This window comes from Enterobacter sp. CCUG 70166 (assembly GCF_020224095.1).
GTDB classification, from domain to species: domain Bacteria; phylum Pseudomonadota; class Gammaproteobacteria; order Enterobacterales; family Enterobacteriaceae; genus Enterobacter; species Enterobacter intestinihominis.
The window spans coordinates 1-115343 of sequence record NZ_NRIQ01000007.1 but is presented as its reverse complement, the minus strand read 5'-3'; the positions used below and the strand labels follow the sequence as shown (position 1 = coordinate 115343).

General features: G+C 55.5%; 111 protein-coding genes and 7 tRNA genes (1 of these 118 running past the window's edge). 45 read left to right on the top strand and 73 right to left on the bottom strand.

The window, feature by feature from the left end:
- From CKK19_RS04195 to yfbV, 4 genes are all read right to left on the bottom strand, one after another.
- A protein-coding gene (locus tag CKK19_RS04195; RefSeq protein WP_022648833.1) for an SLC13 family permease crosses the window boundary here: on the bottom strand, positions 1–146 show its 5' portion. The gene continues 1687 nt to the left of window position 1, outside the view; 146 of the gene's 1833 nt are visible here — the first part of the coding sequence; its start codon is at positions 144–146; its stop codon lies off the left edge, out of view.
- A 75-nt stretch (positions 147–221) separates the two neighbouring features.
- Positions 222–881, bottom strand: coding sequence for a sugar phosphatase (locus tag CKK19_RS04190; RefSeq protein ID WP_022648834.1), 660 nt, complete (start codon positions 879–881; stop codon positions 222–224).
- Positions 882–892: 11 nt separating this feature from the next.
- Positions 893–1387 (bottom strand): YfbU family protein, encoded by a 495-nt coding sequence (locus CKK19_RS04185; RefSeq protein WP_008502874.1) that lies wholly within the window; start codon positions 1385–1387, stop codon positions 893–895.
- A 92-nt stretch (positions 1388–1479) separates the two neighbouring features.
- Complete coding sequence (gene yfbV / locus CKK19_RS04180; RefSeq protein WP_063853427.1) at positions 1480–1935, bottom strand: terminus macrodomain insulation protein YfbV; 456 nt, start codon at positions 1933–1935, stop codon at positions 1480–1482.
- Positions 1936–2270: 335 nt separating this feature from the next.
- Between yfbV and ackA the strand changes: the two genes are divergently transcribed.
- Entirely contained in the window at positions 2271–3473 is a 1203-nt protein-coding gene (ackA, locus tag CKK19_RS04175; protein ID WP_022648835.1) for an acetate kinase, read from the top strand.
- 75 nt (positions 3474–3548) lie between these two features.
- Positions 3549–5690 (top strand): phosphate acetyltransferase, encoded by a 2142-nt coding sequence (gene pta, locus CKK19_RS04170; RefSeq protein WP_022648836.1) that lies wholly within the window; start codon positions 3549–3551, stop codon positions 5688–5690.
- Between the two features lie 107 nt (positions 5691–5797).
- On the opposite strand, the gene CKK19_RS04165 is transcribed toward pta, so the two are convergent.
- The 5 genes from CKK19_RS04165 to CKK19_RS04145 form a co-directional block, all read right to left on the bottom strand.
- Positions 5798–6751, bottom strand: coding sequence for a transketolase family protein (locus tag CKK19_RS04165; protein WP_038416451.1), 954 nt, complete (start codon positions 6749–6751; stop codon positions 5798–5800).
- A complete protein-coding gene (locus CKK19_RS04160; protein ID WP_063853426.1) occupies positions 6744–7574 on the bottom strand; it encodes a transketolase in 831 nt (276 codons plus the stop codon). The genes CKK19_RS04165 and CKK19_RS04160 overlap by 8 nt, the downstream gene beginning before the upstream one ends.
- Complete coding sequence (locus tag CKK19_RS04155; RefSeq protein ID WP_225455028.1) at positions 7571–8962, bottom strand: PTS ascorbate transporter subunit IIC; 1392 nt, start codon at positions 8960–8962, stop codon at positions 7571–7573. Before CKK19_RS04155 ends, CKK19_RS04160 begins: the two co-directional genes overlap by 4 nt.
- A 21-nt stretch (positions 8963–8983) precedes the next feature.
- Positions 8984–9256, bottom strand: a complete 273-nt coding sequence (locus tag CKK19_RS04150; protein WP_003861447.1) for a PTS sugar transporter subunit IIB — start codon at positions 9254–9256, stop codon at positions 8984–8986.
- Positions 9257–9335: 79 nt separating this feature from the next.
- A complete protein-coding gene (locus CKK19_RS04145) occupies positions 9336–9779 on the bottom strand; it encodes a PTS sugar transporter subunit IIA (RefSeq protein WP_063147687.1) in 444 nt (147 codons plus the stop codon).
- 236 nt (positions 9780–10015) lie between these two features.
- Here CKK19_RS04145 and CKK19_RS04140 point away from each other — a divergent pair, with 236 nt between their 5' ends.
- Complete coding sequence (locus tag CKK19_RS04140; RefSeq protein ID WP_003861441.1) at positions 10016–11035, top strand: LacI family DNA-binding transcriptional regulator; 1020 nt, start codon at positions 10016–10018, stop codon at positions 11033–11035.
- A 3-nt stretch (positions 11036–11038) separates the two neighbouring features.
- Here the strand turns inward: CKK19_RS04140 and yfcD are convergent, their stop codons facing one another.
- Genes yfcD through yfcF form a run of 3 tightly spaced genes read right to left on the bottom strand, consistent with a single transcriptional unit; the run spans position 11039 to position 12913 of the window.
- Positions 11039–11605 (bottom strand): NUDIX hydrolase YfcD, encoded by a 567-nt coding sequence (yfcD, locus tag CKK19_RS04135; RefSeq protein ID WP_006811396.1) that lies wholly within the window; start codon positions 11603–11605, stop codon positions 11039–11041.
- 55 nt (positions 11606–11660) lie between these two features.
- Positions 11661–12212 carry a phosphodiesterase gene (gene yfcE, locus CKK19_RS04130; protein ID WP_023300633.1) on the bottom strand — a complete coding sequence of 184 codons (552 nt, stop codon included), beginning with the start codon at positions 12210–12212 and terminating at the stop codon, positions 11661–11663.
- A gap of 56 nt (positions 12213–12268) precedes the next feature.
- Positions 12269–12913 (bottom strand): glutathione transferase, encoded by a 645-nt coding sequence (yfcF, locus tag CKK19_RS04125; RefSeq protein WP_023300634.1) that lies wholly within the window; start codon positions 12911–12913, stop codon positions 12269–12271.
- 140 nt (positions 12914–13053) lie between these two features.
- On the opposite strand from yfcF, the gene yfcG reads away from it, so the two are divergent.
- The 4 genes from yfcG (at position 13054) to CKK19_RS04105 (ending at position 15588) form a co-directional block, all read left to right on the top strand.
- Positions 13054–13683, top strand: a complete 630-nt coding sequence (gene yfcG / locus CKK19_RS04120) for a GSH-dependent disulfide bond oxidoreductase (RefSeq protein ID WP_022648841.1) — start codon at positions 13054–13056, stop codon at positions 13681–13683.
- Positions 13684–13758: 75 nt separating this feature from the next.
- A complete protein-coding gene (folX, locus tag CKK19_RS04115) occupies positions 13759–14127 on the top strand; it encodes a dihydroneopterin triphosphate 2'-epimerase (protein ID WP_003861432.1) in 369 nt (122 codons plus the stop codon).
- 13 nt (positions 14128–14140) lie between these two features.
- Positions 14141–15034, top strand: coding sequence for a TIGR01777 family oxidoreductase (locus CKK19_RS04110; RefSeq protein ID WP_023300635.1), 894 nt, complete (start codon positions 14141–14143; stop codon positions 15032–15034).
- A 44-nt stretch (positions 15035–15078) separates the two neighbouring features.
- Entirely contained in the window at positions 15079–15588 is a 510-nt protein-coding gene (locus CKK19_RS04105; RefSeq protein WP_063853425.1) for a GNAT family N-acetyltransferase, read from the top strand.
- Between the two features lie 139 nt (positions 15589–15727).
- Here the strand turns inward: CKK19_RS04105 and hisP are convergent, their stop codons facing one another.
- The 15 genes from hisP to pdxB form a co-directional block, all read right to left on the bottom strand.
- On the bottom strand, positions 15728–16501 hold the full coding sequence (gene hisP / locus CKK19_RS04100; protein WP_003861426.1) for a histidine ABC transporter ATP-binding protein HisP: 774 nt from the start codon (positions 16499–16501) through the stop codon (positions 15728–15730).
- A 9-nt stretch (positions 16502–16510) separates the two neighbouring features.
- The gene (locus CKK19_RS04095) at positions 16511–17224 is read right to left on the bottom strand and encodes an ABC transporter permease (RefSeq protein ID WP_003861424.1); all 714 of its coding nucleotides are present in this window, start codon (positions 17222–17224) and stop codon (positions 16511–16513) included.
- Positions 17221–17907 carry a histidine ABC transporter permease HisQ gene (locus tag CKK19_RS04090; RefSeq protein ID WP_063853424.1) on the bottom strand — a complete coding sequence of 229 codons (687 nt, stop codon included), beginning with the start codon at positions 17905–17907 and terminating at the stop codon, positions 17221–17223. Before CKK19_RS04090 ends, CKK19_RS04095 begins: the two co-directional genes overlap by 4 nt.
- 88 nt (positions 17908–17995) lie before the next feature.
- Positions 17996–18778, bottom strand: coding sequence for a histidine ABC transporter substrate-binding protein HisJ (gene hisJ / locus CKK19_RS04085; protein ID WP_003861421.1), 783 nt, complete (start codon positions 18776–18778; stop codon positions 17996–17998).
- A 224-nt stretch (positions 18779–19002) separates the two neighbouring features.
- Positions 19003–19785, bottom strand: a complete 783-nt coding sequence (gene argT / locus CKK19_RS04080; RefSeq protein WP_063853423.1) for a lysine/arginine/ornithine ABC transporter substrate-binding protein ArgT — start codon at positions 19783–19785, stop codon at positions 19003–19005.
- A 290-nt stretch (positions 19786–20075) separates the two neighbouring features.
- Positions 20076–20645 carry a UbiX family flavin prenyltransferase gene (locus CKK19_RS04075; protein ID WP_015572254.1) on the bottom strand — a complete coding sequence of 190 codons (570 nt, stop codon included), beginning with the start codon at positions 20643–20645 and terminating at the stop codon, positions 20076–20078.
- A gap of 89 nt (positions 20646–20734) precedes the next feature.
- Positions 20735–22252 carry an amidophosphoribosyltransferase gene (gene purF, locus CKK19_RS04070; protein ID WP_008502595.1) on the bottom strand — a complete coding sequence of 506 codons (1518 nt, stop codon included), beginning with the start codon at positions 22250–22252 and terminating at the stop codon, positions 20735–20737.
- Positions 22253–22285: 33 nt separating this feature from the next.
- The gene (cvpA, locus tag CKK19_RS04065; RefSeq protein WP_000262116.1) at positions 22286–22774 is read right to left on the bottom strand and encodes a colicin V production protein; all 489 of its coding nucleotides are present in this window, start codon (positions 22772–22774) and stop codon (positions 22286–22288) included.
- A gap of 219 nt (positions 22775–22993) precedes the next feature.
- Complete coding sequence (gene dedD / locus CKK19_RS04060; protein WP_023300639.1) at positions 22994–23680, bottom strand: cell division protein DedD; 687 nt, start codon at positions 23678–23680, stop codon at positions 22994–22996.
- A complete protein-coding gene (gene folC, locus CKK19_RS04055; protein ID WP_063853422.1) occupies positions 23670–24938 on the bottom strand; it encodes a bifunctional tetrahydrofolate synthase/dihydrofolate synthase in 1269 nt (422 codons plus the stop codon). The genes dedD and folC overlap by 11 nt, the downstream gene beginning before the upstream one ends.
- Positions 24939–25008: 70 nt before the next feature.
- Positions 25009–25914 (bottom strand): acetyl-CoA carboxylase, carboxyltransferase subunit beta, encoded by a 906-nt coding sequence (accD, locus tag CKK19_RS04050; RefSeq protein WP_022648854.1) that lies wholly within the window; start codon positions 25912–25914, stop codon positions 25009–25011.
- Between the two features lie 154 nt (positions 25915–26068).
- Positions 26069–26728 carry a DedA family protein gene (locus CKK19_RS04045; protein ID WP_006811410.1) on the bottom strand — a complete coding sequence of 220 codons (660 nt, stop codon included), beginning with the start codon at positions 26726–26728 and terminating at the stop codon, positions 26069–26071.
- A 28-nt stretch (positions 26729–26756) separates the two neighbouring features.
- Positions 26757–27569 carry a tRNA pseudouridine(38-40) synthase TruA gene (gene truA / locus CKK19_RS04040; protein ID WP_001286071.1) on the bottom strand — a complete coding sequence of 271 codons (813 nt, stop codon included), beginning with the start codon at positions 27567–27569 and terminating at the stop codon, positions 26757–26759.
- Positions 27569–28582: an aspartate-semialdehyde dehydrogenase gene (locus tag CKK19_RS04035; protein ID WP_063853421.1), complete on the bottom strand. Its 1014-nt coding sequence runs from the start codon at positions 28580–28582 to the stop codon at positions 27569–27571. Before CKK19_RS04035 ends, truA begins: the two co-directional genes overlap by 1 nt.
- Before the next feature lie 67 nt (positions 28583–28649).
- A complete protein-coding gene (gene pdxB, locus CKK19_RS04030) occupies positions 28650–29786 on the bottom strand; it encodes a 4-phosphoerythronate dehydrogenase PdxB (protein WP_023306650.1) in 1137 nt (378 codons plus the stop codon).
- 111 nt (positions 29787–29897) lie between these two features.
- Between pdxB and flk the strand changes: the two genes are divergently transcribed.
- Positions 29898–30902, top strand: coding sequence for a flagella biosynthesis regulator Flk (gene flk / locus CKK19_RS04025; protein WP_063853420.1), 1005 nt, complete (start codon positions 29898–29900; stop codon positions 30900–30902).
- Positions 30903–30986: 84 nt separating this feature from the next.
- Here the strand turns inward: flk and CKK19_RS04020 are convergent, their stop codons facing one another.
- Positions 30987–32165 (bottom strand): MFS transporter, encoded by a 1179-nt coding sequence (locus CKK19_RS04020; RefSeq protein ID WP_063853419.1) that lies wholly within the window; start codon positions 32163–32165, stop codon positions 30987–30989.
- Positions 32166–32233: 68 nt separating this feature from the next.
- Positions 32234–33451 (bottom strand): beta-ketoacyl-ACP synthase I, encoded by a 1218-nt coding sequence (gene fabB, locus CKK19_RS04015; protein ID WP_022648859.1) that lies wholly within the window; start codon positions 33449–33451, stop codon positions 32234–32236.
- A 158-nt stretch (positions 33452–33609) separates the two neighbouring features.
- Between fabB and mnmC the strand changes: the two genes are divergently transcribed.
- Positions 33610–35607: a bifunctional tRNA (5-methylaminomethyl-2-thiouridine)(34)-methyltransferase MnmD/FAD-dependent 5-carboxymethylaminomethyl-2-thiouridine(34) oxidoreductase MnmC gene (gene mnmC / locus CKK19_RS04010; protein WP_023300645.1), complete on the top strand. Its 1998-nt coding sequence runs from the start codon at positions 33610–33612 to the stop codon at positions 35605–35607.
- Between the two features lie 65 nt (positions 35608–35672).
- Here mnmC and CKK19_RS04005 read toward each other — a convergent pair whose 3' ends face one another.
- From CKK19_RS04005 to prmB, 6 genes are read right to left on the bottom strand one after another with little or no spacing between them, the layout of a single operon-like run.
- A complete protein-coding gene (locus CKK19_RS04005) occupies positions 35673–35948 on the bottom strand; it encodes a YfcL family protein (protein ID WP_022648861.1) in 276 nt (91 codons plus the stop codon).
- 13 nt (positions 35949–35961) lie between these two features.
- On the bottom strand, positions 35962–36507 hold the full coding sequence (locus CKK19_RS04000; RefSeq protein ID WP_023300646.1) for an elongation factor P hydroxylase: 546 nt from the start codon (positions 36505–36507) through the stop codon (positions 35962–35964).
- Positions 36507–37316, bottom strand: a complete 810-nt coding sequence (locus CKK19_RS03995; protein WP_022648863.1) for a sulfite exporter TauE/SafE family protein — start codon at positions 37314–37316, stop codon at positions 36507–36509. The genes CKK19_RS04000 and CKK19_RS03995 overlap by 1 nt, the downstream gene beginning before the upstream one ends.
- Positions 37316–38140 (bottom strand): penicillin-insensitive murein endopeptidase, encoded by an 825-nt coding sequence (gene mepA / locus CKK19_RS03990; RefSeq protein ID WP_063147680.1) that lies wholly within the window; start codon positions 38138–38140, stop codon positions 37316–37318. The genes CKK19_RS03995 and mepA overlap by 1 nt, the downstream gene beginning before the upstream one ends.
- A 2-nt stretch (positions 38141–38142) precedes the next feature.
- The gene (gene aroC / locus CKK19_RS03985; protein ID WP_022648864.1) at positions 38143–39228 is read right to left on the bottom strand and encodes a chorismate synthase; all 1086 of its coding nucleotides are present in this window, start codon (positions 39226–39228) and stop codon (positions 38143–38145) included.
- A 60-nt stretch (positions 39229–39288) separates the two neighbouring features.
- Positions 39289–40221, bottom strand: a complete 933-nt coding sequence (prmB, locus tag CKK19_RS03980; protein ID WP_022648865.1) for a 50S ribosomal protein L3 N(5)-glutamine methyltransferase — start codon at positions 40219–40221, stop codon at positions 39289–39291.
- A 145-nt stretch (positions 40222–40366) separates the two neighbouring features.
- Here prmB and smrB point away from each other — a divergent pair, with 145 nt between their 5' ends.
- A complete protein-coding gene (smrB, locus tag CKK19_RS03975; RefSeq protein WP_022648866.1) occupies positions 40367–40918 on the top strand; it encodes an endonuclease SmrB in 552 nt (183 codons plus the stop codon).
- A gap of 46 nt (positions 40919–40964) precedes the next feature.
- Here the strand turns inward: smrB and sixA are convergent, their stop codons facing one another.
- The 4 genes from sixA to CKK19_RS03955 all read right to left on the bottom strand — a co-directional run bounded on the left by sixA (position 40965) and on the right by CKK19_RS03955 (position 45639).
- Positions 40965–41450 carry a phosphohistidine phosphatase SixA gene (gene sixA / locus CKK19_RS03970; RefSeq protein WP_003861375.1) on the bottom strand — a complete coding sequence of 162 codons (486 nt, stop codon included), beginning with the start codon at positions 41448–41450 and terminating at the stop codon, positions 40965–40967.
- Positions 41451–41659: 209 nt separating this feature from the next.
- Complete coding sequence (fadJ, locus tag CKK19_RS03965) at positions 41660–43807, bottom strand: fatty acid oxidation complex subunit alpha FadJ (protein ID WP_063853417.1); 2148 nt, start codon at positions 43805–43807, stop codon at positions 41660–41662.
- Positions 43807–45117: an acetyl-CoA C-acyltransferase FadI gene (gene fadI / locus CKK19_RS03960; protein ID WP_023300649.1), complete on the bottom strand. Its 1311-nt coding sequence runs from the start codon at positions 45115–45117 to the stop codon at positions 43807–43809. The genes fadJ and fadI overlap by 1 nt, the downstream gene beginning before the upstream one ends.
- 237 nt (positions 45118–45354) lie before the next feature.
- Positions 45355–45639: a YfcZ/YiiS family protein gene (locus CKK19_RS03955; RefSeq protein ID WP_022648869.1), complete on the bottom strand. Its 285-nt coding sequence runs from the start codon at positions 45637–45639 to the stop codon at positions 45355–45357.
- A 372-nt stretch (positions 45640–46011) separates the two neighbouring features.
- Between CKK19_RS03955 and fadL the strand changes: the two genes are divergently transcribed.
- A complete protein-coding gene (fadL, locus tag CKK19_RS03950; protein ID WP_022648870.1) occupies positions 46012–47295 on the top strand; it encodes a long-chain fatty acid transporter FadL in 1284 nt (427 codons plus the stop codon).
- Between the two features lie 44 nt (positions 47296–47339).
- Here fadL and mlaA read toward each other — a convergent pair whose 3' ends face one another.
- Positions 47340–48092: a phospholipid-binding lipoprotein MlaA gene (gene mlaA, locus CKK19_RS03945; RefSeq protein ID WP_022648871.1), complete on the bottom strand. Its 753-nt coding sequence runs from the start codon at positions 48090–48092 to the stop codon at positions 47340–47342.
- 314 nt (positions 48093–48406) lie between these two features.
- Between mlaA and CKK19_RS03940 the strand changes: the two genes are divergently transcribed.
- From CKK19_RS03940 to ypdK, 4 genes are all read left to right on the top strand, one after another.
- Entirely contained in the window at positions 48407–49336 is a 930-nt protein-coding gene (locus tag CKK19_RS03940; protein WP_022648872.1) for a formate/nitrite transporter family protein, read from the top strand.
- Positions 49337–49411: 75 nt separating this feature from the next.
- A tRNA-Arg gene (locus CKK19_RS03935) sits at positions 49412–49483 on the top strand.
- 248 nt (positions 49484–49731) lie between these two features.
- A complete protein-coding gene (lpxP, locus tag CKK19_RS03930; protein WP_168713920.1) occupies positions 49732–50652 on the top strand; it encodes a kdo(2)-lipid IV(A) palmitoleoyltransferase in 921 nt (306 codons plus the stop codon).
- A 359-nt stretch (positions 50653–51011) separates the two neighbouring features.
- Complete coding sequence (gene ypdK / locus CKK19_RS25350; RefSeq protein WP_099458937.1) at positions 51012–51083, top strand: membrane protein YpdK; 72 nt, start codon at positions 51012–51014, stop codon at positions 51081–51083.
- A 57-nt stretch (positions 51084–51140) separates the two neighbouring features.
- Here the strand turns inward: ypdK and alaC are convergent, their stop codons facing one another.
- Complete coding sequence (gene alaC / locus CKK19_RS03920) at positions 51141–52376, bottom strand: alanine transaminase (protein ID WP_023300650.1); 1236 nt, start codon at positions 52374–52376, stop codon at positions 51141–51143.
- 386 nt (positions 52377–52762) lie between these two features.
- On the opposite strand from alaC, the gene CKK19_RS03915 reads away from it, so the two are divergent.
- Positions 52763–54460 carry a sensor histidine kinase gene (locus CKK19_RS03915; RefSeq protein ID WP_022648926.1) on the top strand — a complete coding sequence of 566 codons (1698 nt, stop codon included), beginning with the start codon at positions 52763–52765 and terminating at the stop codon, positions 54458–54460.
- Positions 54461–54473: 13 nt separating this feature from the next.
- A complete protein-coding gene (locus CKK19_RS03910; protein WP_023306659.1) occupies positions 54474–55205 on the top strand; it encodes a LytR/AlgR family response regulator transcription factor in 732 nt (243 codons plus the stop codon).
- 35 nt (positions 55206–55240) lie between these two features.
- Here the strand turns inward: CKK19_RS03910 and glk are convergent, their stop codons facing one another.
- The gene (gene glk, locus CKK19_RS03905) at positions 55241–56206 is read right to left on the bottom strand and encodes a glucokinase (protein ID WP_022648928.1); all 966 of its coding nucleotides are present in this window, start codon (positions 56204–56206) and stop codon (positions 55241–55243) included.
- Between the two features lie 205 nt (positions 56207–56411).
- On the opposite strand from glk, the gene CKK19_RS03900 reads away from it, so the two are divergent.
- The gene (locus CKK19_RS03900) at positions 56412–57647 is read left to right on the top strand and encodes an ion channel protein (protein ID WP_038416469.1); all 1236 of its coding nucleotides are present in this window, start codon (positions 56412–56414) and stop codon (positions 57645–57647) included.
- On the opposite strand, the gene ipdC is transcribed toward CKK19_RS03900, so the two are convergent.
- Positions 57648–59306 carry an indolepyruvate decarboxylase gene (gene ipdC, locus CKK19_RS03895; RefSeq protein ID WP_022648930.1) on the bottom strand — a complete coding sequence of 553 codons (1659 nt, stop codon included), beginning with the start codon at positions 59304–59306 and terminating at the stop codon, positions 57648–57650.
- A 186-nt stretch (positions 59307–59492) separates the two neighbouring features.
- On the opposite strand from ipdC, the gene mgrA reads away from it, so the two are divergent.
- Together mgrA and ypeC are read left to right on the top strand one after the other, a co-directional pair.
- The gene (gene mgrA / locus CKK19_RS03890) at positions 59493–60491 is read left to right on the top strand and encodes an L-glyceraldehyde 3-phosphate reductase (RefSeq protein WP_022648931.1); all 999 of its coding nucleotides are present in this window, start codon (positions 59493–59495) and stop codon (positions 60489–60491) included.
- 126 nt (positions 60492–60617) lie between these two features.
- On the top strand, positions 60618–60965 hold the full coding sequence (gene ypeC / locus CKK19_RS03885; RefSeq protein ID WP_022648932.1) for a DUF2502 domain-containing protein YpeC: 348 nt from the start codon (positions 60618–60620) through the stop codon (positions 60963–60965).
- A 33-nt stretch (positions 60966–60998) separates the two neighbouring features.
- On the opposite strand, the gene CKK19_RS03880 is transcribed toward ypeC, so the two are convergent.
- A complete protein-coding gene (locus tag CKK19_RS03880) occupies positions 60999–62237 on the bottom strand; it encodes an Nramp family divalent metal transporter (RefSeq protein ID WP_023300656.1) in 1239 nt (412 codons plus the stop codon).
- A gap of 345 nt (positions 62238–62582) precedes the next feature.
- On the opposite strand from CKK19_RS03880, the gene nupC reads away from it, so the two are divergent.
- A complete protein-coding gene (nupC, locus tag CKK19_RS03875) occupies positions 62583–63770 on the top strand; it encodes a nucleoside permease NupC (protein ID WP_022648934.1) in 1188 nt (395 codons plus the stop codon).
- A gap of 45 nt (positions 63771–63815) precedes the next feature.
- On the opposite strand, the gene CKK19_RS03870 is transcribed toward nupC, so the two are convergent.
- The 3 genes from CKK19_RS03870 to CKK19_RS03860 form a co-directional block, all read right to left on the bottom strand.
- The gene (locus tag CKK19_RS03870; RefSeq protein ID WP_063853413.1) at positions 63816–66005 is read right to left on the bottom strand and encodes an EAL domain-containing protein; all 2190 of its coding nucleotides are present in this window, start codon (positions 66003–66005) and stop codon (positions 63816–63818) included.
- A 210-nt stretch (positions 66006–66215) separates the two neighbouring features.
- Positions 66216–66291, bottom strand: a tRNA-Ala gene (locus CKK19_RS03865).
- A gap of 41 nt (positions 66292–66332) precedes the next feature.
- A tRNA-Ala gene (locus tag CKK19_RS03860) sits at positions 66333–66408 on the bottom strand.
- A gap of 217 nt (positions 66409–66625) precedes the next feature.
- Between CKK19_RS03860 and CKK19_RS03855 the strand changes: the two genes are divergently transcribed.
- Both CKK19_RS03855 and CKK19_RS03850 read left to right on the top strand, forming a co-directional pair.
- Positions 66626–66988, top strand: a complete 363-nt coding sequence (locus CKK19_RS03855) for a YfeC-like transcriptional regulator (RefSeq protein ID WP_063853412.1) — start codon at positions 66626–66628, stop codon at positions 66986–66988.
- Between the two features lies 1 nt (position 66989).
- A complete protein-coding gene (locus tag CKK19_RS03850) occupies positions 66990–67376 on the top strand; it encodes a YfeC-like transcriptional regulator (RefSeq protein ID WP_032622330.1) in 387 nt (128 codons plus the stop codon).
- 51 nt (positions 67377–67427) lie between these two features.
- On the opposite strand, the gene gltX is transcribed toward CKK19_RS03850, so the two are convergent.
- The gene (gltX, locus tag CKK19_RS03845; protein WP_063853411.1) at positions 67428–68843 is read right to left on the bottom strand and encodes a glutamate--tRNA ligase; all 1416 of its coding nucleotides are present in this window, start codon (positions 68841–68843) and stop codon (positions 67428–67430) included.
- A gap of 258 nt (positions 68844–69101) precedes the next feature.
- Between gltX and CKK19_RS03840 the strand changes: the two genes are divergently transcribed.
- The 5 genes from CKK19_RS03840 to CKK19_RS03820 all read left to right on the top strand — a co-directional run bounded on the left by CKK19_RS03840 (position 69102) and on the right by CKK19_RS03820 (position 69958).
- A tRNA-Val gene (locus CKK19_RS03840) sits at positions 69102–69177 on the top strand.
- Positions 69178–69218: 41 nt separating this feature from the next.
- Positions 69219–69294, top strand: a tRNA-Val gene (locus CKK19_RS03835).
- 29 nt (positions 69295–69323) lie between these two features.
- Positions 69324–69399: transfer RNA gene (locus CKK19_RS03830), tRNA-Val, on the top strand.
- A 4-nt stretch (positions 69400–69403) separates the two neighbouring features.
- Positions 69404–69479 (top strand) — tRNA-Lys (locus CKK19_RS03825).
- Between the two features lie 137 nt (positions 69480–69616).
- Positions 69617–69958 carry a FlxA-like family protein gene (locus CKK19_RS03820; protein WP_022648939.1) on the top strand — a complete coding sequence of 114 codons (342 nt, stop codon included), beginning with the start codon at positions 69617–69619 and terminating at the stop codon, positions 69956–69958.
- On the opposite strand, the gene CKK19_RS03815 is transcribed toward CKK19_RS03820, so the two are convergent.
- Positions 69949–70890 (bottom strand): LysR family transcriptional regulator, encoded by a 942-nt coding sequence (locus tag CKK19_RS03815; protein WP_032676151.1) that lies wholly within the window; start codon positions 70888–70890, stop codon positions 69949–69951. The genes CKK19_RS03820 and CKK19_RS03815 overlap by 10 nt on opposite strands.
- An 89-nt stretch (positions 70891–70979) precedes the next feature.
- Here CKK19_RS03815 and CKK19_RS03810 point away from each other — a divergent pair, with 89 nt between their 5' ends.
- Positions 70980–71975 carry a bile acid:sodium symporter family protein gene (locus tag CKK19_RS03810; RefSeq protein ID WP_022648941.1) on the top strand — a complete coding sequence of 332 codons (996 nt, stop codon included), beginning with the start codon at positions 70980–70982 and terminating at the stop codon, positions 71973–71975.
- On the opposite strand, the gene CKK19_RS03805 is transcribed toward CKK19_RS03810, so the two are convergent.
- The 3 genes from CKK19_RS03805 to zipA all read right to left on the bottom strand — a co-directional run bounded on the left by CKK19_RS03805 (position 71972) and on the right by zipA (position 75250).
- A complete protein-coding gene (locus CKK19_RS03805; RefSeq protein ID WP_003861328.1) occupies positions 71972–72187 on the bottom strand; it encodes a DUF3820 family protein in 216 nt (71 codons plus the stop codon). The genes CKK19_RS03810 and CKK19_RS03805 overlap by 4 nt on opposite strands.
- A gap of 1 nt (position 72188) precedes the next feature.
- Positions 72189–74204, bottom strand: a complete 2016-nt coding sequence (gene ligA / locus CKK19_RS03800) for an NAD-dependent DNA ligase LigA (RefSeq protein WP_032623825.1) — start codon at positions 74202–74204, stop codon at positions 72189–72191.
- 68 nt (positions 74205–74272) lie between these two features.
- Positions 74273–75250 carry a cell division protein ZipA gene (zipA, locus tag CKK19_RS03795; protein ID WP_063853410.1) on the bottom strand — a complete coding sequence of 326 codons (978 nt, stop codon included), beginning with the start codon at positions 75248–75250 and terminating at the stop codon, positions 74273–74275.
- Positions 75251–75479: 229 nt separating this feature from the next.
- On the opposite strand from zipA, the gene cysZ reads away from it, so the two are divergent.
- The 5 genes from cysZ (at position 75480) to crr (ending at position 80271) form a co-directional block, all read left to right on the top strand.
- A complete protein-coding gene (gene cysZ / locus CKK19_RS03790) occupies positions 75480–76241 on the top strand; it encodes a sulfate transporter CysZ (RefSeq protein ID WP_022648944.1) in 762 nt (253 codons plus the stop codon).
- Positions 76242–76404: 163 nt separating this feature from the next.
- The gene (cysK, locus tag CKK19_RS03785; RefSeq protein WP_006811453.1) at positions 76405–77376 is read left to right on the top strand and encodes a cysteine synthase A; all 972 of its coding nucleotides are present in this window, start codon (positions 76405–76407) and stop codon (positions 77374–77376) included.
- Positions 77377–77693: 317 nt separating this feature from the next.
- Positions 77694–77951 (top strand): phosphocarrier protein Hpr, encoded by a 258-nt coding sequence (gene ptsH / locus CKK19_RS03780; RefSeq protein WP_000487600.1) that lies wholly within the window; start codon positions 77694–77696, stop codon positions 77949–77951.
- A gap of 45 nt (positions 77952–77996) precedes the next feature.
- Positions 77997–79724: a phosphoenolpyruvate-protein phosphotransferase PtsI gene (gene ptsI / locus CKK19_RS03775; RefSeq protein WP_023300662.1), complete on the top strand. Its 1728-nt coding sequence runs from the start codon at positions 77997–77999 to the stop codon at positions 79722–79724.
- Between the two features lie 43 nt (positions 79725–79767).
- Entirely contained in the window at positions 79768–80271 is a 504-nt protein-coding gene (gene crr, locus CKK19_RS03770; protein ID WP_022648946.1) for a PTS glucose transporter subunit IIA, read from the top strand.
- A 44-nt stretch (positions 80272–80315) separates the two neighbouring features.
- Here the strand turns inward: crr and pdxK are convergent, their stop codons facing one another.
- The 10 genes from pdxK to CKK19_RS03720 all read right to left on the bottom strand — a co-directional run bounded on the left by pdxK (position 80316) and on the right by CKK19_RS03720 (position 88611).
- Complete coding sequence (gene pdxK / locus CKK19_RS03765) at positions 80316–81152, bottom strand: pyridoxine/pyridoxal/pyridoxamine kinase (RefSeq protein ID WP_063853409.1); 837 nt, start codon at positions 81150–81152, stop codon at positions 80316–80318.
- 5 nt (positions 81153–81157) lie between these two features.
- Positions 81158–82069, bottom strand: coding sequence for a cysteine synthase CysM (gene cysM, locus CKK19_RS03760; RefSeq protein ID WP_022648948.1), 912 nt, complete (start codon positions 82067–82069; stop codon positions 81158–81160).
- 67 nt (positions 82070–82136) lie between these two features.
- Complete coding sequence (cysA, locus tag CKK19_RS03755) at positions 82137–83231, bottom strand: sulfate/thiosulfate ABC transporter ATP-binding protein CysA (RefSeq protein WP_225455027.1); 1095 nt, start codon at positions 83229–83231, stop codon at positions 82137–82139.
- Positions 83221–84096: a sulfate/thiosulfate ABC transporter permease CysW gene (gene cysW / locus CKK19_RS03750; RefSeq protein WP_063853408.1), complete on the bottom strand. Its 876-nt coding sequence runs from the start codon at positions 84094–84096 to the stop codon at positions 83221–83223. The genes cysA and cysW overlap by 11 nt, the downstream gene beginning before the upstream one ends.
- Positions 84096–84929, bottom strand: coding sequence for a sulfate/thiosulfate ABC transporter permease CysT (cysT, locus tag CKK19_RS03745; RefSeq protein ID WP_022648951.1), 834 nt, complete (start codon positions 84927–84929; stop codon positions 84096–84098). The genes cysW and cysT overlap by 1 nt, the downstream gene beginning before the upstream one ends.
- On the bottom strand, positions 84929–85942 hold the full coding sequence (locus tag CKK19_RS03740) for a sulfate ABC transporter substrate-binding protein (protein WP_022648952.1): 1014 nt from the start codon (positions 85940–85942) through the stop codon (positions 84929–84931). Before CKK19_RS03740 ends, cysT begins: the two co-directional genes overlap by 1 nt.
- Before the next feature lie 176 nt (positions 85943–86118).
- Complete coding sequence (locus tag CKK19_RS03735) at positions 86119–87018, bottom strand: Dyp-type peroxidase (RefSeq protein WP_022648953.1); 900 nt, start codon at positions 87016–87018, stop codon at positions 86119–86121.
- Between the two features lie 92 nt (positions 87019–87110).
- Positions 87111–87686 (bottom strand): RpoE-regulated lipoprotein, encoded by a 576-nt coding sequence (locus CKK19_RS03730; RefSeq protein ID WP_063853406.1) that lies wholly within the window; start codon positions 87684–87686, stop codon positions 87111–87113.
- A gap of 63 nt (positions 87687–87749) precedes the next feature.
- Positions 87750–88199, bottom strand: a complete 450-nt coding sequence (locus CKK19_RS03725) for a DUF2919 domain-containing protein (protein WP_023300664.1) — start codon at positions 88197–88199, stop codon at positions 87750–87752.
- Positions 88186–88611 carry a GNAT family acetyltransferase gene (locus tag CKK19_RS03720; protein ID WP_003861292.1) on the bottom strand — a complete coding sequence of 142 codons (426 nt, stop codon included), beginning with the start codon at positions 88609–88611 and terminating at the stop codon, positions 88186–88188. Before CKK19_RS03720 ends, CKK19_RS03725 begins: the two co-directional genes overlap by 14 nt.
- 212 nt (positions 88612–88823) lie before the next feature.
- Between CKK19_RS03720 and amiA the strand changes: the two genes are divergently transcribed.
- Together amiA and hemF are read left to right on the top strand one after the other, a co-directional pair.
- On the top strand, positions 88824–89699 hold the full coding sequence (amiA, locus tag CKK19_RS03715) for an N-acetylmuramoyl-L-alanine amidase AmiA (protein ID WP_023306670.1): 876 nt from the start codon (positions 88824–88826) through the stop codon (positions 89697–89699).
- A complete protein-coding gene (gene hemF, locus CKK19_RS03710) occupies positions 89699–90598 on the top strand; it encodes an oxygen-dependent coproporphyrinogen oxidase (protein WP_063853405.1) in 900 nt (299 codons plus the stop codon). Before amiA ends, hemF begins: the two co-directional genes overlap by 1 nt.
- Positions 90599–90712: 114 nt before the next feature.
- Here hemF and maeB read toward each other — a convergent pair whose 3' ends face one another.
- A complete protein-coding gene (maeB, locus tag CKK19_RS03705) occupies positions 90713–92992 on the bottom strand; it encodes an NADP-dependent oxaloacetate-decarboxylating malate dehydrogenase (protein WP_058647009.1) in 2280 nt (759 codons plus the stop codon).
- A gap of 286 nt (positions 92993–93278) precedes the next feature.
- On the opposite strand from maeB, the gene tal reads away from it, so the two are divergent.
- Both tal and tkt read left to right on the top strand, forming a co-directional pair.
- Positions 93279–94229, top strand: a complete 951-nt coding sequence (gene tal / locus CKK19_RS03700) for a transaldolase (RefSeq protein WP_022648959.1) — start codon at positions 93279–93281, stop codon at positions 94227–94229.
- A gap of 19 nt (positions 94230–94248) precedes the next feature.
- Positions 94249–96237 (top strand): transketolase, encoded by a 1989-nt coding sequence (gene tkt, locus CKK19_RS03695; RefSeq protein WP_063853404.1) that lies wholly within the window; start codon positions 94249–94251, stop codon positions 96235–96237.
- Between the two features lie 80 nt (positions 96238–96317).
- Here tkt and CKK19_RS03690 read toward each other — a convergent pair whose 3' ends face one another.
- From CKK19_RS03690 to aegA, 3 genes are all read right to left on the bottom strand, one after another.
- Positions 96318–97361: a DUF1176 domain-containing protein gene (locus CKK19_RS03690; RefSeq protein ID WP_023300667.1), complete on the bottom strand. Its 1044-nt coding sequence runs from the start codon at positions 97359–97361 to the stop codon at positions 96318–96320.
- 109 nt (positions 97362–97470) lie between these two features.
- Positions 97471–98061, bottom strand: a complete 591-nt coding sequence (nudK, locus tag CKK19_RS03685; protein WP_022648962.1) for a GDP-mannose pyrophosphatase NudK — start codon at positions 98059–98061, stop codon at positions 97471–97473.
- 67 nt (positions 98062–98128) lie between these two features.
- Positions 98129–100105 (bottom strand): formate-dependent uric acid utilization protein AegA, encoded by a 1977-nt coding sequence (gene aegA / locus CKK19_RS03680; protein ID WP_074174382.1) that lies wholly within the window; start codon positions 100103–100105, stop codon positions 98129–98131.
- Positions 100106–100257: 152 nt separating this feature from the next.
- Between aegA and narQ the strand changes: the two genes are divergently transcribed.
- Together narQ and acrD are read left to right on the top strand one after the other, a co-directional pair.
- On the top strand, positions 100258–101952 hold the full coding sequence (narQ, locus tag CKK19_RS03675; RefSeq protein WP_063853402.1) for a nitrate/nitrite two-component system sensor histidine kinase NarQ: 1695 nt from the start codon (positions 100258–100260) through the stop codon (positions 101950–101952).
- Positions 101953–102093: 141 nt separating this feature from the next.
- Positions 102094–105207, top strand: coding sequence for a multidrug efflux RND transporter permease AcrD (acrD, locus tag CKK19_RS03670; protein WP_063853401.1), 3114 nt, complete (start codon positions 102094–102096; stop codon positions 105205–105207).
- Positions 105208–105316: 109 nt separating this feature from the next.
- Here acrD and ypfM read toward each other — a convergent pair whose 3' ends face one another.
- Entirely contained in the window at positions 105317–105376 is a 60-nt protein-coding gene (gene ypfM / locus CKK19_RS03665) for a protein YpfM (protein WP_100181659.1), read from the bottom strand.
- A 387-nt stretch (positions 105377–105763) separates the two neighbouring features.
- On the opposite strand from ypfM, the gene CKK19_RS03660 reads away from it, so the two are divergent.
- From CKK19_RS03660 to CKK19_RS03650, 3 genes are read left to right on the top strand one after another with little or no spacing between them, the layout of a single operon-like run.
- Positions 105764–106120, top strand: a complete 357-nt coding sequence (locus CKK19_RS03660) for an ArsC family reductase (RefSeq protein WP_045309148.1) — start codon at positions 105764–105766, stop codon at positions 106118–106120.
- A 3-nt stretch (positions 106121–106123) separates the two neighbouring features.
- Entirely contained in the window at positions 106124–107251 is a 1128-nt protein-coding gene (dapE, locus tag CKK19_RS03655; RefSeq protein WP_022648967.1) for a succinyl-diaminopimelate desuccinylase, read from the top strand.
- Between the two features lie 24 nt (positions 107252–107275).
- Positions 107276–107473, top strand: a complete 198-nt coding sequence (locus CKK19_RS03650; RefSeq protein ID WP_000383991.1) for a YpfN family protein — start codon at positions 107276–107278, stop codon at positions 107471–107473.
- A gap of 38 nt (positions 107474–107511) precedes the next feature.
- Here CKK19_RS03650 and ypfH read toward each other — a convergent pair whose 3' ends face one another.
- From ypfH to dapA, 6 genes are all read right to left on the bottom strand, one after another.
- The gene (ypfH, locus tag CKK19_RS03645) at positions 107512–108207 is read right to left on the bottom strand and encodes an esterase (RefSeq protein ID WP_022648968.1); all 696 of its coding nucleotides are present in this window, start codon (positions 108205–108207) and stop codon (positions 107512–107514) included.
- Between the two features lie 73 nt (positions 108208–108280).
- The gene (locus CKK19_RS03640) at positions 108281–110227 is read right to left on the bottom strand and encodes a tRNA(Met) cytidine acetyltransferase TmcA (RefSeq protein WP_063853399.1); all 1947 of its coding nucleotides are present in this window, start codon (positions 110225–110227) and stop codon (positions 108281–108283) included.
- Positions 110227–111096, bottom strand: coding sequence for a neutral zinc metallopeptidase (locus CKK19_RS03635; RefSeq protein ID WP_022648970.1), 870 nt, complete (start codon positions 111094–111096; stop codon positions 110227–110229). Before CKK19_RS03635 ends, CKK19_RS03640 begins: the two co-directional genes overlap by 1 nt.
- A gap of 120 nt (positions 111097–111216) precedes the next feature.
- A complete protein-coding gene (purC, locus tag CKK19_RS03630) occupies positions 111217–111930 on the bottom strand; it encodes a phosphoribosylaminoimidazolesuccinocarboxamide synthase (protein ID WP_001171626.1) in 714 nt (237 codons plus the stop codon).
- A gap of 109 nt (positions 111931–112039) precedes the next feature.
- Complete coding sequence (bamC, locus tag CKK19_RS03625; RefSeq protein ID WP_063853398.1) at positions 112040–113074, bottom strand: outer membrane protein assembly factor BamC; 1035 nt, start codon at positions 113072–113074, stop codon at positions 112040–112042.
- A gap of 16 nt (positions 113075–113090) precedes the next feature.
- On the bottom strand, positions 113091–113969 hold the full coding sequence (gene dapA / locus CKK19_RS03620) for a 4-hydroxy-tetrahydrodipicolinate synthase (RefSeq protein ID WP_003860542.1): 879 nt from the start codon (positions 113967–113969) through the stop codon (positions 113091–113093).
- 145 nt (positions 113970–114114) lie between these two features.
- Between dapA and CKK19_RS03615 the strand changes: the two genes are divergently transcribed.
- The gene (locus CKK19_RS03615) at positions 114115–114684 is read left to right on the top strand and encodes a glycine cleavage system transcriptional repressor (protein ID WP_046619006.1); all 570 of its coding nucleotides are present in this window, start codon (positions 114115–114117) and stop codon (positions 114682–114684) included.
- Entirely contained in the window at positions 114684–115154 is a 471-nt protein-coding gene (bcp, locus tag CKK19_RS03610; RefSeq protein ID WP_022648972.1) for a thioredoxin-dependent thiol peroxidase, read from the top strand. The genes CKK19_RS03615 and bcp overlap by 1 nt, the downstream gene beginning before the upstream one ends.
- Positions 115155–115343: the final 189 nt, after the last annotated feature.

Genomic DNA, 115343 nt, shown 5'->3' with positions numbered 1-115343 from the left:
AAGGCTTCTGGCAGGGAAAGGGTACCGCTCAGAACGAACGCGACAATCACAAACAGGGCGACGGCATCCATGCGCACCTTGCCCGTGGCAAAAAGAATGATGGCGATTAACAGCAGGCTCAGGACCCAAATCAGTTCACCGTTCACAACATGTCCTTGTCAGTGGAGGAGAAGCAATTCTGCCATAAAAAAGCCCCGGTAATGCGGGGCTATATCATGGGATTACATTTTTAGCGAGACGGTTACAACGCCGTCTGATGCCTTCGAGACGTCGATGGCGGTCAGAGTATTAAGCACAAAATCTGCCTCCTCCAGCCGGGGGGACCCCGCCGGGACGTTAACGGCAATGACGTGGCTTCCGGCGTTCAGCCCGGCCAGCACGCCTGCCGCCGCGTCTTCCACCACCACGCACTCCGCTGGCGCAAGGCCGAGCAGTTCAGCGCCGAGCAGAAACGCATCCGGTTCGGGCTTGCCGCGCTTTACGCGCTCAGCGGTAATGAAGACGTCCGGCGTCGGTAAACCGGCCGCCTTATGGCGGGCATGCGCGACAGGAACCGAGCCGGAGGTGACGATAGCCCACGGGATCTGCGCTTCATTCAGATGCTCAAGCAATTCGCGCGCACCGGGCAGCGCGGTGATGCCCTCAGTGTCGGTAGCTTCAATCTGCTCCAGATATTTGAACTCCGCCTGAATCTCTTCCTCAGGACGTCCCGCCAGGAAGTGCCGCAATGAGGTAATGGCCTGTTTGCCATGGATGAAATTCAGTACATCCTGATGGTCAATGCCGTGCCTGTCGGCCCAATGACACCAAGAACGCTCCACTACCGGCAGCGAATCCACCAGCGTACCGTCCAGATCAAACAGAAAACCTTTACACTGCACACGCACCTCCGTCAGGCATTAATGATTTGTTGAATTTCGTTGCTGCTTAAATGGTACTGACGCGGACAGGCGTGCCACGCGCTCAGCATACGTTGATACTTATCCCACATTGGGGTCTGGGCGTTGAAGCCGTGCGTACCCGCATCAAAATGAGTGTAGCGCCCTTCGGTGTTCACCATAAAGCGCACATAGCTCAGATAGCGCGCTTCTGTCGCGGCATCAAAGCCCAGGAACGTTACGCGGCGCTCGTCAATGGACTGCTGGTCTTTCAGATTGGTCCAGGACACATGCAGCGCATGGTACATCTCCATGATGTCGATAACGATACGGCAGGTTTCCTCTTTCAGTTCGCCAAATTCGCGATCCAGTTCGCGCATCTGCAAGCCAAAACCACGTTCAACAATGGTTTGCAGGCGGCTGTAGCGCGCAGCGTTATCGGGATCAAGCATAGTCATCATCTTGTACTGGTTAGACAAAATCAGACGTTGAGCATGGGTCATTTCCATCTTTCGACTCCTGTAGCGCATTGCACTGTAAAAAAAAGACACGGTAACTGATTGTTACTGTGCCTTCTTTTGGTCGTCGTTTCGATGATCAATCACAAGTCATCGAGGAATGTTTTATCAAGCTGTTTAAACGCGCGCTTGAGGGTGTCCGCCAGCGCCTGATAATCCGGCTTGCCTTCAACCGGGGCGAGCGCCTGGCCGGCCTCCTCCAGTTTTCCACGCACTTCATAAAACCAGTGTAAAATAGAAGGCGGAAGTGGCGTGATGGAACGTTTACCTAACCACCACAATCCCTGCATCGGCAGGCTTAACGCAAAGAGCGCCGTCGCGACGGCAGGTCCAAGCTGTCCACCCAGCGCAATTTGCCAGCAAAGAGTAAAGACGGCGATCGGGGGCATAAAGCGAATCGCATAGCGCGTGGCGCGAATAGTGCGATTTTCAATAAACATGGGCGCGAGGCGCTTTTCCATCGGCCATGTCTTTGCGTAATGCTGTCCCCGACGAAACAGACTAAAAAAGTTCACGGACGGGATTTCAGGTGTTGACATGGCTGTACCTCAACTTCACATATAAAAATTAAAATTTTCGTGCAAAACCACAACAGGCTATGACAACGTTCAAAATATTTTGTCATCGCTACCCCGTATCGGGTATCCTGTGCCAGCCTGATAGGCCGTAGACGAGAAGCGTTAACTCGTCAAATTATCGCATATTATGCCATTGTCTGAAAAATGTTCAAAATGGCTTAAAATCATAGGTATTTCTTCCATCCTGCCAGAATGTTCGTTTGGCATGATGTTAATCATAAATGTCTGAGTCAGCATGCGTTACGCTTTAGACTCATTGACGTTTTTTTAGCCACGTATCAATTATAGGTACTTCCATGTCGAGTAAGTTAGTACTGGTTCTGAACTGCGGTAGCTCTTCACTGAAATTCGCCATCATCGATGCGCTCAACGGTGATGAGTACCTCTCTGGTTTGGCCGAATGTTTCCATCTGCCTGAAGCACGTATCAAGTGGAAGATGGACGGCAGCAAACAAGAAGCGGCTTTAGGTGCAGGCGCCGCTCACAGTGAAGCGCTGAACTTTATCGTTAACACTATTCTGGCACAAAAACCAGAACTGTCTGCTCAGCTGACTGCGATTGGTCACCGTATCGTCCACGGCGGCGAAAAATACACCAGCTCCGTGGTAATCGACGACTCTGTGATTCAGGGCATCAAAGACTCTGCGTCTTTCGCACCGCTGCATAACCCGGCTCACCTGATCGGTATCGCTGAAGCACTGAAATCCTTCCCGAATCTGAAAGATAAAAACGTGGCCGTGTTTGACACCGCGTTCCATCAGACCATGCCGGAAGAGTCTTACCTCTATGCCCTGCCATACAGCCTGTACAAAGAGCACGGCGTACGTCGCTACGGTGCACACGGCACCAGCCACTTCTATGTGACTCAGGAAGCCGCAAAAGTACTGAACAAGCCGGTTGAAGAAGTCAACATCATCACCTGCCACCTGGGCAACGGTGGTTCTGTTTCTGCTATCCGCAACGGTAAGTGTGTTGACACCTCTATGGGTCTGACCCCGCTGGAAGGTCTGGTGATGGGTACCCGTTCCGGTGATATCGACCCGGCGATCATCTTCCACCTGCACGACACCCTGGGCATGAGCGTTGACGACATCAACAAAATGCTGACCAAAGAGTCTGGCCTGCTGGGTCTGACCGAAGTCACCAGCGACTGCCGTTACGTTGAAGACAACTACGCAGAAAAAGCTGACGCTAAACGTGCAATGGACGTTTATTGCCACCGTCTGGCGAAGTACATCGGTTCTTACACCGCGCTGATGGACGGTCGTCTGGACGCGGTTATCTTCACCGGCGGCATCGGTGAGAACGCGGCAATGGTACGTGAGCTGTCCCTGGGCAAACTGGGCGTACTGGGCTTCGAAGTCGATCACGAGCGTAACCTGGCTGCCCGCTTCGGCAAGTCTGGCTTCATCAACAAAGAAGGCACCCGCCCGGCTATCGTTATCCCAACTAACGAAGAGCTGGTCATCGCGCAAGACGCGTGCCGCCTGACTGCCTGATTCCACACCGCCAGCAATGCTGGCGGTGCTGTTTTGTAGCCCGCCCAACGCGGCGGTAACGAAAGAGGATAAACCGTGTCCCGTACTATTATGCTGATCCCTACCGGAACCAGCGTCGGCCTGACCAGCGTCAGCCTCGGCGTGATCCGCGCTATGGAACGCAAAGGCGTTCGTCTGAGCGTCTTTAAGCCTATCGCCCAGCCACGTGCCGGTGGCGATGCGCCAGACCAGACCACCTCCATCGTTCGTAAGAACTCCAATCTGCCAGCGGCTGAACCGCTGAAGATGAGCCACGTTGAATCTCTGCTCTCCAGCAACCAGAAAGACGTGCTGATGGAAGAGATCATCGCCAACTACCACGCAAACGCGCAGGACGCTGAAGTGGTGCTGGTTGAAGGCCTGGTCCCGACCCGTAAACACCAGTTTGCCCAGTCTCTGAACTTTGAAATCGCGAAAACCCTGAACGCAGAGATTGTTTTCGTGATGTCTCAGGGCACTGACACCCCAGAGCAGCTGAAAGAGCGTATCGAACTGACGCGCAGCAGCTTCGGCGGTGCGAAAAACACCAGCATCACCGGCGTGATTGTTAACAAGCTGAACGCGCCAGTAGATGAGCAGGGCCGTACGCGTCCTGACCTGTCCGAAATCTTCGACGACTCTTCCAAAGCGAAAGTCATCAAAGTTGACCCGGCCAAGCTGCAGGATTCCAGCCCACTGCCGGTGCTGGGTGCGGTGCCATGGAGCTTCGATCTGATTGCCACCCGTGCAATCGATATGGCGCGTCACCTGAATGCCACCATCGTTAACGAAGGCGATATCAACACCCGCCGCGTGAAGTCCGTGACCTTCTGCGCGCGCAGCATTCCGCACATGCTGGAACACTTCCGCGCAGGTTCCCTGCTGGTGACCTCTGCTGACCGTCCAGACGTGCTGGTTGCAGCGTGCCTGGCTGCGATGAACGGCGTGGAAATCGGTGCGATCCTGCTGACCGGTGCCTACGAGATGGACCCGCGCGTCAGCAAGCTGTGCGAACGTGCGTTCGCCACTGGCCTGCCAGTCTTCATGGTGAACACCAACACCTGGCAGACCTCCCTGAGCCTGCAAAGCTTCAACCTCGAAGTGCCGGTTGATGACCACGAGCGTATCGAGAAAGTTCAGGAATACGTTGCGGGCTACATCAACGCAGACTGGATTGAATCCCTGACGGCGACGTCCGAGCGCAGCCGTCGTCTGTCTCCTCCAGCCTTCCGTTACCAGCTGACCGAGCTGGCGCGTAAAGCGGGCAAACGCGTGGTTCTGCCAGAAGGTGACGAACCACGTACCGTTAAAGCGGCGGCCATCTGTGCAGAGCGCGGTATCGCGACCTGTGTGCTGCTGGGTAACCCGGATGAGATCAACCGCGTTGCGGCGTCTCAGGGCGTTGAGCTGGGCGCTGGCATTGAGATCGTTGACCCGGAAGTGGTTCGCGAAAGCTACGTTGCCCGCCTGGTTGAGCTGCGTAAGAACAAGGGCATGACCGAAGCCGTTGCGCGCGAGCAGCTGGAAGATAACGTCGTGCTGGGTACGCTGATGCTGGAGCAGGACGAAGTTGACGGCCTGGTTTCCGGTGCGGTTCACACCACCGCGAACACCATCCGTCCACCGTTGCAGCTGATCAAAACCGCACCGGGCAGCTCTCTGGTCTCCTCCGTGTTCTTCATGCTGCTGCCTGAACAGGTTTACGTTTATGGCGACTGCGCGATCAACCCGGACCCAACCGCAGAGCAGCTGGCAGAAATCGCTATCCAGTCTGCGGACTCCGCGACTGCCTTCGGTATCGAACCGCGCGTCGCGATGCTCTCCTACTCCACCGGTACTTCTGGTGCAGGCAGCGACGTAGAGAAAGTCCGTGAAGCAACCCGCATTGCGCAGGAAAAACGTCCGGATCTGATGATCGACGGCCCGCTCCAGTACGATGCCGCGGTAATGGCTGACGTTGCGAAATCTAAAGCGCCTAACTCGCCGGTTGCAGGTCGCGCTACCGTGTTCATCTTCCCGGATCTGAACACCGGTAACACCACCTATAAAGCGGTACAGCGTTCAGCAGACCTGATCTCCATCGGGCCAATGCTGCAAGGTATGCGCAAGCCTGTGAACGACCTGTCTCGTGGTGCGCTGGTAGACGATATCGTCTACACCATCGCGCTGACGGCGATCCAGTCTTCGCAGCAGCAGTAATGTTTTGCCGGATGGCGCTTCGCTTATCCGGCCTACAGGACCGTAGGCCCGGTAAGCGCCAGCGCCACCGGGCAACAAAAAGGCGACCACAAGGTCGCCTTTTTTTATTACAACAGCTCCCGCGCCGCCGACACAATGTCATGTGCCGTCAGGCCATACTCCTTCTGCAGGAAGTCCTGCGTGCCTACCTGACCGTAACGCTCCTTCACCCCAACCCGCCGCATCGGCACCGGACAGGTTTCCACCAGCACTTCCGCCACCGCCGACCCCAGCCCGTTGTGAATGCTGTGGTTTTCGCAGGTCACAATACGCCTGGTTTTCTCGGCATAATTTTTCACCAGCATCCGATCGATGGGCTTCAGGGTAAACATGTCGATGACCGCTGCGCTTACCCCCTCCTGCTCCAGCTGGCGCGCCGCCTCCAGCGCTTCCGCCACCATAATGCCGTTAGCAATCAGGGTAATATCGGTTCCCTCGCGCAGCACGTTGCCCTTGCCGATGGTGAAGGTTGACCCCGGGGCATAGACGCTCGGCGCCTGTTTACGGATGGTCCGCACCCAGTAGAAGCCTTCCAGGTCGATAAGCTGACGCAGCACATCTTCGAACATCACCGCATCGGTCACCTCCAGCACCACTGAATGCGCCAGACCGCGCACGATGCCCATATCCTCAAACGACATATGCGTCCCGCCGTTGTGGCAGGCCGTCACGCCCGCATCCGAGGCAATCACCTTCACATTATTGCGCTGGTAGTCCAGGGACATAAACAGCTGGTCGAAGCAGCGACGGCTGGCAAAGGCGGTAAAGGTATGGACGAACGGCTTACGTCCGGTGAGCGACAGCCCGGCGGCCGTCCCAATCACGTTAGCCTCCATAATGCCGCAGTTGATGACGTGCTGTGGATAATCACGCGCTACGCCGTCCATCGCCATCGAGCTCATCAGATCCGCTTCGAGCGCAATAATCTCGCTCCCGGCCTCAATCTGTTTTGCCACAAAACCCGCATAGACCTTACGCATCTCAACGGCATCTTTCTGTCCTGTCGGTGCAACCTTAATCATGTGAAGCCTCCAGTTGGCGAATCCTCTCGTTGAGCGCCGCTTTGCTCTCCTCAGTTAATCGCAGGTGATGCGAGTTGCTGAGCTGTTCCAGGTATGGCACCCCCTGCCCTTTGATGCTGTCGAGGATCACCACCCGCGGACGCGCATCGGTCACAGGGATCGGCGCGGTCACCTCCAGCAGCGCCGGAATGTCGTCCCCTTTCACCGTCACCACGTCAAAACCAAAGGCCCGGAATTTGCCTTCCAGATCGAAGGCGCTGATGATTTCGTCCAGCTCGCCGTCGAGCTGCTGTTTGTTCCAGTCCACGAACACCGTCAGATTGTTCAGTCGATGGTGTGCAATAAACTGGAAGGCTTCCCAGCACTGCCCTTCGTTCAGCTCCCCATCGCCAACGATGCAAAACACCCGGTTTGGCCTTCCTGCCAGCTTGTGCGACAGCGCCATGCCACCTGCAATGGAGATCCCCTGCCCCAGCGATCCGGTGGTGGCATCCACGCCGCGTGTTTTCAGGCGATCCGGGTGGCTTGGCAGACGCGTTCCGTTCTGGTTTAGCGTGCTCAGCTCTTCAATCGGGAAGTAGCCCTTAATCGCCAGCGTGCTGTACAGCGCCGGGCCCGCATGTCCCTTCGACAGCACAAAGTAATCGCGCTCTGGCCAGTCCGGATCGGCCGGGTCAATTTTCATTACCGCGCCGTACAGAACGGCCAGTGTTTCAACGACTGACATGCTGCCGCCGTAGTGACCAAAACCCAGCTGCGTCAGGGATTTCAGCGTCTCAAGGCGGATCTGACGCGCCAGTTCGGTTATTTCATTTTCATTCATGATTTGGCTCCGGGGTTTTCCTGCGCGTTACCGCTGGCAGGTTTGTTTTTAGCGAAGACGTTGTAGGCCACCAGCAGCGCAAACAACACAACAACCAGTCCGGTGATGGCAAGCGGCGACAGGAAGCGCGCCAGGTTGCCGAGCACAATCCCGACGGCGCCAAAGTCGGCGTCCGAGAAGGTCGTATTCGCAAAGCCAATCGCGCCCAGAACAGGCAGCAGCAGGACCGGCAGGAAGGTGATCAGCAGGCCGTTAGCAAAGGCGCCAATCATCGCCCCGCGACGTCCGCCGGTGGCGTTCCCAAACACGCCCGCCGTTGCACCGGTGAAGAAATGCGGCACGACGCCCGGCCGGATCAGCACCCAGCTAAACTGACCGCAGATGAACAAGCCTACAATCCCGCCGAGGAAGCTGAACAGGAAGCCAATCAGCACCGCGTTTGGCGCATACGGGTAGACCACCGGGCAGTCCAGCGCAGGTCGCGCATTGGGCACCAGTTTTTCCGAGAAGCCGGTAAAGGCCGGGACAATTTCCGCCAGAATCAGGCGCACACCCTGCAAGATGATAAACACGCCTGCCGCGAAGGTGATGGCCATAATGATGGCGTACACCAGGTAGTTCTGGCCGCCGCTGAAGGTGGCCTCCACGTACTCACGCCCGGCGCTCACCGCCATAATCAGGTAGATAATCATCATGGTCAGTGAGATGGAGATCGAACTGTCGCGCAGGAAGCTGAGGTTCTTCGGCAGGTTCATCTCTTCGGTGGAGCGCGAGCCTTTACCGACCTTGCTGCCAATCCAGCCGGACAGCACGTAGCCCAGCGTGCCGAAATGACCGAAGGCAATCTCATCGTTGCCGGTAATACGCTTCATATAGCGCTGCGCAATCGCCGGGAAGAAGGCCATAATCAGGCCGAGGATCAACGAACCGGTAAAGACCAGCCCTACCCCTTCGAAGCCTGCGACCGTCAGGATCACGCCAATCATGCACGCCATGTAGAAGGTGTGATGCCCGGTCAGGAAGATGTACTTCAGGCGGGTAAAGCGCGCGACAATAATATTCGCCACCATCCCGAAAGCCATAATGAGCGCGGTGGAGGCACCATATTTTTCCAGGGCAATCGACACAATAGCTTCATTGTTGGGAATAATGCCCTGAATATTAAAGGCGTGCTCAAACATACCGCCGAGCGGATTTAAAGAGCCCACCAGCACGGTTGCGCCGCCGCCCAGTACAATAAAGCCGAGAATGGTTTTAATTGTGCCTTTTACCACATCTGAAAAGGCTTTTTTCTGCGCCACCAGACCAATCAGGGCAATTAACCCGACCAGGACTGAAGGGACTTTTAAAATATCAACAACGAAATTCAGCGTTTCAAGGATAAACATATCCACCTCGCCTTTTCAGGATTATTGTCTTTCGAACCAGGCGCGCAGCTGCGCTTCGAGTTCGTTGATATCGATAATATTGTTGATCACCACCAGCTGGCTTTCCGGCACGCTGGCGCTGGCGGCAATGTCTTTCGCCATTACAAACAGGTCCGCCGCGCCCGGCGTGGCCGAGGAGAGATCGGAGTGTTCAACCTCTGCCTCAATTTCCAGTTTTTTGAGCACCTTTTTAATATTCATTTCGACCATAAAACTGCTGCCCAGGCCGGAGCCGCAAATAGCCATAATTTTCATTGTTATCCCCTTTTTTGAGTAGAGTACGCCCCATCACGCTGACGCGTAATGTTGAGATGAATCGGATTAAATAATTAAATCAGAAGCGATTGATGACGGTTTTTATCTCCTCCAGCGTATTCGCCCGATGTAATTCAGCCATATCTTCGTCGCTGGAAAATAATTCTGCTAAGGCGGAGATCATTTCGATATGGCTATGTTTGTCCGGCGCCGCCAGCATCACAATCACATCGACGGGGTCAAACTCACCAGCACCAAATGAGACGCCCTGTTTCAGTTTTAATAATGACAGGCCAAGTCCTTTCGCCCCTTCTTCCGGTCGCGCGTGTGGCATTGCCAGCCCAGGAGCCAGCACATAGTAGGGACCTAACCTGTGATGCTGCTCAATGATAGCCGTGACATATTTCGGCGCAATGACCTGCAAATCCAGCAGCGGTTTCGCGCACAGTTCCAGCGCCTGGGGCCAGCTTTCAACGCTATCCTGTAGGATGATGGTTGTATCATATATCCACTTTTTGAGCATTTTTCACTCCCGCTAAAGACCAGACATGGGCAAACTCTATTCAACCCATCAATTAATGACTGCGATCGCGATCACAAAGATAGCGCTACCAACGACTAACATGCAGAACTGTGATAGCGCTATCAAATTGCTATCCTGGTGCGAAATCACAGCAAAAAAAGGGATTTAAGGCGTATACTGCCTGTCACGTAAAATGAAGGATGAAACTAAATCGCGTCCTGTCAGCAGGAAGATGTATGTCTTTAACCCGAAAACGGCGCAGTACCGGAAAAGTAACGCTCGCGGATGTCGCGCAGCTTGCCGGCGTAGGCACGATGACTGTTTCCCGTGCCCTCCGCACGCCCGAACAGGTTTCCGATAAACTGCGTGAAAAAATTGAAGCCGCGGTGCAGGAGCTGGGTTACATGCCCAATCTTGCCGCCAGCGCACTGGCATCGGCATCGTCATGGACGATTGCGATGGTAGTACCCAATCTTTCCGAAGCTGGCTGTTCCGAGATGTTCGCCGGGCTACAGCAGGTGCTCCAGCCAGCCGGATATCAGATTATGCTGGCGGAATCTCAGCATCGTCTTGAACAGGAAGAGAAACTGCTTGAAACGCTGCTGGCCTCGAACATCGCCGCGGCGATACTGCTCAGCGTCGAGCACTCCGATACCGTGCGACACTGGCTAAAAAACGCCTCTATCCCGGTGATGGAAATGGGTGCAATGCGTGCCGATCCTATTGATATGAATATCGGGATTGATAACGTCGCCGCCATGTATGAACTTACCGAAATGGTGATTCAGCGCGGCTACCAGAATATCGGCCTGCTGTGCGCTAACCAGGAGCAGTGGATTTTTCAGCAGCATTTGCAGGGCTGGTACAAGGCGATGCTGCGCCACCACCTGGCGCCAAATAGAGTGATTAATGCCGCCATGCCGCCGAACTTCTCCACCGGTGCGGCACAATTGCCGGAGTTTCTGCTGGCGTGGCCGGAGCTGGATGCGCTGGTGTGCGTATCAGATGAACTGGCCTGCGGCGCGCTATATGAGTGCCAGCGTCGGCGCATCAAGGTGCCGGACGATTTAGCGGTCGTGGGCTTTGGCGACAGCGACGTCAGCCGCGTCTGTCAGCCGCCGCTGACGACGATGGCAGTACCGCATCGCAAGATTGGGATTGAAGCCGGGAAAGCGTTACTGGAACGTCTGAATGACGGAGACTGGCGCGACCATAAACCCATCGCGTCCAGCCTGTGTCTGCGGGAAAGCTGTTAAGGCTTACTCAGCCTCTTCCTCTTTTTCCGCCTTATTTTCCGGTTTAGCGGATTCGTTTTTGGCGTTGCGGGTCATCCACAGCGCCAGTGCTTTAAGGGAATCCGGCGTGAATTCGTCGCAACGCGCGGTGATCTCTTCCGGCGTCATCCAGCACACTTCGCTCACTTCCTCTTCCTGCAAGGCGAAAGGTCCGTGGGAAACGCAGCTAAACAGCCCGCCCCAGACGCGACAATGCTCATCTTCGAAATAAAACTGTCCGTGCTCGGCAAACGGCACGCCAGCGATACCTAACTCTTCTTCCGCTTCACGACGCGCGGAATCCAGCAATACTTCATCGGCCTGCACGACGCCACCCGCTGTGGCATCCAGCATACCAGGAAGAAAATCTTTGGTGTCGGTGCGACGCTGGACCAGAATCTTGCCCATGCCGTCATGAACAACGATGTAAGTCGCGCGGTGACGCAGACGCTCCGCACGCATTTGTTCGCGGCTGGCCTGCGCGATCACTTCATTCTCTTCGCTGACAATGTCAACCCACTCAGTACTTGCCAAATGATTCTGCTCCACCATCGGGAAACCTTCTCGTCTAAGCGCTCTTTCGGCGCGTTTTCAGTTGTGGTGTAACTTACGGATTAATCGCTATCTGCGCAATAACTTGCTGATCATTAAGTGCGATAACGCTTAATGTCCCGTCTTCATACATGCCGTAGCTTGCCGGGTTACCGCCTTTAGGAATGCTGACAGACCCGGGGTTAAAGTGGTAAAACGCCCCGCGTTTTTCCGCCACCGGAATATGAGTATGACCATAAACCAAGACATCGCCAGCGGCGAGTGACGGCAGGTTATCCGGGCCGAACAGGTGCCCGTGGGTCAGGAACAAACGGCTGTTTTCCATCAACACTTGTTGCCAGGGAGCGGTGATGGGAAATTGCAGCAGCATCTGGTCAACTTCGCTGTCGCAGTTGCCGCGAACGGCGATAATGCGCGAGGCAAAATGATTAAGTTTTTCCGCCACCTGCGCGGGAGCATACCCTTCCGGCAACGCATTGCGTGGGCCGTGGTTTAACACATCGCCCAGGATCACCAGCCATTGCGCCCCGCTTTGGGCAAACAGAGATAACACGCGTTCGGTCGCGGGCAGCGATCCATGAATATCCGACGCAAACATCAGTTTCATCAGTTACTCCTCGGGAATTCAGACTGCCCCTATCATACCTCAAGCGCCCCGTCTTATCAGCCCGCGCGCTTAGCAGAGAGTGCCAGATAGCGCTGTACCGACGCGCGTTGCCACTGGAAGGTGGCGTAATCCACCAGTAGCTGTGGGACGTCATCGCCGTTGAGGATAAGGCGATTGAGCATCAGCGCCAGATCGGTGTCGGCAATACACCACTCGCCAAACAGGTTTGGGTTACCCTGTGACAGCAGCGATGACGCGGTATCAATCAGCTTCCGGGCGCTGGATAAGCCTTCCTCGCTGAGGGCGGGCTTTTTGACGCCAGCGAACACCACGTCCGTGGAGCGTTCTGTGCGAATCGGCACCAGGTCGCTACGCAGCCACGCCTGGATCTGGCGGGCGCGGGCGCGCTTTTGCAGATCGTGAGGATAGATGCGTTCCCACTCTGGTGGGGCAAAGCGGTCTTCAAGGTACTCGTCAATCGCTGAGGATTCACTCAACTCAAAACCGTCAATCTCCAGCACAGGGACACGGCGGGTGAGCGCGTAGCCCTGCCACTGAGGCTTCAGATGTTCGCCGCTGTCCAGGTCAACGGTTTTCAGACTAAAAGTTAGCCCCTTTTCTGCCAGCGCCACATAAACGCTCATGACATAAGGAGAAAAAAAGTTCGCATCGGACCACAACGTTATTACAGGCTGGCTCATAACATCCTCTTCGGCTGATCGGTTTTCACTCAACATATAATCTCTTTGCCTCGCTGTCACTTGATGAAAACTCACGATTTACAACAAGCACCTATACTGATTTTTCATGGCAACACTATTCGCACTGACAGGAGTTGAGAATGATAGATCTCTATTATGCCCCCACCCCTAATGGCCATAAGATCACCCTCTTTCTTGAAGAAGCCGAACTGGACTACCGGATCATTCGCGTGGATATCAGCAAAGGCGATCAGTTCCGCCCCGTTTTTCTGGCCATCTCGCCCAACAATAAAATTCCGGCCATCATTGATAACCTGCCTTCTGACGGGGGCAAACCGTTAAGCCTGTTTGAGTCCGGAGAGATTTTGCTTTATTTGGCAGAGAAAACCGGCAAGCTCCTGAGCGGGGAGTTGCGCGAGCGTCATCACACGCTGCAATGGTTATTCTGGCAGTCGAGCGGCCTGGGGCCGATGCTGGGGCAGAATCATCACTTTACCGCCTATGCGCCGCAGACGATCCCTTACGCCATTGAGCGATATCAGGTCGAAACCCAGCGCCTGTACGGAGTCCTGAACCGTCGGCTGGAAAAATCACCATGGCTGGGAGGTGAGCATTACAGCATCGCAGATATCGCCTGCTGGCCGTGGATCAACACCCATGAACGCCACCGGATCGACCTGGCCACTTATCCGGCGGTGAACAACTGGTTTGAGCGCATCCGGACCCGCCCGGCAACCGAACGCGCCATGCAAAAAATCCATCAGATTTGAGCCTGTGCCCCGTTGGGTGCAGGTGTTCTCCTCATGTATGATGAGGTAAAAATACTGACACGGAGAAGACCTGCAATGTCCCAGCATGACGCTATTATTCGTATAAAAAACCTTCGCTTACGTACATTCATTGGTATCAAAGAGGAAGAGATCGCGAATCGCCAGGATATCGTGGTGAATGTCGTGATCCATTACCCGGCAGACAAGGCGCGCGCCAGCGAAGACATCAATGACGCGCTGAACTATCGCACGATCACCAAAAGCATCATCCAGTACGTTGAGAACAACCGTTTTGCGCTACTGGAAAAATTAACTCAGGATGTGCTCGACATCGCACGCGAACACCACTGGGTCACTTATGCTGAAGTGGAGATCGATAAACTTCACGCCCTGCGCTACGCCGACTCCGTCTCCATGACGTTAAGCTGGCAGCGCCAGGCGTAAACCTGGAGGTTGTATGAAGATCCTGCTCACCGGCGGTACGGGGCTGATTGGTCGCCATCTCATTCCACGTTTGCAGGCGTTGCATCACGACATTACCGTGGTCACGCGCAGCCCGGAGAAAGCGCGCCAGGTGCTGGGCACCGGCGTTGAGATCTGGAAAGGCCTGGCGGAACGGCAGGATCTGAACGGCTTTGACGCCGTCATCAACCTTGCAGGCGAACCAATCGCCGATAAACGCTGGACCGAAGAGCAAAAACAGCGTTTATGCAGCAGCCGCTGGAACATGACCGAAAGGCTGGTTGAGCTGATTCGTAACAGCGAGATGCCGCCCTCGGTGCTGATTTCCGGCTCTGCAACAGGCTATTATGGCGATCTCGGTGAAGTGGTGGTGACCGAAGAAGAGCCGCCGCACAACGAGTTTACCCATAAACTCTGCGCCCAGTGGGAGCGCATTGCCTGCGGGGCGCAGAGCGATAACACCCGCGTCTGCCTGCTGCGCACCGGCGTGGTGCTTGCTCCGAAAGGCGGTATTCTCGGTAAAATGTTGCCGCCGTTTAAAATGGGGCTTGGCGGGCCCATCGGCAACGGTCGTCAGTATCTGGCGTGGATCCATATCGACGATATGGTCAACGGTATTCTCTGGCTGCTGGATAACGACCTGCGCGGGCCGTTTAACATGGTATCTCCCTACCCCGTACGTAATGAACAGTTTGCTCACGCCCTGGGTCATGCCCTGCATCGCCCGGCGGTACTGCGCGTGCCTGCGACGGCGATTCGGCTGTTGATGGGCGAATCTTCGGTGCTGGTGCTGGGCGGCCAGCGCGCGCTGCCAAAACGGCTGGAAGCGGCCGGATTTACGTTCCGCTGGTATGACCTGGAAGAGGCGCTGGGGGATGTGGTGCAGTGAATATGTTAGAGTTATACGCCATCTCTGGATGATATGGCGTAACTATGGCAACCATCACCACAACCCGGCTTCACCTCACCCCTTTCGAACCTTCTGACTGGGCGTTCTTTCGCTCTCTGCGCGAAGACCCCAACATCATGCGCTATATGGCCGCTATCATGCCTGAAAAAGAGACGCGCCGCGTATTTGCCGCGCGCCTGATGGCGGAGCATGTCTTTGTGATCCGTCTGCATAACGACGTTACGCCGCTCGGGGATATCGGCCTGCAAATCAGTGCGGCGAACCGTGAAGAGGCGGATATTGGCTACACGGTTGTGCCTGACGCGCAGGGAAAAGGCATTGCCAGCGAGGCGCTGCGGGCGGTGTGTGAGTATGCATTTAACCAGACGGGCGTGAAGGCGATAAACGCGTACGTGCTGGCGGATAATGGCGGGTCGGTGCGGGTTCTTGAGAAAGCAGGTTTTGTGCGCACGCAGGTACTGGAGAAGGCGTACGAGATTAACGGCGTACGGTATGACGACTGGGTGTATCGGCTGGAGTGTGGTGCGGTCTGAATGCCGGGCGACACTGCGTTTGCCCGGCCTACGGTTTTTGTAGGCCCGGAAAGCGAAGCGCCACCGGGCAATTGGGCGGCTCTGGGGCTGATGCCCTCACCCCGGCCCTCTCCCACAGGGAGAGGGAGAAAGGCCAAACCTACTTCAACGAGCCTTTCAGGAACTGCTGCAAACGCGGGCTTTGCGGGTTCGCCAGCACTTCGTCCGGATGCCCCTGCTCCTCAATCTTGCCCTGATGCAGGAAGATAACGTGGTTAGAAACGTTACGGGCGAAGCCCATCTCGTGCGTCACCACCACCATCGTTTTGCCCTCTTCCGCCAGCTTCTGCATGATGCGCAGCACTTCGCCAACGAGTTCCGGGTCCAGCGCGGAAGTCGGTTCGTCAAACAGCAATACTTCCGGCTCCATCGCCAGCGCGCGGGCGATGGAAACACGCTGCTGCTGTCCCCCTGACAGGTGCACCGGATATTTGATCTGCTGCCGCTCATCGATCCCCACTTTCGCCAGGTATTTCACCGCACGCTCGCGGGCCTCCTGCTTGCTTAAGCCGAGCACCTGAACCGGCGCTTCCATCACGTTCTCCAGCACCGTCATGTGGCTCCAGAGATTAAAGTGCTGGAATACCATGGTCAGACGCGTACGCAGCAGGCGCAGCTGATTTTTATCCGCCACTTTAAGCTGACCGTCTTTATCACGGACCATGTTGATGTTCTGTCCGCTCACCACAATCGACCCTTCACTCGGCTTTTCGAGGAAGTTGATGCAGCGCAGGAAGGTACTTTTACCCGAACCTGATGAGCCGATAATACTGATCACGTCGCCCGCGTTAGCCTCCAGCGACACCCCTTTCAGCACTTCATGTTCGCCGTAGCGCTTGTGCAAATCAATTACGTTTAATTTGTTCTCAGCCATCATAAATTCTCAGTGCGTCGACGGTTTTATATGCTGCAACCAGCGTTTTTCAGCCTTACGGAACAGGCTGATCAGGACGTAAGAAATGATCAAATAGAGCACTGCCGCAATGCCAAACGCCGTAAACGGCTGGTAGGTGGCAGAGTTAATATCGCGGGCAATCTTTAACAGATCCGGCACCGTGGCGGTAAACGCCAGTGCCGTCGAATGCAGCATTAAAATCACTTCGTTGCTGTACGCCGGCAGCGCAATGCGCAGCGCTGAAGGCAAAATAATACAGCGGTAGAGCTTCACGGAGGAAAAGCCATACGCGCGCGCCGCCTCAATCTCACCGTGCGGCACGGAACGAATGGCCCCGGCGAAGATTTCGGTGGTATAGGCGCAGGTATTAAGGGTCAGCGCCAGCACCGTACAGTTCAGACCGCTGCGGAAGAACGCGTTCAGCATCTCGGTGCCTTTCACGATCTCCAGCGTGTACATTCCGGAATAGAACACCAGCAGTTGCACGTACAGCGGCGTACCGCGAAACACGTAGGTGAACAGCCAGATCGGAAACTGGATAAATTTATTGTTCGACACGCGGCCAATGGCGAGGAACACCGCCAGAATGCCGCCCATGACCACCGAGGAGATCAGCAGCCACAGCGTGATCGCCACGCCAGTAAAGCGGTAGCCATCCGTCCACAGCAGGGATTTCCAGTACTCCTGAATAATCTCAATCACAGGTCAGCCCTCTTCACACCCACGGAGTAGCGACGTTCGAGCAGAAGCAGCACACCATTGGAGACGGTCGTAAAGACCAGATAGATTACGCCGCAGACTACCGCAAAATAGAACGGTTCCCAGGTGCTTTTACCCGCCAGCTGCGTGGCCTTCACTACATCTTCCAGACCCAGCAGGGAGACCAGCGCCGTTGCCTTGAGAATAACCTGCCAGTTGTTACCGATGCCCGGCAGCGCGTAGCGCATCATGGCCGGGAACATGATCCGGCGAAACGTTTGTGAGGAGGTAAAACCGTAGGCGGTCGCCGCTTCAATGTGCCCTTTCGGCACGGCCATGTAAGCGCCGCGAAAGGTCTCAGTGAAATAAGCACCGTAGATAAAACCAAGGGTAATAATACCGGCCACCATCGGGTCGATATCGATCTGATCCATGCCGATGGCATCCGTGATGCCGTTAAGTGCGATTTGCAGGCCATAAAAGATCAGCAGCATCAGCACCAGGTCAGGCACGCCGCGAATCAGCGTGGTATAGCCTTCAAATATCAGCGCCAGCGGTCTGTTGGCGGATAACTTTGCCCCCGCGCCCGCCAGGCCTATCAGCACCGCCAGCACCACGGAGCTGATAGCCAGCTCAAGGGTGACAAGCGCGCCCTGTAAAATAACGCCAGAAAATCCGAACAGCATACCGCGTGCCCTGTCGTCTCGTGAGTGGTAGAACCGTGTCTTTTCCCCTCCCGCAACGGGAGGGGCCGCACGTTATCAGACGGGGCGATTAGCCGCCGTAAACATTAAAATCGAAGTACTTTTTCGCCAGCTTGTCGTAAGTGCCGTCCGCGCGCATCTCGGCGAACGCTTTGTTCAGGGCTTCACGCAGTTCGTTGTCTTCTTTCCGCAGGCCCATACCGGTGCCAACGCCAAAGAGTTTTTCGTCCTTAATGGACGGACCGCCGAACTTGTAATCTTTACCCACAGGCTGTTTCAGGAAGCCTTCGCTTGCCGCCACTTCATCCTGGAATGCCGCGTCAATACGGCCTGCCGTCAGGTCTGCGTAGATGTTTTCCTGACCCTGGTAAGAGACAATTTCAATCCCCTTCGGCGCCCAGTGCTCGTTACCGTAGGTTTCCTGCGTCGTACCCTGCAACACGCCCACGCGTTTGCCCTTCAGAGATTCAAGGGTTGGCTGAATGTCAGAAGATTTCGCCACCACCAGACGTGAGTCAGCGGCGTAGAGTTTGTCCGTGAAGGCAATCTCCTGCTGACGTTTTTCGGTGATAGACAGGGAGGACATGATCACGTCAATTTTTTTCGCTTTCAGGGACGGGATTAGCGCGTCCAGCGGGTTTTCAACGTAGGTACATTGCGCTTTAATGCGTTTGCACAGCTCGTTAGCCAGATCGATGTCAAAACCGACCAGTTCCCCCTTCGCATTTTTCGATTCGAAAGGCGCGTAGGTTGGGTCAGTCCCAATACGAATTTTCTGCGGAATGGCTGCGAATGCTGCGGTGGCGCTGGAAAAGGCCAGTACCAGAGAAAGTGACAACACCAGTTTTTTCATATCTGTCCTCAATAAACTGTCTAAATACGAGATTTTACGACTATGGGGTGCCGTTAATGTGCCATTAATCCCCTCACTCAGGCAAAGATTAATGCCTCTGAACGGGAATTTTTGCATTTAAAATGCTTAACTATGCACACGGCGGTCCAATATGGTGCATTGCTTGCACCATACTGGAACACTTCCCCTAAAGATGCACCACATCAGTGCATCCCGTTCAGGCATTAATCACCGTAGACGTTAAAATCGAAGTATTTCTTCGCCAGTTTGTCGTAGGTACCGTCTTTACGCAGCTCGTTAAACGCTTTGTCGAAGGCGGCTTTCAGCTCGGTATCATCCTTACGCAGGCCAATACCGGTGCCGTCGCCAAAGTATTTTTTATCTTTAACTGACGGGCCAGCAAAGGCGTACTCTTTACCCGCAGGCTGCTTCAGGAAGCCTTCGCTCGCGGCAACTTCATCCTGGAACGCGGCATCCAGACGGCCCGCCGCCACGTCAGAGTAGATCAGATCCTGGTTCTGGTAGGCGACCACATCGACGCCCTTCTCGCGCCAGTTGGCGTTCGCGTAGCCTTCCTGGGTTGAGCCCTGAAGCACGCCAACATGCTTACCTTTCAGCGAGTCGATGGTCGGCTGGATTGGGGAACCTTTCGCGGCAATCAGACGTGAATCGGCAGCGTAGAGCTTCTCAGAGAAGGCGATCTCCTGCTGACGTTTTTCCGTGATGGAGAGAGAAGAGATAATAGCGTCGATTTTCTTGGCTTTCAGCGACGGGATCAGCGCGTCAAAGTCACTGCCCACCCATGTGCATTTCACTTCCATGCGTTTGCACATCTCATTTCCCAGATCGATATCAAACCCCACGAAATCGCCTTTCGCATCCTTGGAGGAGAATGGCGCGTAGGTTGCGTCTGTACCGATACGAACTGTCTGTGGTAGCGCTGCATAGCTACTTGCTGCTGCACTCAAGCCCACGAGCAAAGACAGAGCCAGAACCGTCTTCTTCATACATTTACCCTCAAGAACCGTGATTTTATTATGGTTTATGTTGTGTGTTGTGTTGCAGGCTGCTCTTGCAGGTCTTATGCCACATTGTCGTCGGGTTAAAACTACGACGTTAAATATGTTAATAAAACGTTGCGATACTGCCTTAATGGTGAAAGATAGCAGGTCTGCCGAACGAACCGGAAAGAGAAAAAGGGAAAAAGCGAATTAAATGTCGAGGATATGATCGCGGTTGCAGTTTTGCCCTGAAACAGGGCAAACAGTCATTTCATGCACCTTGTTTGTGCACAGCTTCACGCCCCCTGCCAGCGGGTAAAGAGATCTTCCGGCAGGTCTATATCGAACTGATCCAGCACGCGGTTAACGGTCTGGTTGATGACATCGTCCAGCGTTTGTGGACGATGATAGAACGCGGGGACCGGCGGCATTATCACAGCTCCCAGTTCGGCTGCCTGCGTCATTAAACGCAGATGTCCCAGGTGCAGCGGCGTTTCCCGCACGCAGAGCACCAGAGGACGACGCTCTTTCAGCACCACGTCCGCCGCACGCGTCACCAGCGTGTCGGTATAGCTGTTTACGATACCGGAGAGGGTTTTAATCGAACAGGGCAAAATAACCATGCCGGCCGTTTTAAACGAGCCCGAAGAGATGCTGGCGGCGATATCGCGGGCATCGTGGACAACATCAGCCAGGGCCTGAACGTCGCGCAGAGAGAGATCGGTTTCAAGAGAGAGGGTCTGACGCGCCGCCTGGCTCATCACCAGATGAGTTTCTACGCCTGCAACGTCACGCAGCACCTGTAACAGCCGGACGCCATAAATCGCGCCGCTGGCACCGCTGATCCCTACAATGAGTCGTTTCATGATTTTTGCCCTTGCTGATTTCAGGGCTGACTGTGCAGGATTTTACGGGGAGTTGCAAGTGAGGGCGAGCCCCCTCACTTGCCGGAGCATCAACCTTCGTTGTGCATCTCTAAGCTTTCGAGATCGTTTTGCAGCTGGACGGCTTTCGCATCGTCGTTACGCAGAGAATCAAGGTAGTCGAGATACTGCTGGTCTACGTCTTTTGTCACGTAGATCCCATTGAATACCGAGCATTCGAACTGCTGAATATCCGGGTTCTCGGCGCGCACCGCATCGATCAGATCGTTCAGATCCTGGAAAATCAGGCCGTCGGCCCCGATGATCTGGCGAATCTCATCCACTTCTCGGCCATGCGCAATCAGCTCATTAGCGGTTGGCATATCAATGCCATACACGTTCGGGAAGCGAATTTCCGGCGCTGCGGAGGCGAGATATACTTTCTTCGCCCCGGCCTCACGCGCCATCTCGATGATCTGCTCAGACGTCGTGCCGCGCACAATGGAGTCGTCCACCAGCAGCACATTCTTGTCGCGGAACTCGGCACGGTTAGCGTTTAGCTTACGACGTACGGACTTACGACGCAGCTGCTGGCCCGGCATGATAAAGGTGCGGCCAACGTAGCGGTTTTTCACGAAGCCCTGACGGTACGGCTTGTCCAGAATACGGGCAATTTCCAGCGCGATATCACAAGAGGTTTCAGGGATTGGGATCACGACGTCGATGTCGAGATCGTCCCACTCGCGGGCAATCTTCTCGCCCAGCTTCGTCCCCATGTTGACGCGCGCGCTGTAAACGGAAATTTTGTCGATGAACGAGTCCGGACGCGCGAAGTAAACGTATTCGAACAGGCACGGGTTGCTCACCGGATTGTCGGCGCACTGGCGGGTAAACAGCTGGCCCTTCTCGGTGATGTAGACCGCTTCGCCTGGCGCGACATCACGCAGGAATTCGAAGCCCAGCGTGTCCAGCGCCACGCTTTCGGAGGCAACCATGTACTCGGAACGGCCATCGCCGAGGTCACGTTTGCCGAGCACCAGCGGGCGAATGCCATTTGGATCGCGGAAGGCCACCATGCCGTGACCGATAATCATCGCCACGCAAGCGTACGCGCCACGGATCTGGCGATTAGTCGCGGCTACGGCGGCAAAAATGTTGTCTGCTTCCAGCGGATAATGGCGGAAGTTATCCAGCTCGCTGGCAAAGATATTGAGCAGGATTTCAGAATCAGAGGTGGTATTAATGTGGCGACGTTTCTCTTCAAACAGCTTTTTACGCAGCTCGTGGGCATTGGTCAGATTGCCATTGTGGGCAAGCGTGATGCCATACGGGGAGTTAACGTAAAAAGGCTGAGCCTCAGAGGCGCTGGAACTACCAGCAGTAGGATAACGAACGTGACCGATCCCCATATTACCTTGCAGACGCTGCATATGGCGGGCTTCAAACACATCGTTTACCAGGCCGTTCGCCTTGCGTAAACGGAAGCAGTTGTTTGCATCAATGGTGATGATACCCGCAGCATCCTGCCCACGGTGCTGAAGCACCGTTAACGCGTCATAAATCGACTGGTTTACCGGCATGAAACCGGCGATACCGACAATACCGCACATTCGTCTTTTCCTCGTTAAGCCACATCTCAGGGTTTATGCCCTGGGCAAGAAACTCGACGAGCTTTGCAGATAGTCAAAGAACCATCTGATGATGAAGCTGAACTCCGGAATGAGCTGCGATTTTTGCCAGTCTTCACTTTTGGAGAACCCGGTAAAGGTATCCAGGAAGAACAGGATCGCGGCCACAATGAGCACGCCTCGCAACGCGCCGAAACAGATGCCGAGCACCCTGTCCGTTCCTGACAGACCGGTTTTCTCGACCAACTGACCTATCACGTAATTGACGATAGCGCCGACAATCAGCGTCGCGATAAACAGCACCGCGATGGCGATTCCGTTTCGGACCAGTTCATCTTCAAAGCCCGTGAACCAGACAGACAGGTAAGTGTAGTAATGACTGGCAACAAAGAAAGCACAACCCCAGGTTACCAGCGATAACGCTTCACGAACAAAGCCACGGATCAGGCTAACCAGACAGGAAAAACCAATCACCGCAATGATGGCGTAATCAATCCAGACCATATGTGTCCCACGATTAAACGCCCTGTCATCCAGTTCGGGGCGAATTCTAACAGAAAAAGAAAACGTTTGCGTAGGGATTTCCTTCCCACGCGTAAATAAAAAAGGCGCTGAAAAAATGCTCAACGCCCCTCCGCCTGACGTCTCTGTGGACGTCTGCTTTCTCCCCCTCACCCTAACCCTCTCCCCAAAGGGGAGAGGGCCGGGGTGAGGGGAGCCTTATCAGTTTGCGCTGTAGTTCATCACCACACCGCTCAGGCCGGAGATTTGCTTCAGCTCGCCAAGCGAACCTTTGAGCTTATCTTTAGACGCATCCGGCCCCACGAGGATACGGGTAATTTTACCCTGTACCGGCGTGGTGGGTGAAGTATAAACACGGTATCCCGCGCCGCGCAGTTTACTCACAATCTCATTGACCTTATCTGCATTTTTCAATGCACCGAGCTGAACGACATAGGCTTTGCCGGTAGGGGCCGCGTCCTGTTTCGCCGGCGGTGGCGTTTCTGAAGCGGCTGCCAGTTGCTCGGCCGCTTTATCCCGCTGCGGTTTCGGCTGCGGCTTCTCCACCGGTTTCGGCTTCTCAACAGGCTTAGGCTGTTCTACCGGCACCGGATCAATCTCGATGTTATTGTTCGTCGCCAGACGCGACGGGTCAAGAGACGGCGCGGCTGCATCACCTGCGCGCACCTCTTCCGCTGCGCCTTCAGGCGGCTGGGCTGGCAGCGCCTGCGTTGCCGCTGGCAGCATATCGGGCTCGTCGCGATCGCCCGGTTTGGGTACCAGCGGAATGGCCGCAAATTCATCCTGGTAATGCTTTTTCTGCCCGTCGAGCAATCCCGGGAGAATAATCACCCCGAGCGCGACCAGCACAATGGTTCCTGTTAAACGGTTCTGAAACTTACTCGCCACCGGTTCTCCCCGCGTCCATCACTTCCATGACATGTGCCACCGTGTGGAATGACCCACACACCAGCACGGTATCTTCTGGTTTAGCCTCCGCCATCGCGGCACGCCAGGCCGAAACCACACTGCTGTAGATTTCGCCTTTGCCGAGATGTTCCATCAACTGCTCAGCAGTCGCGCCGCGCGGCCCTTCCAGAGGAGCACAATACCAGCTATCGACCACACTCTCCATGCAGGCCAGCGTGCCGCCGATATCTTTATCATGAAGCATACCGATAACCGCCAGCACGCGCCCGGTTTTTGGTAACGATTTGAGACGTCCTGCGAGGTACGCCGCCGCATGCGGGTTATGTGCAACATCCAGAATCAGACGCGGTGACTCACTCACAATCTGAAAACGTCCCGGTAACAGTGCGTTCTGAATGCCATCGCGGATTGCCTGCTCGCTTACCGCTAATCCGCTGGCGCGCAGGGCTGCCAGCGCAGTCGCCGCGTTAGGCTGTGGCACCTGCGGCAGCGGCAGATTCTCCAGCACGCCCTGCGCGTCGCTGAAGCGCCAGCCATTGTCCTGCACCTCATACTGCCAGTCCACGCCGCGACGCAGCAGTCGAGCACCCTTCTCTTTCGCCACTTCAGCGATGGTATGCGGCATGTCCGGTTCGCCAACCACGGCAGGCTTATTGGCCCGGAAAATACCGGCCTTCTCACGGCCAATGCTTTCGCGGTCGGGCCCCAGCCAGTCGGTGTGATCCAGCGCGATGCTGGTGACGACGGCGACATCCGCATCCACCATATTTGTGGCATCCAGACGCCCGCCCAGACCTACTTCCAGGATCACCACGTCCAGCTGCGCCTGCTTAAACAGCCACAGCGCCGACAGGGTGCCGTATTCGAAATAGGTTAATGAGGTATCGCCGCGCGCGGCTTCGATAGCGGCAAACGACGCCGTATGGGCCGATTCGGCCAGCTCGGTGTTTTGCACCCGCACGCGCTCGGTGTAGCGCACCAGATGCGGCGAGCTGTAAACGCCTACCTTATAACCGGCGGCCATCAGGGCAGATTCCAGCGTGCGGCAGGTGGTGCCTTTACCGTTAGTGCCGGCCACGGTAAACACGAAAGGCGCAGGTTTCAGCACGTCAAGGCGCGCGGCAACCTGGCTTACGCGCTCAAGGCCCATGTCGATAGTTTTACTGTGCAGGTTTTCCAGATAAGAAAGCCACGCGGCCAGGGGCGACGTGGCTTGAGGAATGCTTTTATTTTCCATGATGCCCGGTTGTCATTAACGGTTTAGAAAGCAAAAGGGCAGCGCCATTTGGCCCTGCCCTTTTCAGTTATCAGGCCTCGGGTTCCTGATCCGGTACCACCACGCCTTCGCGCGGCTCGTCCGGGCTCGGCGACGGCAGATTCATCAGCTTCGCCAGGACGCTTGCCAGTTTGAGGCGCATCTCCGGGCGGCGGACGATCATGTCGATAGCACCCTTCTCAATGAGGAACTCACTGCGCTGGAAGCCCGGCGGCAGTTTCTCACGTACGGTCTGCTCGATAACGCGAGGACCGGCAAAGCCGATCAGCGCTTTTGGCTCAGCGATGTTCAGGTCGCCCAGCATCGCGAAGCTTGCAGAAACGCCGCCCATGGTTGGGTCGGTCAGTACCGAGATGTACGGCAGACCGCGCTCCTGCATTTTCGCCAGCGCGGCAGAGGTTTTCGCCATCTGCATCAGGGACATTAGCGCTTCCTGCATTCGTGCGCCACCGGAGGCGGAGAAGCAGATCAGCGGGCAGTTGTCTTCCAGCGCCTGCTCAACGGCACGCACGAAACGCGCACCAACCACAGAGCCCATTGAGCCGCCCATAAAGGCGAACTCAAACGCGGCGGCAACCACCGGCATCTCATGCAGGGTGCCTTTCATGACGATCAACGCGTCTTTCTCGCCGGTCTCTTTCTGTGCAGAGGCCAGACGATCTTTGTATTTTTTGGAGTCGCGGAACTTAAGCACATCTTTTGGCTCCAGTTCGCTGCCCAGTTCTACCAGAGAACCTTCGTCCAGCAGACTATGCAGGCGGTTGCGCGCCGACATACGCATATGGTGGTCACACTTCGGACACACCTCAAGATTGCGTTCCAGCTCTGCGCGATACAGAACCTGGCCGCAGCTATCACACTTCGTCCATACCCCTTCAGGAATGCTCGCTTTACGCGTTGGGGTAATGTTGCTTTTAATTCGTTCAATCCAGCTCATTGATAACCTTTCTGCCTGAACCTGGTCGTATGCCAGTTTTGCTGTAAGAGGCGAATAATGCCATTTTTGCCTCCAACAGACCATGAATGTTGCACATTAAAACATAACAGCCCGATACTTTGGATAAAAAAGTGGTCGAACCGCCAGCGTGCATTTACTTCGCTTGTTTTGCCGCCGCGCGTTTGTGACGAATAATTTCGATCACACCCGGCAGAACGGAAAGCACAATAATCGCTACAATCAGTAACTTAAGGTTTTCCTGAACCACCGGCAGATCGCCAAACAGGTAGCCCGCATAGGTAAACAGCAGTACCCACAGCAGCGCGCCCACCACGTTGTACATGGCAAAATGACGATAGGACATGTGACCCATTCCCGCCACAAACGGTGCAAATGTGCGCACAATAGGCACAAAACGGGCAAGGATAATGGTTTTACCGCCATGGCGCTCATAGAACGCATGGGTCTTATCTAAATAACTGCGGCGGAAAATCTTCGAGTCCGGATTACTGAACAACCGCTCGCCAAACACCCGCCCGATAGTGTAGTTGACCGCATCACCAATAATCGCGGCGATGATCATCAGGACGACCATCAGATGGACATTCAGGTCATTCGTTGGCAGTGCGGATAACGCGCCCGCCACGAACAGCAGTGAATCTCCCGGCAGGAACGGCGTAACCACAAGGCCGGTTTCACAGAACAGAATGAGGAACAGAATGGCGTATACCCAGACGCCGTACTGCGCGACCAGCTCCGCCAGGTGAACATCAATGTGCAGGATGAAATCAATCAGAAAACGTATTACGTCCATATTGTCTAAGCCCTAATTGCGCCTTTGTTTAGTCCGCTAAAAACAGCGGGCCCATTGGCGGTTTTGGCAGGTCGAACCGGTCCGGGTAATCCACCGAAACCAGATACAGACCTTCCGCTTTCGCCGTTGCTGCCGCAAGCGTTCTGTCCTTCGCTGCCAGCAGTTCTGCAATCCAGCTCTCCGGCTGGTGTCCGGCGCCCACTTCCATCAGGCTGCCTACAATATTCCGCACCATATGATGTACAAAGGCATTGGCTTTGATATCCACCACCACATACGCGCCATAACGACTGACGTTAATGTGCATGACGTTACGCCACGGCGTACGGGACTGACACTGCACCGCACGAAACGACGTAAAATCATTCTCTCCAATCAGACACTGCGCCGCACGCTGCATACGTTCTGCATCCAGCGGTTCATAAAAATGCGTCACGCCCTGGCTTAACACCGCCGGGCGCAGGCGCTGGTTGTAGATGACATAACGGTAGCGCCGCGCCGTCGCGCTGAAACGCGCGTGAAAATCATCCGGCACAGCTTTCACCCAACGCACGGCAATGTCACCAGGCAAATTCGCATTTACACCCAGCGTCCAGGCCGCGTCTTTGCGCACGGCGGTGGTGTCAAAATGCACCACCTGCCCCGTGCCGTGAACGCCGGCATCGGTGCGGCCCGCACAGAAGACGCTTATCGGTTCATTCGCCACCTGAGAGAGCGCTTTCTCCAGCTTCTCCTGGACGCTGCGCACCTCATTCTGCCGCTGCCAGCCATAGTATTTACTGCCATCGTATTCAATGCCGAGGGCAATTCTGTGGACCGGCTTTTGTTCCACATCTGACATCAGTACAGATACTCCTGCACCAGTTTTTCCGCGATTTTGACCGCCATCAGCGCGCCGCCAAAACGCACGTTGTCGGCAACGGACCAGAACTGCACCTGCTCAGGCATACCGTAATCGTTACGCACGCAGCCCACAGAGAGATGCGCGCTGCCGGTAGCGTCGCCCACCTGCGTCGGGAATTCACTCTCTTCGGACAGGACAAGGTCCTCTCCGCGGCCAAACGCGTCGCGGGCTTCTTCAGCCGCCAGCGGACGCAGGGCTTCAAACCCGACCATCTGCGCGTGGCCGTAAAAGACCGGAGACTGCACGACGTTCGCGGAGATCATCAGACCGTCATCCTGCAGAATTTTGCGTGCTTCATCGACGATACGACGCTCTTCCCGCACCGAACCTTCACGATCCGGCAGCAGCGGCAGCATGTTGAACGCCAGCTGGCGGCCAAAGAAATCATCTTCGTCGATCGGGATACCGTTCAGCAGCTTCGCGCTCTGCCCTGCCAGTGCGTCTACGGCTTTTTTGCCGTTAGCGGAGGCTGACAGCAGGCTGGTCACGGAAATACGCGACAGGCCACCGTCGTCGATCAGCGGCTTCAGCGCGGTCAGCAGCTGGCTGGTGAGGCTGTTCGGTACTGCAATGATATTGCGGTTGCGGTAGTCAGCCAGCACAAACGGGTTGACGTCCGGCACCACCAGCGGCACATCCGGCTCCAGGGAGAACAGGCCGCTCAGGTCGATCACCAGACAGCCTGAATTGGTCGATTCTTCAATGTAGGATGCCGTAGCTTCCGCACCTGCGGCAAAAAACGCCAGCTGAGCCTGTGTCCAGTCAAACGCGGCGGCATCCTGCACCATCACGGATTTCCCGCCGAAACGCAGATGTTCTCCTGCGCTGTCGGTACGCGCCAGCGCGTAAATGTCGCCCACCGGGAACTGACGCTCAGCAAGGGTTTCAAGCAGGGCTTCGCCCACGGCGCCAGTGGCACCCAAAATGGCAATGTTCCAGCCTTCAGACATGGTGGTTTACTCCAGAAATAAAAAAGCGTCCCTGCCGGAATATCCGACAGGGAGCATTAAGAAGACATTAACGTGCCGGGTGGTGAACGGCGTTAAATCCCAGCTGATGCAACAGCGCCGCCGCGGGGGCGTCATCGCACATCACATACAGGGAAGACCACTCGCGGCGCTCAAGGTAATTTTTGCGCAGCTTGTCAAACTCACCCGGAATACCCGCCACTTTACGCAGCAGCGCGTCATCGCGGCGCACATCATACACCAAATGCACCAGTCTTTTCAGCGTTGCCTCATCCAGCGGTCCATGAAGGGTAATGCGACCAAATTCCGGGGCGGGCAGCAGCGTATCCAGCGCGACCTGCTGCGGATGGCCGATAAAGGCGCTGTAAGCCTCAAACACCTGGGTTGTGCCACGCGCTTTGCCTTCAAGGGTATAACCCGCGATATGCGCGGTACCCACGTCCACCTTATTCAGCAATGCGACGTTGAGATCCGGCTCTGGCTCCCAGACGTCCAGTACGACGCTAAGATCTTGTCCCTCGTCGAGACATGTCAGCAGCGCCGCGTTATCCACCACCGGTCCCCGGCAGGCATTTATCAGAATAGTGCCAGCCTTCAGACGGCGGATCAGCTTTTCGTCGGCCAGGTGCAGAGTCTTGTACGGCCCTTCTTTAAAGAGCGGCGTATGGAAGGTGATGACGTCGCACTCGTCGACCAGCTCATCCAGCGTGCGGAAATCGCCCTCATCGCCGTTATCCTTACGCGGCGGATCGCACAGCAGAGTGCGGATGCCCCAGGCTTCCAGACGCTTTTGCAGACGTCCGCCCACGTTGCCCACACCCACAATCCCGACGGTGCGGTCTTTCAGCGCAAAACCATCGCGCTCGGCCAGCATCAATAGCGAGGAGAATACATATTCCACGACGGCAATGGCGTTACAGCCTGGTGCCGCGGAAAAACCAATCCCCGCCTGCTTAAGCCACTGGTCATCCACATGATCGGTCCCGGCCGTTGCCGTCCCGACAAATTTAACCCCTTTGCCGGTGAGCAGCGCCTCATTTACTTTGGTCACCGAGCGCACCATCAGGGCGTCTGCATCGTCCAGTTCGCTGACCGGAATCGGGCGACCAGGGACAGCCTTAACCTCACCCAGGCGGCTGAACAGCTCACGGGCGTAAGGCATATTTTCATCAACGAGGATTTTCACGTCTGAGTACCTGTTTGAGAGGAAGTAAACCTGCCAAGTGTGCCATAATCTCGCCGCCGGGCATATATCTCCGCCCGGTTACGCAGAGTTTGACTTTAAGGATTTTTGACGATGCAGCCCATTTCAGGTACGCCTCCGCGCCCTCCGGGTGAAGGCCCCGTAACGCCCAACACGCCAGGCGAACAACCGCTCTCCACGCAGCAACGCACCGTACTGGAGCGTCTTATCACGCGTCTTATTGCGTTGACCTCACAGCAAAACGCAGAGGTATGGGCCGGCGTTAAGCACGATTTGGGCGTCAGAAACGATGCGCCGCTACAGTCGCGCCATTTCCCTGCCGCCGAACAAAACCTGAACCAGCGTCTTACCAGCGCACAGCAGCAACATACTACCCGCCAGATTATCTCGCAGCTGACCGAGCTGTTGGGCCAGGGGAATAATCGTCAGGCAGTGAGTGATTTTATCCGTCAACAGTACGGTCATACCGCCCTGAGCCAGCTTTCGCCGGAACAGCTGAAAACCGTGTTGACCCTGCTGCAAAGCAATCAGCTTTCTATCCCGCAGCCGCAACAGCGCCCGTCTACAGAACGGCCATTGCAGCCTGCGGAGCATAATACGCTCAAGCAGATGGTCACTAAGCTGGCTGCCGCCACCGGCGAACCGACAAAGCTTATCTGGCAATCCATGCTGGAACTTTCCGGTGTGAAAGCGGGCGAGATGATCCCGGCAAAACAGTTTACCCATCTGGTCACCTGGCTCCAGGCGCGTCAGACGCTCAGCACCCAGAGCGCTCCGACCCTGCACAGCGTACAGGCGGCACTGAAACAACCGCTGGAACCGCACGAGTTCGATATGATCCGGGATTACGCCCAGCAGAGCTGGCAGGCGACACCGCAAACCGTGCTGACCACCGCGCAGGTACAGGATTTACTGAATCAGATCTTCGTTCGCCGCGCCGAGCGGGAAGGCGGCGTGCCGGAGGTAAGAAACATTAAGCCGATCTACAACCCGCTGTTTGCCCCCGTTGTTGACACGTTCAAAACGCTTTCTGCCCGTCCGGGATTGATGTTTATCGCGTTGGTGATTGCGCTGGCGATTTTCTGGCTGGTTGCTTAAAACTGCCGGGTGGCGGCTACGCCTTACCCGGCCTACGGTTCGCGCGGTTGTAGGCCCGGTAAGCGGAGCGCCACCGGGCAAAAACTACGACCTGCGAAACGCCAACAGCGTCACCACAATCCCCACCACCGCTGACACCGCACCGGCGAGAAATACGGAAGGATAGCCAAACGACGTTGCAAGCAGCCCCGCCAGCGGCCCGGTGATGCCGTAAGAGATATCCTGAAACGCCGCATAGCCGCCCAGCGCCGTGCCGCGCACCTGCGGAGCCACGCGCTTAACCACTTCAACGCCCAGCGCCGGGAAGATCAGTGAGCAGCCGCAGCCGGTTAACGCCGCACCCAGCAGCGCAACGGATGCGGACGGCGCCTGCCAGAGCAGTACCAGACCCACGGTCTCAATGACCAGTGACGCCACCGCCACCTTCACGCCGCCAAAGCGATCCGGCATCCAGCCAAACAGCACGCGCATCAATACAAACGCGCCGCCAAAGGCCGTCAGCGTAAAGCCCGCCATCGCCCAGCCGCGGCTCATGAAATAGAGGGAGACGAAGGTACCGATAACCGCAAAGCCCACTCCCTGAAGCGCCAGCCCAAGCCCCGGTTGCCAGATTTGCCCCACCACGCTCCACAGCGAAGGACGCTCGCCTTTATGGGCGGGCACCTTGCGCACCGAACCGTTAAACGCCCACGCCAGCAGCGGTAATACCATGGTGGTGCCTGCCAGCACCGCAAAACCAAACTGGCTGTGGATCAGCAGCCCCAGTGGTGCGCCTGCCGCCAGCGCGCCGTAGATCGCCATCCCGTTCCAGGACATCACTTTTCCGGAACGCGCAGGTCCCACCAGCCCCATTCCCCAGGTCAGGGTGCCGGTCAGCAGCTGGCTTTCGCCAAAGCCGAGGATCAGGCGCCCTGCCACCAGCAGCGCGAATTTATACGCTGCATCTATCGGCAACAGCGCCGCCAGCAGCCAGGCTCCCCCCGCCAGCCCGCAGGCAAACATGCCCTGCAACGCCGAGCGTTTTGCGCCGTGCTGATCCGCGAGGCGACCGGCGTAGCCCCGGGTTAATACCGTCGCTAAAAACTGAATGCCCACCGCAATACCGACCATGGTGTTGCCATAGCCCAGCTCCTGGTGAACGAACAAGGGGATCACCGGCAGCGGCAGACCAACGGTCATGTAGGTCAGAAACACCGCAAAGGCGATGCGGAAAAGGGAAAGGTTCCCGGAAGGAGCGCTCTTCTCAGGGGTAACAGCCGTCATGCATAACTCCGTGTTCAGGCATAAAAAAAGGGAGCCGCGTGGCTCCCTTCTACTATATCTTCAAACGCTTACGCTTTCAGCTTACGCATCACCAGCGTGGCGTTGGTGCCGCCGAAACCGAAGCTATTGGACATAACGGTCGTCAGCTCACGTTCGGTGGTTTCAGTCACGATGTTCAGGCCAGCCGCCTGCTCGTCCATCTCGTCGATGTTGATGCTTGGCGCGATAAAGCCGTTTTCCAGCATCAGCAGAGAGTAGATCGCTTCCTGCACGCCCGCAGCACCCAGAGAGTGACCGGTCATGGCTTTGGTTGCAGAGATCGCCGGACTGTTGTCGCCGAACACTTCACGGATCGCACCCAGCTCTTTCACGTCACCTACCGGCGTTGAGGTGCCGTGAGAGTTCAGGTAGTCGATTGGGGTATCAACGCCGTGCATCGCCATCTTCATGCAGCGCACCGCGCCTTCGCCGGATGGAGCAACCATGTCAGCGCCGTCAGACGTTGCGCCGTAGCCCACGATCTCAGCGTAGATGTGCGCGCCACGCGCCAGCGCGTGTTCCAGCTCTTCAACCACAACCATACCGCCGCCGCCAGCGATAACAAAACCGTCGCGGTGTGCATCATAGGTACGGGATGCTTTGTCTGGCGTTTCGTTGTATTTGGTGGACAGTGCGCCCATCGCGTCGAACTCACAGGCCATTTCCCAGCCCAGCTCTTCGCCGCCGCCAGCAAATACGATGTCCTGTTTGCCCAGCTGGATCTGCTCAACCGCATTACCGATACAGTGTGCGGAGGTCGCACATGCGGAGCTGATGGAGTAGTTCACACCGTGGATTTTGAACGGCGTTGCCAGGCACGCGGAAACCGCTGAACCCATGGCTTTGGTCACAACATATGGACCGACCGCTTTCAGGCCGCGCGGGCTGCGCATGGCGTCAGCACCGAACACCTGAGCTTTAGAGGAACCGCCGGAGCCTGCAATCAGGCCCACGCGTGGGTTGTTCTGGTAAGCGTCTTCGCTCAGACCAGAATCCTTGATCGCTTCCTGCATGGAAAGATAGGCGTAGATAGAGGCATCGTTCATGAAACGAACCACTTTACGGTCAATTAAACCGGTGGTATCCAGTTTAACGTTACCCCATACGTGGCTACGCATTCCAGAATCTTTAAACTCTTCAGAGAAAGTGATCCCGGAGCGTCCTTCACGCAGAGATGCCAGGACTTCCTGCTGGTTATTACCGATGCTGGAAACGATGCCCAGGCCAGTAATCACTGCACGTTTCATTCAATACCTCTGTAAGTCGCACTATAAAAAGTTTCGAGTCGCACAATAGCGTACACTTGTACGCCGAACAAGTCCGATCAGCGATTTTCTGTGGAAATTTGCACCGATGGGCTCACATCGCTAAGATCGTGCCACTGCCTGTCGGACGAGTAACTTACGTGAAACAAAACGCCATACAACCTGCCAACCTAGAATTCAACGCTGAGGGTACACCTGTTTCCCGAGATTTTGATGACGTCTACTTTTCTAATGATAACGGACTGGAAGAGACGCGCTATGTCTTCCTCGAAGGAAATCATCTCAGCACCCGCTTCCCTGAGCATCCGCGCAGCCTGTTTGTCGTCGCGGAGAGCGGTTTCGGCACCGGGCTGAATTTTTTGACCCTCTGGCAGGCCTTCGACCAGTTTCGCGCTGCACACCCCGAGGCTACCTTACAAAGATTACATTTCATCAGTTTCGAAAAATTTCCGCTTACCGCACACGATCTGCGGCTTGCCCATCAGCGCTGGCCGGAGCTTGCCCACTGGGCGGAACAGCTTCAGGCCCAGTGGCCACCGGCTATCGGCGGCTGTCATCGTCTGATTCTGGACGACGGACGCGTCACGCTCGACCTGTGGCTTGGCGACATTAACGACCTGACCGATAAGCTCGATGACTCAATGCATCAGAAAGTGGACGCCTGGTTCCTGGACGGTTTTGCGCCCGCCAAAAACCCTGACATGTGGAGTCCGCACCTGTTCAGCGCAATGGCACGTCTGGCACGCCCGGGCGCGACGCTTGCCACCTTCACCTCGGCGGGCTTTGTCCGCCGTGGGTTGCAGGAGGCGGGGTTTACCATGCGGAAAACCAAAGGCTTTGGCCGCAAACGCGACATGCTGGTGGGGGTGATGGAGCAGGATCTGGCGATCCCGGCACAGGCACCCTGGTTTGCTCGCCGCCCCAGTGCGTCGCGTGAGGTCGCCATTGTGGGCGGAGGTATTGCCAGCGCCCTGCTCTCACTGGCGCTGCTGCACCGTGGCTGGCAGGTGACGCTCTACTGCGCTGACGAGGCACCGGCGATGGGTGCATCAGGCAACCGTCAGGGCGCGCTTTATCCCTTATTAAGTTCACACGATCCCGCACTGTTCCAGTTCTTCCCGGCTGCGTTTACGTTTGCTCGTCGCCTTTACGATAGCCTGCCGGTTGCGTTCGACCACGACTGGTGCGGTGTGACGCAGTTGGGCTGGGATGAGAAGAGCCAACAGAAAATCACCCAAATGTTGTCGCTGGGGCTGCCGGAAACCATCGCCCATGCCGTGACGGCTCAGCAGGTTGCTGAGACCGCTGGCGTCGACACCGGCTGCGGCGGAATTCAGTATCCACTCGGCGGCTGGCTGTGTCCGGCTGAACTGACTTCTGCGGCGATAGCCCTCGGGCAGTCGCGTGGGTTGACAGTGCATTATGCCCACAAGGTTCAATCGCTAAGTCGCACTGCGCACTGGGAACTGCGTTTTGCTGACGGCAAAGCGTCGCAGCATGCCAGCGTTGTACTGGCCAACGGACATCACATCACTCAGTTTACCCAGACAGCGTCATTGCCGGTTTATCCAGTCGGCGGCCAGGTAAGCCATATCCCGACCGCGCCCGAACTGAGCAAACTGCGTCAGGTGCTGTGTTACGACGGCTACGCGACGCCGCAAAATCCGTCCAACGGCCATCACTGCATCGGTGCCAGCTATCATCGCGGTGAAACAGATATGCAGTACAGCGAAGCGGATCAGCAGCAAAACCGCCAGCGCCTGCTCGACTGTTTCCCGAATGCGTCGTGGGCGAAAGAGGTTGATGTCAGTGAGGGTCAGGCGCGCTGCGGCGTACGCTGCGCGACCCGCGATCACCTGCCGATGGCGGGAAACGTGCCGGACTATGACGCCACGCTTGAAGTCTATCAGGATCTTGCAGACAACAAAGAAACGGCGGTAAGTGCGCCCGTTTATCCGGAACTGTTTATGTTGGGTGGCTTAGGCTCGCGGGGATTATGCTCCGCGCCATTGCTGGCTGAAGTGCTAGCCGCGCAAATGAGCGATGAGCCGGTTCCGCTGGACAGGGTTACGCTCGCGGGGCTTAATCCGAACCGACTGTGGGTGCGGAAATTGCTGAAGGGGAAAAGGGTTAAGTAGGGTGCGGTCTGGTGTCCTCACCCTGGCCCTCTCCCCAAAAGGGAGAGGGAAGAGAAGGCGGCAACTTAGCGTTTAGCCTGCTGGAACAAATTGTCCCACATGCCCAGCACTAAAGACTGGTCGCGTGGAGACAGTTCCCCGGCCAGAATGGCTTTTTCAAGGCTGCGAGTAACTTCCGCGTGAACGGCGTCGGCAGAGTGATCGTCCCCTGCTTCCAGCGCGGCTACCGCCAGCGTCAGGTGACCACGCAGATAACCGCTGGCGAACAGCTCATCATCGCTGGCGTGTTCCACCATGTCATCAATTAACGCCAGAATGCGTGATTCAAATTCTGCGATCATCTTCTTTCCTCTGTTATAAATCTTCCGGCCACGGGAAGCATTCCGCCGTGATCTCCGGCGTATGGTAATAATTTTGTAAAGCCTCGATCAGGCGTGCCGGACGTTCCGGGATGCCTTTCTCAAGATATTCCATCACCTGCGCATGCACGCGGCGCTGGAAGACGATACGGTCTGGCTCGAAGTCGCCTTCAAGGTTGTCACAGCTGACGTTGAACGGGAAACCCGCCGCCACGCAGAACAGCCACTCCAGCGCCTGCGGTTTCACCTCCACATCTTCGAACTGCCCCTGGGTGGCGGCGTCGCGCCCGTCCGGGCAGTACCAGTAACCAAAGTCCACCAGCTCGCGACGCGCTTTCCCCGCGATGCACCAGTGCGAAATCTCGTGCAAACCGCTGGCGTAAAAGCCGTGGGCAAAGACGATGCGGTTGTATGAAACCTGGTCATCAGCAGGAAGATAGATCGGTTCGTCGTCGCCTTTAATCAGACGGGTATTAAAATCATCAGCAAAACAGCTGTCGAAGATCTCAATCAGCTGTTCGTATTTATGCGTACTGTTCATTAGTTCATCCCCAACCAGGTGAGGATCTCCTGTCCATGGCTGTCATAAAGAAGTTTGGCGCTCATCACCGCCGAGACAACAACAATCATCGGGCGGATCAGCTTTTGCCCTTTGCTTAATACCAGACGCGAGCCTGCGCGCGCGCCCAAAAACTGCCCCGCCATCATCACAAATCCGGTAGCCCAGATAACCTTGCCGCCAATGATAAACAACAGCAGGCCGCCAACGTTGGAGGTTGCGTTGAGGACTTTGGCGTGGGCGGTGGATTTGGCGAGGTTGAACCCGGCCAGCGTCACGAATGCCAGCGCGTAAAACGAGCCTGCCCCCGGACCAAAGAAGCCGTCGTAAAAACCGACGCAGCCACCGGCAATCAGCGCAAACGGCAGGCCGTGCAGTCGCCGCGCCCGGTCTTCCTCGCCGAGCTTTGGCATCAGTAAGAAATAGAGGCCAATACAGATAACCAGAATCGGCAGGATCTGGCGCAGAATGTCGGACTGTACGTGCTGGACCAGCAGCGCGCCCGCCGTCGAGCCAATAAACGTCATCAGGATATTGAGCTTCTGATCGGCAAGATTCACCACTTTGCGCCGAACAAAGTAGAGCGATGAGGAGAGCGAACCGCCGCATGCCTGGAGTTTGTTGGTGGCAAGCGCCTGGGCAGGGCTCATGCCTGCCGCCAGCAGCGCCGGAACGGTGAGCAACCCGCCACCGCCCGCCAGGGCATCGATAAATCCGGCTAACATCGCAACAAAAAAGAGCACCGCCAGCAGCAGCGGTGACACCATAAACAGATCGACGAAATTATCCATTAAAGTACATGCTCATCCAGTAGCGCCTGGCAGGAAGGCGGCAACGGAGGCGGTGTCTTCTTCTCAGGCTTAGAGGTTCCAGGCTTGGCCGGTTCAAACCAGCTTTGCAGTTCGTAACCACAACCATCGCCAGGCGGTGGCAGCGGCTGATCTTCACATTCCAGGCTGTTCGCCGGGCAGCGCAGGCGAACATGCATATGCGCCCGGTGCTGGAACCACGGGCGCACTTTACGCAGCCAGTCGCGATCCGTTCCCGCATCCAGGCAAAGCTGCTGCTTGATGGCCGGGTTAACAAAGATCCGTGTGACGTCGTTATCCTCTGCCGCCAGCTTAATCATGCTGGAAATTTCCGGCGACCAGCGCGAGGCCACGACCCGTTTACCGTCGGCCGAGACCAGATCCAGCGCCTGCGGTTTCAGCAGCTGCGCTGAGCTCCAGCGCGTTTTCGGCAGTTGCAGGAAGATGTCCACATCCAGTCCGGTCTGGTGGCTGGCGTGACCGCCGTTGAAGCGACCACCTGCAGGCATCCCCATATCGCCAATCAGCATCGTCCCCAGCCCCAGGTTATGCACCTGGTTGCCAAGACGCTGAATAAACAGCACCAGGTCAGGATGGCCGAAGTAACGGCGCTGGTCGGTGCGCATCACCTGATAGGTGTCCGACAGCAGCGGAAGTTCCTGCGCGCCGACGATACACCCGTTGGAGAAAGCGCCAATGGACTGCGCGCTTCCCGCTACCGGGTGGGTGATTTTCTGCCACGGCGTGGCGGCCAGGCTTGCTCCACTGGCCAGCAGCGCCAGCAGAGCGATTGCGGTTTTTTTCATAGTTACCAGCGTGGAATGGTGGTCGACACATCCGCATTCTGCGCGCGCTGGCGCAGGAAGTGATCCATCAGCACGATCGCCAGCATCGCTTCTGCGATCGGTACCGCGCGGATCCCCACGCATGGATCGTGCCGTCCTTTGGTGATCATCTCTACTTCATCGCCTGAACGGTTAATCGTGTGGCCCGGCACGGTAATGCTGGACGTTGGCTTCAGCGCGATATTGGCAATAATTTGCTGCCCGCTGCTGATGCCGCCCAGAATGCCGCCCGCATGGTTGCTCTGGAAACCCGCCTTCGTGATTTCGTCGCGGTTCTGGCTGCCGCGAAGCTTAACCACGTCAAAACCGTCGCCGATTTCAACGCCTTTCACCGCGTTGATGCTCATCAGCGCGTGGGCGATGTCAGCGTCGAGGCGGTCAAATACCGGCTCGCCCCAGCCAGCCGGCACACCGTCGGCCACCACGGTGACTTTCGCACCAATGGAGTCGCCCTCTTTTTTCAGGCCACGCATCAGCTCGTCCAGCGCGTCCAGCTTGTCGGCATCTGCGCAGAAGAACGGGTTAAGTTCTACCTGATCCCAGTCTTTGATTGCCAGCGGAATGTCGCCCATCTGGGTCAGACAGCCGCGGATAACGATGCCGAATTTCTGCTGGAGATATTTTTTGGCAATCGCACCTGCCGCCACGCGCATCGCGGTTTCACGCGCGGAAGAACGTCCGCCGCCGCGATAGTCGCGAAAGCCATATTTTTGTTCGTAGGTATAGTCGGCGTGGCCCGGACGGAAGACGTCTTTAATCGCGCCGTAGTCCTGGGAGCGCTGATCGGTGTTTTCAATCAGCAGACCAATGCTGGTCCCGGTGGTACGGCCTTCAAAAACGCCGGAGAGAATTTTGACCTGGTCCGGCTCGCGACGCTGCGTGGTGTAGCGAGAGGTACCCGGACGACGGCGGTCAAGGTCATGCTGTAAATCGGCTTCGGTCAGTTCGATGCCTGGCGGGACGCCATCAACGATACAACCCAGTGCCAGACCGTGCGACTCGCCAAAGGTGGTCACACGGAATACCTGTCCAATACTGTTTCCTGCCATCACGGCTCCGATGTTGTTGTTTGTGTTTGAGCGTTGTGAAACGGGCCGAAGCCCGCTGGATTAATCTTTGTAAATGCTGAAGTATTCGCGTGCATCAAGCAGTTGCGTTTTGGTCAGCATAAAGACGCCGTCACCGCCGTTGTCGAACTCAAGCCAGGTGAACGGCACATCCGGGTACTGCTCTATCAGATGTACCATGCTGTTACCCACTTCACAAATCAGAACGCCATCGTCGGTCAGATAATCCGGCGCGCAGGCCAGGATGCGGCGGGTCAGCTTCAGCCCGTCAGAGCCTGACGCCAGGCCCAGCTCCGGCTCGTGACGGTACTCGTTCGGCAGATCGGACATGTCTTCGGCATCCACGTACGGTGGATTGGTGACGATCAGGTCGTATTGCAGCGTCGGCAGGTCGCGGAACAGGTCAGAGCGGATAGGCGTGACGTGATGGATCAAGCCGTGCTCTTCAATGTTATGTTCGGTGACGGCCAGCGCGTCGGTGGAGATATCGACGGCGTCCACTTCCGCTTCCGGGAAGGCGTACGCGCAGGCAATCGCGATGCAGCCGCTGCCGGTGCACATATCAAGTATGTGCTGCGGCTGATGGTTAATCAGGCCGTCAAAGTGGTTGTTGATCAGCTCGCCAATCGGCGAACGCGGCACCAGCACACGCTCATCAACATAGAACTCATGGCCGCAGAACCAGGCTTTGTTGGTCAGGTAAGCCACCGGAATACGCTCGTTCACGCGACGGATCACGCGCTCAACGATGCGGTGTTTTTCACTGGAGGTCAGGCGCGCGGTGCGCATGTCTTCCGGAATATCCAGCGGCAGGTAGAGTGACGGCAGCACCAGCTGGACGGCCTCATCCCACGGGTTATCGGTGCCGTGTCCGTACCAGATATTGGCGGCGCTGAAGCGGCTAACCGACCAGCGCAACATGTCCTGTATGGTATGCAGCTCGTTTACTGCTTCATCGACAAAAATTTTATCCACTCTTTCCTCCAGGGCATGCTCGCATAATTTTCGGCGGCTAGTTTGCCATGAAGACGGCGATAAATCAGCAATGACGCGTGTCGCTTGAGGTTAAAAAATGCGTTTAGTCGGGTACACTATCGGAAATACGAGATGAGAATGACGAATGAAAAAGAAAACATCGCTCAGCGAGGAGGATCAGGCTCTCTTCCGTCAGCTGATGACCGGGACGCGTAAAATCACGCACGACACCATTGTCCATCGCCCGCAGCGTAAAAAAATCAGCGAGGTTCCGGTCAAACGGTTGCTTCAGGAGCAGGCCGATAACAGCCACTATTTTTCAGATGAGTTTCAGCCGCTGCTAAATACGCAGGGTGCGGTGAAATACGTGCGCGAAGACGTTAGCCATTTTGAACTGAAAAAATTACGCCGGGGAGATTACTCGCCGGAGCTGTTCCTCGATCTGCATGGGTTGACCCAGATGCAGGCGAAGCAGGAGCTGGGGGCGTTGATCGCGGCGTGCCGACGCGAGCATGTTTTTTGCGCCTGCGTGATGCACGGTCACGGCAAACATATTCTCAAACAACAGACGCCGCTGTGGCTGGCTCAGCATCCACACGTAATGGCTTTTCATCAGGCACCGAAAGAGTACGGCGGAGATGCCGCATTGCTGGTATTGATTGAGGTGGAGGAGTGGCAGCCGCCAGAGTTGCCCTGACACGATGGCGGGAGGCACGCGGCACCCCGCCATATCGCACGTCACGTCAGATGGCTTTAGCCATCTTCAGGTTGCACGGACTCATTTGCCAGTTAAAGACCCCTTTGCCGGTTTCGTCGAGGGTGACGTTGGCAATGGCGGACGTTGTGAACATCGGCGGCGTTTCGCCCGGGCACAGCTCAGATACCAGATAGCCGACCAGCGGCAGGTGGGAAATGACCAGTGCGGAAGCGACACCTTCGTTGCACAGCGCCTGAAGGTAAGCACTGACAAGGCCAACATCGCCACACGGCGTGAGTTCAGGGAGAACATCCACACTGGATGGCAGGTTCATACACTCCCCTACCACATCCAGCGTCTGTTCTGCCCGCAGGAACGGACTCACCAGAACGCGTTCAATGTCCACTTTTTGACCTTTAAGCCATGTCGCCATCTGACGGGATTCGTCGCAGCCACAGACGGTTAAAGGACGTACTGAGTCACTGGCGGCATCAAGTGCCGCGTCGCCGTGACGCATGATAAAAACTTGCATATTGCACCGCTTTTGTTAACCAGAATCACCGGCGTTAACTACCCGCGATTAATGCTCTGAGGTAGAAAACCCGATGGCCGGGCATTGTGCCTGATCCATTCGGTGAATGAAACGCTGTTTTTTACCTCAATGGCGTAAGTATAGTCAATCTTTGTTTACAATTTCGCCATAACAGGTTCCATCACCTCAAGATTTACCCTTCTTTGACTTCAGTTTACGCAATCAGTTTCCCTTGCGGGCCAGAATGTCTGACCCCGTTCCGCCATCTGCAATAATTCGTCACAAGGTGTAAACCGTGGACCGTATTGCGAGGCCAGACGTTGCAGGATCGCAACCACTTCACCCGCCCCGAGGGTATCCATATACCGGAACGGGCCGCCAAGGAATGGCGGAAAACCGATACCAAACACGGCACCGATGTCGCCGTCGCGCGCGCTTTTGATCACCTGCTCACCAAAGCAGCGCGCCGCTTCATTGAGCATCATCATCACGCAGCGCTCAGCACACTGAACCGCCGACAGTTTTCCCTGACCCGTGACAGGAATAAGCGCATAAACCGAAGGGTCGACCTGTTTCTTGCTTTTACGCCCTTTCGCGGCGTAAAGATAGAAACCGCGTTCATTTTTTCTGCCTTTGCGATCGTCCTTCAAAATTGCGGAAACAAAGTTTGCAGGCGGCGCAAAACGATCGCCATAAGCCGCTTCCAGCACAGGGATAATTTTAGTCCCCGTATCAATTCCTACCTCATCCAAAAGTTGGATTGGGCCGACGGGGAAACCAAACTTCACCAGGGCGTCATCGACGTGCTCAATTTTCTCCCCTTCCGTCAGCAACCGCATCGCTTCGTTAATATACGGCGCCAGAATGCGGTTGACGTAGAAGCCGGCTTTGTCCGCGACCACAACAGGAGTTTTGCCCTGTTTTTTCGCCAGCTTCACCACGGTGGCAATAGTTTGCGGGCTGGTTGTGGCATGAGGGATAACCTCCACCAGCGGCATTTTTTCGACAGGACTGAAATAGTGCAGCCCTATCACCTGCTCCGGGCGCATGGCTTTCGCCGCGATGTCGCCGATCGGCAAAGACGAGGTGTTTGACGCGAAAATGGTGTGCGGCGCGCAATGCTGTTCAACGTCCGCTACCATCTGCTGCTTAAGGGCCAGATCTTCGAACACGGCTTCAATCACCAGATCGCGGTGTGCAAACCCACTGTAGTCGGTGGCGCCAGTGATCATCGCGAGGATTTTATCGCGATCGCTGGCCTTGATATGGCGGCGTTTCACTTTGCGATCAAGGTTCTGCCAGCTGTACTGCAACGCGTGGTTGATGCCCTGAGGATTGATATCTTTGATACGTACGGGCAATTTGCCTTTGCTGGCGGTGACAAACGCGATGCCGCCGCCCATCAGCCCACCACCCAGAACCCCAACGGCGCGCAGCGGAGCCGGTTCAGCTTCACTGCCCGGATCTTTTTTAACCTCCATGCTGGCAAAGAAAATGCCGCGCAGCGCCTGCGACTGCGGCGTCATCGCCAGCTCGCCAAACGCTTTCGCTTCCGCGGCATAACCGCTGCTGCTGCCCTGGGATAAACCGGTTTCAATCACCTTCAGAATACGCGTCGCTGCCGGATAATTCCCTCTGGTTTTTTGCTCGGTTTTTTTACCCACCATATTAAACAGCAGCGTGCGCCCCAGCGGCCCGGCGAGGATACGCTCACGCACCGGCAGGGGGCGTTTCGCCTGACGACCTTTCAGCGCCCGCTCAACGGCAGCCTCAAGCAAGATTGCGTGCGGAACGACCTCATCAACCAGACCCGCCTTTAACGCCTGACGGGCGCGCAGCTGTTTACCGGTTAAAATCATCTCCAGCGCAGTACTGACGCCCACCAGCCGCGGCAAGCGCTGCGTGCCACCTGAACCGGGCAGCAATCCAAGCTGTACTTCAGGCAGTCCGAGTACGGTTTTCGCATCGTCGGTACAGATGCGACTGTGGCAGGCCAGCGCCAGCTCAAGCCCGCCGCCCAGGCAAGCCCCGTGGATCGCAGCGACAACGGGTATCGACAGCGCATGGATCTCCGCCATCACCTGCTGCCCCTGACGCGCCAGATCTTCTGCTTCCTGAGCGCTTGTCGCCCGGGCAATCATGTTGATATCGGCCCCGGCAATAAAGTTATCCGGCTTTGCCGAGATAAATACCAGGCTACGTATCGCTTTGTTTTCGCGGATCTGTCTGAGCATCGCACGCACCTGAACGCCGAACTCCGCCTTCAGGGTATTCATTTTTTCGTCGGGCACATCAATGGTGATAACGGCCACGTTATCAAGGCGAACAACAAGGTTAAATGCAGATGTCGTTTCCATTATTCAGCCTCCAGAACCATTGCTGCGCCCAGACCGCCCGCCGCACAGGCGGTGACGAGACCAAAGCCGCCGCCACGGCGACGCAGTTCGTGCAACGTCTGGGTGATCATTCTCGCCCCGGTCGCTGCAAACGGATGACCGTAAGCAATGGAGCCACCCAGCACATTGAATTTACTTTGATCCACTTCGCCTGTGGCATGTGCGCGGCCCAGCACGTCGCGGGCAAAACGTTCGCTCGCCATAAGCTGCACGTTTGCCAGCGTTTGTGCGGCAAAGGCTTCGTGCATATCAATTAACGTGAGATCGGAGAGCGTTAGCCCCGCGCGCTCCAGCGCCAGCGGCGTGGACCAGGCCGGTCCGAGCAGCATGTCCTGCCAGACATCGATGGCGGTAAAGGCGTAGCTGCGCAAATAGCCCAGCGGTGTGATGCCCAGCTCTTTCGCCCGGGATTCCGTCATCAGGATCACGGCGGCGGCACCGTCCGTCAGCGGCGTACTGTTGGCCGCCGTAACGGTGCCATGTTTACGGTCAAAGGCCGGGCGCAGTTTTGCGTAATCTGCCAGGGTTGAGGTGCCGCGAATGTTGTTATCTTCCGCGAGCGGTTCCCGGTAAGGCGGTACATAGGCGGTCATCACTTCGTTGGTCAGTTTGCCCTCCGACCAGGCTTTCGCTGCCAGCTGATGCGAGCGATGCGCCAGCGCATCCTGCTGTTCGCGGGTAATACCATAGGTTTTTGCCATCTGCTCGGCTGTATCGCCCATGCGCAGGCCGGTGGAGTATTCAGCAACGGCAGGTGGCACGGGCATGAGGTCGCGCAGGCGTAAACGCGAGAAGAGTTTAAGCTTTGCACCGGTAGTGCGAGCTTTGTTGGCATCCACGAGGATGCGGGCCAGCTGTTTGCTGACGCCGATGGGCAGCACGGAGGAGGAATCCGCGCCGCCGGCGATCCCCGCGCGAATGGTCCCCGCCATCAGGCTTTCCGCCACGTTCGCCACCGCCTGGAAACTTGTGGCGCAGGCGCGGCTGACGCTGTAGGCGTCGGTATGAACATTCATGCCGGTACCCAGCACGATTTCACGCGCGATATTGGGTGCTTCCGGCATCTGTACCACCTGGCCGAAAACCAGTTGCTCAATAACCTCTGGCGGGATCTCGCTGCGAGCCAGCATCTCCCCCACCACCATTTTTCCCAGATCGACAGCCGGTATACCGTGAAACGCGGTTGCCTGACGTGCAAACGGCGTACGTAACCCGCTGACAATGGCAATGCGGTCACCGTGACGGGTGATAAGCGGTAATGCCTGACTCATAACACTCCCCTGTAAAAAAATTTTGCGCGCACGTTAAGTGGTCTGACCTGATAATAGTCTTAACTATTTTTTTACATTGAGCCAATCGGGGAAGCGAAAAATTGCGAGCTAAGGCACAGAGAAGAAAAAGAAAATGCCCAGGGTAAAAGCAAAACGGTAACCCGTGGGTTACCGTTTTTAGTGTTTGCGCCCTCTCCCGTGGGAGAGGGTTGGGGTGAGGGCACCAGACCGCAGGAATTAACGCAGGCCCAGCTGGAAGATCAGCGTTTCTGCCTCGCAGGCGAACACAAAGTCGATATCCAGCTGCACGCCGCCTTCTACTTCCGTAAAGGTAGATTTGATTTCACATGGATCGGATTCGACTTCACGCGCACGCTTGCTCAGCGCGGCCAGCGTCTCTTCCGCTTCAGCGCGGTTAGGGAATACGCGGCTGTAAGAGGCGGTGCAATCGGTGTTGTCCATAATGGTGCCAACATCCATACAGCAGCAAACCGGGGTTTCATCAGCACTGCATTTACTCATAGCTCAATTTCCTCTGTATTCGCGCAGCGCGCGAGATAAACACGATGCGACTATTTTACGCCCCCGGACGAGCCCCCTCCAGCCGTTAATGGCGCAAAACCGGATAAGTGAGCAATATCACACTAAAAAATGATCTAAAACAAAATTCACCTTTTCGGATGAATCGTACTGGTCACAATTTTGCCAACCAGATCTCGTTTCATGAAACATGTTTGAAAATATTAATAAACAAACTTGCAACATCCCAGCTGGTCAGACCTATACTCTCGCCACTGGTCTGATTTGTATGTCATACCTCAGACCCTACACTTCGCGCTCCTGTTACGGTATGTAACAATTATTGAATAAAAATAACTCAATGAGGTTATGGTCATGAGCCAGAAAACCCTGTTCAAACAAACTGCTTTAGCAGTTGCAGTGGCAATCGTCTCAACGTCCGCCTGGTCAGCGGGCTTCCAGTTAAACGAATTTTCTTCCTCTGGCCTTGGCCGTGCGTATTCCGGGGAAGGTGCGATTGCCGATGACGCAGGCAACGCAAGCCGTAACCCGGCGCTTATCATGATGTTTGATCGCCCTACCTTCTCTGCCGGTGCGGTTTACATCGATCCTGATGTCAACATTTCTGGCAAATCTCAGTATACCGGCGCAGATCTGAAGGCGGATAACATTGCACCAACGGCGTGGGTGCCTAACCTGCACTTTGTTGCGCCAATCAATGAACAGTTTGGTTGGGGTGCCTCTGTCACCTCTAACTATGGCCTGGCAACGGAGTTCAATAACAACTACCCGGCCGGGGAATACGGCGGTAAAACCGACCTGACGACCCTGAACCTTAACCTGAGCGGCGCATATCGTCTGAACGATAACTGGAGCTTTGGTCTGGGCTTTGATGCTGTCTACGCTGATGCAAAAATCGAGCGTTATTCCGGGGAGCAAACTGCTGCGCTGCCGAAAAACAGCAATAAAATTGCCAGCCTGAAAGGTGACGAGTGGGGTTACGGCTGGAACGCCGGTATCCTGTATGAACTGGATAAAAACAACCGCTGGGGTCTGACCTACCGCTCAGAAGTGAAGATTGACTTCGATGGCGATTACAAAAGCGGCATCCTGAGCCCAGTCAACGGTATGGTACCGGGCGCAGGCACCACCATTCCATGGGGTACCTCGAATCAAACCGTACCGGGTTCACTGTCACTGCATCTGCCAGAAATGTGGGAAGTGTCAGGTTATAACCGCGTTGCGCCGCAGTGGGCTATTCACTATAGCCTCGCGTATACCAGCTGGAGCCAGTTCCAGGAGCTGAAAGCCACCGGCAGCAACGGCCAGACGCTGTTCTATAAAGACGAAAGCTTCCACGATGCTTACCGTATCGCACTTGGTACGACCTATTATATGGATGACAACTGGACGTTCCGTACCGGCGTGGCATTTGATGACAGTCCGGTACCGGCAGATAAGCGTTCTATCTCCATTCCGGATCAGGACCGTTTCTGGGTAAGTGCGGGGGCAACCTACGCGTTCAACGAGAATGCCTCTATCGACGCGGGCGTGTCGTACATGCATGGACAGAAAGTGACCTTCCAGGAAGGCCCTTACGAGTTTACCTCTGAAGGTAAAGCCTGGCTGTTTGGTACCAACTTCAACTACGCGTTCTAATCCCAACACGATTAAAAAAGGTGAGCATCGCTCACCTTTTTTATTTATTCCGAATCGATATCTTTTAATTCGTTCTCGATGGCTTTCGCGTTCGGATTATCTTCCGGCTTCAGCTTACCGCCGTTGGCAATAAAGTCATGGTTCTGGAAATAGGCCTCGCGGACCATGATGTACGGATCGGAAGACTGACGCAGCAGACCGTCAGAGTCCAGCAGTTGCGCACGCGTTTCAATCCCTTCCACGGTCCATTTACCAATCGACAGCGGCCAGGTGAGCCATGACAGCACCGGATACAGCGTATCCACCATATCGCCGCCATCATCACGCACGGTAAAGCTGCCGTAGAATGGCAGGTGCACATACGGCCCATAACCTACGCCATAATGCCCCAGTGTGCTGCCGAAACGATGCGGCTGTTCACGCTGTAATTTCGGGTTCGCCATGCCTGCGACATCTATTAAGCCGCCCATACCCAGCAGAGAGTTCAGGAAGAAACGGGTGAAATGCACCATCCCCTGATACGGGTCGCCCTGGAGGAAGTAGTTCACCATCACCGCTGGCTCTTCCAGGTTACTGGTAAAGTTGCTCAGCCCGTTACGCGCTGGCTGCGGAACGTAGTCACGCCATGCCACGGCAACCGGACGAACCAGATATGGATCCAGCACATTATAGTTAAAGTTGTACATTGAACGGTTAAATCCTTCGAGAGGATCGGAGCGTCCCGTTTGCTCGCCAGAGCTGGCGCAGCCCACAAGCATCGTTACGCCCAGCGCAAGCGCCGACAGCCGAAGCTTCATATATTTCTCCCTGTTCAATATGGCTATCGTTGAATGCCATCTGTGACGGAGCCTGTGAGGCTCCGCCTGAAACGTGCAAGTGATTGTAACAGCACGCTTACCGATGTCTACGAGGACAATGACGACCCGCTCGCGTCATCACGCTAATTTCAGCATAGCCTGTCTTTAAGAATTCGTTTCGCTGGCAATTTTATATTGGCTTTGAAAGAGATGTCTCACCTTTATTGCCATTTTCAGCAATTTAAGAGCTTCCCCACGGGCAAGGCGCCAAAAGCCGCTACGCTTAAATGAGCGATTACCCCGAAGGAGCAGTTATGAAAGATATTAACGAAGAAAAAATTGGCGAGAACAATGAGGAACATGAGATTGAAAGTGAGGAGAAAGACCGGGGAGAAGAGATAGAAGTCGATGAGGATCGCCTGCCGTCGCGCGCCATGGCCATTCATGAGCATATTCGCCAGGATGGCGAAAAGGAGATGGAGCGTGATGCAATGGCCCTGCTGTGGTCGGCCATCGCAGCCGGTCTGTCGATGGGCGCCTCTCTGCTCGCCAAAGGTATATTTCACGTTCAGCTGGAAGGCGTGCCGGGCGGTTTTTTGCTGGAGAATTTAGGCTACACGTTCGGCTTTATTATCGTCATTATGGCGCGACAGCAGCTTTTCACGGAGAACACCGTCACTGCCGTACTGCCCGTCATGCAAAATCCGACCCTTGGTAATTTTGGTTTACTGATGCGCCTCTGGAGCGTCGTGCTGCTGGGGAACCTGATCGGTACGGGCGTTGCAGCCTGGGCCTTCGAGTATATGCCAATCTTTGATGAACCGACCCGCGACGCATTCGTGAAGATTGGCATGGATGTAATGAAAAATACGCCGGTTGAAATGTTCTCTAATGCCATTATCTCCGGCTGGATCATCGCCACTATGGTCTGGATGTTCCCGTCAGCGGGCAGCGCGAAAATCGTGGTGATTATCCTGATGACCTGGCTTATCGCACTCGCCGATACCACGCACATTGTTGTCGGGACCGTTGAAATCCTTTATCTGGTATTTAACGGCACACTCCACTGGAGCGACTTTTTCTGGCCGTTCGCCCTGCCTACTCTCGCAGGCAACATTTGTGGCGGAACCTTTATCTTTGCACTGCTGAGCCATGCGCAAATCCGTAACGACATGTCCAACAAGCGTAAGGCCGAACTTAAGGCTCAGGAAAAAAAGGATAAAACTGCCGAAAAATCGGCGTGAACGGCGACTCTTTGACCAGTCAGGCGGCAATGCGCTTAACGAGAAGTGTAAATAACGCTATACTCTTGCCGCTTCGTCCCCTTAGTTAAATGGATATAACGAGCCCCTCCTAAGGGCTAGTTGCAGGTTCGATTCCTGCAGGGGACACTTTTAATTTCCCCCTATAATCCCTGATTTATCAATCCGCTTTGCAATTGCCGCTTTTTTAAGCAAAAACGAGTAATAGCTCATAATGTATAACGGTGCTACATTAAGCCGCCCACCCAAGTCAGCAATGGCCAGGCAACGTCGTAAAGAACGGTAAAGCCTGCAACCATGACCTCGTCCTACGGTCTCAATGGCACGTGGTATCGCGAAGTCTGCGCTACCTTCACAGGCTTTACAAAGGTTCCACTATTTTGTCTCAATCCAAATTTCAGCGGGCGTTTCTGCACCCGCGCTACTGGTTTACATGGTTCGGCCTTGGCGTACTTTGGCTGCTGGTCCAGCTTCCTTATCCCGTGATTCGCTTCCTGGGTTCGAAGCTCGGCAGCGCATCGCGTCACTTTCTTAAGCGTCGCGAGTCCATTGCCCGAAAAAATCTTGAACTTTGCTTTCCGCATTACAATGCGCAGCAGCGTGAAACGCTGATCGCTGAAAACTTTAAATCTATCGGTATGGCGTTGCTTGAAACCGGTATGGCCTGGTTCTGGCCAGACGAGCGTGTCCGTAAATGGTTTGACGTTGAAGGTCTGGATAACCTCAAACATGCCCAGATGCAAAAACGCGGCGTGATGGTTGTGGGTGTGCATTTTATGTCGCTTGAGCTGGGCGGCCGCGTTATGGGTCTTTGTCAGCCGATGATGGCAACCTATCGCCCGCATAACAGCGCACTGATGGAATGGGTACAAACGCGGGGCCGCATGCGTTCAAATAAGGCGATGATCAGCCGTAACAATCTGCGCGGTATGGTTGGCGCCCTGAAAAAAGGTGAAGCCGTCTGGTTTGCCCCAGACCAGGACTACGGCCCTAAAGGCAGCAGCTTTGCCCCTTTCTTTGCGGTTAAAGATGTCGCTACGACGAACGGTACCTTTGTGATTTCACGTCTCTCTGGCGCCTCGATGTTAACAGTGACCATGGTCAGAAAAGCGGATAAGTCAGGCTATCGTCTGCATATCTCACCGGAGATGGCGAACTATCCTGAGGATGAGAGTGAAGCCGCGACCTTTATCAATAAGGTGATTGAGTTTGAGATTATGCGAGCACCTGAGCAGTATCTGTGGATGCACCGCCGCTTTAAAACCCGCCCTCTGGGCGAAGCCTCACTTTATATCTAACCCCTTTCGAAGGTTAGTTTCGCTAAGAAACTAACCTTTTCAAGCACCTGTAATCGCAGTGCGTAACGGCTTTTTTCGACCGTCGCTCAACAGGCATTTATTGCGTACCGAAATCAAACTGTCGCCGTTCCACGACACTCGTAAGTATCGGAAATTATTTAAAAAAATGCCTCTTGTCACTCCTGAAATTTAGGCGTACATTAGCGCCGTCTGGCGACAGGAAAGCACAGAATTCAGAGCTGAAGTTAGCGACGTAACGGGATAATTCCGATTTCCCCTTTCGCATGATTTCAACTCTCTATACTCAGTTGGACTCTGTTTTTTTAATGCGTACCGGAAGATACGCGGAGCGATGAAACGTGAAATATTTCTTTATGGGCATTTCGGTTATTGTTTTAGTTTGGGCCGGAACGTTTGCTCTGATGATCTAGTTAAGAAAATGCAGTCAAAAAAACAGGCGCCGTTGGCGCCTGTTTTTTTGGTGTCCGTTACGACTCGGGTTGTTCCACGACGCTCTTAACTGCAAGCAGGCCATCCGCGCGGAACATGCTTTTAATCCCCCGCACAGCCTGACGGATACGGTCGCTGTTTTCGATCAGCGCGAAACGCACATGCGTGTCACCGTAGTCACCAAAGCCAATGCCTGGAGAAACGCAAACCTTCGCGTCCTGAAGCAGTTTTTTGGCAAATTCCAGAGATCCCATCGCCGCATACGGCTCGGGGATTTTCGCCCAGACGTACATGGAAGCTTTAGGCATTTCAACCATCCAGCCCGCTTCGTGAAGCCCTTTTACCAGCACATCACGGCGGCGCTTGTACTGGGCGGCAATATCAAGCACGCACTGCTGATCCCCTTCCAGCGCCGCGATGGCCGCGACCTGCAATGGCGTAAACGTACCATAGTCATGGTAACTTTTAATACGCGCCAGTGCGCTCACCAGCGTTTTGTTTCCCACCATAAATCCAATTCGCCAGCCCGCCATGTTGTAGCTTTTCGACAGGGTGAAAAACTCAACCGCCACATCACGGGCACCCGGTACCTGCATAATTGACGGCGCTTTCCAGCCATCATAAACGATATCAGCATAGGCGAGATCGTGTACCACCAGCACGTCGTAACGCTTAGCCAGCGCGACCACTTTCTCAAAGAATTCGAGTTCGACGCATTGTGCCGTTGGGTTGGACGGGAAACCGAGGATCATCATTTTCGGCTTCGGATAACTTTCACGAATCGCCCGTTCCAGCTCGTTGAAGAAGTCGACGCCTTCCACCAGTGGGACAGAACGCACCTGCGCGCCAGCAATCACCGCCCCATAAATATGAATTGGGTAGCTCGGATTCGGCACCAGGACGGTATCGCCGTGATCGAGCGTCGCCAGCATCAGGTGGGCCAGCCCCTCTTTGGAGCCAATGGTCACAATCGCTTCGCTTTCAGGATCGATATCCACCTGATAACGATCCTGATACCAGCGGGAGATCGCCCGACGCAAGCGTGGAATGCCGCGTGAGGTTGAATACCCATGGGTATCGGGACGCTGGGCAACTGTGCAGAGTTTCTCAACGATATGCGGCGGCGTTGGGCCGTCAGGGTTACCCATACTGAAATCGATAATGTCTTCACCGCGCCGACGCGCAGCCATTTTCAGTTCAGCAGTGATATTGAAAACATAAGGGGGGAGACGATCGATACGCGTAAAACGGCGTTCAGGACTGAATTCAGCCATAGATTCCTCAGAGTCACGTTAGCGCCCGGACCGTCCGAGCGACGCTGCCACCCGTGTGGCATGCTTAGAAAATAACCTGAAGAAAAAGACGCTGTCGAGGGGATAACGGCAAAACAATATATTGCGCTAAAACGGGAATGCGATTGCAGTGAAAAGCGGAACTCTTATCGTGAACAGGCAGTTTTAAGCGCTGCGATTTAACACAATATTTTCAGTATCGTTACCTGACGCTTCTCCCCAAACGAAAAAGCAGCGACTTTCAGTCAAAAGCCAGCAATCCCCTTTGAGAATTATGGTTTTTCCCCATTTGATAAATCTGATGGATAGCTGGTCATCTGGCCCTATGTTTTCTATCATAGATTTTTCCCGTTTTCCCAGGCCTGACCGTGCACGAAATCTTCAATATGCTCCTGGCGGTGTTCGACCGCGCGGCATTAATGCTGATCTGTCTCTTTTTCCTTATCCGCATCCGCTTGTTTCGCGAACTGTTGCATAAATCTGCCCACTCGCCAAAAGAGCTGCTGGCCGTTACGTTTATCTTTTCGATGTTTGCCCTGTTCAGCACCTGGTCCGGCGTGCCGGTAGAAGGCTCGCTGGTGAACGTGCGCATCATCGCCGTCATGTCGGGCGGGATCCTCTTTGGTCCCTGGGTCGGGATTATCACAGGCATTATCGCCGGCACCCATCGATACCTGATTGATATTGGCGGCGTGACGGCAGTCCCCTGCTTTATCACCAGCATTATTGCCGGGGTACTCTCCGGCTGGATTAACCGCAAAATCCCGAAAAAACAGCACTGGCGTGCGGGGATTATCGCGGGGATGGTCTGCGAAACGCTGACCATGATCCTGGTCGTCGTCTGGGCACCGACCACTGCGCTGGGGCTGGATATCGTCTCGAAGATCGGTATTCCGATGATCCTCGGGAGCGTCTGTATAGGCTTTATCGTGCTGCTGGTGCAAAGCGTGGAAGGCGAAAAAGAGGCCAGCGCCGCGCGTCAGGCGAAGCTGGCACTGGATATTGCCAACAAAACGCTGCCGCTTTTCCGACACGTTAACACCGAATCTTTACGTCAGGTTTGCGATATCATCCGCCGGGATATTCACGCCGATGCGGTCGCCATCACCAATATTGACCACGTGCTGGCCTATGTTGGCGTCGGTGAGCACAATTATCGCGACAGCGACGATACCATCAGCCCGACCACCAGACAGGCGATTAACTACGGAAAAATCATCATTAAAAACAATGATGAAGCCCACCGGACGCCAGAGATCCACTCAATGCTGGTGATCCCGCTGTGGGAAAAAGGCGTGGTCACGGGGACGCTGAAAATTTACTACTGCCATGCGCACCAAATCACCTCCTCGCTCCAGGAGATGGCGATTGGCCTGTCGCAGATCATCTCCACCCAACTCGAAGTTTCGCGTGCGGAGCAGTTGCGCGAGATGGCAAATAAGGCAGAGCTGCGTGCCCTGCAAAGCAAGATCAATCCCCATTTCCTGTTTAACGCGCTGAACGCTATATCCTCTTCCATTCGTCTTAATCCGGATACCGCGCGGCAGCTGATTTTTAATCTGTCGCGCTATCTGCGCTACAACATTGAGTTAAAAGACGACGAGCAGATCGACATCAAAAAAGAGCTGTATCAAATCAAGGATTACATCGCGATTGAGCAGGCACGCTTTGGCGATAAGCTGACGGTCATTTACGATATTGATGAAGAGGTCAACTGCGTGATTCCAAGCCTGCTGATCCAGCCGCTGGTGGAAAACGCCATTGTTCACGGCATTCAGCCGTGTAAAGGAAAAGGCGTGGTCACGATTAGCGTGACGGAAAGCGGTAACCGCGTGCGAATCGCCGTGCGCGATACCGGACACGGCATCGATCCAAAAGTGATCGAGCGCGTCGAATCAAACGAAATGCCGGGAAATAAAATCGGGCTGCTGAACGTGCACCACCGGGTCAAGCTGCTGTACGGTGACGGGCTGCACATTCACCGCCTTGAGCCGGGCACCGAGATTGCTTTTTATGTTCCGAACGAACGAACGCCCGTTAATGCCCCCATATCCTTGTTGCCGTAGGCCGGAGTAACAGATGAAAGTCATCATCGTAGAAGATGAAATTCTGGCTCAGCAGGAGTTGAGCTGGCTTATCAAAACCCACAGCCAGATGGAGATTGTTGGCTGTTTTGAGGATGGCCTGGACGTGCTGAAATTTTTGCAGCATAACCGGGTCGACGCGATTTTTCTCGATATTAATATTCCGTCTCTGGACGGCGTTCTGCTGGCGCAAAATATCAATCAGTTCGCCCACAAGCCGTTTATTGTGTTTGTCACCGCGTGGAAAGAGCATGCCGTGGAAGCCTTCGAGCTGGAGGCGTTTGACTATATTCTCAAGCCGTATCAGGAGTCGCGTATTATCAGCATGCTGCATAAGCTGGAAGCCGCATGGCAGCAGCAGTCGCTGCCCGCCAGTGCCAATCCGGTAGCGCGGGAAAACGACACCATTAATCTGGTCAAGGACGAACGGATCATCGTCACGCCTGTCGACGATATTTACTATGCTGAAGCGCACGAAAAAATGACGTTTGTCTATACGCGGCGTGAGGCCTACGTAATGGCGATGAACATCACCGAATTTTGCAACAAACTCCCGGCAGCGCACTTCTTCCGCTGCCACCGCTCGTTCTGCGTCAACCTGAACAAGATCCGCGAGATCGAACCCTGGTTTAATAACACCTATATTTTGCGGCTGAAGGATCTGGATTTTCAGGTGCCGGTAAGCCGCAGCAGAGTGAAAGCGTTCCGCCAGCTCATGCACCTGTAGCGCGTTCCCTCTCCCGCAGGAGAGGGAGACGGATGTCAGAGGATCTGGCCAAGTACCTGACGCAGATGCGCCCCGGAGCCAAGCAAGCCCGGATTGTCGTGGACAATCAGGTAAACCGGAATGTCCTGCACGTAACTTTTGAAGCGGCCTTTGTCTTCAAAGCCACCACGGAAACCGGAGGCGGTAAAGAAATCGAGGAAGCGCGGCACGATCCCGCCCGCAATATAGACCCCGCCAAAGGTGCCGAGATTCAGGGCCAGGTTGCCGCCGAAACGCCCCATAATGACGCAGAACAACGACAAAGCACGACGGCAGTCAATACAGCTGTCGGCCAGCGCGCGTTCGGTCACATCTTTAGGCTGCAGATTTTCCGGCAGACGTCCGTCTGATTTTACAATCGCCCGATACAGGTTCACCAGACCCGGGCCAGAAAGCACGCGCTCGGCCGACACGTGACCAATTTCGGCGCGTAGCTCCTCAAGAATAATGCCCTCTTCTTCGCTGTTTGGCGCAAAATCCACGTGACCGCCCTCACCCGGCAGGCTCACCCAGCGTTTGTCGACGTGGACCAGGTGCGCCACCCCCAGACCGGTTCCAGCGCCGTAAACAGCAATGGGTTTGCCTTCAACCGGGGCCGTACCGCCGAACTGTATCAGATGCTCAGGTTTAAGCATTGGGATAGCCATGGAAACCGCAGTGAAGTCGTTGATAATTTCAAGGTGCGAGAAGCCGAGGTTTTTCCGCATTTCGGCAATTGAAAAGGCCCACGTGTGGTTGGTCATCGCCACCCAGTCGCCGGTGATCGGACAGGCGATGGCGATACAACCGTCTTCAACGCTCACTTTATGCTCTTCAAGATAGACGCGAACTACCGCTTCCAGGCTTGGGTAATCCAGCCCTGAATAGGTTTTCGCCTGAGAAATTTCACCGCTGTTTACATCGCACAGGGCAAGGCGCGCGTTGGTGCCGCCTACATCACCTACCAAAGCATACTTTGTCATTCTTCTACTGCTCCGCTAAAGTCAGAATAAATCTTTGGGACACTGTAAATTCAAGGCGTGATAACAACAACGACCAGAAGGTGACTGCCCATGGATTATCGATCTTCGTCACATAATAACTTTACCGTTTCAGCACCTTTTGCACTATTGCCACAATGCTGATTGTGCAAAGTAACGTTAAGCCGTTTTGTACAAGGAAATCATCATGCTCCATCCGCGAGCCAGAACCATGCTGTTATTGGCTGTCCCGGCGCTAATTATTGGCGTAGCGTCGAGCCTGGTGCTCATCGTCGTCATGAAAGTAGCGGCAGTGCTGCAAACGATTTTATGGACCGCGCTGCCGGTTAAACTTGGCATCAGCACTGACTCGCCAGGGTGGATCATGATGATGCTGACCCTGACCGGAATTGCCGTAGGTCTGGTGATCCGCTATAGCCCGGGCCATGCCGGGCCGGACCCGGCACTGGAACCCTTGATTGGTGCGCCAGTATCTCCCTCTGCTCTGCCGGGGCTTGTTATCGCGCTGATTATCGGTCTTGCGGGCGGCGTAAGCCTCGGGCCTGAACATCCCATTATGGCGGTTAATATCGCGCTGGCGGTCTTTCTGGGAGCGCGTCTTTTCCCGCGCGTTGGCGCGCTGGACTGGACGATTCTGGCTTCCGCCGGTACCATTGGGGCACTGTTTGGTACCCCAATAGCGGCTGCGCTCATCTTTTCGCAAACGCTCAGCAGCGACAATGATGTGCCGCTGTGGGATAAACTCTTTGCGCCACTGATGGCCGCAGCAGCAGGGGCCCTCACAACCAGCCTGTTTTTCCATCCCCATTTTTCACTCCCCATCCCCCACTATGGCCAGATGCAACTCACCGATATTGTCAGCGGTGCCGTCGTCGTCGCGATAGCCATTGCGCTGGGAATGATCGCAGTGTGGTGTCTTCCGCGCCTGCATCGTCTGATGCACAGGCTGAAGCATCCGGTGCTGATTCTGGGTATGGGCGGTTTTATTCTGGGCGTTTTAGGCGCTATCGGCGGGACGGTTACGCTGTTTAAGGGTCTGGACGAGATGCAGCAACTGGCCTTCAGCCAGGTCTTTAGCGTCTCCGATTATCTGCTGTTCGCGCTGGTAAAACTGGCGGCGTTGGTGATCGCTGCGGCCTGTGGTTTCCGGGGAGGACGTATCTTCCCGGCGGTATTTGTTGGCGTCGCGCTGGGGCTGATGCTGCATGAGCACGTCGACGCTGTCCCTGCGGCGATTACCGTCTCCTGCTCCATTCTGGGGCTGGTACTGGTGGTAACGCGCGATGCATGGCTGAGTCTGTTTATGGCGGCCGTTGTGGTGCCGGATACCACGCTTCTGCCGCTCCTTTGTATCGTGATGTTGCCCGCCTGGCTCCTGCTGGCGGGCAAACCGATGTTGATGGCATGGCGAAACGACAGGTAATCAGGCGTTATTGCGCGCCTCCAGCGCTTTGGTCAGCGCGCTTAGCAGCGGCGGAATATCGGCTTTCGGCAGCATCACCTCGATCAGCGATAGTCGCTCGTGGTGTGCTACTTTATCCAGCACCTCCGCCAGTGTTTCCGCTTCGCTGACGCGCCAGCATTCTGCCTCTGGCGCCAGGCTCAGCGCCTGCGGGATCTGCGTCCAGTTCCAGAGGGCAATATCGTTATAGCGCTGCTCCGGCCCGTGGATGGCTCTCTCAACCGTGTATCCCTCATTGTTAAGCACCAGAATAATCGGGCGCTGCTTGTCGCGCAGCATCGATCCCAGCTCCTGAATGGTCAACTGCGCGGCACCGTCACCCGTCAGGACAATCACGCGTCGGTTCGGACACGCTGTTTGCGCGCCAAACGCCGCCGCGAGCGTGTAGCCGATCGATCCCCAAAGCGGCTGGACGATAAAGTTCACGTCTGCCGGTAAACGCAAATCGATAGCGCCGAAAGCAGACGTCCCCTGGTCAGCCAGAATAATGTCTCCGGGGCGAATAAACGTTTGCAGGGTTCGCCAGAAGCTCTCCTGAGTCAGCGCCCCTTCGATAGTGGGGAAAGAAGAGCTGCTGTGATCCGATGGCGCTCGCGTATCACGTACATGCGTTTTGCACAGCGCTGTCAGCGTTTCAATGGCCTCCCTCATCGGGATACCCGTAAACCAGACGTCGCCGACGCGGGACGCGTGGGGCTGAACCTCTATCGTCTGATCTGGCGTCAGCTGGTGGGTAAACCCGGCTGTGAGCGTATCGGTAAAGCGCGTGCCAATGCACAGCACCGTATCAGCCCCCTCGATTGCCTCTTTGACCGCCGCGGCGCTCGCCGATCCGCTGTAGGTGCCATAAAAACCGCTCTGTCGTTCGTCAAAAATGCCCTTGCCCATCAGCATGGTGGCGTGTGCCATCGGCACCTCTTTCACCCACGTCTGAAGGGCCGCGCGCAAACCGTGGCGCAGCACCAGGAAGTCCGCTAACAGCGCGGTGCGTTTGCTCGTTGACAAACGCTTTTCGGCAGCCTCACGGAACGCTTGCATGCAGGCTGAATCGGCCGGTGCGGAGTTAAGAGTGAGAGCGCTTACAGGGGGCGTAGCGGCTTTTTTCGCCACATCGGCGGGCAGCATCAGGTAGCCCGGACGGCGCTCCCGCAGCATGGTGGTCAGGACTCTGTCAATTTCATAGCAGGCGTTTTGTTCGGTAAGCACCGCCTGTGCAACGGTGATGGGTTCGCTCATGTGGTAGAAATGGCGGAACTCGCCGTCGCCTAAGGTGTGGTGCAGTAACTCTCCTCGCTGCTGCGCCGCCATACCCGGAGCCCCCACAATATGGAGCACGGGGACATGTTCGGCAAAGCTGCCCGCCACACCGTTCATGGCGCTTAACTCCCCAACGCCGAAAGTCGTCAGGAGTGCGGCAAATCCCTTACAGCGGGCATAGCCGTCTGCGGCGTAAGACGCGTTCAGCTCGTTGGCACAGCCCACCCAGCAGATGTCCGGGCTGTCTATCACATGGTCGAGAAACTGCAGGTTATAGTCGCCCGGCACGCCAAACAGATGATCGGCACCGCAATCTGTTAGTCGGTCCAGCAGGTAATCGGCGACGCAATAGGGGGTACGCATATTATAGGTGTCCTTCTGACGTTGACCTCACTCTGAGTATTAAATAAGCGTGAAGGGTGTCCAGAATTGGCGACAATCAGGGGCTGGAAAGAATGCTTTACGAAAAAAGCTGAGCTATGCTCATTTTCTTCAGGTTAGTGTAAACGCATACACTGATTTTTCTTTCCAGCGCCAGAGGTCTCGCTCATGGGTTATCAACCTGACAAAAATCGTTACCAGACAATGCAATATCGCCGCTGTGGACAAAGCGGCCTCAAGCTTCCCGCCATCTCGCTGGGGCTTTGGCATAATTTTGGCGACGCGACGCTGCTCGAAAACAGCCGTCAACTTTTACAGCGCGCCTTCGATTTGGGTATTACACATTTTGACCTTGCTAATAATTACGGCCCACCTCCTGGTTCAGCCGAACGCAACTTCGGGCGCATCCTGCAGGAGGATTTCCTGCCCTGGCGCGATGAGCTAATCATCTCCACCAAAGCGGGCTACACCATGTGGGACGGGCCTTACGGCGACTGGGGCTCGCGTAAATATCTGATTTCCAGCCTGGACCAGAGCCTCAGGCGTATGGGGCTGGAGTACGTTGATATCTTCTATCACCACCGCCCCGATCCACAAACGCCGCTACGTGAAACGATGAAAGCGCTTGACCATGTGGTGCGCCAGGGCAAAGCACTGTACATCGGCCTGTCCAACTACCCGGCAGAACTGGCGCGGCAGGCGATTGAAATACTGGAAGATCTGGGCACGCCCTGTCTAATCCACCAGCCGAAGTACTCCATGTTTGAACGTGCGCCTGAAGAGGGGTTGCTGGACGTGTTGCAGCAAAATGGGGTGGGATGTATCCCCTTCTCTCCCCTGGCGGGCGGACAGTTGACCGATCGCTATCTGAACGGCATCCCGGCAGATTCTCGCGCAGCAAGCGGCAGTAAGTTCCTTAATCCGGAACAGGTCACCGACAAAAAGCTGGAAAAGGTACGCAAGCTGAATGCGCTGGCGGAAAAACGGGGGCAAAAGCTTTCGCAAATGGCACTGGCCTGGCTCCTGCGCCACGATGCGGTGACATCCGTGCTCATCGGCGCAAGCAAAACCGGACAAATTGAAGATGCTGCAGGCATGCTTGAAAATCGTCATTTCTCCGCAGAAGAGCTGAAGACGATAGAAGCGATCCTGTCCAGTTCAGATTAAAAACACTTTTAGCAAAAAGTGCTCTCGTTCATGATTTAGGAGTTGAGGCGATGAAACGAATGTTTACCAACTCGTAAAATTGCGTTAACAGGTCGCACAGCGGCCCCGATCGTGAAGGAGAAGAGTATGTTCAGGTCACTGATTCTTGCAGCGGTACTACTGGCTTCGGCCCCGCTGGTCGCCAATGCGGGCGAAATCACCCTGTTGCCATCGATTAAATTACAAATTGGCGATCGTGATGACTACGGCAGATACTGGGACGGTGGCTACTGGCGCGACCGTGACTACTGGCACCGACATTATGAATGGCGTAAAAACCGCTGGTGGAAACACGATAACGGCTATCACCGTGGCTGGGATAAGCGTAAGGCCTACGAGCGCGGCTACCGCGAAGGCTGGAACGATCGTGACGACCGCCGTGGCGGCAGGGGTCACGGAAAAGGCAGAGGCCATGGTCACGGCCATCACCATTAACAGCTAAAAGGAGCCTCACGGCTCCTTTTTCTTTTACAGTCCTGCTGCTGTGCCTATCAGCAACCACATGTTTAACGCCACCACCACGACCACAATGGCCCACCCGGCGCGTTTCACCCACGTCGAATTCACCAGATCGCCCATCAGCGATTTGTTGCTGGTGAATATCAGTAGCGGCACCAGCGCCAGCGCAATACCGAAACTCAGCAGCACCTGACTCATCACCAGAATGCGGGTCGGATCCAGCCCCATCAGAATTACAATAAAGGAAGGCAGCATCGTTACCGAACGGCGAACCCACAGTGGAATATGGAAACGTACGAACCCCTGCATCACCACCTGCCCGGCCAGTGTCCCCACAACCGTAGAGGAAAGTCCCGCAGCAACCAGGCTTAAACCAAAAATAGTGGCAGCGGCATGGCTCAGCAACGGCTCCAGCGTCAGGTACGCCTGGTCGAGATCGGCAACCCCGGTATGCCCGTTAAAGTGAAACGCGGCGGCGGCAGTCGCCATCATCGCCAGATTCACAAATCCGGCAATGGTCATCGCAATTGCCACATCCCATTTCGAGGCGGAGTAGCGCTCTTTACTCGTCCCGCCGTGCAGATTTTGGGTTAAAGAAGAGTGCAGATAAATTACGTGCGGCATAATGGTCGCCCCCAGCACCCCGGCGGCCAGAAATACGGCTTCAGAGGTGGGTAACGACGGGATCACCATCCCTTTCGTCAACTGCACCAGATTCGGCTGGGAGAAAATCAGCTCAACAATATAGGCGGCAGCGACGAACAGCAGCAGGCCGCCGATGACTTTCTCCAGCGGTTTTTGTCCCCGCCTCTGGAGCATCAAAATAAGGAACGTGGCGATACCGGTCAGCACGGCGCCCTGTAGCAGGGAGACGCCCAGAATAAGCTTAAAGCCGATCGCCGCCCCGATAAACTCGGCAAGATCGGTGGCCATGGCGATAATTTCCGCCTGGACCCAGTAAAACCATACCGCCGGACGCGGATAGTGATCGCGGATTTGCTCCGCCAGGTTTTTCCCGGTGGCAATACCCAACTTCGCGGAAAGCATCTGAATCAGCATCGCCATCAGGTTGGCCCACACCACAACCCACAGCAGCTTATAGCCGAAACTGGCCCCGGCCTGAATATTGGTCGCAAAATTACCCGGATCGATGTAGCCAATCGCGGCAATGAATGCAGGTCCCATTAATGCGAACCGCAGCTTGCGTGCCGCCCTGCCGCTGCTACTCTCTACGCGACTATTCGTCATTTCTGCCTCTGGAAATATAGCCTGTGCTATGTTTTATGCTATCAAAATGAGAATGATTATCAAGTTCATTTGTAATGGTTAACATGATTACTCTGATAGCCAGGGACAATAGACAGGCAGGTGGAGCAAGGTCACAGAATGTGAAAATGCGCAGACATTTGTGAAGCGTAGCACACAAACTTAACTTTTCACTCATTTACCTAACATAACAAAAATGTATTGTTGATCACTATTTTTGAGACTCGTCACAGGATGTAACTATAGTGTGGGCTTGATCTCGTTTTCTTTGTGCTTGTTACATAGAATGTGCACGGAAATTAAACCTGCCTCATATTTGGAGCAAATATGGACCGCGTCCTTCATTTTGTCCTGGCACTCGTTGTCGTTACTGCACTCGCATTGCTGGTCAGCACTGACCGCAAAAATATTCGTATTCGCTATGTTGTCCAGCTGCTGGTCATTGAAGTTTTACTTGCGTGGTTCTTCCTGAACTCCAACGTAGGCCTCGGCTTCGTGAAAGGCTTCTCCGAAATGTTCGAAAAACTGCTCGGATTTGCCAACGACGGGACTAACTTTGTCTTTGGCAACATGAACGATCAGGGTTTGGCCTTCTTCTTCCTGAAAGTGCTCTGCCCTATCGTCTTCATCTCTGCCCTGATCGGGATCCTCCAGCACATTCGTGTTCTGCCGGTGGTTATCCGTGCAATCGGCTTCCTGTTATCGAAAGTTAATGGCATGGGCAAGCTGGAATCCTTTAACGCAGTCAGCTCGCTGATCCTGGGTCAGTCTGAGAACTTCATTGCGTATAAAGATATCCTCGGCAAGATGTCCCGTAACCGCATGTACACCATGGCGGCGACAGCAATGTCTACCGTTTCCATGTCTATCGTGGGCGCGTATATGACTATGCTGGAACCTAAATACGTGGTTGCAGCGCTGGTTCTGAATATGTTCAGCACCTTTATTGTTCTTTCGCTGATTAACCCGTACCGCGTGGATGCCAGCGAAGAGAACATTCAGATGTCAAACCTGCACGAGGGACAGAGCTTCTTCGAAATGCTGGGTGAATACATTCTGGCGGGTTTCAAGGTTGCGATTATCGTTGCCGCGATGCTGATTGGCTTTATCGCACTGATCGCTGCGCTGAACGCCCTGTTTGCGGCCGTACTTGGTATTTCGTTCCAGGGTATTCTGGGCTATATCTTCTACCCGGTCGCCTGGGTAATGGGTGTGCCCGCTCACGAAGCGTTGCAGGTGGGCAGTATCATGGCAACGAAACTGGTATCCAATGAATTCGTGGCGATGATGGATCTTCAGAAGATTGCCAGCACGCTCTCCCCGCGTGCGGAAGGGATCCTGTCCGTCTTCCTGGTCTCCTTCGCGAACTTCTCTTCCATCGGTATTATCGCTGGTGCGATTAAAGGCCTGAACGAAGAGCAAGGTAACGTCGTTTCTCGCTTTGGCCTGAAGCTGGTTTACGGTTCAACGCTGGTGAGCGTCCTGTCTGCCTCTATCGCAGCATTGGTGCTGTAATCCATACCGCTCAATGAAAACCGGGAGCCATCGCTCCCGGTTTTTTTATGTCTCCAGCGCCGTCAGGGGCAGTGGTTTACCAATCAAATAGCCCTGCAAATAATCAACGCCGTATCGCAGCAACATCTCGCGTTGTTCAGCCGATTCCACATATTCAGCCACCACACAAAGCGATTTCGTTTTTGCCATGTTGCAAATGGACTGCACGATCATCGCATCCATGCTGTCGGTGCAGATATCTTTCACGAAGCAGCCATCGATCTTAATGATATCGGCCTCCAGTCGCTTCAGGCGCTCAAAGTTGGCATAGCCGGTACCAAAGTCATCGATAGCAATGCGGAAGCCATAATCCCGCAGCTGCTGGATATTGTTGATGCTGCTTCCCGAGTCAGAGAAAGCCTGTTCCTCGGTGATCTCAATGACGATATCTTGCGGTGCAATGGCGTAGCGTTCAAAAAGCGCGATGATCTCAGCTGCAATCTCGTTCTGCATCAGCGTCAGCGGCATCAGATTAACGGAGAACCGCGTTCCGGCCCGTCCGGATGGATGACTGCGCATCCACATCAGCAATTTTTCCACCACGTTCAGGTCGAATCGGTGGCTCAGGTTGAACTGAGCAATCAGCGGAATAAAGCGGTCAGGGGTGATGATCTCACCATCACTTTCAAGACGCGAAAGGATTTCAAAGTACCCTTCTCCGCGCGCGTTGTGAATTGGCTGCGCGTAAAGATGGAGACCACCGATATCAAGGGCGCGTTTTATACGGGCCAGCATTAGCACCCTGTCAGTCGTATGACCAGAAACATCATCCAGACTGTTGGTTAACGCAAGGACGTTATGCCCGGAACAGGACTGCTCGGACAGCCAGCTCAACTGACCCAGCGTGTGATGCACGCTTTCTCCATTTGGCACTTCCCCCCAGGAGGCACCAAACTCAATGTCGAGCTCAGTCTTGTTCCAGATAATTTTACGGCTGTTCAGATGGTCAACCATAAATTGCAGACGTTCAGCCGTGCCCGGTCCCAGCAAGACCAACATCAGTTCACTGCCTGGTAACTGGAAGAGCTTCTCGTCTTTTTGCAATAACGGCTGCAGCGACGCGGTGATCATCTTTTTACAGTGCACGCGCATGAGGATGCCGTAGTGACGGCTCAGGAATTCCAGATTATCCAGACGCAAGCAGCAGACTTTGGCCTCAGGATGATGCTGTAGAAAAACTTCCAGCGCACGAATGTTAGGCAGACCGGTGAGCGGATCGGTAAGCGCCCTCTCCTGCCACCCCTGTTTCAGCCATTCACTTTTCTGATAGATCTGCGACATGTAAAGCAGGCAGATAGCGAAAGAGATGAGTACCGACAGAATAAAGGAGAGCGAGTGGCCCGATTCAACGCCATTGAGAAAATTATAATTATAGGTCAACAACATGAGCGCTGAGGCTGCCCAGAATAAAGAGATGAGCGCATAGCTCAAACGACCAATACCCAGGGTAAAAAGAATGAAAACGGTCGGCATCAAATAACCCGCAATAAACTGCGACTCAAAAGGCGCGCATAAAATAGCGATCATTGAGACCAACAGCATCAGCCACACAACGATAAATAACGCTTTTTTGTTGCAAAAGAGGGGCTTCACGCTTCGCCGCCAGAATGTTCGGGCATAGCGAGGATTAATAATCATTCTTAATGGATAATAGAACATCATGGTGAAAATCAGGGCGGCGCAAATCAGACTCTGAATATCGATAACGTTATAAATTGCAGAGCCTTCGCCGAAATAGGAGGAGATTGTTACCGGGAAATCAAATAAATACCCCGCCAGATACATCGATAATTTGATGCCCACAGGCACCATAAATCCGAGCCATAAAATACGTATACCAATGTACTTATTCGGCATGCTGTGGCGCCAGCGTTTGCCCAGCATCAAACGGATAACGCCACAAGCGGCGAAGACGGAAAACGTCTGACAACATAATAAAACGATAGATTGTAGCGGGGCTAAATCAAAGTAATAAGCATTAGTAACACTAAAACTTAGCAACAAAGGAATGATTGCCCGTCGTCCAAATAACAACACGATGGCGAGCATGGCGCTTAAGGGCAGCCACGCTAAATAAACATCATTTTCGTTAACGATAGCGCGCGGAGAGATATAACGGGAAAAGGGGATCGCAATCAGGCTTAGCGCCAGGGCAATCATAAATATTTTTACATTATTGTAAATTTTTCTATTCATTAATCCGGGTAATCTATTTAACCATCGTCTTATTGACCGGATCGATAATAGGTTTATTAATTGGACGAATCAAGTTTAGGTCTATTTATGGACTTATTTATTGATTTGGATTGAGGTGAGGTATAGAAAATGACGTTAATTGCAACAAAAACAGTCTAAATATTTTACAAGATATAAAAAACCCCCGTCTGACGACGAGGGTTTAAATTTTGGTGGAGCTAAGCGGGATCGAACCGCTGACCTCTTGCATGCCATGCAAGCGCTCTCCCAGCTGAGCTATAGCCCCACATGTTACTTTACCTACCGTACTCTGTTGGGTTCAGAGTTTGGTGGAGCTAAGCGGGATCGAACCGCTGACCTCCTGCATGCCATGCAGGCGCTCTCCCAGCTGAGCTATAGCCCCATCGTAAAGCTGTCATGTTGACGGGCGGCATAATATGAATTCCGCCGCACAGTGTCAACGGCAAATTCAACCTCAGCCTTTCAACCGCCGAAAAATCATGCAAATGAATCACTTTGCGAGTCTGCTCGCAGCCAGGAGTTAAGCTTGTCACGTTTTCACGTAAAACGGTGCTATAAAATGAACCACTAATTAACCCCACAGATATTCAGGAAATTGTATGATCAAGGAACGAATGACGCCAGAAGAGTTAGCCCTGCTGACTGGCTATAGCCGACAGACCATCAATAAATGGGTACGCAAAGAGGGTTGGATTACATCGCCAAAACCAGGCGTTCAGGGCGGCAAGGCGCGTCTGGTACACGTCAATGAAAAAGTGCGCGACTTTATTCGCAGCGCACGCAGGGTAACAGAGTCGCCGGAAATGCCAGAAAAGGCGTACCACGAAGGCTCGCTTCACGCCCTGCTCCTGACGCTGGCGAATGAAATGACGCCGGATGAGCAAAAGCAGATGACAACTCTGTTACTGCGGGAAGGGATTACCGGATTGTTACAACGCTTAGGGATTCGCGACCAACGCTAATATGAAAAGATTACGCAGCAAAATGACCACGGAAGAGCTGGCGGACAGTCTGGGCGTCGCCCGACAAACCGTTAATCGCTGGATACGACAGAAAGGATGGAAAACGGAGGGTATCAACGGTGTAAAAGGCGGAAGAGCGAGGGTGATATGTATCGATGCGCACGTTAAGGAGCACATCATTAGCCTTCCCGCCATTCGTAACAGTCGGGCTGTTTACCATGTGGCAGAAAGCCCTTCACTCTATGGCGTGGCGACCTCATCCAGCCTGCTTCCACAAATTATCGACTCGCTGGAAAACATGACAACTGTCGAACAGGAACGTTTGCACAAGCTGCTCGCTCGCGAAGGTTTGCAGGGTTTTCTCACGCGTCTTGGTATTGCTGAATAACAGACATAAAAAACGGCAGGTTACCCTGCCGTTATTTGTATTTCACGAGCATTACTGCTGGCTTTCGCGCTCAGCAATAAAGCCCAGCGCCTTGTTGATACGCGCAACGCTACGTGATTTGCCAATGGCATGAACGGTCACGTCCAGCGCCGGAGACTGGCCTGCCCCCGTCACCGCAACGCGCAGCGGCATACCGACTTTACCCATACCAATTTCCAGCTCATCAGCGGTTGCCTGAATCGCGTGGTGAACATTTTCTGCAGTCCATTCGGTAATGGCTTCGAGTTTATCTCGCACCACTTCCAGCGGCTGACGCGCAACCGGACGCAGGTGTTTCTTGGCCGCGTCGGCGTCGAACGCGTCAAACTCTTCATAGAAGTAACGGCAGCTCTCGGCGATCTCTTTCAGCGTTTTGCAACGCTCGCCAAGCAGCTTCACCAGATCCGCCAGTTCAGGGCCCGTACGGGTATCGATGTTTGCCTGCTCAATATGCCATTGCAGATAAGTCGCCACATACTCTGGCTGCATGGTATTGATGTAGTGATGGTTCAGCCACAGCAGTTTGTCAGTGTTGAACGCGCTGGCTGATTTGCTTACCGAGTTCAGAGAGAAAAGCTCGATCATCTCTTCGCGGCTGAAGATCTCCTGGTCACCATGAGCCCAGCCCAGACGCACCAGATAGTTCAGTAGCGCTTCCGGCAGATAGCCGTCATCACGGTACTGCATCACGCTCACCGCGCCATGACGTTTGGACAGCTTTTTACCGTCGTCACCGTTGATCATCGATACGTGCGCATACACCGGTACAGGCGCGTTCAGCGCTTTCAGAATGTTGATCTGACGCGGGGTGTTATTGATATGGTCTTCACCACGGATCACGTGAGTGATTTCCATATCCCAGTCGTCCACAACCACGCAGAAGTTATAGGTTGGCGAGCCGTCAGTACGACGAATGATGAGGTCATCCAGCTCCTTGTTGCTGAATTCGATCGGGCCACGGATTTGGTCATCAAAGATAACAGAGCCATCCTGCGGGTTAGCAAAACGCACTACGCAAGGCTCATCAGCAGCATGCTCGCTGTGGTCATGACGGCAACGACCGTCATAACGCGGTTTTTCGCCTTTTGCCATTTGCTCTTCACGCAGCGCATCCAGACGCTCCCTTGAGCAGTAGCACTTATAGGCCGTGCCTGCGACCAGCATCTCGTCAATTACGGCGTTATAGCGGTCAAAACGTTTGGTCTGGAAGTATGGGCCTTCGTCCCACTCCAGATTCAGCCAGTTCATCCCATCCATAATGGCTTCAATTGCTTCCGGCGTTGAGCGCTCCAGGTCGGTGTCTTCAATACGCAGCACAAACTCACCTTTGTTGTGGCGTGCGAAAAGCCAGGAGTAGAGAGCAGTACGTGCACCACCGACATGCAGATAGCCTGTCGGGCTCGGCGCGAAGCGAGTTTTGATTTTCATGAAATGGCCTTACGTTATAAAGATGCCGGTAATCGGCAAATCCTGGGAAGAAAACAATGGGCAATATTCTATCACTGTGGGCCGATTCCTCAATGTCGATCACTTTATCCGGTTCGAGATTGCTGTTTTTGTTTAGAAATCATGCACCACAGTCCGTTTTGCGATCGTTTTGACTAATTTTACGACGAACGAATAAAAACTTTAGAAAATGCGTTGACTCATTTTCAACTCTCCCTATAATGCGACTCCACACAGCGGGGGTGATTAGCTCAGTTGGTAGAGCATCTCCTTTACACGGAGGGGGTCGGCGGTTCGAGCCCGTCATCACCCACCATCTACTTCGGTAGACTCGCAGTGTAGATAAGAATTGAGATTGGGCGATTAGCTCAGTTGGTAGAGCATCTCCTTTACACGGAGGGGGTCGGCGGTTCGAGCCCGTCATCGCCCACCATTCTCACCTTATCGTAGCAGTTCCGAAATGGGCGATTAGCTCAGTTGGTAGAGCATCTCCTTTACACGGAGGGGGTCGGCGGTTCGAGCCCGTCATCGCCCACCATTTCGGGTCGTTAGCTCAGTTGGTAGAGCAGTTGACTTTTAATCAATTGGTCGCAGGTTCGAATCCTGCACGACCCACCAATGTAAAAAAGCGCCCTAAAGGCGCTTTTTTGCTATCTGCGATATAGCACATCCCCATTGCAGCCAAACCGCTTGTTTTACTCAAGCTCACGCCTTCTTTGCCGATACCTCTATTTTATGGCGAAAAGGATCTCAATATGACAACTCTTAAGCCCGTTTCTCTGTCGGCGATGGAAATCGGCAGCGTAGATAACAGCTCCGGCGGAAACGACATTGCTTCCCAGATCACCCGTCTGACCAAACAGATAACGAAAGTCACTCAGCAACTCAAAGAAGTCGCCATGGGTGATGCCACAGCGGAAGAAAAGCAAAAGCAGCAAGAATTGCTCGAATCTCAGCTGGCCATGTTGCAGGCACAGCTGGCGCAATTGCAGCGTCAGCAGGCAGAAGAGGCGATGCCAAAACAGGAAAGCGGTCAGGCCGTGGCGGAAGGCGTCAATAAACCCTCCGCAGAACATCAGATTGATATCTATATCTGATCATTGGTTTCGTTAAAAAGTGGATCGCGCGTGCGGGCCTCCATCAGACGCCTGGCCTGCATACGCACCACATCCCAGCAGGCGTGTGCCGCGCCGGAAAGTGACCTGTTTTTACGGCGTACCAGCATCAGCTGGCGTTCAATACAGGGCAGGAAACGCTTCACCGTTAAACGACTTCCCTGCGGCAGTGGCAGCGCCAGCGCAGGCAGAACGCTGATCCCAATCCCCGCTTCGACCATGGGGAAGAGCGTGGCAGGATGCCCAATCTCCTGCACAATAGTTGCCTTTACGCCCTGTGCGGCCAGTGCGGCATCTATCAGCGGGCGGCTACCTGATGCATAATCCTGTAACACCAGGTTTGCCCCCTGTAAGGCTTGCCAGGCCACCTGCGACAGCGATGCCAGAGGATCATCATCGCGGCAGAGCAATAAAAAGGGTTCCGAGAGTACCACTTCACATTCCAGGTCGCTTACCGCTCCGGGATCAATAACAATCCCGAAATCCACATCCCCCTGACGAATACTCTCCAGTACCCACTGCTGCGGCCTGTCGTGCAAAACAAAATCGATATCCGGATAGCGGTGATTACTTTCAGCGATGCACTGGGGAATAAGATGCGCCGAAATCGTCTGGCTCGCCGCCACTCTCACGGTACCGGAAAGCTGTTGTCCAAGCCGTCCGACGTCTCTCAGCGTACTGTTCAGTTCATCCAGCAGCCTTTCCAGACGCGTTGCCAGCTGATGTCCCGCTTCGGTGAGCACCACTTCGCGCGTAGTGCGGTCGAGCAGTTTCACGCCGGTTTGAGTTTCCAGCTCTTTCACGCTATGGCTCACCGCCGACTGGCTGAGGCCAATCATCTCCCCTGCCCGACTGAAGCTGTGGGCCTGCGCTACGGTGACGAAAACACGAAGCTGACGTAGTGAATAATTCATCTGTTTAATTCATGAATGGATGCAATAAATCAATTTTATTTCTCAAAGGGAAGAAAGCACAATAGCGGCATCTGTTTTCAGGAGTGATTATGAAACTTTTTCGTATCCTTGATCCGTTTACGCTGACCCTGATTGGTGTCGTCTTGCTGGCCTCGTTCTTCCCGGCGCGGGGCGGTTTCGTTCCGGTCATTGAAGGGCTGACCACGGCAGCCATTGCCCTGTTGTTCTTTATGCATGGCGCCAAACTCTCCCGGGAAGCCATTATTGCAGGCGGTAGCCACTGGCGACTGCACCTCTGGGTAATGTGCAGCACCTTTATCCTCTTCCCTGTTCTGGGCGTGCTGTTTGCCTGGTGGGCGCCGGTGAATGTCGATCCGGCACTCTATACCGGTTTCCTTTATCTGTGCATTTTGCCGGCCACCGTGCAGTCTGCTATTGCCTTTACCTCGCTGGCTGGCGGCAACGTCGCGGCGGCGGTCTGTTCTGCTTCGGCTTCCAGCCTGCTCGGGATCTTTGTTTCACCGCTGCTGGTCGGTCTGCTGATGAACATGCACGGTGCAGAAGGTAATCTGGAGCAGGTGGGTAAAATTTGTCTGCAACTGCTACTGCCGTTTGTGCTCGGACACTTATCCCGCCCCTGGATTGGGGCGTTTGTGGCGAAACACAAAAAATGGATCGGGAAAACGGACCAAAGCTCCATTTTGCTGGTGGTTTACACGGCCTTCAGCGAAGCCGTGGTGAACGGCATCTGGCACAGGGTGGGTGCAGGATCGCTGCTGTTTATTGTGGTGGTAAGCATTGTTCTGCTGACCATTGTGATCGCGGTTAACGTCTTTGTGGCCCGCAAATGCGGCTTCAATAAGGCCGATGAAATCACCATCGTATTCTGTGGATCGAAAAAGAGCCTGGCCAACGGGATCCCGATGGCCAATATTCTGTTCCCGACGTCGGTCATTGGGATGATGGTACTGCCGCTGATGATTTTCCATCAGATCCAGCTGATGGTGTGTGCGGTACTGGCGCGGCGTTACAAGGCACAGACTGAAAAGCTGGCGCAGGAAGAGACCCGCGCCGCGAAAGTTTAAGGACGTTTCAGGGGCTGCACCAGCTGGGTCAGCCCCTCTGTTTTGATCAGTAATGTGATAGCCATCAGCTCGCCAAGACGCCCGGCAGGAAACTCATCCTTACGGGCAAACCACAGCAGATATTCTTCCGGTAAATCAATCAGCCTGCGGCCCTTATATTTACCGAACGGCATCTCCGTATTGGCGATCTCAACGAGCTGCTCTTTTTCCACATCACTCTCCTAAAAGGCGCATCATTTCCGCTTCATCGATCACCTCGATGCCGAGCTCCTGCGCTTTTGCCAGCTTCGAACCGGCCGCTTCCCCGGCGATCACCAGGTCGGTTTTCTTTGACACGCTTCCCGCCACTTTTGCCCCAAGCGCCACCAGGCGCGCTTTCGCGTCATCACGCGAGAGCTGGCTCAGACTGCCGGTCAGCACCACCGTTTTACCGGCAAACGGGCTGTCGATCTCTTCTGCATTAACCACTACCGGTGCGGGCCAGTGAATGCCCTGTTCCAGTAATTTACCGATCACTTCACGGTTGCTCTCTTCGGCGAAGAAGTTGAAGACGTGGGTAGCGACCACTATGCCAACGTCAGGGACTTTCTGTAGTTCGTCGATGGTGGCTTTCTCAAGAGCCTCCAGCGTGCCGAAATACGCCGCCAGCCCTGCCGCCGTCGCCTCTCCGACTTCACGAATGCCGAGCGCGTAAAGGAAACGGGCAAAGGTAGTATTTTTGGCCGCCTCGAGCGCATTGACCACGTTCTGGGCAGATTTCGGCCCCATACGATCAAGACCGGTCAGCTTACCTGCCGTCAGGGTAAAGAGGTCCGCTGGCGTATGGACATACTCTTTCTCAACTAACTGGTCGATGATCTTGTCACCCATTCCGTCGACGTCCATCGCCCGGCGGGAGACGAAGTGCTTCAGGGACTCTTTACGCTGCGCGCCGCAGATTAACCCGCCCGTACAGCGCGTTACCGCTTCACCTTCCACGCGCTCAACATCCGAACCACATACCGGACAATGGGCAGGAAACTCGATGGCACGGGTATCGGCAGGACGTTCTGATTCCACTACGTTAACCACCTGCGGGATCACATCGCCCGCGCGGCGAATCACCACTTTGTCACCAATTCGCAGCCCCAGACGGGCAATTTCATCGGCGTTATGCAGCGTAGCGTTACTGACCAGCACGCCAGCCACCTGCACAGGCTCCAGACGCGCCACAGGCGTAATCGCACCCGTACGTCCTACCTGGAATTCCACGTCGCGAACGAAGGTCATCTGCTCCTGCGCCGGGAACTTAAAGGCCACTGCCCAGCGTGGCGCCCGGGCAACAAAACCCAACTGTTCCTGCAATGCCAGGGAGTTAACCTTGATCACTACGCCATCAATATCAAACCCAAGCGTGGGACGATCTTCTTCAACCTTGTGATAGAACGCCAGCACCGCCTCTGGAGAGTCGCAAAGCTGCACGCGGTTGCTTACCGGCAAACCCCACTCTTTGAACTGCATTAAACGACCCAGGTGGGTATCCGGCAGGTCACCGCCTTCCAGGATCCCGACGCCGTAGCAGAAGAAAGTAAGCGGTCGCTTCGCGGTGATACGCGGATCGAGCTGGCGCAGCGAACCTGCCGCCGCGTTACGCGGGTTTGCAAACACTTTACCCCCGGTACGACGCGCTTCTTCATTGATCTTCTCAAAGCCCGCCTGCGGAAGGAAAACTTCCCCGCGCACTTCCAGCCGCGCAGGAATGTTATCGCCACGCAGCTTCAGCGGGATCGCACGAATGGTGCGCACATTGGTGGTGATGTCTTCCCCGGTGGTGCCGTCGCCGCGCGTTGCGGCACGTACCATCACGCCGTTCTCATAAAGAATGCTGACGGCCAGACCATCCAGTTTTAGCTCGCAGCACCAGCTCAGATTGTCGACGCTCTTCAGGCGATCCTGCACGCGCTTGTTGAAAGCCAGAAAACTCTCTTCATCAAACACGTTATCCAGCGACAGCATCGGCACTTCGTGGCGCACCTGGCTGAAAGCTCCCAGCGGTTCCGCGCCGACGCGCTGCGTTGGGGAATCGGGCGTAATCAGTTCGGGGTGCTGCGCTTCCAGCTCGCGCAGTTCACGCATCAGGCGGTCATATTCCGCATCCGGCACTTCCGGTGCGTCCATAACATGATAGAGATATTCATGATGGCGAAGCGTGGTTCGCAGTTCAGTAAGTTGTTGTTCGATTGAGTCCATATCGCACCATCAATGAGAAAAACCCCCGACAGGCGGGGGTTGAGGAGGAGTTGAAGTAAACGCGACGATTACGCGTTAGCTTCCTTAACTTCGCGGATGCGGTCCTGATATTCGCGCAGTTTCTGCGGCGTCATCATACGACGCTGATCGTCGAGCACCACACCGCCCACTTCGTCGGCGATGTGCTGAGCGGACTGTAGCATCAGCTTAAAGTTTTGCAGCTCGTCACCGTAGGACGGCACCTGCATAAAGATCGTAACCCCAGGCGTGACGAAATCACCGGTCATTTCCGGGTCAAACGTGCCTGGATTGACCATATTGGCCAGGCTGAACAGCGCCGGACCGCTGCCGTCAGGACTCAGGTGGCGATGGAAAATATTCATGTCGCCGAACTTGAAGCCTGCCTGTTGGATGCTGTTGAGCAGCACGTCACCGTTCAGATGGGTGCCATGATGAGCAGCCACATTCATGATGATTACCGCTTCTTTACGCTGCGGCTTTTCAACAACCGGTTCTGGCTCAACAACAGGCTCTGGCTCAACGCGCGGAGCGGGCTGTGGCGCAGGCGGTGCAGATTCAGGCTGCGGTTGTTCTACCGGCTGCGGCTGTTGCACTGGCTGTGCAGGCTGTTGCACAGGTTGCTGCTGTACAGGCTGTGGCGCAACGGGCTGCTGTTGCACAGGCTGCTGCGACGGATGACGAACAGGTTCTTCCACTGGCGGCGGCGCTGGCTGGCGCGGCTGGGCAGAGGCATACGGTGGTTGATACTGGTGCTGCGGAGCGCGGGGAGCTTCATGCTCTCCATGCGCTGCGCCGGGCGCAGTATTGACCCGATGAACACGAACTTCACCCACGCCGTCGTCGTCAAGACCGTCGATGTCGTCTTCAACGTCATCGTCTTCGCGACTGGACTTCATGGGCTTCAGTGGACGATCGCGAAACATAGAGGAACGCTCTTTACGGCTGGTCCAGAAACCATGTACCAGTAAAGCGATTATGGCGATCGCGCCAACAATGATTAATATCAGACGCAAATCCTGCATCATTATATTCTCTGTTGTTCTAACACCTTGCCACCACGGCAAACATTTACTCACTAAGAGTATTTGCCGTTTACGTCAAGTGCAAGTGTATGCAGAGCATTCACAGCATAAAGATGAACTAAATCGTGCTTTTTGCTGGTTTTTCGAACATTTCCGAACTGGTCATTGGCCCGTAACTGGATAATATAGGCGGGCAATTCCACTGGTTGTGTAAAAAGGAGTACAGCCTGGTATGGTTTCAACATCTTCTTCTGCCCCACGTAGCGGGGTCTGGTACTTTTCTCAGGGCTGGAAACTGGTCTCCCTGCCGGGCATTCGACGCTTCGTTGTTTTGCCGTTACTGATCAACATTATTCTGATGGGGGGCGCGTTCTGGTGGCTGTTCACCAGACTGGAAAGCTGGATCCCTTCCCTGATGAGCTATGTGCCGGACTGGTTACAGTGGTTGGACTACCTGCTCTGGCCGATTGCGGTTATCTCCGTGCTGCTGGTTTTCGGCTATTTCTTTTCGACGATAGCTAACTGGATAGCCGCGCCGTTCAACGGTCTGCTGGCCGAACAGCTGGAAGCGCGCCTGACCGGTGCGGCGCCGCCTGACACGGGCGTACTGGGGATCGTGAAAGATGTCCCCCGCATCATGAAGCGCGAATGGCAGAAGTTTGCGTGGTACCTGCCGCGGGCGATTGTGCTGCTCATCCTTTATTTTGTACCCGGGATCGGCCAGACGGTCGCACCCGTGCTGTGGTTCCTGTTCAGCGCCTGGATGCTTGCTATCCAGTACTGTGATTATCCGTTCGATAACCACAAAGTGCCGTTTAAAGAGATGCGCACTGCCCTGCGCACTCAGAAGGTTGCCAATATGCAGTTTGGTGCCCTTACCAGCCTGTTCACCATGATCCCTTTCCTGAATCTGTTCATCATGCCCGTTGCCGTTTGCGGCGCGACGGCGATGTGGGTGGACTGCTACCGTGCTAAGCACGCGTTATGGAAGTAATGCAAAAATGTGTAAAAGAGGGGTGGCTTATGCCGCCCCTTATTCCATACTGATCCCCATTATTTCCTTGCAGCATATAGATATGCGATTTCCTTACTTCCCCATACCTGTTCAACAGGTATGCTGGGTCGGTATCCCAATTTCATACAGTTAAGGACAGGCCATGAGTAAGATTTATGAAGACAACTCGCTGACTATCGGTCATACGCCCCTGGTTCGACTGAACCGTATCGGTAATGGACGCATTCTGGCGAAGGTGGAATCTCGTAACCCAAGCTTCAGCGTTAAATGCCGTATCGGTGCGAATATGATTTGGGATGCTGAAAAGCGTGGCGTGCTGAAACCTGGCGTTGAGCTGGTTGAACCCACCAGCGGCAATACCGGTATCGCCCTGGCCTATGTTGCGGCGGCGCGCGGCTATAAGCTGACGCTGACTATGCCTGAAACCATGAGTATTGAGCGCCGTAAGCTGCTGAAAGCGTTGGGTGCGAATCTGGTCCTCACGGAAGGCGCGAAAGGCATGAAGGGCGCGATTCAGAAGGCCGAAGAAATCGTCGCCAGCGATCCTGCAAAGTATCTGCTGCTCCAGCAGTTCAGCAACCCGGCCAACCCGGAAATTCATGAGAAAACCACCGGCCCGGAAATCTGGGAAGATACCGACGGTCAGGTTGATGTGTTTATCTCCGGCGTAGGCACCGGCGGTACGCTGACCGGGGTGTCTCGCTATATTAAAGGCACGAAAGGTAAAAAAGATCTGATTACCGTTGCCGTTGAGCCAACCGACTCTCCGGTTATCGCTCAGGCGCTGGCAGGCGAAGAGATCAAACCAGGTCCGCACAAAATCCAGGGTATCGGCGCTGGCTTTATTCCAGGCAACCTCGATCTGAAGCTGATCGATAAAGTGGTCGCAATCACCAATGAAGAAGCCATCTCCACGGCGCGTCGCCTGATGGACGAGGAAGGCATTCTGGCGGGTATCTCTTCCGGTGCGGCGGTTGCTGCAGCTCTCAAACTGCTGGAAGACGAAACCTTTACCAACAAGAATATTGTGGTTATCCTACCGTCTTCGGGTGAGCGTTACTTAAGCACAGCACTGTTTGCCGATCTGTTCACAGAGAAAGAACTGCAACAGTGATGCCAGCATGTTAAAAACGCGTAAAAAAGCACCTTTTCAGGTGCTTTTTTGTGGCCTGCTTCAAAGTTTTACCCCTCCTGGCATTGCTTCACCCCGTTGGGTCTGGTATTTAAACCAGCAATTATTTTGATGCGCGAAATTAATCGGTGAACGAAATAGCGCTGCTGAATCGATTTTATGATTTGGTTCAAGTCTTGCTTTCACTGCATAATGTTTAATGACGATTGAAACGTCAGCGCTAACTATACAGGCTAAAGTTAAGTCGCCAGGCTAGACTTTAGTTCCACAACACTAAACCTATAAGTTGGGGAAATACAATGTTCCAGCAAGAAGTTACCATTACCGCTCCGAACGGTCTGCACACCCGCCCTGCTGCTCAGTTTGTTAAAGAAGCGAAAGGCTTCACTTCTGAAATCACTGTGACTTCCAACGGCAAAAGCGCTAGCGCAAAAAGCCTGTTCAAGCTGCAAACTCTGGGTCTGACTCAGGGTACCGTTGTTACCATCTCCGCTGAAGGTGAAGACGAGCAGAAAGCAGTTGAGCATCTGGTTAAGCTGATGGCTGAACTCGAGTAAGTTTACCGGGTTCTTTTCAATATCAGTCACAAGTAAGGTAGGGTTATGATTTCAGGCATTTTAGCATCCCCGGGTATCGCTTTCGGCAAAGCATTGCTGCTGAAAGAAGACGAAATCGTCATTGACCGGAAAAAAATTTCTGCCGACAAGGTTGATCAGGAAGTTGAACGTTTTCTGAGCGGTCGTGCCAAGGCATCTGCGCAACTGGAAGCGATTAAAACTAAAGCTGGCGAAACTTTCGGTGAAGAAAAAGAAGCCATCTTCGAAGGGCACATTATGCTGCTCGAAGATGAGGAGCTGGAGCAGGAAATCATAGCCCTGATTAAAGATAAAGGCATGACGGCCGACGCGGCTGCGCATGAAGTTATCGAAGGTCAGGCAACTGCCCTGGAAGAACTGGACGATGAATACCTGAAAGAGCGTGCGGCTGACGTACGTGACATCGGTAAGCGCCTGCTGCGCAACATCCTGGGTCTGGCCATCATCGATCTGAGCGCGATTCAGGACGAAGTCATCCTGGTTGCCGCTGACCTGACCCCGTCTGAAACCGCACAGCTGAACCTGAACAAGGTGCTGGGTTTCATTACTGATGCAGGTGGACGTACCTCCCACACCTCTATCATGGCGCGTTCTCTGGAGCTGCCAGCCATCGTGGGTACCGGTAGCGTCACCTCCCAGGTGAAAAACGACGACTATCTGATTCTGGATGCCGTAAACAACGTGGTTTACGTCAACCCAACTAACGATGTGATCGAGCAGCTGCGTTCCGTTCAGGAGCAGGTTGCTACCGAGAAAGCGGAACTCGCTAAACTGAAAGATCTGCCAGCCATCACGCTGGACGGCCATCAGGTTGAAGTGTGCGCTAACATCGGTACCGTACGTGACGTTGACGGCGCTGAGCGCAACGGTGCGGAAGGTGTAGGTCTGTATCGTACTGAATTCCTGTTCATGGACCGCGACGCCCTGCCAACGGAAGAAGAGCAGTTTGCAGCGTACAAAGCGGTTGCGGAAGCGTGCGGCTCGCAGGCCGTTATCGTCCGCACCATGGATATCGGTGGCGACAAAGAGCTGCCGTACATGAACTTCCCGAAAGAAGAGAACCCGTTCCTGGGCTGGCGTGCCGTACGTATCGCCATGGATCGCAAAGAGATCCTGCGTGACCAGGTTCGCGCTATCCTGCGTGCATCCGCTTTCGGTAAGCTGCGCATCATGTTCCCGATGATCATCTCTGTTGAAGAAGTGCGTGCACTGAAGAAAGAGATTGAAATCTACAAGCAGGAACTGCGTGACGAAGGTAAAACATTTGACGAGTCAATCGAGATCGGCGTGATGGTGGAAACACCGGCAGCCGCGACCATTGCACGTCATTTAGCCAAAGAAGTTGATTTCTTTAGTATCGGTACCAATGATTTAACGCAGTACACCCTGGCAGTTGACCGTGGTAATGATATGATTTCACATCTCTACCAGCCAATGTCGCCGTCTGTACTGAATTTGATCAAGCAAGTTATTGATGCTTCTCATGCAGAAGGTAAATGGACTGGCATGTGTGGTGAGCTTGCAGGCGACGAACGTGCTACACTTCTGTTGCTGGGTATGGGTCTGGACGAATTCTCTATGAGCGCCATTTCCATCCCGCGCATCAAGAAGATTATCCGTAACACGAACTTCGAAGATGCGAAGGTATTAGCAGAGCAGGCTCTTGCTCAACCGACAACGGACGAGTTAATGACGCTGGTTAACAAGTTCATTGAAGAAAAAACAATCTGCTAATCCACGAGATGCGGCCCAAATTACTGCTTAGGAGATAAGTCTAATGGGTTTATTTAGTAAACTGTTCGGTGACAAAAGCAATAGCGACTCCGGAACTATTGAGATTGTTGCTCCGCTCTCCGGCGAGATCGTCAATATCGAAGACGTGCCGGATGTAGTGTTTGCTGAGAAAATCGTTGGTGATGGCATTGCTATCAAACCAACTGGCAACAAAATGGTTGCTCCAGTTGACGGTACCATTGGTAAGATTTTTGAAACCAACCATGCGTTCTCTATCGAATCCGATAGCGGTATCGAACTGTTCGTTCACTTCGGTATCGACACCGTTGAACTGAAAGGCGAAGGCTTCAAACGTATCGCGGAAGAAGGCCAGCGTGTTAAAGTTGGCGACCCTGTAATTGAATTCGATCTGCCACTGCTGGAAGAAAAAGCGAAGTCTACCCTGACTCCGGTTGTTATCTCCAACATGGACGAAATCAAAGAGCTGATCAAACTGTCTGGCAGCGTTACCGTGGGTGAAACCCCGGTTATCCGCATCAAGAAGTAATTCTTGCCGCACGGTAAAATGGCGCCTTCGGGCGCCATTTTTGTTTATGCAGGCAGAATAAGCTCGTCGTAGCCTTTCGACTGCGTATAGATCATCACGTCAGTCACCCTGTCGCCCGCCATGCGAATGGCGTCGGCCACGGTTTTACCGCCGACGATACCGATCACCAGCTCCGAACAGAACAGATCCCCCGTCCCTTTCAGGTCCGTCTCAACGCGCGGGTGTGCGCTTACGGTAACGCCCTCCTCGCTCACCAGCACGACGTGGATATTTTGCGGATCGTCAGCCACTGGCGCGCTGGTGATCGCCACCCATTTAAGCGTGTCAGACAGCAGCCCCTGCGCGGCGGCAATGGCGCTCTCCGGCGTACGGCACGGTTTGCCGCTCAGCACTTCCAGCTCAAACACGTTGGGCGTAATGCCCTGGGCCAGCGGGAGCAGGTGCTCACGGTAGGCTTCAGGAATATCCGGCTTCACGTACATCCCGCTGTCGATGTCTCCGATTACCGGGTCGACCAGCACCAGCAGATCGGGATGTTGAACTTTGATCGCCTTCAGCCACTGCGCCAGCAGCACGATCTGGCTGGCGCTGCCCATATAGCCGGTAGTGACCGCTTTTAGCTCGCGCAGGATCTCGCGCTCTTCCAGCGCCTTCAGGTAGCCGCTGAACCACTCGTCCGGGATCACTCCGCCGTAGAAGGTGTCGTAGTGAGGCGTATTGCTGAACAGCACCGTCGGCACGGCGGTAACGTTCAGTCGATGGGTGCGAATATTTGGCACCGCGATGCTGTTTCCCACACTGCCGTACACCACCTGCGACTGAACGGCGACAATATCGGTTTGCTGCGCCCGGGTGTTATCCCGGAATAAAATCATCTCCATGACGCTTAAATCCCCGCCCCCTGCGAATAACTCTCTTCACCAAAGACGCCGGTCGACAGGTAGCGATCGCCGCGATCGCAAATAATCGCTACCACTACTGCACCCGGGTTTGCCTTAGCCACCCGAATCGCCCCCGCTACCGCGCCACCCGAACTGACGCCGCAGAAGATGCCTTCACGCACGGCCAGCTCACGCATGGTATTTTCCGCCTCGCGCTGATGAATATCCAGCACCTGGTCCACAAGCTGCGCATTAAAGATGCCCGGCATATACTCCGCGGGCCAGCGGCGAATGCCCGGAATACTGCTTCCCTCTTCCGGCTGGAGGCCGACAATCGTCACCGGCTGCTCCTGCTCGCGCAGAAAACGTGACACACCGGTGATCGTGCCCGTGGTCCCCATGCTGGAGACAAAGTGGGTGATGCGCCCGCCGGTTTGCTGCCAGATTTCCGGGCCGGTGGTGGTGTAGTGCGCGTACGGGTTGTCCGGGTTATTAAACTGGTCGAGCAGCTTGCCTTCCCCGCGCTCCGCCATCGCTAACGCTAAATCTCGCGCCCCTTCCATACCCTGCTCTTTGCTCACCAGAATCAGCTCGGCCCCGTAGGCACGCATGGCGGCACGGCGCTCCTGGCTCATGTTATCCGGCATCAGCAGCTTCATACGATAGCCTTTCAGGGCGGCTATCATCGCCAGTGCGATACCGGTGTTACCGCTGGTGGCTTCGATCAGCACGTCGCCGGGCTTTATTTCGCCGCGCTTTTCGGCCTGAACAATCATCGACAGCGCCGCCCGGTCTTTCACCGACCCCGCCGGGTTATTGCCTTCAAGTTTGACCCAGATTTCGCTGCCGTTGTCACACCCCATGCGCTGAAGTTTGACCAGAGGGGTGTTGCCGATGGTGTGTTCGAGTGTATTCACGTTTTTTACTCAATAAAAAGCCCGGTAAGCATCACGCCACCGGGCGAAAAACATACTCAATAACCTATCAGGCTGACTCCGCCAGAGCAATATCCTCGCGCGTCTCGATGCGCTCGTTCCCGTGATAAATGCGCGCGTGTTGCAGCCCCACAAACAGGCGTTCCCCCCGGTGCGGCGGCTCGTCGTCACGCATAACCACGGTCAGCGGCTCGGTGTACCAGCCCAGGGGCTGTACCACTAATTGGGTGTAGTGACCTTTAGGGCTAGCTTCCAGCACCTGCACCGGAAGCGGTGAGTCCAGGCTGGTACGGCGGCTGACGTCCACTTCCCACGGGCGCAGGAACAGATCCACCGGCCCCTGGTGCGCGGAGGTATACCCCAGCGGCCAGCGGTGCGCGCCAACGTGGAACTGACCGCCGCGAATAGTACCCTGAAGGCGGTTTACTTCCCCCATAAACTCCAGCACAAAGCGGGTCGCCGGTTCACGCCAGAGTTGCTCTGGCTCGTCAACCTGCTCAATGTTGCCCTGACTCATCACCACCACGCGGTCGGCTACTTCCATCGCCTCTTCCTGATCGTGGGTCACGAAAACGCTGGTGAACTGGAGTTCCTCATGAAGCTGACGCAGCCAGCGGCGGAGCTCTTTACGCACCTGCGCATCCAGCGCGCCAAACGGTTCGTCCAGCAGCAGGATTTGCGGTTCCACGGCTAACGCACGCGCCAGCGCCACGCGCTGTTTCTGCCCGCCAGAAAGCTGTGCCGGGAAGCGGTCCGCCAGATGAGCCAGCTGCACCATCTCCAGCAGTTTGGTCACTTTCGCTTTGATGGCGGCCGCATTCGGACGCTCACGACGCGGCAGTACGGTCAAACCAAACGCGATGTTGTCGAATACCGTCATGTGGCGGAACAGGGCGTAGTGCTGGAATACAAAACCCACTTTACGGTCGCGGGCATGCAAACGGCTTACGTCCGTACCGTGGAAGCGGATATGTCCGCTGGTCTGGTGCTCAAGCCCGGCGATAATACGCAGCAGCGTGGTTTTACCGAAGCCAGACGGCCCCAGCAGCGCCACCATTTGTCCGGAAGGGATATCCAGCGAGATATCATTCAGCACCTGGGTGCGACCAAAAGACTTCTTAATATTGGCAATCTCAATGCTCATTATTTCCCTCCTGATGCTGACGTTTTTCCTGATTCTCTAAACGCCACTGCACCACACTCTTCAAAAACAGGGTCAAAATCGCCATCAGCGTCAGTAACGCTGCGGCAGTAAAGGAACCGACGGTGTTGTAGTCCTGTTCCAGTAATTCAATCTGTAACGGCAGCGACAGGGTTTCGCCGCGAATCGAGCCGGATACCACCGACACCGCGCCAAACTCACCGATCGCACGGGCGTTGGTCAGCACCACGCCGTAAAGCAGTGCCCAGCGGATATTCGGCAGCGTGACGCGGCGGAACATCTGCCAGCCGGAAGCGCCGAGCAGCACCGCGGCTTCATCTTCATGGCTGCCCTGGCTGAGCATCACCGGCACCAGCTCGCGTACCACGAACGGACAGGTGACAAAGACGGTCACCAGCACCATCCCCGGCCAGGCGAACATGATCTGCAGGTCGTGTTCATCCAGCCAGCCGCCCAGCGGGCCATTGGAACCGTAGAAGAGCAGATAAACCAGACCCGCCACCACCGGTGACACCGCAAACGGGATATCCAGCAGGGTCAGCAGCAGCTGACGCCCTGGGAAGTTAAAGCGCGTTACCAGCCAGGCCAGCAATACGCCAAACACCAGATTCACCGGGACGGTGATCAGGGCAATCATGACCGTCAGCCAGATGGCGTGGAGCATGTCCGGATCGGCCAGGTTTTGCAGCGCGGGCATAATCCCTTTGCTGAAGGCCTGAACGAAGATGTACACCATCGGCACGACGAGAATGAATGCGGAGACCAGCACGCCGGTACCAATCAGAAACCATTTGCCCCAGTTGATGCGGGGCGCGTCATAGCGCTTCAATTGCGTAACTTCCGCCATCAGTGACCTACCACACGTCGACCAAAGCGACTTTGCAGAGTGTTAATCGAGAACAGCAGTAGCAGCGACGCGGCAAGGATCACCGAGGCAATCGCACTCGCGGCCGGATAATCAAACTCCTGCAAACGGACAAAAATCATCAGCGAGGTTACTTCGGTTTTCCACGCGATGTTCCCGGCGATAAAAATGACCGCGCCAAATTCACCGAGGCTGCGGGTAAAGGAGAGCGCGATACCCGCCAGCAACGCCGGAGAGAGTTCCGGCAGCACGACCTTGCGAAAACTCTGCCAGCGCGTGGCGCCGAGCGTTTCTGCGGCCTCTTCGTATTCGGGTCCTAACTCTTCCAGCACCGGCTGCACGGTACGTACCACAAACGGGATGCTGGTAAAGGCCATGGCCACCGCGATACCGAGCCAGGTATAGGTCACTTTGATATCAAACTTAGCCAGCCACTCACCGTAAAAGCCGTTCACGGAAAACAGCGACGCCAGCGTCAAACCGGCAACCGCCGTCGGCAGGGCAAACGGCAGATCCATCAGCGCGTCGAGCAGGGTGCGGCCCGGGAAGCGATAGCGAGTTAAGATCCACGCCATCAGCAGGCCAAACACGCCGTTAAAAATCGAGGCCACGAACGCAGACAGCAGGGTGACCTTGTAGGCCGCCACCACCTGCGGGTTAGTAATCACTTCCCAGTACTGGGACCAGCTCATCTCAGCGAGCTGCATCACCAGCGCGCTGAGCGGTAATAACAAAATCAGACAGACGAACAGCAGGCTGGTCCCGAGGCTTAAGGTAAAGCCCGGCAGCACACGTCTGGAGGACACTGCAAACATTACTTACGCCCCGCTGCCAGCAGTTTGTCCAACTCACCGCCGCTGACAAAATGCGTTTTCATGACCTCAGGCCAGGCGCCAAAATGATCTTCCACGCGGAACAGCTCGGTCTGCGGGAATTTGTCTTTCAGCTTGCTCATCACGTCCGGGTTGTTGACACGGTAGTAGTAGTCGGTGATAACGGTTTGCGCCTGCGGGCTGTACAGATAGTTCAGGTAGGCTTTCGCCGCCTTTTCTGTGCCGTTAGCCTTAACGTTTTTATCCACCCACGCCACCGGGAACTCGGCCAGAATGTTCGTTTTCGGGATAACCACTTCGAAGCCCTGCGCTTCGTACTGTTTACGAATATTGTTCACTTCGGATTCAAAGCTGATCAGTACGTCGCCCAGCCCGCGCTCGGCGAAGGTGGTGGTTGCGCCACGACCGCCGGTATCAAACACCTCGACGTTTTTCAGGAACTGGGTCATAAACTGTTCGGTTTTCGCTTTATCGTTACCGTCAGCTTTGTCCGCCGCGCCCCACGCCGCCAGATAGGTGTAACGTGCGTTGCCGGAGGTTTTCGGATTCGGGAAGATCAGCTTTACGTCTGAACGCACCAGGTCGTTCCAGTCGTGGATGTTCTTCGGGTTGCCCTTGCGCACCAGGAAGCCCATGGTGGAGTAAAATGGCGAACTGTTGTTCGGCAGGCGGCTTTGCCAGTTCGCCGGGATCAGTTTGCCTTTGTCGTGCAGGATCTGCACGTCCGTGACCTGGTTGTAGGTCACCACGTCCGCTTTCAGCCCCTGCAAAATGGCCAGCGCCTGCTTAGATGAGCCAGCGTGCGACTGCTTGATGGTCAGCTTGTCGCCGTTGTTCTCTTTCGCCCACTGCTGTTCAAATGCGGGATTAAGGGCGGCAAACAGCTCGCGCGAAACATCATAAGAACTGTTCAGCAACTCGGTTGCCTGCGCCTGCGCCACCAGCAGTAAACCTGCCAGTGCCAGCGATCCTTTTTTCAGTACAGTAACGGCCATTGCGCACCCTTATAAATGTGATGACTATCTTATAGTCATAATATTTATAACGGAGTCTAAAGGAGTAACGGTTTTATATACCGTTTGGTGATTTAGAAGCAGAAAAGGGAATAAGAGGTGCAGGAGAAATTGCCGGGTGGCGCTTACGCTTACCCGGCCTACGAATAGAGAGCGATTTACAACGCCAGCAGGCGCTCAACGGACGGCGCAAAGTAGTAGCCGCCGGTCACCGGGCGGGTGAAGCGCAGCATGGCGTCACGCTTACCGTCGGTATCGCCAAACATGCTCAGCAGCTGCTGTTCGATGTTGTAGAGGCGTGCGCAGTAAGCGCAGAAGTACAGGCCGTGCGTACCGCTCGCGGTGCCGTACGGCAGGCTCTGGCGAACAATCTTCAGCCCCTTACCGTCTTCTTTAAGGTCAACGCGGGACAGGTGGGAAGTGACCGGACGCGCATCGCCGTCAATCTCTTCATTGGCATCTTTGGTACGGCCAATCATCATCTCCTGGTCATGCACGCTCATGCGGTTAAGCTGCCTGAGGTTATGCTCCCAGCGCTGGACGAACACATAGCTGCCGCCCGCGTCCACGCCATCCTTGATTACAGCCACCTCGCGACGCGTCTCTTCCCCGGCCGGGTTTTCGGTGCCGTCGACGAAGCCGCTCAAATCGCGCTCTTCCACCCAGCGGAAACCGTGGATCTCTTCCTGCACGTCGATACTGTCACCAAAGGCCTCAATCGCAGCCTGAGCGACAGAAAAGTTCACGTCGTGACGCAGGGAGAGGATATGGATCAGAACGTCATACTGGGTGGCGGGCGCAAGACCTTTGCCATAAGGAATAAAGTCTTTCAGCTCTTCTGCGCCTTCGCCGCCGCTCAGATGACGCCAGACGGTGCTGCCAAAGGCGACCACCGCGCCCAGATGGGCTTCGGGGAATTTGGCCTGGAAGGTGGCCAGTTTATCAACGAAAACTTTGCTGGCCGCGCGCAGGGCATCCACGTCCCCTTTGACGTTGGCTTCAATCCAAATCGCCGCCCGGCAATGTTCTGGCAAAATGCCACTCTGTACCTGAGACATCGCTCCTCCTGAAATAAAGATGCCACGACAGCGTGGCATTGATGGCGGCTATTATACCTGGATTTCAGCGAGGCGGCTTGCTCAGGCGCAAATTACTGCTGCCAGATAATTTTGCTCACTTTCCACTTTTTCAGGGTGTCGTCAGACGGCATTAACCCTTCCGGACCGTTCCAGGTGCCGCTGAACACATAGCTAATATGCTGGCTGCCGTCGGCCTTACACTCGACCGCCACGCTCTCCTCCGATGGCACACTGGCGCAGTGGCCAAACGCTTTCTGATAGAGTTCGCCAAACGGCGTTCCCACCTTCACGCCACCTGAGGTCGGGATCTCTTCATCCATCACCGCAATGCGGTTGACCGTACCTTTATCGCCGTTGATGACCATTGCCACCTTGTCATCTTTCAACGCTTCGAAATAGCGCACGATGTTGCCGTTCTCGGTTTTCATGCCGCTGCGCAGGCGATAATCACTGCCGATGGCATCCTGAATGGCATCCTGATCCAGCGCCGTCGAGGCGGTGATTTTGCCCACGCCCTGCTCGGTCACTTCCATTGAGGATCCAAACCAGTTCCACGGATAGGCCGCAGACCATTTGATGGATGAGAGCGTGGAACAGCCGGTTAACGCCAGCGGGAGAGCGCATAAAAGTAAACGCAGCGATTTCATTGAGACGTCCTTACGTAGTAAATCAACGCTTGTTGGAGTGCAGTATCGACAAAAAGTGCCGTTTTAATCTGGCTCTTGCGTAAAACAGGCGCGTAAACGGGGATTCGTGACCAGCCACAGCAGCGCGACAATATCCGCCACCACCAGTGCAATCCCGATACCGGAAAGCGGCTCGCCGTACAGCCAGAGCACGGGTTGCCAGACCAGGAGCACAAACTGCGCCAGGATCAACAGCCAGCGAAGCGCGCGCCAGAAGCGCGGAATGGCTTGCCGCCGTCCGCTGCACAGAAACGCCAGGACCGCCGGTACGCCCGGCAGTAACCCCAGCCAGAACGCATCGTGATCGGGATAAAAGAGATTCAGTAACGTATCGCCCTGCCCGCGCGACGCGCCAGCCATCACGAACAGCACCCAGGTGCGGGCCTGCAACAGCAGAACGCACCAGAACAAAAAAGGCAGACGCAGACGACCGTGAACGTCGTAGTCGCCAGGGTGGAACTCAGTACTCTTCATCTTCGATCAGGCGCTTACCCAGCGTCAGTACATCCGCGTGCTCGTAGCCCAGACGTTCATACATGCCCAGCACCACGTCGTTATCTTCCCGGACCATAATCTGGATTTTCGGGCAGCCACGGGCGATCAGTTTCTTTTCCAGACGGTTAAGCAGCGCGTTGGCGATGCCGCGCGCGCGGTATTCCGGGTGCACGCCCAGATAGTAGGCCGAGCCGCGGTGGCCGTCGTACCCACCCATCACCGTCCCGACCACTTCGCCGTTGACCTCAGCGACCAGAAACAGACTGACGTCGTGATTCACCTTCCGTTCGATGTCCATTTCCGGATCGTTCCACGGACGCAGCAGATCGCAGCGCTCCCAAAGGGTGATCACCTCTTCGAAATCTTCCTGGCGAAAAACGCGTATCTCCATGGTATTAACCGCCTTTTCGAGTTTAAAAACAGTGATTATGGCGTGAACAGGGCGTTTAGCCAATAACCGGGGAAAAACTCGCCAAAATTTGGCATAATGTCACTTTGTCACGTATTGAAATGAAAAGTAAAACAATTCTCAATAAGGACTGTCGTAACGGGAAACACGATACGATATAACACCAGGACCCCAATTTTTACAATTCAGGCCGCATGAGCACATTCAAACCATTAAAAGCACTCACATCGCGTCGTCAGGTTCTCAAAGCGGGGCTGGCGGCCTTAACGTTATCGGGTATCGCAAAGCAGGCTCAGGCAAAAGAAGAGAGCACGCTTAAAACCAGTAACGGACACAGCAAGCCGAAAACCAAAAAAGCTGGCGCAAAGCGTCTGGTCATGCTCGATCCGGGCCACGGCGGGATCGACACCGGCGCCATTGGCCGAAACGGGTCGAAAGAAAAACACGTCGTGCTGGCAATTGCAAAAAATGTGCGCGCAATTTTACGCAGCAACGGTATTGACGCCCGCCTGACGCGCACGGGCGACACGTTTATCCCGCTGTACGATCGCGTGGAGATTGCCCACAAGCACGGCGCAGACCTGTTTATGTCCATTCACGCGGATGGCTTCACAAACCCTTCCGCCGCAGGCGCCTCGGTATTTGCGCTCTCCAACCGTGGCGCCAGTAGCGCCATGGCGAAATACCTCTCCGATCGCGAAAACCGGGCGGATGAAGTGGCCGGGAAAAAAGCCACCGACAAAGACCATCTGTTACAGCAGGTTCTGTTTGATCTCGTGCAGACCGATACCATCAAAAACAGCCTGACGCTCGGCTCGCATATCCTCAAACGGATTAAACCCGTGCACCGTCTGCACAGTAAAAGCACCGAGCAGGCCGCGTTTGTGGTGCTGAAGTCACCGTCTATTCCGTCCGTGCTGGTGGAAACCTCGTTCATTACCAACCCGGAAGAAGAGCGTTTACTCGGCACTAAGGCGTTTCGTCAGAAGATCGCGAACGCCATCGCCTCCGGGGTCATCAGTTATTTCAACTGGTTCGATAATCAAAAAGCGCACTCCAGGAAACGTTGATGAAACCGAATGCACAGCTGGTCAAAACTTTCCTGATGCAGCTCCAGGACGCGATTTGCCAGAAACTGACCGCCGCAGACGGCGGTGAATTCCAGGAAGACACCTGGCAGCGCGAAGCGGGCGGCGGCGGGCGCAGCCGCGTGCTGCGTAACGGCGGTATTTTTGAACAGGCGGGGGTCAACTTCTCCCACGTCCACGGTGATGCAATGCCAGCGTCCGCCACGGCGCATCGGCCTGAACTGGCGGGCCGCAGCTTCGAGGCGATGGGCGTCTCGCTGGTGGTGCATCCGCATAACCCGTTTGTGCCAACCAGCCACGCCAACGTGCGCTTTTTCATCGCGGAAAAACCGGGAGCCGATCCGGTCTGGTGGTTTGGCGGCGGTTTCGACTTAACGCCTTACTATGGCTTCGAAGAGGACGCCGTGCACTGGCACACCACCGCGCGCGACCTCTGTCTGCCGTTTGGCGAAGACGTTTACCCGAAATACAAAAAGTGGTGCGATGACTATTTTTATCTGAAGCACCGCGACGAGCAGCGCGGCATCGGCGGGCTGTTCTTTGACGATCTCAATACCCCGGATTTTGATACCGCGTTCAGCTTTATGCGCGCGGTGGGTGAAGGCTTTATCGACGCCTATCTTCCGATTGTCGAACGCCGCAAAGACACCGACTACGGCGTGCGCGAGCGTGAGTTCCAGCTCTACCGTCGCGGGCGCTACGTGGAGTTTAATCTGGTGTGGGATCGCGGGACGCTGTTTGGCCTGCAAACCGGCGGGCGCACGGAGTCCATTCTGATGTCGATGCCGCCGCTGGTGCGCTGGGAATACAGCTACGCGCCAAAAGAAGGCAGCCCGGAGGCTGCCTTGAGTGAGTTTATTAAGGTTCGGGACTGGGTTTAACCCTTACCCCTCACCCCGGCCCTCTCCCCAAAGGGGCGAGGGTGAAAAGACGGCTCAGAGCAGCCCCCTCTCCCCTATGGGGAGAGGATTAGGGTGAGGGGCGAGGGCAATAAATTACAGCGGCTGCGTCTGCGCCTCAACCACCGCCAGCGCCACCATGTTGACGATACGACGCACGGAGGCAATCGGCGTTAACACATGTACCGGTTTTGACACCCCCATCAGTACCGGCCCGACGGTCACACCTTCAGAACTCGACACGCGCAGCAGGTTGTAGCTGATACGCGCCGCTTCCACGTTAGGCATAATCAGCACGTTCGCCGAGCCTTTCAGCGGGCTGTCCGGCATACGTTCATTACGAATACTCTCCACCAGCGCGGCGTCGCCGTGCATCTCGCCGTCGATCATCAGCTCCGGCGCACGCTCGCGCACCAGGTCCAGCGTCTGGCGCATTTTGCACGCCGCCGCGGATTTGGATGACCCGAAGTTTGAGTGCGACAGCAGCGCCACTTTCGGCTCGATACCAAAGCGGCGCACGGTTTCCGCCGCCATCACGGTGATTTCCGCCAGTTCGTCCGGGGAGGGATCGTCGTTGACGTAGGTATCGGCGATAAAGGTGTTACCGCTTGGCAGCAGCAGCGCGTTCATTGCGCCGGCAGTATGGACGCCCTCGCGATAGCCGAAGATCTCCTGTACCACGCTGAAATGCTCATGGTACTCGCCGATGGTGCCGCAGATCAGCGCATCCGCCTCACCGCGATGAACCATGATCGCGCCGATCACCGTGGTGTTGCTGATCACCGCCCGCTGCGCCTGCTCCTGGGTGATCCCGCGACGCTTCATGATCGAATAGTATTCGTTCCAGTACTCTTTGAAGCGCGGATCGGATTCGTTGTTAACGATCTCAAAGTCCACGCCCGGCTTTATTTGCAGGCCGAGCTTCTGAATACGCATCTCGATCACGCTCGGACGACCAATCAGGATCGGTTTCGCCAGCCCTAAGGTGATCAGCTCCTGCGTGGCATGCAGCACGCGCGCCTCTTCCCCTTCCGCCAGCACCACGCGCTTCGCGTCGGCGCGCGCCTGGGAGAAGATCGGCTTCATAAACAGGTTGGTTTTGTAAACGAACTCGGTGAGCTTATCGACGTACGCGTCGAAATCCTGAATCGGACGCGTCGCCACGCCGGAGTCCATCGCCGCTTTGGCCACCGCTGGCGCGATCTTCACGATCAGACGCGGGTCAAATGGTTTAGGGATGATGTAGTCGGGGCCGAAGCTCAGATCCTGATCGCCGTAGGCGGAGGCCACCACTTCGCTCTGCTCGGCGTGCGCCAGCTCTGCGATAGCATGAACGGCAGCCAGCTTCATCTCTTCGTTGATCGCCGTGGCGCCGACGTCCAGCGCCCCGCGGAAGATGAACGGGAAGCAGAGCACGTTGTTCACCTGGTTCGGGTAGTCCGAACGTCCGGTGCAGATGATAGCGTCTTCACGCACCGCCTTCGCCAGCGGCGGCAGAATTTCCGGCTCCGGGTTCGCCAGGGCCAGGATCATTGGCGCGCGCGCCATCTTCTGCACCATCTCCTGGGTCAGCACTTTCGGGCCTGAACAGCCGAGGAAAATGTCAGCACCGTCAATCACGTCTTCAAGCGTGCGCTTGCCGTCGTCTTCCACCGCATAGGCCGCCTTGGTTTCCGCCATGTTTGGCTCGCGGTCTTTGTAGATCACGCCCTTGGAGTCGCAGACCACAATATTGTGCTTCTGCATGCCCAGCGCCACCAGCAGGTTCATACAGGCGATGGCCGCGGCGCCTGCGCCGGAGACCACCATGCGCACGTCGGAGAGATTTTTCTCTACCACGCGCAGGCCGTTAAGAATGGCGGCGGTACTGATAATCGCCGTGCCGTGCTGGTCGTCATGGAACACGGGAATGTTCATACGCTCGCGCAGCTTCTGCTCGATATAGAAACATTCCGGCGCTTTGATGTCTTCCAGGTTGATGCCGCCGAAGGTCGGCTCCAGCGCCGCCACCACGTTGATGAATTTATCCGGATCCAGTTCGTCCACTTCGATATCGAAGACGTCGATACCGGCAAATTTCTTAAACAGAACGCCCTTCCCTTCCATCACCGGCTTACCAGCCAGCGCACCGATGTTCCCTAACCCCAGCACCGCCGTACCGTTAGAGATAACGGCCACCAGGTTGCCGCGCGCGGTGTATTTGTACGCTGCCAGCGGATCTTTTTCGATTTCCAGGCACGGAGCAGCCACGCCCGGCGAGTAGGCCAGCGCCAGATCGCGCTGGGTCGCCAGCGGTTTGGTCGGGGATACCTGGATTTTACCCGGAACAGGAAACTCGTGAAAATCGAGAGCGCTTTGTTTTAACTGATCATCCATCTTGTTATTCCTTTCACGTTTCGGTCAAAAAGGGTGATGTCGACGTTCCTATGCACACCCTGGTGTGCCGCATAGTATCGCCGCAGGCAGGCTCCTAAACTTTGAAGGCTGCCAAACTCTCACCATTGCAGAATAAAAATTGTTATCAATTTATAACAGCCATGTTACCCGTCTCAGAAAGCAATGCCTCCCCCGTCTGCTATGCTTTTTTGTTAAGTCCATCATGATTTTCTCAGAAGTGTGAACTAACGCACTCGACTAACTCTTTTATTTCCAAGGAGTAATTATGAACCAGCTAGACGGCATCAAACAATTTACCACCGTGGTTGCAGACAGCGGCGACATCGAGTCGATTCGTCACTACCAGCCGGAAGACGCGACCACCAATCCCTCTCTGCTACTCAAGGCGGCCGGTCTTGCGCACTTTAGTCACCTGATTGATGACGCCCTTGCCTACGGCAAACAGCGCGGGAAAACGCAGGAACAGCAGGTCGCCGAAGCCAGCGACAAGCTGGCGGTCAATATCGGTGCGGAAATTCTTAAAAGCATACCGGGGCGCGTCTCTACCGAAGTGGACGCCCGCCTCTCGTTCGACCAGGAAAAAAGCATTAACAAGGCCCGCCGCATAGTGGAACTCTACCAGGAGCAGGGGATCGATAAGTCACGCATTCTGATCAAGCTTGCGTCTACCTGGGAAGGCATCCGCGCGGCGGAAGTGCTGGAGAAAGAGGGGATCCACTGCAACCTGACGCTACTGTTCTCCTTCGCCCAGGCGCGTGCCTGCGCCGAAGCGGGCGTGTTCCTGATTTCACCGTTTGTCGGGCGTATCTACGACTGGTATCAGGCGAAACAGCCAATGGATCCGTACGTGGTGGAAGAAGATCCTGGCGTAAAATCGGTGCGTAATATCTACGATTATTACAAGCAGCATCGCTACGAGACCATCGTGATGGGGGCCAGCTTCCGCCGCACCGAGCAGATCCTGGCGCTCGCGGGCTGTGACCGTCTGACCATCTCTCCTGACCTGCTGAAAAAGCTTCAGGAGAGTGAAGAGACGGTGATCCGCAAGCTGGTACCGACCTCTACCGTTCTGCCAAAACCGAAACCCATGACCGAAGCGGAATTCCGCTGGGAGCACAATCAGGATCCAATGGCCGTGGAAAAACTGGCAGATGGCATCCGCCAGTTCGCCGTCGACCAGCGCAAACTCGAAGATCTCCTCGCCGCCAAACTTTAACCTTGCCACGGAGTGAACTATGTCCCGTAAAGAGCTCGCCAACGCCATTCGCGCCCTCAGCATGGATGCCGTACAAAAAGCCAATTCCGGCCACCCTGGCGCCCCCATGGGTATGGCTGATATTGCCGAAGTGCTGTGGAACGACTTCCTGAAGCACAACCCGACCGATCCGACCTGGTACGATCGCGACCGTTTTATTCTCTCCAACGGTCACGCCTCGATGCTGCTCTACAGCCTGCTGCACCTTTCCGGCTACGACCTGCCGCTTGAGGAGTTAAAAAACTTCCGCCAGCTGCACTCCAAAACGCCGGGCCACCCGGAGATCGGCTATACGCCGGGTGTTGAAACCACTACCGGCCCGCTGGGCCAGGGGCTGGCGAATGCCGTCGGCCTGGCGATTGCAGAGCGTACGCTGGCCGCGCAGTTCAACCAGCCCGACCACGAGATTGTCGATCACTACACCTATGTCTTTATGGGTGATGGCTGCCTGATGGAGGGGATCTCCCACGAGGTCTGCTCGCTGGCGGGCACCCTGGGGCTGGGCAAGCTGATTGGCTTCTACGATCACAACGGCATCTCCATTGACGGGGAAACCGAGGGCTGGTTTACCGACGACACGGCAAAACGCTTTGAAGCCTATCACTGGCACGTGGTGCACGAAATCGACGGTCACGATCCTGAGGCGGTGAAAAAAGCGATTCAGGAAGCGCAGAGCGTAAAGGACAAACCGTCCCTGATCGTCTGCCGCACCACCATCGGCTTCGGCTCGCCGAACAAAGCGGGTAAAGAAGAGGCGCACGGCGCGGCGCTGGGTGAAGAGGAAGTGGCGCTGACCCGCCAGAAACTGGGCTGGAAACACCCGGCCTTTGAGATCCCAAAAGAGATCTACAGGGCCTGGGATGCTCGCGAAACAGGTGAAAAAGCGCAGCAGGCCTGGAACGAGAAGTTTGCTGCCTACAAAAAAGCGTATCCGGAGCTGGCGGCCGAATTTAACCGCCGCATGAGCGGTGGCCTGCCGGAAGACTGGGAAGAGAAAACTCAGGCGCTGATTGAAAACCTGCAATCTAGCCCGGCGAAAATTGCCACCCGTAAGGCGTCACAAAACACCCTGAACGCGATTGGCCCTGTCCTGCCCGAACTGCTGGGCGGCTCGGCGGATCTGGCGCCAAGTAACCTCACCATCTGGTCTGGCTCTAAATCCCTGAAGGAAGACATTGCCGGAAACTATATCCACTACGGCGTGCGCGAGTTCGGGATGACCGCCATTGCCAACGGTATCGCCCACCATGGCGGCTTCGTGCCGTACACCGCCACCTTCCTGATGTTTGTCGAATATGCCCGTAACGCGGCGCGTATGGCGGCCCTGATGAAGGCGCGGCAAATCATGGTGTATACCCACGACTCCATCGGACTGGGTGAAGATGGGCCGACGCACCAGGCGGTAGAGCAGCTGGCGAGCCTGCGCCTGACGCCAAACTTCAGTACCTGGCGTCCGTGCGATCAGGTTGAAGCGGCTGTGGGCTGGAAGCTGGCCGTAGAGCGCCATAACGGACCCACAGCGCTGATCCTGTCGCGCCAGAACCTGGCGCAGATCGAGCGCACGCCGGAGCAGGTGAAAAATATCGCCCGCGGCGGGTACATCCTGAAAGACAGCGGCGGTAAGCCGGACGTGATCCTGATTGCCACCGGTTCAGAGGTGGAAATCACGGTAAAAGCGGCCGAGAAACTGACCGCCGAGGGTCACGCGGTGCGCGTGGTTTCCCTGCCTTCAACGGATATCTTTGATGCCCAGGATGAGGCATACCGCGAATCGGTGCTGCCTTCAAACGTCGCGGCGCGCGTGGCGGTTGAAGCTGGCATTGCCGACTACTGGTACAAATATGTGGGTCTGAAAGGGGCGATTGTCGGCATGAAGGGTTACGGTGAATCCGCCCCGGCCGATAAGCTGTTCCCGTACTTCGGCTTTACCGTTGAGAACGTGGTGGAGAAGGCGCTGAGCGTGCTGTAGTGCAGTCTTCGTGCCCGGTGGCGGCTACGCCTTACCGGGCCTACAAATCGTAAAACGTAGGCCCGGTAAGCGACAGCGCCCTACCTTGTGATCCACAGCGTGGGCCAGGCATCTGGCCCATTCCAGTTATCGCAGCTTGGCTCTTCCGCGTAGCGCACCAGGCGGAAGCGCTGGCCGTTAAAACGCCAGCGGGTCTGGATCCCACAGTCGCCAATCCCGCGTCCCAGTGCCAGCGTGGTCAGCTCGCGCGTTTTTTCATCGAAGCTGGCATTCATCAGCTCCATGTCGCTACTCTGGCTGGAAGGGGTAAACGGCAGGCGCAATCTCACGCTTCTGGCAGCAAACGGTTTTTTACGCGACACCAGCCATGCCAGATCGACGGTGTTGTACGCCCCCGCCTCACAGCTGATGATCATCAGCGCTTTGTCATCGGTCAATGCGGTCACGCGCACTTCACGTCGGTTCGGATCGAGGGAGCACTGGCTGTGGTTCATGCGCCAGGTACCGTAATCCAGCAGATCGTTAAGTTCGTTATGCGTCAGCGGCGTTGGCGTGGGGTTCACCACTGCCACCTTTTTTAATGCCGGCGCAGGCGGCACGCTCAGCGGTGGACTATCCCCTTTTTTAATCCATGCCGTTTCACTTCCGACGCGTTTTTGCTGGGCATCAATAAACAGCAGCGCCGCTTTCAGACCGGCCAGAGAGATTGTCTGCTTCCCCCCGCGCAGGGTCAGCGCCTGCCCTTCCTGAATGGTTTTCAGAAACGTGGTGATGGTGCCCGTATCGTCTGTTTTAAGATGCCAGGGGGTTAACTGCCAGTGTTGCGACGTGAGCTGAAGCGGCACATTGTCGAGCAGCAGGCGCGGGGCAATGTCAGGCTCTTTCACCGGAGGCGTCGAAAGACCGCCGAGATCGATGCGCAGGCTGGCGTCCGTTTTTGCTCCCGCACTGCGGCTCAGCGTCATGACCAGACCGCGATGCTCGCCGGTGTTGCGCGCTACGCAGAAATTCTGGTTATTGCAGGTCACCTGCCAGTCTGAAAAAGACTGCTGCGCAGGCGCAGCCCACACCAAAGGTGCGGGAAGCACGCAAATGAAGAAGAGAAGAAAAACGCAGTAGCGCATGAACGGCACAGCCCCGGAAACGAATAGGTCAATCTGGGGCGTATCTTCGTGCCCTGGGCGGGCTGGCTCAATCGGATTTATCGGATAGATTTATCTGAAATACAACTTATCACGCTACCGACGCAGCATTCATCAAACCGCTGGTTTGCAGATACTGCAACAGGATCACCGCTTTACCGTCGCGGATCTCGCCGCTTTTCACCATGTCGACAGCCTGAGCGAAAGGCATTTCCAGCACTTCAATGTCTTCATCGTCCACGCCACCGCCCCGGTGCGTGCGCTGGGCATCGGTGTACTCCGCAATGAAGAAGTGAACCAGCTCGGTAACCCCGCCAGGGGACATAAACAGCTCAAAGACTTTCTGCACCGCCCCCACCTCAAAGCCCGTCTCTTCAATGGCTTCTTTGCGGATACACACTTCCGGCTCATCGTCGTCCAGCAGACCTGCACAGGTTTCAATCAGACGTCCGTCCGCGTTGCCATTGACCCATGTCGCGATGCGAAACTGGCGGATCAGCACCACGCTTTGCTTTTCACGGTTATACAGCAGAATGGTTGCACCATTGCCCCGGTCGTAGACTTCGCGTTTATGGCGAATGACGTCCCCGCTCTTACGGGTGAGATCGTAAGTGATGTTACGCAGGACAAAGTAATTTTCAGAAAGGATTTTGTCTTTAATAACGGTAATGTTCAGGGACATACGGGCTCCACGGCAAAATGAGTCTGTTTATACTACGCCGTGATGCCCGCTTTGTCGCCCGTCTGCGTTAATGCATGTTGCGCGGCGGCACGCCAAGCCAGTCCATGATCCCCTGCGCGGCATGGCGCCCTTCCGCCATCGCGGTGACCACCAGATCTGCACCGCGTACCGCATCACCGCCAGCAAAAATCTGCGGATTCGAGGTCTGGTAACGATAACGGCTCTCCACGGAGGCCCTGATGCGCCCCCAGTCGTCGGTGTCGACGCCCTGCGCCTGAAGCCACGGCATGGCGTGCGGATTAAACCCAAACGCCATGATCACCGCATCCGCTGGCATGACAAACTCACTGCCCGCCACCGGGACAGGACGACGCCGCCCCTGCGCATCCGGCTCGCCCAGACGGGTGCGCAGCATCCGGATACCCTTGACCTTCCCGTCGTCATCCAGCGTGAGCTCAACCGGCTGGACATTAAATTCAAACGCCGCGCCCTCTTCTTTCGCGTTTTTAACCTCTTTCTTTGAGCCCGGCATGTTGGCCTCGTCCCGCCGATAGGCGCAGGTTACTTTCGCCGCGCCATGTCGCAGCGCGGTGCGCACGCAGTCCATCGCCGTATCGCCCCCGCCCAGCACCACCACGTTTAACCCCTGCGTGTCGATAAACGGCTCGTCTGCGGCAGGGTCAAGACCCATCACGTTCCGCGTATTTGCCACTAAAAACGGCAGCGCGTCGTACACGCCCGGCGCGTCTTCATGAGGGATACCTGCTTTCATGGAACGATAGGTCCCTACGCCGATGAACAGGGCATCGTAGTCGTTTTGCAGTTGGACCATCGACACGTCTTTTCCCACCTCGCAGTTCAGCTCGAAGCGGATACCCATCGCGCTGAATATCTCTCTGCGCCGCGCTAACAGGGATTTATCCAGCTTGAAGGCCGGAATACCAAAGGTCAGCAATCCGCCGATTTCTGGATGGCGATCGTAGACCGTCACACCGATGCCGCTGCGCACCAGTACGTCGGCACAGGCCAGCCCTGCCGGACCGGCACCAATGATGGCGACGCGCTTACCGACCGGTGTAACGTGGCTGACGTCCGGCGTCCAGCCCATCGCCAGCGCCCGATCCGAGATATATCGTTCGATATTACCGATGGTTACCGCCCCTGACGCATCCCGCAGGGTGCAGGCGCCTTCACATAATCGATCCTGTGGACAGACGCGGCCGGTAATTTCCGGTAAACAGTTAGTCTGGTGAGAAAGCTCAGCCGCACCGATGATATCCCCCGCCCTGATCCGCTCAATCCACTGCGGAATATGGTTATGCAGCGGGCAGGTCCACTCGCAAATGCTGTGGTCGCCACATTTCAGGCACCGGGATGCTTCGCGCTGCGCCTGTTCCGGGCGAAACGGCAAGTAGATCTCGTTAAAATGGCCGGCGCGCGCGTCGGGGCTGAGCTTATCCGGCTCACCGCGCGCCGGGGTATTTTGCATCTGTTGCCGTTTGGTTTGCGGAGGGACTGACTGAACCGCCTCGCTGTGCCACGGCAGCGCGTCCAGCCTTGCGCTGCGCTGTCGGCGCTGTTTAACCAGCTTATCCAGCACGGCTGGGGTGGCGAGCGTAAGCACCTCCGCCGGGCAGTTTTCAACGCAGGCCGGGCCTTGCGGCCTTTCCAGGCAGAGGTCGCATTTGTGCGCCGAGGCCTTTACGCTGTCGTTTTCAAGCGGGGTGATCAGCATGTCCATCGTGCCAAACGGGCAGGCCACCACGCAGGCTTTACAGCCGATGCATTTTTGTTGATTGACCTGTACGCTGTCGCTGTGTTGCGTGATGGCTCCGTTCGGGCAGCTTTGCGCGCAGGGCGCATTTTCACAGTGGTGGCAGGTCACTGGGCTTTTTCGCAAGCCAGAGGTAAGGACCGTAATGCGGGGATGAAAATGGCGCTCGCTCAGCGCGTGCTGCTCCCCGTTGTGCGCCATCACACAGGCAACTTCGCAGGCGCGACAACCGATACACTGTTGAGCGTTGGCCATAATAAAACGATTCATAACAACACCTGTTTTTGGTTCAATAACCTTATTCTTTCTATTGTTATCGTATTTACCCACAGCGGCATGGCGACGCAATGTTCAAATGCCCAGGAAGGCGAACTATTTCCAGTGAACCTGTGGCAGATCAATTTAATTCAGGAAGCTGATGAGTGACCGTTAAACGCCCCGTATCGGGAAGCCTGGCTCGGGCTTTCTTTTCGATGATTGTCTTGTCCGTTCTGATCAGCGCCATTGCGCTGGTTACACTCGCCAGCAGCCAGCGCGACGCCGAGGCGATTAACATCGCCGGATCGCTGCGCATGCAGAGCTACCGCCTGGGCTACGAAATGCAGCGCGCCAGCCCGTCACTGGCAGAGCACCGCGCGGTCTGGCAGAAAACGCTGAGCGCGCCTGCGTTGCAGAAGCTAAACCGCTGGTATGTGCCAGAGGACGTCAAACAGCGTTACCAGCAGTTGCAGCTTGGCTGGCAGGAGATGGACACGCGTATCGCCAGCGGCGATACCGGGTGGTATCAGAGCCACATAGAGGATTTCGTGGGCCGGATAGATGCCTTTGTGCTGGCGCTACAGCACTACACCGAACATAAGATACAGCTGGTGATTTTCATGTCGCTGACGGGCGGCCTGGGCATCCTGCTGCTGGCGGTGATGACCCTGCGGCGCATCCGCCGTCAGGTTGTGCTGCCGCTGAATAATCTGGTGGCAGCGAGCGAGCGTATCGAACAGGGGCAGTTCGATACCCCCGCGCCGGATATTATGCTTCCCAACGAGCTGGGCCAGCTTTCCCGCGCCTTCAACCATATGTCGGCGGAATTACACACCCTGTACCGTTCCCTGGAGCACTCCGTTGCCGAAAAAACCCGCCACCTGAATGAAGCGCATCAGCAGCTTGAAATGCTGTTCAAATGCTCACAGGCGTTGAATACCGGGCAGATAGACAGCCACTGCTTCCGGCATATTTTGCAAATTGTGCATGACTATACGCAGATGAATTACCTGCAATTGCGCACCAGTGACGACTGGCAGCTTTACGAAGGACAGGAGTCCCCGGGTGAGAAAATGCACAATTTACCGGTATTAATGCAGGACACCCTGTACGGCGAACTGCGCTGGCAAAGCGCGACCGGGGATGTTCCGCTGCCGCTCATGGAAAGCGTGGCGACGATGCTGGGCCGGGGGCTCTATTTCAATCAGGCGCAGAAACATTATCAGCAGTTGCTGCTGATGGAAGAGCGCGCCACCATCGCGCGCGAGTTGCATGATTCGCTGGCGCAGGTGCTCTCCTATTTGCGTATTCAGCTTACGCTGCTGAAGCATGCCGTGCCGGGCGACAATGCCCCGGCGCAGACCATCATTACGGACTTCTCCCGCGAGCTGAATAACGCCTGGCATCAGCTACGCGAGCTGCTCACCACCTTCCGCCTGACGCTCAACCACGCCAATCTTCCTGCCGCGCTACAGGAGTCTCTCGACGGTTTGCAAAGCCAGACCAGCGCGAAGCTGGTGCTCGACTGCCGTCTCTCATCGCTGGCACTGGACGCGCAAAAACAGGTGCACCTCTTACAGATTGTGCGTGAGGCAGTGCTGAATGCGATTAAACATGCCGACGCCAGCGAGATTGTGGTCAGCTGCGTCACCACCGCGGACGGTACTCACACGGTCACGATCCGTGACAACGGTATTGGTATCGGCGACGCCAGTGAACCGCCGGGGCATTACGGGCTGAATATCATGCGCGAACGCGCGGGACGGCTCGGCGGAACATTACACTTTTCTCAGCCGCCACAGGGCGGTACACAGGTCAGCGTGACGTTCCGGACACCTACGGCGCAGGCTGAAAAATAGCGGGAAAGAAGGCGCGCTGAAAAAAGCGCATGATAATTTACATTATCTCCTTTATTTCTCCACGTTTGACCTGGGCCTTACCGCTAAAGTTAGGCGGGCAATAAACAATAATGACGTGCAGCAAAACGAGGTCACATTTTAATGGCGAATTTTTTCATCGATCGCCCCATTTTTGCCTGGGTGCTAGCAATCCTGTTGTGTCTGACGGGTGTCCTGGCGATTACTTCCCTTCCTGTTGAGCAATACCCCGACCTCGCCCCCCCTAACGTGCGTATCACGGCGAACTACCCTGGCGCCTCGGCACAGACGCTGGAAAATACCGTCACGCAGGTTATCGAGCAGAACATGACGGGTCTTGATAACCTGATGTACATGTCCTCGCAGAGCAGCGCCACGGGCCAGGCGACGGTAACCCTGAGCTTTACGGCGGGCACGGATCCGGACGAAGCGGTGCAGCAGGTGCAAAACCAGCTGCAATCGGCCCTGCGTAAACTGCCTCAGGCGGTGCAGAACCAGGGGGTGACCGTGCGTAAGACCGGTGACACCAATATTTTGACCATCGCGTTTGTTTCAACCGATGGCTCGATGGATAAGCAGGACATCGCGGACTACGTCGCCAGTAATATTCAGGACCCGCTCAGCCGTATCAACGGCGTGGGTGATATCGACGCCTACGGCTCGCAGTATTCCATGCGTATCTGGCTGGATCCCAACAAGCTGAACAGCGTGCAGATGACCGCCAAAGATGTCACCGACGCTATCGAATCGCAGAACGCTCAGATTGCCGTGGGGCAGCTCGGTGGTACGCCGTCCGTGGATAACCAGGCGCTTAACGCCACCATCAACTCCCAGTCGCTGCTCCAGACGCCTGAACAGTTCCGCAATATTACTCTGCGCGTGAATCAGGATGGTTCCGAAGTGCGTCTGGGGGATGTCGCCACAGTGGAAATGGGGGCGGAAAAATATGACTACCTGAGTCGCTTTAACGGCAATGCCGCGTCCGGCCTGGGGGTGAAACTGGCCTCCGGTGCCAACGAAATGGCGACCGCGCAGCGGGTATTAGAGCGTCTGGATGAGCTGTCGCATTACTTCCCGCACGGACTGGAGTACAAAGTCGCCTACGAAACCACCTCATTCGTAAAAGCCTCCATCGAAGATGTGGTGAAAACCCTGCTCGAAGCTATCGCGCTGGTGTTCCTCGTGATGTACCTGTTCCTGCAAAACTTCCGCGCCACGCTGATCCCCACCATTGCGGTGCCGGTGGTGTTGCTGGGAACCTTTGCGGTGCTGTATGCCTTCGGTTACAGCATCAACACCCTGACCATGTTTGCCATGGTGCTGGCCATCGGCCTGCTGGTAGATGATGCCATCGTGGTGGTGGAAAACGTCGAGCGCATCATGAGCGAGGAAGGGCTTTCGCCCCGCGAGGCCACGCGTAAATCGATGGGGCAAATTCAGGGTGCGCTGGTCGGTATCGCCATGGTGCTGTCGGCGGTATTTATCCCGATGGCGTTTTTTGGCGGCACTACGGGCGCGATTTATCGCCAGTTCTCGATCACCATCGTCTCTGCGATGGTGCTCTCCGTACTGGTGGCGATGATCCTTACCCCTGCTCTGTGCTCGACGCTGCTCAAACCGCTGCATAAGGGCGAACACCACGGTCTAAAAGGCTTCTTCGGCTGGTTTAACCGCATGTTTAACCGAAATGCGGCGCGCTATGAAGCGGGCGTGGGTAAAGTACTGCACCGCAGCGTGCGCTGGATGGTGGTCTATGTCCTGCTGCTCGGCGGCATGGTCTTCTTATTCCTGCGGCTGCCAACCTCGTTCCTGCCGCTGGAAGATCGCGGCATGTTTATCACCTCCGTACAGTTACCGAGCGGCTCGACCCAGCAGCAGACCCTGAAAGTGGTGCAGAAGGTTGAGAACTACTTCCATACTCAGGAGAAGGATAACGTGGTCTCCGTCTTCTCCACCGTCGGCTCTGGCCCTGGCGGTAACGGGCAGAACGTGGCGCGTATGTTTGTGCGCCTGAAAGACTGGGACCAGCGCGACAGCGATAGCGGCTCCTCCTTTGCCATCATTGAACGTGCAACTAAAGCGTTCAACAAAATCAAGGAAGCGCGCGTTTTCGCCAGCAGCCCGCCCGCTATCAGTGGCCTGGGCAGCTCAGCCGGATTTGATATGGAGCTTCAGGATCACGCGGGTGCCGGGCATGACGCGTTGATGGCAGCTCGCGATAAACTGCTCGAGCTGGCCGGGAAAGAGCCGCAGCTTACCCGCGTTCGTCATAACGGTCTGGATGACAGCCCTCAGCTACAGGTGGATATCGACCAGCGTAAAGCGCAGGCGCTGGGCGTCTCCATCGACGACATTAACGACACCCTGCAAACGGCATGGGGCTCAAGCTACGTGAATGACTTTATGGATCGCGGTCGCGTGAAAAAGGTCTACGTTCAGTCTGCTGCCAAATACCGCATGCTGCCGGACGATATCAACCGCTGGTATGTGCGCAATAACACCGGTGGCATGGTGCCGTTCTCGGCGTTTGCGACGTCACGCTGGGAGACCGGTTCGCCGCGTCTGGAGCGTTACAACGGCTATTCGGCGCTGGAGATTGTCGGTGAAGCCGCGCCTGGCGTCAGTACCGGTACCGCAATGGACATTATGGAAAAACTGGTTCAGCAGTTACCGACCGGCTTTGGCCTGGAGTGGACGGCGATGTCCTACCAGGAACGGCTTTCCGGCGCGCAGGCGCCTGCCCTGTATGCCCTGTCGCTGCTGGTGGTGTTCCTCTGCCTGGCGGCGCTGTATGAAAGCTGGTCAGTGCCGTTCTCGGTAATGCTGGTGGTGCCTCTCGGGGTCATCGGCGCGCTGCTGGCAACCTGGATGCGTGGCCTGGAAAACGATGTCTATTTCCAGGTCGGACTCCTCACCGTAATCGGATTGTCGGCGAAAAACGCCATTCTGATCGTCGAATTTGCCAATGAGATGAATGCCAAAGGTCACGAACTGATGGCCGCCACGCTGCACGCCTGTCGTCAGCGCCTGCGCCCGATCCTGATGACTTCTCTGGCGTTTGTGTTTGGCGTCCTGCCGATGGCCACCAGCTCCGGCGCAGGCTCCAGCAGCCAGCACGCGGTGGGAACGGGCGTTATGGGGGGAATGATTTCCGCGACGATTCTGGCTATCTATTTCGTACCGCTGTTCTTTGTGCTGATACGCCGTCGTTTCCCGCTGAAGGATAAGCCGGAATAACCCGTTGAAATAAAAAAGGCGGCTTTACAGGCCGCCTTTTTATTGTGTGATTCTTTCACACTATGGTTATTTTAGTTAATTAAGTGCTCTTGCATTTCTTACCGGAAATTCATTTACGAAGCATGCCTTCGATAAAATCTTTCCAGTTCCCCAGTTCATGTTCAATCATAACAACCTCTCTTATTATTATGTGCATTCTACGAAAACGTATCATCATTGTGAAGCCACTTTAACCGATTGCTGTGATTGAGCCTCGCTGTGCAGGTAGGTTTAGGATCACTATGAGCGTTGACGGGTAAATTTTATGTGACCTACAGCAATATTTTGAAATAGTCAGAAAAATGACAGCATTTTTAATTTCCCCCTGAGTTTATTGGCAATTTATACAGAGTGGACAACTATGCTTAAAAGATGGAACACTATTCAGCGTACAGCTGTTCGTTGAATTATGGAGAATTGTAAATCACGAAAAATTCCGAATATGTTATATTCCACTTAAGGATATATCTTCGAAAATATTGAACATTTAATCCACACAAGAACAAAAGGATTCACTATGGTTGTGATGTACGGCATTAAGAATTGCGATACGATTAAAAAAGCCCGCCGCTGGCTGGAAGCACACAACATCGACTATCGCTTCCATGATTACCGTGCCGACGGGCTTGACCCCGCGTTTCTCCATTCCGCCATCAATGAACTGGGCTGGGAAGCGCTGCTGAACACCCGCGGGACCACCTGGCGAAAACTGGATGAATCTCTCCGGGCCACGATCAACAACGCCGACAGCGCAGCCAAACTGATGCTTGAAATGCCGGCAATCATCAAACGCCCATTGCTCTGCAAGCCAGGTCAGCCTATGCTGCTGGGTTTCAGTGAAACCCTTTATTCAGATTTATTCGTTGAGGTGTAGTCTATGTCATGCCCGGTCATTGAGCTGACTCAGCAGCTTATTCGCCGTCCTTCCCTTAGCCCGGACGACGCAGGTTGTCAGGCATTAATGATTGAACGCCTGCGTGCCATCGGTTTTACCGTCGAGCACATGGATTTTGGCGATACGCAGAACTTCTGGGCATGGCGCGGTCAGGGGGAGACGCTGGCGTTTGCCGGACATACCGACGTAGTTCCCGCAGGCGACGCAGACCGCTGGATCAACCCGCCTTTTGAGCCAACCATCCGCGACGGCATGCTTTTCGGACGCGGCGCTGCGGATATGAAAGGTTCCCTGGCTGCGATGGTGGTGGCGGCAGAGCGTTTCGTCGCCCAGCATCCGAACCATAAAAACCGTCTTGCGTTTTTGATTACCTCCGATGAAGAAGCCAGCGCCCACAACGGCACCGTGAAGGTCGTTGAGGCGCTGATGGCGCGCAATGAACGTCTGGACTACTGTCTGGTGGGCGAACCGTCCAGCACCGAAGTGGTGGGCGATGTGGTGAAAAATGGCCGCCGTGGATCCCTGACCTGCAATTTGACCATTCATGGCGTGCAGGGCCACGTTGCCTATCCGCACCTGGCGGATAACCCGGTACACCGCGCCGCGCCGATGCTGAACGAACTGGTGGGCATTGAATGGGATAAAGGCAACGAATTTTTCCCGCCAACCAGCATGCAAATAGCCAACATCAAGGCCGGCACCGGCAGCAACAACGTCATTCCCGGCGATCTCTTCGTCCAGTTTAACTTCCGCTTCAGCACCGAACTGACCGACAAGATGATCAAAGCACGCGTGATTGCGCTGCTCGAAAAATACCAGCTGCGCTATACCCTCGACTGGTGGCTGTCTGGCCAGCCGTTCCTGACGCAGCGCGGTAAACTGGTGGATGCGGTAGTGAACGCCATCGCGCACTATAATGAGATTAAGCCACAGCTGCTGACAACGGGCGGCACGTCTGACGGACGCTTTATCGCCCGCATGGGCGCACAGGTTGTCGAACTGGGTCCGGTTAACGCGACGATTCACAAAATTAATGAATGCGTGAACGCTGCCGATTTACAACTGCTGGCCCGCATGTATCAACGTATTATGGAGCAGCTCGTCGCCTGACGGGTGCTTAAAGAGGATTAGCGAATGGACTGGCTTTCAAAGTACTGGTGGATTCTGGTGTTGGTATTTCTGGTAGGCGTGCTGCTTAACGTGATTAAAGATCTCAAGCGCGTTGACCACAAAAAGTTCCTTGCCAACAAACCGGATCTTCCGCCGCACCGTGATTTTAACGACAAGTGGGACGATGAAGACGACTGGCCGAAGAAGGACCAGAAGAAGTAATCGCTCTGTTTCCCCTCTCCCTAAGGAGAGGGGAAACCTCACATAAACTCGACGATATCATCGTCATTCGGCTTACCGCCGCTGAGCGCTTCATCAAAGTAGTGCTTCGGTACGGTATAACGCAGATGATCGAGCGCGAACTGCATGCTGCGATCGTCAATGGCATGCCCCAGATCGTCCACGATATCCAGCGTCACATCCCCGCCCTCGCGCATCAGCGTATCCTGGGCAGCTACCGCATGCGAAAGCTCAATTACCCGGTCTTCACCCCCATGAATGAGATGGATCGTGGTCTGCGTGGTCGCGCTTTGCGGTAACGTCGCAAAACGCCCATTGAAGGCAATCACGCGGGACACCAGTCCGGGCTGCGCTTTTACGCTTTCCAGCGACATGATTGAGCCCTGAGAGAAGCCAATCAGCGCTGTTGCATTGGCACCTACGCCGCTCTGCTGCTGCCAGTAACGCACGGTATTGATAAAGGCTGGCATAACGGCATCAATACGTGCCTGACGATTTTCCTCCGTCACGCCCTCGACGGAAAACCACTGCCGCCCGTCCGGACCGCAGGGCTCCACGCCGCCGATACTGACGATCAGCGCGTGTGGGAAAACGGGTGCAAACCAGCTGCCAATCTGTCCCATATTGACGGCATTGTCGCCCACGCCATGAAACAGAAGTAGTAGCTGTTTAGCAGGTGTATCCGGGCTTTGCACAACAAAATGGTCATGTTTCATGGCGATCTCCTTAATTGTTAAGCAGGATTTTACGCCTCTGCGGGGTAATGACCATGCCACTTTACTGAAGAAGTCATTGAAAAAATTGCCATTGCAAAATGTCGGCTTTCAGCCGCTGGCTACGAGAGTAATCAAGCCTTTCAAGCGCGTGAGCGGTTTCCTCGCGTAGCTTCGCCAGCAACGCTTTGCGCCCGAAATCGTGCGTATTCCCTTCCATTTTCCCACGCAGCGCCGGGAGCGGCATATCCACGGCTAACAACAATCGCGTTAGCGCCGCAACCGAGGTTGAAAACGCCCGGTGCGCAAAGGCAAACCCCGCCAGCTCCAGCCAGTCGTCACTATTAAGGGTAGCTTCCCATGCATCCATCACCGGGATCTTTTCGCCATTCCAGGCCGACAGGACCCGCATATCACGACATAAACGCTGATGCGCCTCTTCGCAGAGCTGATGCCCCGCCTCGCTCAGCGGCAGCAACGCCATCGCCGTATAGCACCCGCTGCTGGCCTCCCGGTGGCTGCCCATTCGCACCAGCACAAACCCGCACTGCCGCCAGAAACGCCACAGCTCGTCGGTATAGCCAAAGCTGACCGAGAGATAATCTTCTCCGCTGGCACTGCGGATCAGCCCCTGGCCGATGCCTTCCCGCTGGCGATGAGGATGAACCGCAATACGGCTGACGCGTCGGCCTTTCAGCGTCGCCGCGAGAGGCGATCCGCCGTGGGCAGCCAGCGACTGTGCCACCAGATTTCCACGCGGCCGACGAAACCCCGCCCACACCGCGCGACTAAGCTCTGGGGATAAGCCGCCCTCCTCCACCAGCCAGAGAGCACCGGCGAGGGTTGAGTCGGTTTCAGCAACGGTAAAATGCTGTCCCGGCGCGTCCATCATCCGGCGTAAATCGAGGGGGGACGTCCGGTAGTGCGCGGCACACAGCAGTTCATACACGCCTGCCCCGCGCGCCGGATCGCTCTCCCACACCCCGGGCTCCAGCGACGTTAAACTTACCTCCCCTGCCGGTTTGCGATCGATAAGCGCATCGTCGAACAGCAGCGCGTTCGCCACGATTCGCTCAAGAGGACATCCGGCAGCCCAGCGTACAGGAGTTGATAAGGTATATCGCCGCAGACCGCTGAACCGGGCGCAGAACTTCAGCAGGAATCCCCTGCCCGTGCCTTCATAACCCTGCACCGTAGTGGTCAACAACACGCGGGAAAAGCGCATCGTCAGTTTCTCGAGCAGCGGGCCGGGGATGGCGGCCGCCTCATCGACAATCAGCCAGTCAGCTTCTGTTGTGGAGGCCAGCAGCGCATCCGGGGCCATAAAGTGAAAATGTTCCCGGGCGAAACGCGCGATGACATCCGTCGCCCCTTTTGCCGGTGCGGTCACTACAGCACTACCCTGAATGCCGTTGAGCAACATGCCCGCCAGGGCGGACTTTCCTCGTCCGCGCGGGGCCGTCACGGCAGCCACGCCAGCAGGCATGGTCAGAAGCGCATCGAGGATCGCAGCCTGCTCGCGCTGCGGTTCACCGCTGGCGGGCTGCCAGGCGGGTAAATCTGGCGCAACGGGAAGGCACGGCGGACGATGTTGATGCCAGACGATAGCATCTGAATCGGCGGCCAGCGTCCGGCAAAAATGGTAAACAAAGTGCGGGGTGGCGATCGGCTCTGCGCTGTCGCTCCAGCGTAGAGAATCCGCGTCGGGCCTGTTAGCCCAGACGGAGAACGGCGGCACCAGCAGCACCAGAAGGCTTCCGGCGCGCAGGGTCCCGCTGAGGGCGGCGAAGGCCGAGACGTCAAACCCGCGACGCGCGTCAAAAACGGCGTGCAGATATTCACGTCCCAGCAGGCCGCTGATGGCCTTAGAGGGCTTTTCCTCCAGCCACAGCCAGTCTCCTGGTAACGTATCGCGCAGGATGGTCGCCTGGCTCAACGTCCACGCTTCATCGCCGCTAAGCACCACCAGCCGGCGGTGCCCGGTACGCTGAAGCTGGTTAACCAGCTGTTCAACCCCCAACATCACATAGCTTTGCCGAAGGTATTACACTGCGACGGGTTGCCGCTGTCAAAGCCACGCTTAAACCAGCTGTAGCGCTGCTCTGAGGTGCCATGGGTAAAGCTGTCCGGCACAACGCGCCCCTGGCTTTGCTGCTGCAAGCGATCGTCACCAATCGCCTGTGCGGCATTCAGGGCCTCTTCCAGATCGCCTGTTTCCAGCACGCCCTGCTGCTGCATGCTGTGTCCCCAGACGCCAGCGAAGCAGTCGGCCTGAAGCTCCATGCGTACGGAGAGATGATTCACCTCCGCCTGAGACGCATTCTGCTGCATCTGACGCACTTTAGGTTCAATGCCGAGGAGCTTCTGCACATGGTGGCCGACTTCATGCGCGATCACGTAGCCCTGGGCAAAATCGCCGTCGGCGCCCAGCTTGCTTTTCATGTCGTCATAGAAGGAGAGATCGATATAGACGGTGCTGTCCGCCGGGCAGTAGAACGGCCCCATAACGGACTGCCCGGTGCCGCAGCCCGTGCGGGTTGCTCCCCGGTACATCACCAGTTTTGGCGGCTGATAAGTCCGCCCCATTTTCTCGAACTGCTGACCCCAGGTATCTTCAGTCGTCGCGAGAATAACGGAAGTAAATTTCGCCGCTTCATCTTCATTCGGGCTGATGGAGCGCTGAGAATACTGCTGCTGTTGCCCGGTTTCACCGGTCATCAAACCGGTCAGGTCGACACCGTAGTAGCCCGCTACCAGCACGACGACCAGCAGAATAATACCGCCCTTGCCGCTGGGTAACCGGAAACCTGGCCCGCCCATAGACGGACCACCGCCACCACTGCTGCGTCTGTCTTCTACGTTGTCACTTTCACGACGCCCTTGCCAGCGCATAAACACCTCGAACTATTCCATTTATAATAGCTATGATCGTAGGCGGTTAATGAAAGGATTACCATAGTAAACAAGGATAAGACGCCAAAGGATGCCAACATCCTTTGGCAAATGCGCAGTTTAGTCGAGCTTAACGCCTAAACGGTGAGCAACCGCTTCGTACGCTTCCACCACGCCACCCAGACTCTGGCGGAAACGGTCTTTGTCCATTTTATCCAGCGTCTCTTTGTCCCACAGGCGGCTGCCGTCAGGAGAGAACTCGTCGCCCAGCACCACTTCGCCTTTGTACAGACCGAACTCCAGCTTGAAGTCGACCAGGATCAGGCCCGCGTCATCAAACAGCTTTTTCAGCACGTCGTTGGCTTTGTAGGTCAGTTCCTGCATGCGCGCCAGGTTCTCTTTGCTGACCCAGCCGAAGGTTTCGCAGTAGGATTCGTTGACCATCGGGTCATGCATGGCGTCGTTTTTCAGGAACAGATCGAACAGCGGTGGATTCAGTTCGATACCCTCTTCAATGCCCAGACGCTTCACCAGGGAGCCTGCGGCACGGTTACGGATCACGCACTCAACCGGCACCATATCCAGTTTTTTTACCAGACATTCCGTATCGGACAACAACGCTTCCATCTGAGTCGGGATACCGGCTTCGGCCAGTTTGGTCATAATGAAGTGGTTGAACTTGTTGTTCACCATGCCCTTACGATCGAACTGCTCAATGCGTGCGCCGTCTCCTGCTGACGTATCATTGCGGAATTCGAGCACCAACAGATCCGGGTTTTCCGTGCTGTATACGGTTTTCGCTTTGCCACGATACAACTCAGCTTGCTTCTGCATCTTCATTACTCCTGGTGTGATGATTTGTATTCAAAACTGGCCATATTATGCCACGCACACGTTTGCGTGGCACGAAAATAAAAAGGGCTGGATTAACCAGCCCTCACTATTATTTGCTGAATGCGGCCTGGAAGGCAGCGACCAGCGCATCGTTCTGCGCCTGGGTCAGCGTGTGTCCTTTCGGATCGATAAACTGCAGGCTGCTGCGGTTATCGAGGTCGCCGACCTGGATTTTGTAGTCACCGGAAGGCAGCTGTGGATCGCTTGCCCCCAGCTCCTGCCAGGCACTTTCAGACAGCGGCTTATAGTTCGCTGTGATGCTGCCCGTTGAACGGGTGCTGTCGGTCACCTTCATGCCCACTTTTTCCAGCGTGGCTGGCAGACGCTGCCAGGTCTGGTTAAACGGCGCACGCACCACCAGCATTGGCAGGCCGGTATCGTCTGCACCGCTCTGCACGTCAAACGTTGAGCCGTTACGGTTCTGCGCGGCGTTTGCGGCATCAGCAGCGTTCTTATCCAGACCCGCTGCAATCACGTTCAGCATTTCGGTACTGTAGCGCTGCATGGCGGACGGATCGGCAACCGGTTTACCTGCCTGCTCAAGATTCAACAGCTTAACGGTAACCGCCTGCTGATAACCCTGCGGCTTAACGGAGACTTGATAACGACCACGATACTGCTGGTCTTCATCGAGACGGTTCCACTCAATCCAGTCGGTGGTTAAGGTCTGGCTGGCGTCGTCGCGTTTATCAATCGTATAGTTTTTCGACTGAATGACGCTCACAACCTGCGGCCACAGCGTGGTACCGCGTGCGCTTTCCACCAGCAGAGAAGCTGTATCACCGGTGAACTGCGTGCGCGCGCCACTCACCAGCGCCAGAGGCTGAGCTGGCGGACGAATATCGAGCGCTTTACCCACCAGGCCGCTGCCGTTGGTAACCGGAATATTATAATCACCGTTCTGGATCGGCAGGATCATGCCGGCAGGCGCGTGAAGTTCAGCAAGCGGCGGCGCATCCAGATAGGATTCATCACCGCTCACCTGGCGCTTGTAGCGCGAGTCTGAACTACAGGCAGCGAGGAGCATAACAAGCGAAACACCCGCAACCTTGGCCAGGCGCGACTTCTGTACTGAATAAGCCATCAAATCTCCCTAAACTTTACAGCAAACCGGCATGCTTCAGCGCGCCAGCGACAATTTCACGACCATGGTCGGTAATCGGTGTCATTGGCAGACGCAGCGTGTCGGTTGCTACAAGCCCCAACTCCTTACATGCCCATTTCACTGGGATCGGATTGGGTTCGACAAATAATTTATTATGCAACGGCATCAGACGCTGATTAATCACGCGAGCTTCATCAAAGTGACCGGCTGCGGCCAGTTTGCACATGTCAGCCATATCACGCGCCGCCACGTTCGCCGTCACGGAAATAACGCCGTTACCACCGAGCTGCATAAAGTCCAGTGCGGTCGCATCATCACCGCTCAACAGGATAAAGTCGTCTGAAACCAGCTCTTTGATCTGATGAACGCGGCTTAAGTTCCCTGTCGCCTCTTTAATCCCGATAATATTTTTTACTTTCGAGAGACGGCCAACGGTTTCCGGCAGCATATCGCAACCGGTACGGGACGGCACATTATACAGAATTTGTGGCAAGTCAGTATGTTCAGCGATGGCTTTGAAATGCTGGAACAAACCTTCCTGAGTTGGGCGGTTGTAGTAAGGGGTCACCGTCAGACAGCCAACAATGCCGCTGTCGTTAAAACGCTGAGTCAGGCTAATGGCCTCTGCCGTTGCGTTTGCGCCCGTACCCGCGATGACCGGAATACGCCCGTCCGCCAGTTCCAGGGTCAGCATCACAACGTCGCCGTGCTCTTCGTGGCTCAGCGTGGCGGATTCACCGGTAGTCCCTACCGAAACGATCGCCGAGGTTCCATTGGCGACATGGTAATCAATGAGCTTCTTCATGCTTGACCGGCAGACATTACCTTTTTCATCCATCGGTGTAACAAGCGCGACAATACTTCCCGTGAACATGAGCCATCCTCTGTGCGAACAAGAGCCTCAATGTTACGTTTGGAACTGTAATAAAAGCAAGCGACCTGAGGCTCTCAGGCGGTTGTATGCATGTTTTTTTTATGCTTTCCTTAGGAAGACTTAACCACGCAAAGGAAGAACAGGTTTGACAACCTCATCACAACATTACCTGGTTATCACTGCGCTGGGTGCTGACAGGCCGGGTATCGTGAATACCATCACTCGCCACGTGAGCAGCTGCGGCTGCAATATCGAAGACAGCCGGCTGGCTATGCTTGGCGAAGAGTTCACGTTCATCATGCTGCTTTCCGGAACATGGAATGCCATTACCCTCATCGAATCTACCCTGCCGCTGAAAGGCGCAGAGCTGGATTTACTGATTGTGATGAAGCGCACCACCGCGCGCCCGCGTCCGGCTCTGCCTGCCACAGTCTGGGTACAGGTTGAAGTGCCTGATTCACCTCATCTGATTGAACGTTTTACGGCACTGTTTGACAGCCATCAGATGAACATTGCCGAACTGGTTTCCCGCACGCAGCCTGGCGATGAACACGCCATCCCGACGCTGTTTATTCAAATTACCGCCCACAGCCCTGCCTCGCAGGATGCGTCAAATATCGAGCAAGCGTTCAAAGCCCTCTGTACAGAATTACACGCGCAAGGCAGTATAAGCGTCGTCGATTATTCGCAGCACGAACAGGATGGAGTTGAGTAATGAACCCACTGAAAGCCGGTGATATCGCACCGAAATTTAGCTTACCGGATCAAGACGGCGAGCAAGTAAATTTGACCGACTTCCAGGGACAGCGTGTTCTGGTCTATTTCTACCCGAAAGCCATGACCCCGGGCTGTACCGTACAGGCCTGCGGTTTACGCGACAACATGGATGAGTTGAAAAAGGTCGGTGTGGAAGTGCTGGGCATCAGCACCGATAAACCAGAGAAGCTGTCACGTTTTGCGGAAAAAGAGCTGCTGAACTTCACGCTGCTTTCCGATGAAGACCACCAGGTTTGCGAGCAGTTTGGCGTCTGGGGTGAGAAGTCCTTTATGGGCAAAACGTACGACGGTATTCACCGCATCAGCTTCCTGATTGACGCTGACGGTAAAGTTGAGCACGTGTTTGATGATTTCAAAACCAGCAACCACCACGACGTGGTGTTGAACTGGCTGAAACAAAGCGCCTGATAAACAGCAAAACGGCAACCCAGGTTGCCGTTTTTGGTGTTTGCCCCCTCTCCCCGTGGGCTGAGGGTTCCCCACAAATTAATGCGAGCACTGAGCAATCCCCTCACCCCTCCGGGGAGAGGGTTAGGGTGAGGGGAACATACGGCGGTGGTGGTCATTCCGTTCATTTTATGTTCCTTGCTACTCTGT

Coding starts and splice junctions, on each gene's coding strand:
- CKK19_RS04185 (WP_008502874.1), bottom strand. CDS start 1,387: ATGGAAATGACCCATGCTCAACGTCTGATTTTGTCTAACCAGTACAAG.
- yfbV (WP_063853427.1), bottom strand. CDS start 1,935: ATGTCAACACCTGAAATCCCGTCCGTGAACTTTTTTAGTCTGTTTCGT.
- ackA (WP_022648835.1), top strand. CDS start 2,271: ATGTCGAGTAAGTTAGTACTGGTTCTGAACTGCGGTAGCTCTTCACTG.
- CKK19_RS04165 (WP_038416451.1), bottom strand. CDS start 6,751: ATGATTAAGGTTGCACCGACAGGACAGAAAGATGCCGTTGAGATGCGT.
- CKK19_RS04160 (WP_063853426.1), bottom strand. CDS start 7,574: ATGAATGAAAATGAAATAACCGAACTGGCGCGTCAGATCCGCCTTGAG.
- CKK19_RS04155 (WP_225455028.1), bottom strand. CDS start 8,962: ATGTTTATCCTTGAAACGCTGAATTTCGTTGTTGATATTTTAAAAGTC.
- CKK19_RS04150 (WP_003861447.1), bottom strand. CDS start 9,256: ATGAAAATTATGGCTATTTGCGGCTCCGGCCTGGGCAGCAGTTTTATG.
- CKK19_RS04145 (WP_063147687.1), bottom strand. CDS start 9,779: ATGCTCAAAAAGTGGATATATGATACAACCATCATCCTACAGGATAGC.
- CKK19_RS04140 (WP_003861441.1), top strand. CDS start 10,016: ATGTCTTTAACCCGAAAACGGCGCAGTACCGGAAAAGTAACGCTCGCG.
- yfcD (WP_006811396.1), bottom strand. CDS start 11,605: ATGGTGGAGCAGAATCATTTGGCAAGTACTGAGTGGGTTGACATTGTC.
- yfcE (WP_023300633.1), bottom strand. CDS start 12,212: ATGAAACTGATGTTTGCGTCGGATATTCATGGATCGCTGCCCGCGACC.
- yfcF (WP_023300634.1), bottom strand. CDS start 12,913: ATGAGCCAGCCTGTAATAACGTTGTGGTCCGATGCGAACTTTTTTTCT.
- yfcG (WP_022648841.1), top strand. CDS start 13,054: ATGATAGATCTCTATTATGCCCCCACCCCTAATGGCCATAAGATCACC.
- folX (WP_003861432.1), top strand. CDS start 13,759: ATGTCCCAGCATGACGCTATTATTCGTATAAAAAACCTTCGCTTACGT.
- CKK19_RS04110 (WP_023300635.1), top strand. CDS start 14,141: ATGAAGATCCTGCTCACCGGCGGTACGGGGCTGATTGGTCGCCATCTC.
- CKK19_RS04105 (WP_063853425.1), top strand. CDS start 15,079: ATGGCAACCATCACCACAACCCGGCTTCACCTCACCCCTTTCGAACCT.
- hisP (WP_003861426.1), bottom strand. CDS start 16,501: ATGGCTGAGAACAAATTAAACGTAATTGATTTGCACAAGCGCTACGGC.
- CKK19_RS04090 (WP_063853424.1), bottom strand. CDS start 17,907: ATGCTGTTCGGATTTTCTGGCGTTATTTTACAGGGCGCGCTTGTCACC.
- hisJ (WP_003861421.1), bottom strand. CDS start 18,778: ATGAAAAAACTGGTGTTGTCACTTTCTCTGGTACTGGCCTTTTCCAGC.
- argT (WP_063853423.1), bottom strand. CDS start 19,785: ATGAAGAAGACGGTTCTGGCTCTGTCTTTGCTCGTGGGCTTGAGTGCA.
- CKK19_RS04075 (WP_015572254.1), bottom strand. CDS start 20,645: ATGAAACGACTCATTGTAGGGATCAGCGGTGCCAGCGGCGCGATTTAT.
- purF (WP_008502595.1), bottom strand. CDS start 22,252: ATGTGCGGTATTGTCGGTATCGCCGGTTTCATGCCGGTAAACCAGTCG.
- cvpA (WP_000262116.1), bottom strand. CDS start 22,774: ATGGTCTGGATTGATTACGCCATCATTGCGGTGATTGGTTTTTCCTGT.
- folC (WP_063853422.1), bottom strand. CDS start 24,938: ATGGAAAATAAAAGCATTCCTCAAGCCACGTCGCCCCTGGCCGCGTGG.
- accD (WP_022648854.1), bottom strand. CDS start 25,914: ATGAGCTGGATTGAACGAATTAAAAGCAACATTACCCCAACGCGTAAA.
- CKK19_RS04045 (WP_006811410.1), bottom strand. CDS start 26,728: ATGGACGTAATACGTTTTCTGATTGATTTCATCCTGCACATTGATGTT.
- truA (WP_001286071.1), bottom strand. CDS start 27,569: ATGTCAGATGTGGAACAAAAGCCGGTCCACAGAATTGCCCTCGGCATT.
- CKK19_RS04035 (WP_063853421.1), bottom strand. CDS start 28,582: ATGTCTGAAGGCTGGAACATTGCCATTTTGGGTGCCACTGGCGCCGTG.
- flk (WP_063853420.1), top strand. CDS start 29,898: ATGCAGCCCATTTCAGGTACGCCTCCGCGCCCTCCGGGTGAAGGCCCC.
- CKK19_RS04020 (WP_063853419.1), bottom strand. CDS start 32,165: ATGACGGCTGTTACCCCTGAGAAGAGCGCTCCTTCCGGGAACCTTTCC.
- fabB (WP_022648859.1), bottom strand. CDS start 33,451: ATGAAACGTGCAGTGATTACTGGCCTGGGCATCGTTTCCAGCATCGGT.
- CKK19_RS04005 (WP_022648861.1), bottom strand. CDS start 35,948: ATGATCGCAGAATTTGAATCACGCATTCTGGCGTTAATTGATGACATG.
- CKK19_RS04000 (WP_023300646.1), bottom strand. CDS start 36,507: ATGAACAGTACGCATAAATACGAACAGCTGATTGAGATCTTCGACAGC.
- CKK19_RS03995 (WP_022648863.1), bottom strand. CDS start 37,316: ATGGATAATTTCGTCGATCTGTTTATGGTGTCACCGCTGCTGCTGGCG.
- mepA (WP_063147680.1), bottom strand. CDS start 38,140: ATGAAAAAAACCGCAATCGCTCTGCTGGCGCTGCTGGCCAGTGGAGCA.
- aroC (WP_022648864.1), bottom strand. CDS start 39,228: ATGGCAGGAAACAGTATTGGACAGGTATTCCGTGTGACCACCTTTGGC.
- smrB (WP_022648866.1), top strand. CDS start 40,367: ATGAAAAAGAAAACATCGCTCAGCGAGGAGGATCAGGCTCTCTTCCGT.
- sixA (WP_003861375.1), bottom strand. CDS start 41,450: ATGCAAGTTTTTATCATGCGTCACGGCGACGCGGCACTTGATGCCGCC.
- fadJ (WP_063853417.1), bottom strand. CDS start 43,807: ATGGAAACGACATCTGCATTTAACCTTGTTGTTCGCCTTGATAACGTG.
- fadI (WP_023300649.1), bottom strand. CDS start 45,117: ATGAGTCAGGCATTACCGCTTATCACCCGTCACGGTGACCGCATTGCC.
- CKK19_RS03955 (WP_022648869.1), bottom strand. CDS start 45,639: ATGAGTAAATGCAGTGCTGATGAAACCCCGGTTTGCTGCTGTATGGAT.
- fadL (WP_022648870.1), top strand. CDS start 46,012: ATGAGCCAGAAAACCCTGTTCAAACAAACTGCTTTAGCAGTTGCAGTG.
- mlaA (WP_022648871.1), bottom strand. CDS start 48,092: ATGAAGCTTCGGCTGTCGGCGCTTGCGCTGGGCGTAACGATGCTTGTG.
- CKK19_RS03940 (WP_022648872.1), top strand. CDS start 48,407: ATGAAAGATATTAACGAAGAAAAAATTGGCGAGAACAATGAGGAACAT.
- alaC (WP_023300650.1), bottom strand. CDS start 52,376: ATGGCTGAATTCAGTCCTGAACGCCGTTTTACGCGTATCGATCGTCTC.
- CKK19_RS03910 (WP_023306659.1), top strand. CDS start 54,474: ATGAAAGTCATCATCGTAGAAGATGAAATTCTGGCTCAGCAGGAGTTG.
- glk (WP_022648928.1), bottom strand. CDS start 56,206: ATGACAAAGTATGCTTTGGTAGGTGATGTAGGCGGCACCAACGCGCGC.
- CKK19_RS03900 (WP_038416469.1), top strand. CDS start 56,412: ATGCTCCATCCGCGAGCCAGAACCATGCTGTTATTGGCTGTCCCGGCG.
- ipdC (WP_022648930.1), bottom strand. CDS start 59,306: ATGCGTACCCCCTATTGCGTCGCCGATTACCTGCTGGACCGACTAACA.
- mgrA (WP_022648931.1), top strand. CDS start 59,493: ATGGGTTATCAACCTGACAAAAATCGTTACCAGACAATGCAATATCGC.
- ypeC (WP_022648932.1), top strand. CDS start 60,618: ATGTTCAGGTCACTGATTCTTGCAGCGGTACTACTGGCTTCGGCCCCG.
- CKK19_RS03880 (WP_023300656.1), bottom strand. CDS start 62,237: ATGACGAATAGTCGCGTAGAGAGTAGCAGCGGCAGGGCGGCACGCAAG.
- nupC (WP_022648934.1), top strand. CDS start 62,583: ATGGACCGCGTCCTTCATTTTGTCCTGGCACTCGTTGTCGTTACTGCA.
- CKK19_RS03870 (WP_063853413.1), bottom strand. CDS start 66,005: ATGAATAGAAAAATTTACAATAATGTAAAAATATTTATGATTGCCCTG.
- CKK19_RS03855 (WP_063853412.1), top strand. CDS start 66,626: ATGATCAAGGAACGAATGACGCCAGAAGAGTTAGCCCTGCTGACTGGC.
- CKK19_RS03850 (WP_032622330.1), top strand. CDS start 66,990: ATGAAAAGATTACGCAGCAAAATGACCACGGAAGAGCTGGCGGACAGT.
- gltX (WP_063853411.1), bottom strand. CDS start 68,843: ATGAAAATCAAAACTCGCTTCGCGCCGAGCCCGACAGGCTATCTGCAT.
- CKK19_RS03820 (WP_022648939.1), top strand. CDS start 69,617: ATGACAACTCTTAAGCCCGTTTCTCTGTCGGCGATGGAAATCGGCAGC.
- CKK19_RS03815 (WP_032676151.1), bottom strand. CDS start 70,890: ATGAATTATTCACTACGTCAGCTTCGTGTTTTCGTCACCGTAGCGCAG.
- CKK19_RS03810 (WP_022648941.1), top strand. CDS start 70,980: ATGAAACTTTTTCGTATCCTTGATCCGTTTACGCTGACCCTGATTGGT.
- ligA (WP_032623825.1), bottom strand. CDS start 74,204: ATGGACTCAATCGAACAACAACTTACTGAACTGCGAACCACGCTTCGC.
- zipA (WP_063853410.1), bottom strand. CDS start 75,250: ATGATGCAGGATTTGCGTCTGATATTAATCATTGTTGGCGCGATCGCC.
- cysZ (WP_022648944.1), top strand. CDS start 75,480: ATGGTTTCAACATCTTCTTCTGCCCCACGTAGCGGGGTCTGGTACTTT.
- cysK (WP_006811453.1), top strand. CDS start 76,405: ATGAGTAAGATTTATGAAGACAACTCGCTGACTATCGGTCATACGCCC.
- ptsH (WP_000487600.1), top strand. CDS start 77,694: ATGTTCCAGCAAGAAGTTACCATTACCGCTCCGAACGGTCTGCACACC.
- ptsI (WP_023300662.1), top strand. CDS start 77,997: ATGATTTCAGGCATTTTAGCATCCCCGGGTATCGCTTTCGGCAAAGCA.
- crr (WP_022648946.1), top strand. CDS start 79,768: ATGGGTTTATTTAGTAAACTGTTCGGTGACAAAAGCAATAGCGACTCC.
- pdxK (WP_063853409.1), bottom strand. CDS start 81,152: ATGGAGATGATTTTATTCCGGGATAACACCCGGGCGCAGCAAACCGAT.
- cysA (WP_225455027.1), bottom strand. CDS start 83,231: ATGAGCATTGAGATTGCCAATATTAAGAAGTCTTTTGGTCGCACCCAG.
- cysW (WP_063853408.1), bottom strand. CDS start 84,096: ATGGCGGAAGTTACGCAATTGAAGCGCTATGACGCGCCCCGCATCAAC.
- cysT (WP_022648951.1), bottom strand. CDS start 84,929: ATGTTTGCAGTGTCCTCCAGACGTGTGCTGCCGGGCTTTACCTTAAGC.
- CKK19_RS03740 (WP_022648952.1), bottom strand. CDS start 85,942: ATGGCCGTTACTGTACTGAAAAAAGGATCGCTGGCACTGGCAGGTTTA.
- CKK19_RS03735 (WP_022648953.1), bottom strand. CDS start 87,018: ATGTCTCAGGTACAGAGTGGCATTTTGCCAGAACATTGCCGGGCGGCG.
- CKK19_RS03730 (WP_063853406.1), bottom strand. CDS start 87,686: ATGAAATCGCTGCGTTTACTTTTATGCGCTCTCCCGCTGGCGTTAACC.
- CKK19_RS03725 (WP_023300664.1), bottom strand. CDS start 88,199: ATGAAGAGTACTGAGTTCCACCCTGGCGACTACGACGTTCACGGTCGT.
- CKK19_RS03720 (WP_003861292.1), bottom strand. CDS start 88,611: ATGGAGATACGCGTTTTTCGCCAGGAAGATTTCGAAGAGGTGATCACC.
- amiA (WP_023306670.1), top strand. CDS start 88,824: ATGAGCACATTCAAACCATTAAAAGCACTCACATCGCGTCGTCAGGTT.
- hemF (WP_063853405.1), top strand. CDS start 89,699: ATGAAACCGAATGCACAGCTGGTCAAAACTTTCCTGATGCAGCTCCAG.
- maeB (WP_058647009.1), bottom strand. CDS start 92,992: ATGGATGATCAGTTAAAACAAAGCGCTCTCGATTTTCACGAGTTTCCT.
- tal (WP_022648959.1), top strand. CDS start 93,279: ATGAACCAGCTAGACGGCATCAAACAATTTACCACCGTGGTTGCAGAC.
- tkt (WP_063853404.1), top strand. CDS start 94,249: ATGTCCCGTAAAGAGCTCGCCAACGCCATTCGCGCCCTCAGCATGGAT.
- CKK19_RS03690 (WP_023300667.1), bottom strand. CDS start 97,361: ATGCGCTACTGCGTTTTTCTTCTCTTCTTCATTTGCGTGCTTCCCGCA.
- nudK (WP_022648962.1), bottom strand. CDS start 98,061: ATGTCCCTGAACATTACCGTTATTAAAGACAAAATCCTTTCTGAAAAT.
- aegA (WP_074174382.1), bottom strand. CDS start 100,105: ATGAATCGTTTTATTATGGCCAACGCTCAACAGTGTATCGGTTGTCGC.
- acrD (WP_063853401.1), top strand. CDS start 102,094: ATGGCGAATTTTTTCATCGATCGCCCCATTTTTGCCTGGGTGCTAGCA.
- CKK19_RS03660 (WP_045309148.1), top strand. CDS start 105,764: ATGGTTGTGATGTACGGCATTAAGAATTGCGATACGATTAAAAAAGCC.
- dapE (WP_022648967.1), top strand. CDS start 106,124: ATGTCATGCCCGGTCATTGAGCTGACTCAGCAGCTTATTCGCCGTCCT.
- CKK19_RS03650 (WP_000383991.1), top strand. CDS start 107,276: ATGGACTGGCTTTCAAAGTACTGGTGGATTCTGGTGTTGGTATTTCTG.
- ypfH (WP_022648968.1), bottom strand. CDS start 108,207: ATGAAACATGACCATTTTGTTGTGCAAAGCCCGGATACACCTGCTAAA.
- CKK19_RS03640 (WP_063853399.1), bottom strand. CDS start 110,227: ATGTTGGGGGTTGAACAGCTGGTTAACCAGCTTCAGCGTACCGGGCAC.
- CKK19_RS03635 (WP_022648970.1), bottom strand. CDS start 111,096: ATGCGCTGGCAAGGGCGTCGTGAAAGTGACAACGTAGAAGACAGACGC.
- purC (WP_001171626.1), bottom strand. CDS start 111,930: ATGCAGAAGCAAGCTGAGTTGTATCGTGGCAAAGCGAAAACCGTATAC.
- bamC (WP_063853398.1), bottom strand. CDS start 113,074: ATGGCTTATTCAGTACAGAAGTCGCGCCTGGCCAAGGTTGCGGGTGTT.
- dapA (WP_003860542.1), bottom strand. CDS start 113,969: ATGTTCACGGGAAGTATTGTCGCGCTTGTTACACCGATGGATGAAAAA.
- bcp (WP_022648972.1), top strand. CDS start 114,684: ATGAACCCACTGAAAGCCGGTGATATCGCACCGAAATTTAGCTTACCG.